Source organism: Pseudoalteromonas sp. A25, from assembly GCF_009176705.1.
Lineage (GTDB): Bacteria > Pseudomonadota > Gammaproteobacteria > Enterobacterales > Alteromonadaceae > Pseudoalteromonas.
Window position 1 is genome coordinate 1029727 of the sequence record NZ_AP021846.1, and the last position, 115343, is coordinate 1145069.

General features: G+C 41.8%; 103 protein-coding genes and 1 tRNA gene (2 of these 104 only partly in view). 64 read left to right on the forward strand and 40 right to left on the reverse strand.

Features of this window, described 5'->3' with window-relative positions; all coding sequences use genetic code 11:
- The 4 genes in view from GDK41_RS04580 to dinG are tightly spaced (each overlapping or abutting the next) and all read right to left on the reverse strand, a layout consistent with a single transcriptional unit that may run on beyond the window.
- On the reverse strand, positions 1 to 389 hold the start of the coding sequence (locus tag GDK41_RS04580) for a histone deacetylase family protein (RefSeq protein WP_152085298.1). The gene continues 514 nt to the left of window position 1, outside the view; 389 of the gene's 903 nt are visible here — the first part of the coding sequence; the start codon lies at positions 387 to 389; the stop codon falls past the left edge of the window.
- On the reverse strand, positions 389 to 988 hold the full coding sequence (locus tag GDK41_RS04585) for a primosomal replication protein (RefSeq protein WP_152085299.1): 600 nt from the start codon (positions 986 to 988) through the stop codon (positions 389 to 391). Before GDK41_RS04585 ends, GDK41_RS04580 begins: the two co-directional genes overlap by 1 nt.
- Positions 985 to 1764: a TSUP family transporter gene (locus tag GDK41_RS04590; RefSeq protein WP_152085300.1), complete on the reverse strand. Its 780-nt coding sequence runs from the start codon at positions 1762 to 1764 to the stop codon at positions 985 to 987. Before GDK41_RS04590 ends, GDK41_RS04585 begins: the two co-directional genes overlap by 4 nt.
- The gene (gene dinG, locus GDK41_RS04595; protein WP_152085301.1) at positions 1765 to 3837 is read right to left on the reverse strand and encodes an ATP-dependent DNA helicase DinG; all 2073 of its coding nucleotides are present in this window, start codon (positions 3835 to 3837) and stop codon (positions 1765 to 1767) included.
- A 70-nt stretch (positions 3838 to 3907) separates the two neighbouring features.
- Between dinG and GDK41_RS04600 the strand changes: the two genes are divergently transcribed.
- Together GDK41_RS04600 and GDK41_RS04605 are read left to right on the forward strand one after the other, a co-directional pair.
- Positions 3908 to 6253: a DNA polymerase II gene (locus tag GDK41_RS04600; RefSeq protein ID WP_152085302.1), complete on the forward strand. Its 2346-nt coding sequence runs from the start codon at positions 3908 to 3910 to the stop codon at positions 6251 to 6253.
- Positions 6254 to 6453: 200 nt separating this feature from the next.
- On the forward strand, positions 6454 to 9285 hold the full coding sequence (locus GDK41_RS04605) for a TonB-dependent receptor domain-containing protein (RefSeq protein ID WP_152085303.1): 2832 nt from the start codon (positions 6454 to 6456) through the stop codon (positions 9283 to 9285).
- Between the two features lie 62 nt (positions 9286 to 9347).
- Here GDK41_RS04605 and GDK41_RS04610 read toward each other — a convergent pair whose 3' ends face one another.
- A complete protein-coding gene (locus tag GDK41_RS04610; RefSeq protein ID WP_152085304.1) occupies positions 9348 to 9944 on the reverse strand; it encodes a porin family protein in 597 nt (198 codons plus the stop codon).
- Positions 9945 to 10461: 517 nt separating this feature from the next.
- On the opposite strand from GDK41_RS04610, the gene GDK41_RS04615 reads away from it, so the two are divergent.
- Entirely contained in the window at positions 10462 to 11361 is a 900-nt protein-coding gene (locus GDK41_RS04615; RefSeq protein ID WP_152085305.1) for a DMT family transporter, read from the forward strand.
- A 3-nt stretch (positions 11362 to 11364) separates the two neighbouring features.
- Positions 11365 to 12078 carry an SIR2 family NAD-dependent protein deacylase gene (locus GDK41_RS04620; RefSeq protein ID WP_152085306.1) on the forward strand — a complete coding sequence of 238 codons (714 nt, stop codon included), beginning with the start codon at positions 11365 to 11367 and terminating at the stop codon, positions 12076 to 12078.
- On the opposite strand, the gene GDK41_RS04625 is transcribed toward GDK41_RS04620, so the two are convergent.
- Positions 12075 to 12767 carry a hypothetical protein gene (locus tag GDK41_RS04625; protein ID WP_152085307.1) on the reverse strand — a complete coding sequence of 231 codons (693 nt, stop codon included), beginning with the start codon at positions 12765 to 12767 and terminating at the stop codon, positions 12075 to 12077. The two genes, GDK41_RS04620 and GDK41_RS04625, sit on opposite strands and share 4 nt — an antisense overlap.
- A 266-nt stretch (positions 12768 to 13033) precedes the next feature.
- Between GDK41_RS04625 and GDK41_RS04630 the strand changes: the two genes are divergently transcribed.
- The 5 genes from GDK41_RS04630 to GDK41_RS04650 all read left to right on the forward strand — a co-directional run bounded on the left by GDK41_RS04630 (position 13034) and on the right by GDK41_RS04650 (position 19855).
- Entirely contained in the window at positions 13034 to 15433 is a 2400-nt protein-coding gene (locus GDK41_RS04630) for a response regulator (protein ID WP_172971548.1), read from the forward strand.
- On the forward strand, positions 15426 to 16682 hold the full coding sequence (locus GDK41_RS04635; protein ID WP_152085309.1) for a hybrid sensor histidine kinase/response regulator: 1257 nt from the start codon (positions 15426 to 15428) through the stop codon (positions 16680 to 16682). Before GDK41_RS04630 ends, GDK41_RS04635 begins: the two co-directional genes overlap by 8 nt.
- Before the next feature lie 73 nt (positions 16683 to 16755).
- A complete protein-coding gene (locus GDK41_RS04640; RefSeq protein ID WP_152085310.1) occupies positions 16756 to 17166 on the forward strand; it encodes a GNAT family N-acetyltransferase in 411 nt (136 codons plus the stop codon).
- 156 nt (positions 17167 to 17322) lie between these two features.
- Positions 17323 to 18753: a RimK family protein gene (locus GDK41_RS04645; protein ID WP_152085311.1), complete on the forward strand. Its 1431-nt coding sequence runs from the start codon at positions 17323 to 17325 to the stop codon at positions 18751 to 18753.
- Positions 18746 to 19855: a GNAT family N-acetyltransferase/peptidase C39 family protein gene (locus GDK41_RS04650; RefSeq protein ID WP_152085312.1), complete on the forward strand. Its 1110-nt coding sequence runs from the start codon at positions 18746 to 18748 to the stop codon at positions 19853 to 19855. The genes GDK41_RS04645 and GDK41_RS04650 overlap by 8 nt, the downstream gene beginning before the upstream one ends.
- Here the strand turns inward: GDK41_RS04650 and GDK41_RS04655 are convergent.
- The gene (locus tag GDK41_RS04655) at positions 19852 to 20286 is read right to left on the reverse strand and encodes a hypothetical protein (RefSeq protein WP_152085313.1); all 435 of its coding nucleotides are present in this window, start codon (positions 20284 to 20286) and stop codon (positions 19852 to 19854) included. The two genes, GDK41_RS04650 and GDK41_RS04655, sit on opposite strands and share 4 nt — an antisense overlap.
- An 88-nt stretch (positions 20287 to 20374) precedes the next feature.
- Here GDK41_RS04655 and GDK41_RS04660 point away from each other — a divergent pair, with 88 nt between their 5' ends.
- The 4 genes from GDK41_RS04660 (at position 20375) to GDK41_RS04675 (ending at position 25136) form a co-directional block, all read left to right on the forward strand.
- Positions 20375 to 21217: an SDR family NAD(P)-dependent oxidoreductase gene (locus GDK41_RS04660; RefSeq protein ID WP_152085314.1), complete on the forward strand. Its 843-nt coding sequence runs from the start codon at positions 20375 to 20377 to the stop codon at positions 21215 to 21217.
- A 162-nt stretch (positions 21218 to 21379) separates the two neighbouring features.
- Positions 21380 to 22897: a cytochrome-c peroxidase gene (locus tag GDK41_RS04665; RefSeq protein WP_152085315.1), complete on the forward strand. Its 1518-nt coding sequence runs from the start codon at positions 21380 to 21382 to the stop codon at positions 22895 to 22897.
- A gap of 9 nt (positions 22898 to 22906) precedes the next feature.
- Positions 22907 to 24430, forward strand: coding sequence for an ATP-binding protein (locus GDK41_RS04670; protein WP_152085316.1), 1524 nt, complete (start codon positions 22907 to 22909; stop codon positions 24428 to 24430).
- Between the two features lie 13 nt (positions 24431 to 24443).
- Entirely contained in the window at positions 24444 to 25136 is a 693-nt protein-coding gene (locus GDK41_RS04675; RefSeq protein WP_152085317.1) for a response regulator, read from the forward strand.
- Positions 25137 to 25174: 38 nt separating this feature from the next.
- Here GDK41_RS04675 and GDK41_RS04680 read toward each other — a convergent pair whose 3' ends face one another.
- On the reverse strand, positions 25175 to 26038 hold the full coding sequence (locus tag GDK41_RS04680; RefSeq protein WP_152085318.1) for a LysR substrate-binding domain-containing protein: 864 nt from the start codon (positions 26036 to 26038) through the stop codon (positions 25175 to 25177).
- Between the two features lie 112 nt (positions 26039 to 26150).
- Here GDK41_RS04680 and GDK41_RS04685 point away from each other — a divergent pair, with 112 nt between their 5' ends.
- The 3 genes from GDK41_RS04685 (at position 26151) to GDK41_RS04695 (ending at position 29899) form a co-directional block, all read left to right on the forward strand.
- Entirely contained in the window at positions 26151 to 26807 is a 657-nt protein-coding gene (locus tag GDK41_RS04685) for a glutathione S-transferase family protein (RefSeq protein WP_152085319.1), read from the forward strand.
- An 8-nt stretch (positions 26808 to 26815) separates the two neighbouring features.
- Complete coding sequence (locus tag GDK41_RS04690; protein ID WP_152085320.1) at positions 26816 to 27523, forward strand: aspartate/glutamate racemase family protein; 708 nt, start codon at positions 26816 to 26818, stop codon at positions 27521 to 27523.
- Positions 27524 to 27592: 69 nt separating this feature from the next.
- The gene (locus GDK41_RS04695; RefSeq protein ID WP_172971549.1) at positions 27593 to 29899 is read left to right on the forward strand and encodes a TonB-dependent receptor plug domain-containing protein; all 2307 of its coding nucleotides are present in this window, start codon (positions 27593 to 27595) and stop codon (positions 29897 to 29899) included.
- A 27-nt stretch (positions 29900 to 29926) separates the two neighbouring features.
- On the opposite strand, the gene GDK41_RS04700 is transcribed toward GDK41_RS04695, so the two are convergent.
- Positions 29927 to 31546 (reverse strand): diacylglycerol kinase family protein, encoded by a 1620-nt coding sequence (locus GDK41_RS04700; RefSeq protein ID WP_152085322.1) that lies wholly within the window; start codon positions 31544 to 31546, stop codon positions 29927 to 29929.
- Between the two features lie 460 nt (positions 31547 to 32006).
- Between GDK41_RS04700 and GDK41_RS04705 the strand changes: the two genes are divergently transcribed.
- Positions 32007 to 34031 carry a methyl-accepting chemotaxis protein gene (locus GDK41_RS04705; RefSeq protein WP_152085323.1) on the forward strand — a complete coding sequence of 675 codons (2025 nt, stop codon included), beginning with the start codon at positions 32007 to 32009 and terminating at the stop codon, positions 34029 to 34031.
- On the opposite strand, the gene GDK41_RS04710 is transcribed toward GDK41_RS04705, so the two are convergent.
- The 7 genes from GDK41_RS04710 to GDK41_RS04740 all read right to left on the reverse strand — a co-directional run bounded on the left by GDK41_RS04710 (position 34021) and on the right by GDK41_RS04740 (position 42889).
- Positions 34021 to 35223, reverse strand: coding sequence for an iron-containing alcohol dehydrogenase (locus GDK41_RS04710; RefSeq protein ID WP_152085324.1), 1203 nt, complete (start codon positions 35221 to 35223; stop codon positions 34021 to 34023). The genes GDK41_RS04705 and GDK41_RS04710 overlap by 11 nt on opposite strands.
- A 444-nt stretch (positions 35224 to 35667) precedes the next feature.
- On the reverse strand, positions 35668 to 37497 hold the full coding sequence (locus GDK41_RS04715; protein WP_152085325.1) for a DEAD/DEAH box helicase: 1830 nt from the start codon (positions 37495 to 37497) through the stop codon (positions 35668 to 35670).
- 188 nt (positions 37498 to 37685) lie between these two features.
- Positions 37686 to 37949 carry a GrxA family glutaredoxin gene (locus GDK41_RS04720; protein ID WP_152085326.1) on the reverse strand — a complete coding sequence of 88 codons (264 nt, stop codon included), beginning with the start codon at positions 37947 to 37949 and terminating at the stop codon, positions 37686 to 37688.
- 102 nt (positions 37950 to 38051) lie between these two features.
- Entirely contained in the window at positions 38052 to 38330 is a 279-nt protein-coding gene (locus tag GDK41_RS04725) for a peptidylprolyl isomerase (protein WP_070986613.1), read from the reverse strand.
- A gap of 83 nt (positions 38331 to 38413) precedes the next feature.
- Positions 38414 to 40489 carry a TonB-dependent receptor plug domain-containing protein gene (locus tag GDK41_RS04730; RefSeq protein WP_152085327.1) on the reverse strand — a complete coding sequence of 692 codons (2076 nt, stop codon included), beginning with the start codon at positions 40487 to 40489 and terminating at the stop codon, positions 38414 to 38416.
- A 107-nt stretch (positions 40490 to 40596) separates the two neighbouring features.
- Entirely contained in the window at positions 40597 to 41079 is a 483-nt protein-coding gene (locus GDK41_RS04735) for a TlpA family protein disulfide reductase (RefSeq protein ID WP_152085328.1), read from the reverse strand.
- Positions 41080 to 41182: 103 nt separating this feature from the next.
- Positions 41183 to 42889: a lysophospholipid acyltransferase family protein gene (locus tag GDK41_RS04740; RefSeq protein ID WP_152085329.1), complete on the reverse strand. Its 1707-nt coding sequence runs from the start codon at positions 42887 to 42889 to the stop codon at positions 41183 to 41185.
- Positions 42890 to 43060: 171 nt separating this feature from the next.
- Here GDK41_RS04740 and GDK41_RS04745 point away from each other — a divergent pair, with 171 nt between their 5' ends.
- Positions 43061 to 43981, forward strand: coding sequence for a 2-hydroxyacid dehydrogenase (locus tag GDK41_RS04745; protein ID WP_152085330.1), 921 nt, complete (start codon positions 43061 to 43063; stop codon positions 43979 to 43981).
- Between the two features lie 332 nt (positions 43982 to 44313).
- Here the strand turns inward: GDK41_RS04745 and smrA are convergent, their stop codons facing one another.
- The 3 genes from smrA to GDK41_RS04760 all read right to left on the reverse strand — a co-directional run bounded on the left by smrA (position 44314) and on the right by GDK41_RS04760 (position 45769).
- Positions 44314 to 44895: a DNA endonuclease SmrA gene (gene smrA / locus GDK41_RS04750; protein WP_152085331.1), complete on the reverse strand. Its 582-nt coding sequence runs from the start codon at positions 44893 to 44895 to the stop codon at positions 44314 to 44316.
- A gap of 66 nt (positions 44896 to 44961) precedes the next feature.
- Positions 44962 to 45201, reverse strand: coding sequence for a hypothetical protein (locus GDK41_RS20325; protein WP_152085332.1), 240 nt, complete (start codon positions 45199 to 45201; stop codon positions 44962 to 44964).
- 100 nt (positions 45202 to 45301) lie between these two features.
- A complete protein-coding gene (locus GDK41_RS04760; protein ID WP_152085333.1) occupies positions 45302 to 45769 on the reverse strand; it encodes a hypothetical protein in 468 nt (155 codons plus the stop codon).
- A gap of 93 nt (positions 45770 to 45862) precedes the next feature.
- Here GDK41_RS04760 and GDK41_RS04765 point away from each other — a divergent pair, with 93 nt between their 5' ends.
- Complete coding sequence (locus GDK41_RS04765; RefSeq protein WP_152085334.1) at positions 45863 to 46246, forward strand: response regulator; 384 nt, start codon at positions 45863 to 45865, stop codon at positions 46244 to 46246.
- A gap of 63 nt (positions 46247 to 46309) precedes the next feature.
- On the opposite strand, the gene rpsT is transcribed toward GDK41_RS04765, so the two are convergent.
- Complete coding sequence (gene rpsT / locus GDK41_RS04770) at positions 46310 to 46570, reverse strand: 30S ribosomal protein S20 (RefSeq protein WP_152085335.1); 261 nt, start codon at positions 46568 to 46570, stop codon at positions 46310 to 46312.
- Positions 46571 to 46955: 385 nt separating this feature from the next.
- Here rpsT and murJ point away from each other — a divergent pair, with 385 nt between their 5' ends.
- From murJ to GDK41_RS04835, 13 genes are all read left to right on the forward strand, one after another.
- Positions 46956 to 48524, forward strand: coding sequence for a murein biosynthesis integral membrane protein MurJ (gene murJ / locus GDK41_RS04775; protein WP_332096051.1), 1569 nt, complete (start codon positions 46956 to 46958; stop codon positions 48522 to 48524).
- Positions 48525 to 48604: 80 nt separating this feature from the next.
- The gene (gene ribF / locus GDK41_RS04780) at positions 48605 to 49531 is read left to right on the forward strand and encodes a bifunctional riboflavin kinase/FAD synthetase (protein WP_152085336.1); all 927 of its coding nucleotides are present in this window, start codon (positions 48605 to 48607) and stop codon (positions 49529 to 49531) included.
- A gap of 21 nt (positions 49532 to 49552) precedes the next feature.
- The gene (ileS, locus tag GDK41_RS04785) at positions 49553 to 52378 is read left to right on the forward strand and encodes an isoleucine--tRNA ligase (RefSeq protein WP_152085337.1); all 2826 of its coding nucleotides are present in this window, start codon (positions 49553 to 49555) and stop codon (positions 52376 to 52378) included.
- 9 nt (positions 52379 to 52387) lie between these two features.
- Positions 52388 to 52888: a signal peptidase II gene (gene lspA / locus GDK41_RS04790; protein WP_152085338.1), complete on the forward strand. Its 501-nt coding sequence runs from the start codon at positions 52388 to 52390 to the stop codon at positions 52886 to 52888.
- On the forward strand, positions 52885 to 53325 hold the full coding sequence (gene fkpB, locus GDK41_RS04795; RefSeq protein ID WP_152085339.1) for an FKBP-type peptidyl-prolyl cis-trans isomerase: 441 nt from the start codon (positions 52885 to 52887) through the stop codon (positions 53323 to 53325). The genes lspA and fkpB overlap by 4 nt, the downstream gene beginning before the upstream one ends.
- Complete coding sequence (gene ispH, locus GDK41_RS04800; RefSeq protein ID WP_152085340.1) at positions 53325 to 54254, forward strand: 4-hydroxy-3-methylbut-2-enyl diphosphate reductase; 930 nt, start codon at positions 53325 to 53327, stop codon at positions 54252 to 54254. Before fkpB ends, ispH begins: the two co-directional genes overlap by 1 nt.
- Positions 54255 to 54272: 18 nt before the next feature.
- Positions 54273 to 55298 carry a sensor histidine kinase gene (locus GDK41_RS04805; RefSeq protein ID WP_152085341.1) on the forward strand — a complete coding sequence of 342 codons (1026 nt, stop codon included), beginning with the start codon at positions 54273 to 54275 and terminating at the stop codon, positions 55296 to 55298.
- Positions 55295 to 55960 carry a LytR/AlgR family response regulator transcription factor gene (locus GDK41_RS04810; RefSeq protein ID WP_152085342.1) on the forward strand — a complete coding sequence of 222 codons (666 nt, stop codon included), beginning with the start codon at positions 55295 to 55297 and terminating at the stop codon, positions 55958 to 55960. Before GDK41_RS04805 ends, GDK41_RS04810 begins: the two co-directional genes overlap by 4 nt.
- Before the next feature lie 107 nt (positions 55961 to 56067).
- Positions 56068 to 56625, forward strand: a complete 558-nt coding sequence (pilV, locus tag GDK41_RS04815; RefSeq protein WP_152085343.1) for a type IV pilus modification protein PilV — start codon at positions 56068 to 56070, stop codon at positions 56623 to 56625.
- A 3-nt stretch (positions 56626 to 56628) separates the two neighbouring features.
- On the forward strand, positions 56629 to 57624 hold the full coding sequence (locus GDK41_RS04820; protein WP_152085344.1) for a PilW family protein: 996 nt from the start codon (positions 56629 to 56631) through the stop codon (positions 57622 to 57624).
- Positions 57621 to 58082 carry a pilus assembly protein PilX gene (locus tag GDK41_RS04825; RefSeq protein WP_442960206.1) on the forward strand — a complete coding sequence of 154 codons (462 nt, stop codon included), beginning with the start codon at positions 57621 to 57623 and terminating at the stop codon, positions 58080 to 58082. The genes GDK41_RS04820 and GDK41_RS04825 overlap by 4 nt, the downstream gene beginning before the upstream one ends.
- Positions 58083 to 58087: 5 nt before the next feature.
- Positions 58088 to 61141: a pilus assembly protein gene (locus tag GDK41_RS04830; protein ID WP_152085346.1), complete on the forward strand. Its 3054-nt coding sequence runs from the start codon at positions 58088 to 58090 to the stop codon at positions 61139 to 61141.
- Positions 61128 to 61547, forward strand: a complete 420-nt coding sequence (locus GDK41_RS04835; protein ID WP_332096053.1) for a type IV pilin protein — start codon at positions 61128 to 61130, stop codon at positions 61545 to 61547. Before GDK41_RS04830 ends, GDK41_RS04835 begins: the two co-directional genes overlap by 14 nt.
- Before the next feature lie 7 nt (positions 61548 to 61554).
- On the opposite strand, the gene GDK41_RS04840 is transcribed toward GDK41_RS04835, so the two are convergent.
- Both GDK41_RS04840 and GDK41_RS04845 read right to left on the reverse strand, forming a co-directional pair.
- Positions 61555 to 62085: a GspH/FimT family pseudopilin gene (locus tag GDK41_RS04840; protein WP_152085348.1), complete on the reverse strand. Its 531-nt coding sequence runs from the start codon at positions 62083 to 62085 to the stop codon at positions 61555 to 61557.
- Between the two features lie 205 nt (positions 62086 to 62290).
- Positions 62291 to 62839 carry a GspH/FimT family pseudopilin gene (locus GDK41_RS04845; protein ID WP_152087514.1) on the reverse strand — a complete coding sequence of 183 codons (549 nt, stop codon included), beginning with the start codon at positions 62837 to 62839 and terminating at the stop codon, positions 62291 to 62293.
- Between the two features lie 136 nt (positions 62840 to 62975).
- On the opposite strand from GDK41_RS04845, the gene glnB reads away from it, so the two are divergent.
- A complete protein-coding gene (gene glnB, locus GDK41_RS04850) occupies positions 62976 to 63314 on the forward strand; it encodes a nitrogen regulatory protein P-II (RefSeq protein WP_152085349.1) in 339 nt (112 codons plus the stop codon).
- A gap of 123 nt (positions 63315 to 63437) precedes the next feature.
- Here glnB and GDK41_RS04855 read toward each other — a convergent pair whose 3' ends face one another.
- The gene (locus GDK41_RS04855; protein WP_152085350.1) at positions 63438 to 64196 is read right to left on the reverse strand and encodes an outer membrane protein assembly factor BamD; all 759 of its coding nucleotides are present in this window, start codon (positions 64194 to 64196) and stop codon (positions 63438 to 63440) included.
- A 123-nt stretch (positions 64197 to 64319) separates the two neighbouring features.
- On the opposite strand from GDK41_RS04855, the gene rluD reads away from it, so the two are divergent.
- The 4 genes from rluD to GDK41_RS04875 all read left to right on the forward strand — a co-directional run bounded on the left by rluD (position 64320) and on the right by GDK41_RS04875 (position 69884).
- Entirely contained in the window at positions 64320 to 65297 is a 978-nt protein-coding gene (rluD, locus tag GDK41_RS04860; RefSeq protein WP_152085351.1) for a 23S rRNA pseudouridine(1911/1915/1917) synthase RluD, read from the forward strand.
- A gap of 10 nt (positions 65298 to 65307) precedes the next feature.
- Positions 65308 to 66033 (forward strand): peptidoglycan editing factor PgeF, encoded by a 726-nt coding sequence (pgeF, locus tag GDK41_RS04865; RefSeq protein ID WP_152085352.1) that lies wholly within the window; start codon positions 65308 to 65310, stop codon positions 66031 to 66033.
- Positions 66034 to 66122: 89 nt separating this feature from the next.
- Positions 66123 to 68696, forward strand: coding sequence for an ATP-dependent chaperone ClpB (clpB, locus tag GDK41_RS04870; RefSeq protein ID WP_152085353.1), 2574 nt, complete (start codon positions 66123 to 66125; stop codon positions 68694 to 68696).
- A gap of 417 nt (positions 68697 to 69113) precedes the next feature.
- Positions 69114 to 69884, forward strand: coding sequence for a response regulator (locus GDK41_RS04875; RefSeq protein WP_152085354.1), 771 nt, complete (start codon positions 69114 to 69116; stop codon positions 69882 to 69884).
- A gap of 119 nt (positions 69885 to 70003) precedes the next feature.
- Here GDK41_RS04875 and GDK41_RS04880 read toward each other — a convergent pair whose 3' ends face one another.
- The gene (locus GDK41_RS04880) at positions 70004 to 71551 is read right to left on the reverse strand and encodes a methyl-accepting chemotaxis protein (protein ID WP_152085355.1); all 1548 of its coding nucleotides are present in this window, start codon (positions 71549 to 71551) and stop codon (positions 70004 to 70006) included.
- A 127-nt stretch (positions 71552 to 71678) separates the two neighbouring features.
- Here GDK41_RS04880 and GDK41_RS04885 point away from each other — a divergent pair, with 127 nt between their 5' ends.
- The 5 genes from GDK41_RS04885 to GDK41_RS04905 all read left to right on the forward strand — a co-directional run bounded on the left by GDK41_RS04885 (position 71679) and on the right by GDK41_RS04905 (position 77046).
- Entirely contained in the window at positions 71679 to 72665 is a 987-nt protein-coding gene (locus GDK41_RS04885) for a zinc-binding dehydrogenase (protein WP_152085356.1), read from the forward strand.
- 62 nt (positions 72666 to 72727) lie between these two features.
- Complete coding sequence (gene gshA / locus GDK41_RS04890; protein ID WP_152085357.1) at positions 72728 to 74305, forward strand: glutamate--cysteine ligase; 1578 nt, start codon at positions 72728 to 72730, stop codon at positions 74303 to 74305.
- A gap of 123 nt (positions 74306 to 74428) precedes the next feature.
- The gene (locus GDK41_RS04895; RefSeq protein ID WP_152085358.1) at positions 74429 to 75037 is read left to right on the forward strand and encodes a transglycosylase SLT domain-containing protein; all 609 of its coding nucleotides are present in this window, start codon (positions 74429 to 74431) and stop codon (positions 75035 to 75037) included.
- A 101-nt stretch (positions 75038 to 75138) separates the two neighbouring features.
- Positions 75139 to 76440, forward strand: coding sequence for an MFS transporter (locus tag GDK41_RS04900; RefSeq protein WP_152085359.1), 1302 nt, complete (start codon positions 75139 to 75141; stop codon positions 76438 to 76440).
- A gap of 66 nt (positions 76441 to 76506) precedes the next feature.
- On the forward strand, positions 76507 to 77046 hold the full coding sequence (locus tag GDK41_RS04905; protein WP_152085360.1) for an SRPBCC family protein: 540 nt from the start codon (positions 76507 to 76509) through the stop codon (positions 77044 to 77046).
- Positions 77047 to 77544: 498 nt separating this feature from the next.
- On the opposite strand, the gene GDK41_RS04910 is transcribed toward GDK41_RS04905, so the two are convergent.
- On the reverse strand, positions 77545 to 77916 hold the full coding sequence (locus GDK41_RS04910; RefSeq protein ID WP_152085361.1) for a hypothetical protein: 372 nt from the start codon (positions 77914 to 77916) through the stop codon (positions 77545 to 77547).
- 164 nt (positions 77917 to 78080) lie between these two features.
- On the opposite strand from GDK41_RS04910, the gene GDK41_RS04915 reads away from it, so the two are divergent.
- Positions 78081 to 78833, forward strand: coding sequence for a Nif3-like dinuclear metal center hexameric protein (locus GDK41_RS04915; protein WP_152085362.1), 753 nt, complete (start codon positions 78081 to 78083; stop codon positions 78831 to 78833).
- Between the two features lie 22 nt (positions 78834 to 78855).
- Here the strand turns inward: GDK41_RS04915 and GDK41_RS04920 are convergent, their stop codons facing one another.
- The 3 genes from GDK41_RS04920 to GDK41_RS04930 all read right to left on the reverse strand — a co-directional run bounded on the left by GDK41_RS04920 (position 78856) and on the right by GDK41_RS04930 (position 83354).
- Positions 78856 to 79605: a YdcF family protein gene (locus GDK41_RS04920; protein WP_152085363.1), complete on the reverse strand. Its 750-nt coding sequence runs from the start codon at positions 79603 to 79605 to the stop codon at positions 78856 to 78858.
- A 60-nt stretch (positions 79606 to 79665) separates the two neighbouring features.
- Positions 79666 to 80553 (reverse strand): LysR substrate-binding domain-containing protein, encoded by an 888-nt coding sequence (locus GDK41_RS04925; RefSeq protein ID WP_152085364.1) that lies wholly within the window; start codon positions 80551 to 80553, stop codon positions 79666 to 79668.
- 425 nt (positions 80554 to 80978) lie between these two features.
- Positions 80979 to 83354, reverse strand: a complete 2376-nt coding sequence (locus GDK41_RS04930; protein ID WP_152085365.1) for a bifunctional diguanylate cyclase/phosphodiesterase — start codon at positions 83352 to 83354, stop codon at positions 80979 to 80981.
- 194 nt (positions 83355 to 83548) lie between these two features.
- Between GDK41_RS04930 and pyrC the strand changes: the two genes are divergently transcribed.
- From pyrC to GDK41_RS04950, 4 genes are all read left to right on the forward strand, one after another.
- The gene (pyrC, locus tag GDK41_RS04935; RefSeq protein ID WP_152085366.1) at positions 83549 to 84592 is read left to right on the forward strand and encodes a dihydroorotase; all 1044 of its coding nucleotides are present in this window, start codon (positions 83549 to 83551) and stop codon (positions 84590 to 84592) included.
- A gap of 331 nt (positions 84593 to 84923) precedes the next feature.
- On the forward strand, positions 84924 to 85133 hold the full coding sequence (locus tag GDK41_RS04940; protein ID WP_152085367.1) for a cold-shock protein: 210 nt from the start codon (positions 84924 to 84926) through the stop codon (positions 85131 to 85133).
- A 204-nt stretch (positions 85134 to 85337) separates the two neighbouring features.
- A complete protein-coding gene (locus GDK41_RS04945; protein ID WP_152085368.1) occupies positions 85338 to 85643 on the forward strand; it encodes an H-NS histone family protein in 306 nt (101 codons plus the stop codon).
- Between the two features lie 110 nt (positions 85644 to 85753).
- The gene (locus GDK41_RS04950; RefSeq protein WP_152085369.1) at positions 85754 to 87499 is read left to right on the forward strand and encodes a DEAD/DEAH box helicase; all 1746 of its coding nucleotides are present in this window, start codon (positions 85754 to 85756) and stop codon (positions 87497 to 87499) included.
- A 32-nt stretch (positions 87500 to 87531) separates the two neighbouring features.
- Here the strand turns inward: GDK41_RS04950 and GDK41_RS04955 are convergent, their stop codons facing one another.
- Positions 87532 to 87861, reverse strand: a complete 330-nt coding sequence (locus tag GDK41_RS04955; RefSeq protein WP_152085370.1) for a ribonuclease E inhibitor RraB — start codon at positions 87859 to 87861, stop codon at positions 87532 to 87534.
- Between the two features lie 165 nt (positions 87862 to 88026).
- Here GDK41_RS04955 and GDK41_RS04960 point away from each other — a divergent pair, with 165 nt between their 5' ends.
- From GDK41_RS04960 to GDK41_RS04970, 3 genes are all read left to right on the forward strand, one after another.
- The gene (locus GDK41_RS04960) at positions 88027 to 89751 is read left to right on the forward strand and encodes an autotransporter assembly complex protein TamA (protein ID WP_232056524.1); all 1725 of its coding nucleotides are present in this window, start codon (positions 88027 to 88029) and stop codon (positions 89749 to 89751) included.
- Positions 89752 to 89882: 131 nt separating this feature from the next.
- Entirely contained in the window at positions 89883 to 93458 is a 3576-nt protein-coding gene (locus tag GDK41_RS04965; RefSeq protein ID WP_172971550.1) for a translocation/assembly module TamB domain-containing protein, read from the forward strand.
- A gap of 51 nt (positions 93459 to 93509) precedes the next feature.
- Positions 93510 to 94379, forward strand: coding sequence for a peptidylprolyl isomerase (locus GDK41_RS04970; protein WP_152085372.1), 870 nt, complete (start codon positions 93510 to 93512; stop codon positions 94377 to 94379).
- Here GDK41_RS04970 and queF read toward each other — a convergent pair.
- Positions 94366 to 95211, reverse strand: coding sequence for an NADPH-dependent 7-cyano-7-deazaguanine reductase QueF (queF, locus tag GDK41_RS04975; RefSeq protein ID WP_152085373.1), 846 nt, complete (start codon positions 95209 to 95211; stop codon positions 94366 to 94368). The two genes, GDK41_RS04970 and queF, sit on opposite strands and share 14 nt — an antisense overlap.
- A gap of 59 nt (positions 95212 to 95270) precedes the next feature.
- Between queF and syd the strand changes: the two genes are divergently transcribed.
- Entirely contained in the window at positions 95271 to 95810 is a 540-nt protein-coding gene (gene syd / locus GDK41_RS04980; protein WP_152085374.1) for a SecY-interacting protein, read from the forward strand.
- Positions 95811 to 95818: 8 nt separating this feature from the next.
- Here syd and GDK41_RS04985 read toward each other — a convergent pair whose 3' ends face one another.
- From GDK41_RS04985 to GDK41_RS04995, 3 genes are read right to left on the reverse strand one after another with little or no spacing between them, the layout of a single operon-like run.
- Positions 95819 to 96592, reverse strand: coding sequence for a Zn-ribbon-containing protein (locus GDK41_RS04985; RefSeq protein ID WP_152085375.1), 774 nt, complete (start codon positions 96590 to 96592; stop codon positions 95819 to 95821).
- A gap of 1 nt (position 96593) precedes the next feature.
- On the reverse strand, positions 96594 to 96857 hold the full coding sequence (locus tag GDK41_RS04990) for a hypothetical protein (RefSeq protein WP_152085376.1): 264 nt from the start codon (positions 96855 to 96857) through the stop codon (positions 96594 to 96596).
- A 48-nt stretch (positions 96858 to 96905) separates the two neighbouring features.
- Complete coding sequence (locus GDK41_RS04995) at positions 96906 to 97133, reverse strand: DUF2789 domain-containing protein (RefSeq protein ID WP_152085377.1); 228 nt, start codon at positions 97131 to 97133, stop codon at positions 96906 to 96908.
- 102 nt (positions 97134 to 97235) lie between these two features.
- Between GDK41_RS04995 and GDK41_RS05000 the strand changes: the two genes are divergently transcribed.
- Positions 97236 to 97868 carry a GNAT family N-acetyltransferase gene (locus GDK41_RS05000; protein WP_152085378.1) on the forward strand — a complete coding sequence of 211 codons (633 nt, stop codon included), beginning with the start codon at positions 97236 to 97238 and terminating at the stop codon, positions 97866 to 97868.
- A 630-nt stretch (positions 97869 to 98498) separates the two neighbouring features.
- On the opposite strand, the gene GDK41_RS05005 is transcribed toward GDK41_RS05000, so the two are convergent.
- The 3 genes from GDK41_RS05005 to GDK41_RS05015 form a co-directional block, all read right to left on the reverse strand.
- On the reverse strand, positions 98499 to 99530 hold the full coding sequence (locus GDK41_RS05005) for a S66 family peptidase (protein ID WP_172971551.1): 1032 nt from the start codon (positions 99528 to 99530) through the stop codon (positions 98499 to 98501).
- A gap of 71 nt (positions 99531 to 99601) precedes the next feature.
- A complete protein-coding gene (locus GDK41_RS05010; protein ID WP_152085380.1) occupies positions 99602 to 99904 on the reverse strand; it encodes a DUF3301 domain-containing protein in 303 nt (100 codons plus the stop codon).
- Entirely contained in the window at positions 99905 to 100933 is a 1029-nt protein-coding gene (locus GDK41_RS05015) for a DUF3549 family protein (RefSeq protein WP_152085381.1), read from the reverse strand.
- A 139-nt stretch (positions 100934 to 101072) separates the two neighbouring features.
- Between GDK41_RS05015 and GDK41_RS05020 the strand changes: the two genes are divergently transcribed.
- The 3 genes from GDK41_RS05020 to GDK41_RS05030 are packed head-to-tail and all read left to right on the forward strand — an operon-like array spanning position 101073 to position 102567.
- Positions 101073 to 101396: a YqcC family protein gene (locus tag GDK41_RS05020; RefSeq protein ID WP_232056525.1), complete on the forward strand. Its 324-nt coding sequence runs from the start codon at positions 101073 to 101075 to the stop codon at positions 101394 to 101396.
- Complete coding sequence (gene truC / locus GDK41_RS05025; RefSeq protein ID WP_152085382.1) at positions 101390 to 102124, forward strand: tRNA pseudouridine(65) synthase TruC; 735 nt, start codon at positions 101390 to 101392, stop codon at positions 102122 to 102124. Before GDK41_RS05020 ends, truC begins: the two co-directional genes overlap by 7 nt.
- Positions 102124 to 102567 (forward strand): flavodoxin, encoded by a 444-nt coding sequence (locus tag GDK41_RS05030; protein ID WP_152085383.1) that lies wholly within the window; start codon positions 102124 to 102126, stop codon positions 102565 to 102567. Before truC ends, GDK41_RS05030 begins: the two co-directional genes overlap by 1 nt.
- A 23-nt stretch (positions 102568 to 102590) precedes the next feature.
- On the opposite strand, the gene GDK41_RS05035 is transcribed toward GDK41_RS05030, so the two are convergent.
- Together GDK41_RS05035 and gloB are read right to left on the reverse strand one after the other, a co-directional pair.
- Entirely contained in the window at positions 102591 to 104159 is a 1569-nt protein-coding gene (locus GDK41_RS05035) for a LysM peptidoglycan-binding domain-containing protein (RefSeq protein ID WP_152085384.1), read from the reverse strand.
- Between the two features lie 85 nt (positions 104160 to 104244).
- Complete coding sequence (gene gloB, locus GDK41_RS05040; protein WP_152085385.1) at positions 104245 to 105012, reverse strand: hydroxyacylglutathione hydrolase; 768 nt, start codon at positions 105010 to 105012, stop codon at positions 104245 to 104247.
- Positions 105013 to 105064: 52 nt separating this feature from the next.
- Between gloB and GDK41_RS05045 the strand changes: the two genes are divergently transcribed.
- Complete coding sequence (locus GDK41_RS05045) at positions 105065 to 105823, forward strand: class I SAM-dependent methyltransferase (protein WP_152085386.1); 759 nt, start codon at positions 105065 to 105067, stop codon at positions 105821 to 105823.
- A 1-nt stretch (position 105824) separates the two neighbouring features.
- Here the strand turns inward: GDK41_RS05045 and rnhA are convergent, their stop codons facing one another.
- On the reverse strand, positions 105825 to 106289 hold the full coding sequence (gene rnhA, locus GDK41_RS05050; RefSeq protein WP_152085387.1) for a ribonuclease HI: 465 nt from the start codon (positions 106287 to 106289) through the stop codon (positions 105825 to 105827).
- Between the two features lie 70 nt (positions 106290 to 106359).
- Between rnhA and dnaQ the strand changes: the two genes are divergently transcribed.
- The 5 genes from dnaQ (at position 106360) to GDK41_RS05075 (ending at position 110437) form a co-directional block, all read left to right on the forward strand.
- Entirely contained in the window at positions 106360 to 107067 is a 708-nt protein-coding gene (gene dnaQ, locus GDK41_RS05055) for a DNA polymerase III subunit epsilon (RefSeq protein ID WP_152085388.1), read from the forward strand.
- A 12-nt stretch (positions 107068 to 107079) separates the two neighbouring features.
- A complete protein-coding gene (locus GDK41_RS05060; RefSeq protein WP_152085389.1) occupies positions 107080 to 108429 on the forward strand; it encodes a TIGR03503 family protein in 1350 nt (449 codons plus the stop codon).
- Between the two features lie 98 nt (positions 108430 to 108527).
- A tRNA-Asp gene (locus tag GDK41_RS05065) sits at positions 108528 to 108604 on the forward strand.
- Between the two features lie 168 nt (positions 108605 to 108772).
- On the forward strand, positions 108773 to 109360 hold the full coding sequence (locus GDK41_RS05070; RefSeq protein ID WP_152085390.1) for an ABC transporter ATP-binding protein: 588 nt from the start codon (positions 108773 to 108775) through the stop codon (positions 109358 to 109360).
- 6 nt (positions 109361 to 109366) lie between these two features.
- Positions 109367 to 110437: a DUF6136 family protein gene (locus tag GDK41_RS05075; protein WP_152085391.1), complete on the forward strand. Its 1071-nt coding sequence runs from the start codon at positions 109367 to 109369 to the stop codon at positions 110435 to 110437.
- Between the two features lie 57 nt (positions 110438 to 110494).
- Here the strand turns inward: GDK41_RS05075 and fadE are convergent, their stop codons facing one another.
- On the reverse strand, positions 110495 to 112951 hold the full coding sequence (fadE, locus tag GDK41_RS05080) for an acyl-CoA dehydrogenase FadE (RefSeq protein WP_152085392.1): 2457 nt from the start codon (positions 112949 to 112951) through the stop codon (positions 110495 to 110497).
- A gap of 280 nt (positions 112952 to 113231) precedes the next feature.
- Between fadE and GDK41_RS05085 the strand changes: the two genes are divergently transcribed.
- From GDK41_RS05085 to GDK41_RS05095, 3 genes are all read left to right on the forward strand, one after another.
- Positions 113232 to 113537, forward strand: coding sequence for a DUF6419 family natural product biosynthesis protein (locus GDK41_RS05085; RefSeq protein ID WP_152085393.1), 306 nt, complete (start codon positions 113232 to 113234; stop codon positions 113535 to 113537).
- A gap of 91 nt (positions 113538 to 113628) precedes the next feature.
- On the forward strand, positions 113629 to 114762 hold the full coding sequence (locus GDK41_RS05090; RefSeq protein ID WP_152085394.1) for a 4-phosphoerythronate dehydrogenase: 1134 nt from the start codon (positions 113629 to 113631) through the stop codon (positions 114760 to 114762).
- Position 114763: 1 nt separating this feature from the next.
- A protein-coding gene (locus tag GDK41_RS05095) for an aspartate-semialdehyde dehydrogenase (protein ID WP_152085395.1) crosses the window boundary here: on the forward strand, positions 114764 to 115343 show its 5' portion. The gene runs 437 nt beyond the window's last position; only the first 580 of its 1017 coding nucleotides appear in the window; its start codon is at positions 114764 to 114766; its stop codon lies off the right edge, out of view.

Consider the following 115343-nt stretch of genomic DNA (forward strand, 5'->3'; position numbering starts at 1 on the left):
TTAAAGATACAAAAACCAGCGCCAAAATCGTGATGAGCATGGTGGTAACCTCCGCTAAGGTTTACAGCAATGCCGTGCTCAAGTGCGTATGTTGCAGCGGCGATGCTAGCACCAACAGAAAAGAGGGTTCGCTCTACTAGTGCCGCTGACCAAGGAAAGCCCATTTTTCGGATTGCTTTGTTATCTAAAGTTCCATCGATAAAGCTGCGCACATACTTGCTATCATGACATAAGATGATTGATCCGATAGCCGCCTTTTGCGGAGCAACTATATATTGATCTAACTGTCGCTTTAGGAGCCTTTGTTTGAGTAGCGCATATTTTTTGATTGGAAAGCGGTGGTGTTCCGCTAAGCGCAATTGTGAGTACAAAGGGTGGTAAAAAAACATTAGCGGTTCTGCTGCTTTTCAACGTGTTGAATTTTTACTTCGGTTGATGAAATCGCTTTTCGACACCTTCCAAGGCGTGCGTGTAGTGCTAGAATTTCTTGGTTGAGCTGTTTTGCTTGCTCTGGTGAGGCTTTATCAAGCTGTATTTTTCGTAAATCGATCATTTCCATCAAGCGTCTTTCAAATTCGTGATTTTGTGATAGCTCTTGATAAAGCTCATGGGAGCTTTGCATGATCTTTTGTACTGCTTTTTTGTAAACTTTATTTTTTTTCGTATAGTTTGTTTTGTTCTCTTTTGCCCAAACAGGGGTCGATTTTAATACTTTTATGACCGCTTCTATTTGTGTTGCTACTCGTTGTAAAGCAAAGCCGTACGCATGGCGGTTCTCCATCGGAGGGAGGTGTCTGATTTGAGCCGTGATCTCATCAATGTAGTCGCTTAAAACTAAACTTTTAGTCGCAAACACGGTGCGGTCAAATAGGCTAGGTTGGGCTTGAATATATCTATTTTTATCAAACCATTTGGCATTGTCGAATTGTTTTGCTTGTTCGGCTAATCTGGCTACTTGCTGGTTTAAACGTTCAAGCGCATGTGTCATGAAAAATAGGCCTCGGCAATGAGTTTTATTGCTAACACGATGACTACCGTATTAAATAGTGGCTTAATTAATTTACTACCAAACTTAATGGCTGAGTGAGCGCCAATCCAAGCACCGAGCATCAAAAACATTCCCATTGAAATACCAAGTAAAAAGTTAACGTGTCCTAACGCGACAAAAGTAATGAGCGAGACAAAGTTAGACACAAAGTTCATTGAACGAGCAAGTCCACAATTGAGCAGCAAACTCATTTTGTAGAGTAAACTATTTGATGCCGTCCAAAACGTGCCGGCACCTGGACCTGCTATACCATCGAAGAACCCTAGAGATAGGCCTTGTATCCATTGTTTTACTTTAAAAATAGTTTTTTTTACTGGTAACGTATGAGATTCTGTAGGACTTAATTTGCCAAATAAACTATAGCATGCCACGCAAATAATGATGATCGGAAGTAACTTGTTTAAAAAATCAGTACTTAGATAATCTACCGTTAAAGTGCCAAGTATGGCACCGATAGCGGTTGCTAGAATGGACGCAGCCCAAAAAGAAGGATCGAAAAGGCGTTTGCGATAGTAAGTTATACTTGCTGTTAGTGAGCCAAAGCTTGCAGCCAGTTTGTTTGTTGCGAGTGTTACATGAGGAGGAAGTCCGGCTGTTAGTAGTGCTGGTACCGTAAGCATACCGCCACCTCCGGCAATGGCATCAATAAAGCCAGCTGCAAGAGCAACTACACAAAGTAACCCCCAAGTCATTGGGTCGAGCGCTAATTCAAACATTTAATAATCTATTTGTCTTTTAAAGGGTGGCAGAGTATCAAGCATGGCTTTGCCGTAACGTTTTGTTACCAGGCGCCTGTCTAATATTATTATACGGCCGCTATCTGTTTCTTTACGAAGCAGTCTACCACAGCTTTGCACTAATTTCTTGGCAGCATCTGGTACTGTGATAGATAAAAAAGGATTTCCTCCTTTGCTTTGCACAAACTCTGCCTGTGCTTCCTCAATGGGGGAGGTGGGAACGGCAAAAGGAATTTTGGTAATTATTAGGTTTTCAAGATATACACCTGGTAAGTCAAGCCCTTCAGATAAGCTTTGTGTACCAAATAAAATGCTACCTTTACCATTGTCGATGTTGCTTTTGTGTGTTTTTAGTAAGCTTTCACGAGATTGCTCACCTTGCACTAATATTTGCCAATGATTTTTCCTGAGCAGTCTTACTACGTGATCCATTTGCCAATATGATGCAAAAAGCACCAAATTTGCTTTGGATTTATCCAAGTAACTAGGAAGTATTTTAGCAAGATGATCACTGAATGCTTTATCTGTTGGGTCTATATCTGACGTGGGTAAGTGCAGTGTAGCCTGCCTAGAGTATTCGAACGGAGAATTTGCTTTGATAAATTTGACGCCGGGTTCGTTAGTTAAACCACTTTCTTTGGCAAAGTGGTCAAATGTTCCCAATGCGCTTAAAGTCGCTGAGCATAAGACTGCTCCTGCACATTCTTTCCAAAGTTTATCCTTGAGGTAATAGCCTACTTCAATGGGGCAATCGCATAATAGGTGGTCGTGGTGGTGTTTGTATTCTAGGCGCTTTATCCAACGAGCATGAGGTGTGTGTTCTCCTTTGTTGGCGTAGCTATGCCAAAGTTTATGCAGCTGCTCTAATCGATTAATGTATTGCCCGCTTTCTGCTAGCAATGGATCGGCTAAAAATGGTTTTACATCCCCATCACTGACATCTAAGGTTAAGGCGTCATGCATCTTGTTTAAAGCGCGCAATACATCCCAAGTGGCATCGCTTATGTCTTTTGCTTTTGCGTTGAGTGAGTCAGGTACAACGCCATGTTCAAAGCGAAACGTATCCTCTTGGTTGTAACTAAAATCGGCAGTATCTAGTATATCTCGTACGACTTTAAGGTCTTTACTTGCGTCATTAGCCGCATCATTGAGTTTAAAATTCTGGCCAATGGCTTTTTGTGACACGATAGTTGCAGCCATTTTTCCACTAAATTTCAGTAACTTTTCTAGCCAGTCTATGGTGCCTTTTATTGTTGCTGCAGCAGATGAAAAGTCTCTGGTTATGTGAGGCAAGTGGTGTGCTTCATCAATAACATAAAAGGTATCATCTGGCTCGGGTAAAATTTTCCCTCCCCCAAGCTCTAAATCGGCTAACAGTAAGGCATGATTAATAACCAATACATCCATTTGCCCCATTTTTTGTCGTGCTAAGTGAAATGGACACAAATGATGTGATTTCATTTGCCGCTGGCAAGCGTGCTTATCACACGCGATTAGATTCCACACTTTATCGGGAATGGTATCCGCCCAGCTGTCTCGGTCGCCTTGCCAACGTTTATCTTGATATGCGCTATGTAATTCTTTTAAACACTTTTGTTCCATATCGGACAGAGGAGATGGTAGTGTTGGCATCATCGATAGTTGCATACTGTCTTCATCTAACGCTGCATTGAGCTTTTGTACACAAATATAGCGTTGACGGCCTTTTACCAGATCAAACTTAAACTCAAAACCACAGTGGCTTAGAAAAAAGGGGAGCTCTTTATTGATCAGTTGCTCTTGCAAAGCCACTGTTGCTGTAGATATGACTAACTTCTTTTTTTTCGCAAGCGCCATAGGTAAAGCACCCAAACAATAGGCTAATGATTTACCAGTGCCTGTGCCTGCTTCAATAACGCAAATTCTTTGGGTTTTATGATATTCGCCAGCAAGAGTTTTAGCTATTTCTGCAACTAGGTAATTTTGACTACTGCGATGACGATAGCCTTCTAAGCTTTCAGCGATATTTTGGTGTGTGGTACGTATTGTTTTTTTGAGCGCGTCTGAAAGCATGGGATCGCCTAATAGAGTTCTATATGTATATAATTACAGTAACGATAGCTATTTTAGATGGGTAATTAGTTTGGCACAAGCAGTGTATGAAGGCTTTATATTATCACGCCAACAAATGAATCATCAGGGTAGGCTTGGGCTGTGTTATTGGCTCAAAACTCCTCAAGGCCCTGTAAAGGCAATAGTACAAGGTGAGCGAGCTGTATTTTTTATCAAAGCAAATGAATTGCCCAAGGCTAAAGCAATGATAAATAACGCAGACGCACATATTCATTTTGAGGCAGTTAGATTAAAGCACTTTGATCAGCAAAGTATGGTGGCGTGTTACAGTGAAAGTAGTCGTAGTTATCATTTAGCAAAGCAGTTATTAGGCTCAGAAGTTACGCTCTATGAAGAGGATATTCGTCATTGTGATCGCTTTTTGATGGAGCGCTTCATACGCGGTAGTGCTTGGGTACAAGGTGAAGCCGTTGAATGTGATGGATATACCTTACTTAAAGGAGCAAAGTTTAAAGAAAACTCTTCATTTAGGCCTAAGTTTAGCGTTCTTTCATTGGATATTGAGTGTGATGGTGATGGCGTACTCTTTTGTGTTGGATTAGCAACCTACCAGCAACGTTGTGTCATTATGATAGGGGAACCACCAGTAGAGGCAGATAAATTAAATGACGACTCGTACATTGAGTGGGTAAGCGATGAATATGATTTATTGCAGGTACTAATGCAAAAAATCGCGTTTTTTGACCCAGATGTAATTGTTGGTTGGAACGTCATCGAATTTGACTTTGTTGTGCTGGCAGAGCGGGCACATATGCTGGGTGTTAGGCTTATTTTAGGCAAAGATGATCAACCTATCAGTATTTATAAAGGCAATTATGTTCGCGTATTAATTTCAGGCAGAGTTGTTATTGATGGCATAGATACACTAAAAAATGCCACTTATCATTTTGATAGCTTTCGCTTGTCCAATGTTGCTCAAAAGGTCTTAGGGCAAACAAAATTAATAGATCAGGAAGACCGTTTAGAAGAAATTATCAGGCAGTTTAATGAAGACAAGCTAACTTTGGCGGCGTACAACTTAAAAGACTGTGAGCTGGTACTTGCTATTTTTTCTAAGCTTAATCTTATTGATTTTGCTATTGCTCGTAGTCAATTAACCGGTCTTGAGTTGGAGCGAATGGGAGGCTCGGTCGCGGCATTTACTAATCTTTATCTGCCGCTGTTGCATAGAAGTGGCTATATTGCGCCAAATTTGTCTGAGCATGGGTTGAGTTTTGAAAGTCCAGGTGGCTATGTGATGGAGTCTAAACCTGGTTTGTATAAAAATGTAGTTGTGCTTGACTTCAAGAGTTTGTACCCCTCAATAATTCGAACCTTTTGTATTGATCCTCTGGGTCTTATCGAGGGGCTAAAGAACCGTGATGAAGCTATTGAAGGCTTTAATCAAGGATACTTTTCACGTACCGCACACCACCTGCCAAGTATCGTCGCTCAGCTGACAGAAGCACGTCAGTTAGCTAAGCAGGCAAATGACAAAATGCTGTCTCAAGCAATTAAGATCATCATGAACAGTCTATACGGTGTATTGGGCTCAAAAGGCTGCCGATTTTATGATCCTCGTTTATCAAGCTCTATTACGCTGCGTGGTCATGAAATTATGCAAGCAACAAAAAAGGTCATTGAGAGTAGGGGGTTTGAAGTGATCTATGGGGATACGGACTCTACTTTTGTTAGGTTTCCAAAATCTTGGAGTCTACAAAAATGTCATAACGAAGCTGAGTGTTTAGTTAAGGTGGTAAACCAGCACTGGCTGCAATACTGTCATGACAACTATAAGTTACCTAGTTATTTAGAAATTGAATTTGAGACGCTATATCACAATTTTTTCATGCCAACGATCCGCGGTCAGACAGTGGGCTCGAAAAAGCGCTATGTGGGCGAAACATATGTTAATAAAAAATGCGAATTGATATTTAAAGGAATGGAAAGTGTGCGAAGTGACTGGACTGAAATCGCAAAAAGATATCAACGAGATGTTATAAAAGCACTTTTTAATGATGCTGATGTGTTTGCAATAACAAAAGCGTATAGCGATAAAATATATTCTGGAGAAGTGAACTCATTGTTGCTTTATTCGAAACGCTTAGGAAAAGGATTAGAGCAGTATGTCAAAAATATCCCCCCACATGTTAGAGCTGCAAAAGAAAAAATGCGTGAAGACAAATCCGCTTGTTTCAAAAAGGGAAGCTTGGTGCGTTATTATATAACTAAATCAGGACCTAAAATAAGTCCAAACTTTGTAGAGCTTGATTACGAACACTACATTGAAAAGCAAATATATCCAATACTTATGATGCTACCTGATTACGAAAATGTTCTTTTTCAGTTAACCAAACAAAAAAAGTTTTCCTTTTAAGATCATTGGATTGTTTACGAGATATGTATTTATTGTTGTACCTTTGATGGGTAATTGATGAAAATTAAATAATTTACGGTTGACGCTAACGTCAATGCTTGTTTAATATTCATGGTGAATGTTGCATCAGTGCAACTTCCCATAAGGGCAAAGCCCATAAAAAATTACAAGCTACTAACAAGTAGTCCAGGGAGATACAAATGTTAAATAATAGAGTTTCAAAAGCGGTACGCTTAGCGATCGCTTTTGGTGCAACTTCGACGGCAGCATTTACTGCAAGTTCTGCAATTGCAGCAGAAGAATCTGCAGAGAGCTTCGAAAAAATTCAAGTTACAGGCTCACGCATCAAACGTGCCGATATGGAAGGTGCAAACCCGGTACAGTTAATCACACGTGATGATTTAATTGCATCGGGTATCAGTAATGTCGGTGATATTCTTCAAGAAATTCCGTCAGTCGCGGGTGCTGCTACAAACACTGCGGTAAATAATGGTGGTACTGGTGCTGTACGTGTTTCTTTACGTGGTTTAGGCTCAGAGCGCACACTTGTACTTCTTAATGGCCGTCGTGTTGTAGCGTCAGGTTCAGGCGCCGATTCGTCTGTGGACTTAAGTACAATTCCAACCGCAATTATTAAGCGTGTTGAAGTATTAAAAGATGGTGCATCAGCAATTTACGGTTCAGATGCGGTAGGTGGTGTAGTTAACATCATCACACGTAATGACTTTGAAGGCTTTGAAGCAAATGCAATGTACGATGCATCTACTCACGGTGGTGATGGTGAAACTAAGAGCTATGACTTTACGGTTGGTTTTTCAGGCGACAAAGGTAATGTTGTAGTTAGTGCTTACTACTCTGAGTATGGCGCACAGATGTCGGGTGACCGTGATTGGTCAAAATTCAAATACAACCTGAGCCCTTCAACTGGTGACATGAATAAAGGTGGCTCTTCAGCTATTCCTTGGGGTTTTTATAACGGTATAAACTCTCAAGACGACGATTTGTGTCAAGCATTTACTCATGGTGCCGCAAATGGCCCGGGTCAATCAGATCCAACTCAATTCACAAACCCTACAGGTTACGATTGTTTTGATGCAGGTAAAGATTTATACAACTTCGCGCCAGCTAACTTCCACCTAACACCGTCTGAGCGTTATGGCCTATTTGCACAAGCAAATTATGAGTTCTCGGATAGCTTGCGTTTCTTTACTGAGATGAACTTTAACCGCCGTTCATCAGATACCAAACTTGCTCCACTACCTCTTGGACCACTTGCATTCTTTGGTTGGACAGACGCAACGTACTCTAAAGATAACTACTATAATCAACAGTTTGGCCCTAAAAGCGCCAATGGTGAGTCGGTGGATATCGCGGACTGGCGTCGTCGTGTAGTTGAAACTGGAGGTCGTGACACGACTTTCCGTGTTGAAACGGTACGCGCTGTATTTGGTTTTGAAGGTGATATTAGCGACACATGGGGCTATGAAGTTTCTTACATATTCGGTCGTAACGATGGCGCAATCAACCGTGCCGGTGGTGTAAACTTTGAAAAAGTATCTGAAGCAGTCGGTCCTTCATTCTTAGATGCGACATCTGGACAAGTGCTTTGCGGTACACCTGATAATGTAATCGAAGGTTGTGTATCATTAAACACATTTGGTATTCCAGGTACAGACTCTGAAATTTCAAAAGAAATGTTAGATTTCATTTCATTTGAAGCTCATGATCTTGGTTATAACGAACAACAAATACTTTCTGCAAGTGTATTCGGTGATGCATTTGAATTGCCAGCTGGGACGGTTGGTGTAGCGGTCGGTGTTGAGCACCGTGAAGAAAAAGGTGCAGACCTTCCTGATGCACTAATCGCATTAGGTATTACTTCAGGTAACCCGCGTGAGAAGACGCTTGGTGCGTACTCAGTAGATGAAATCTACATGGAAACGAATATTCCACTACTTTCTGGCGCGCCACTAGCAGAAGTATTAGAGCTTGACCTAGCGGTTCGTTACTCTGACTATGATACGTTTGGTGATACGACTAATCACAAAGTCGGTATTCGTTGGTCTCCAATTGATGGTTTAATGTTCCGTGGTACATCATCAACGGCATTCCGCGCACCATCAACTTCCGACTTATTCCTTGGTGCTTCTGCGAGCAGTCCAGAGGTAACAGATCCATGTGCATCTAATCCAACACAGTTCTGTCTTGCCGATGGTGTTCCTGCAAGTGGCTTCACGCCTATTGGCGATCAGCTATCTTCTACACTAGGTGGTAATACAGAGTTACAGCCTGAAGAAGCTGACATTGTGACTTTTGGCTTAGTTTATAGCCCAGAATTTGTTGAAGGCTTGTCATTCACGGTTGACTATTGGGATATTGAGCTAACTAATGCAATTACACAAATTGGTGAGCAACTTATCCTAAATAAATGTGCTAGTGAAGGTACATACTGTGACAAGATCTCGCGCTACACATCTGGACCGCTTTTAGGTAACTCTAGTGACATTGATAACCGTACTGTAAACGTGGGTGGAATTGACTCATCAGGTATTGACTTCAACCTACGTTATGCGACCGACACAGCATTTGGTGCGTTAACGTTTAATCTAGATTCAACACGCTACGACACGTATGACATCACTCAGGCGGATGGTTCAGTCGTAGAAAATGCGGGTTGGTATTATGAAAATGGTGGTGATGGTAACTTCCCTGAATGGAAAACCAATGTTGATATTCGTCTAGCTAAAGATGACTGGTCAGCTGGTTACGCGATTCGTTATATCGGCGAATCAGAAGAACCATTTGGAGATCCAGCTGAGGGTGAACCAGCCTCACGTATGGTTGACTCGCAGGTTATCCACGATGTTCGTTTTAGTTATTTCTTCGATAACTTCACAACTACTATCGGTGTAGATAACGTATTTGACGAAGATCCACCGTACGCTGCGACTGGTTTCAACGACAATACGGATCCTCGTACATACAACACGACGGGTCGTCATGTATACTTGTCTCTAGGCGTTGCATTCTAAGCGACTGCTTTATTTAAAAAACCGGCTAATGGCCGGTTTTTTTATACTCTTAATAAATTCGCTTAAAAACGATAACTCATTCCAACATTGAGTGAGCTTATATCTAGATCTCCCATGGTCAAATACTGTATCCCCGCATTGAACGCAAAGCCGTTGTCCCAATCGTACTGCCAGCCGCCTTCAGCGAACATACCAAGCCCATCTTGATTTAAAATTTTGCTATTGTTTTTTGCGATCTCGTAATCATAATATTGACCTCCTATCTTGCCATAAAGATAGCTGTTTTTGGTCAGTTGAAACTGTCCTTTAGTAGCAACAACCAAGTTATTGTAGTTAAGCTCATCTGCGCCGATACCAAATAGCAGTTCATCATTTCTATCACATATGAACTTTTTATTATTTAATTCTTTGCAATTCCAGTCATCTATTTCAGTACCACCGTTGAGGCCTATCTCTAGTGCCCATGTTTCGTTAAATTGATAGTTGTAATACAAATAAAGAGACATAACACCATCACCATCCTGCTTTGAACTCTTATAAGAGGCTCCGCCTGCATTTAGCTGAGCGCCAACTCGATGAGGTTCGCTATTTTGCTGCGCTTGGGTTGCAAAGCTAGTGGTACATACGACAGCGAAGGCAATGAGCGAGAGATGTTTCATATTCAATTGTTCCTGTTAGCTTATTTTGCTTGGCAGTGTATAGCTTTGCGCATGTATGAGTCTGTTTAGCCTTTGTGAGTGGGTGTAGGAGTATGTCAGATAATGTAAGTATTTGTTTCTTTGACAATAGAGGCGTTTCTTAGCAGTAAATAAAAGTGTCATGATTTTTTGTCGCTAGTAAGGCATCAACGCTATGTCGTGTTATATAGATACATGCTCAAAAAATGCTACCTAGAATGAGAGTCTTTAGTCACTTATAAAAAGAAATCATTGTTCGTGAATTTTAAATTGACATATTTTTTAGGTTTGGTAAAACTGATAGAGTTCACTTTCAACTTAGTGTATTTATGAATCAATTAACGCATGTACTCAATAAAACATCATGGCTGCATAACTTGGCAGTTATGGTCTTTTGTGTGCGCTGCGGTTAATTGCTTTTTCTCTAACCGCGATGATAAAAGCGGTTAGTGTTAGTTCTTCTCTCCTCTTTTATCATCCTAGAGCAAGGATTTAGGCCATGCCCGTTCAGGCATCGTATTTGTTTGTTATTTTTGTTTGGTCAACAACACCGCTCTCAATAGTATGGAGCAGCGAGAGCATGCCGCCGTTATTGAGTGTATTGCTGCGCATGATGATTGCTTTGCTTTTGGCTGGGTTAGTGATAGCGATTAGTAATACACGTGTGCCTTGGAATCGGCGCGCTTGTAAACTTTACCTGTATTCCGCATTGGGTATCTTAGGGGGTATGTCACTGAGTTATCTAGCCGCGCAGACAGTCCCCTCAGGCGTTATTTCTTTAATTTTTGGTTTGGCACCGATCCTATCTGGGCTACTTGCACAAAAACTTCTGGGGGAGGCTAAATTCACACCAGTAAAATTAATTGCATTGTTGCTCGCTTTGTTTGGCTTATACCTGATTTGCTCTTCGCAAATTCAACAACTTAACTTAGCTCCCATAGGGCTTGGTTACGTTTTACTGGCGGTGTGCTGCTTTAGCCTCAGCGGCGTGTTGATAAAGCGAATAAAAGTTGCCATTCACCCTATGGCCACTACATTTGGAGCCTTATTGTTTGTAACACCTATGTTTGCTGTGCTTTGGATGATATTTGATGGCACTGTAGCGATTGATACTTGGCAAGCGAAATCTATTTGGGCAACACTCTATTTGGGAGTAATCGGCTCTTTGCTTGGATTTTTAGCCTATTTTCATGTGTTGCAAAAGCTATCAGCGAGTACCGTCGCATTGACGACGTTGATCACGCCGGGTTTTGCGATCACTTTTGGCGCATGGTTGAACAATGAGCAACTAACAGCAAGCCTGTTAACTGGTGCTGCTATTATTATCGCGAGTTTGGCATTATTTCAATTTGGTGAGCGGGTAAGCTTATTGCTAAAAAAGAGCAAAGTGGAGTGTTAAACTTTGGAAACATTATACATCACAGGTGCGGGCGTGAGTGCGCAAAGCGGTATTCCTACTTTTAGGGGGGAAGATGGTTTTTGGACAATAGGCAGTCAAAACTACACGCCGCAAGAAATGGCGACAAGGGCTATGTACGAGCACAATCCTGGGGAGTTTTTGTGTTGGTACTATAAGCGATTTGTTACATATCAGCATCATGGTCCAAATGAAGTGCATGTTTGGCTAAACGATAAATCGCTTATTACACAAAATATTGATGGTTTGGATGGAAAAGCAGGGAATAAAAATTATGTGTCAATTCATGGGCGTATTGACAAAGTTACTTTGTATCACAGACAAGGGCAACCTGTTAGGGTGGAGCCTGCACCTTGGGAAGGTATAGACGAAAATAACCTAAAGCAGTCGCTGCTTGAGGTATTTAAAATTCCAAGCAAGGGGCCCGAATTCAATCACTCTCTAAAGCCTTATGTATTATTATTTGATGAATATTACACAGAGCTTTATCAAATAAATAAAGCATACACAATGATGGAAAACGCGACCAAGATGGTATTTATTGGTACATCATTTAGTGTCAACATAACACAAATAGCACTTGAAATTGCAAGGAGGAACAACATTGAAGTAGAGGTTGTTGACCCTAACCCTGCGCATATTTTGTATGATAAAGTGTGTTATCACAAAATGTTGGCTAAAGACTATATTACTCTTTAGTGCAACAAAGTCATCACATCTTCACTTGAACACTCAAAGGCTGCACCGAGCAATATAATGCGGTGATGACTGCTTGTTAAATTATTACCTTTCATGTTGATTTTTAAATGGTTGCAAATCAGTCTTAGTGTATTAATTGCACTGGGAACTTGCTTAACTTGAGCTTCTAGTAGCGCAAGTGCAGCACTAAGCTCGTGGGGCTGCAAAGGTTCAAAGCATCGGTTAAAGGCTAGGTAGCACTCCATTGGCAACAGTTGTTGTTCGTTTCGTGTTGCTAATGCAGGCGCTAACGATTCATTTCGTTCAAACAGCAGTAACGAGCGAATGTAGTTAAAAGGAGGGGGGTCGTTAGGCTCACTCAACAAAACATGTAAAATGGTATTTTGTTGTTCATTTTGCAACACAAACCCTTCACTCTCGCTCAGCGCAGGCGTAAAAAATGTTAACTTATCAATGTTATTAATCCCCGCAATGAGCGCTTTTGGAAGCGGTTTCTTCGCTAAAAGAGAGATGACTATGTCTTGACAGAATTGATAATAAGCTTGCTCCTGCATGGCTTGTTGATACAGGTATTTAAGATGTGCAATGTTTTCATTGGCGCTGCTTTGTACATAAAAGTCTACTAGTCCTTTTATATCTTGTTGTTTTATAAAATCAATTAGAGTGTTTGTTGACTCTTTTAGGTTCATATTTACGCCAAAGTGAGTTTAATCAAGTTATCAACAGTGTAGAACAGTTTGTCCTAAAAAGGTAATGTTATCATAGGGCTAAGAGCGTAGATTAGAGAGCCATTGATTTAATTGCCCTCCAACATTGACTATTTATATTGCGAAGTATTTGTGCCAAGACTGGTAAAATAATACGTTCAAAAATATCAAGATATTCGTAATTTTGATATCCAGTTTTGTGATTCTTTCACTACACTTAAAACTTGGATCACAAAATGAGATGTCCTATGTTTGACGATGATTCAATCTTATTTAGCTCGGATGAAGAACCTGAAGAACAAGAGGCGAAACCACCTTGGAAAATATTGATTGTGGATGATGAAGAAGACATCCACCAAATATCCAAGTTAGTGCTTGCCCAAATGCAGTTTGACCAAAGAGGTGTTACGTTTTTGCATGCGCACAGTGGCGAGCAAGCGCGGGAAGTAATTGCTGAACATAAAGATATTGCCTTGATTTTGCTCGATGTGGTGATGGAAACCGCAGAAGCAGGGTTAGATTTTGCAAAGTATGTGCGAGAAGTAGAGTTAAATAGTAAAGTTCGCATTATATTGCGGACCGGGCAACCAGGTATGGCACCAGAGTCAGAAATAACTCGCGACTATGATGTTAATGACTACAAAACTAAAACGGAGCTGACAAGTAGCAAGTTAAAGGCTGCGGTTTTAGTTGCATTACGCACCTATCAACATTTGGAAAAAACCGAGTGTGTCCAGCTTGGCTTAGATAAAATAATAAAGTGTACCAATGCTTTACTAAGTGAGTCTGAACTGGTTGAATTTGAGATAAAAGCATTTCAATCTTTGGCAGAAACGTTGCCGCTTAGCCAACAATTTGAACCAAGTCCTGTTGCTTCTTATATCGCTGAGCTTAACCTTGAATTGAATCGGTTTGAGGTTAGGTTGCCTGAAGGCGCACAGCTGGAGATCCCTAACTCGGTCCTAGAGCCATTTGTAAATAAATATGATGCTAGGTTTTATCACAGTGCTGTAATGGAAAATTTTGCATTATTGTATATCGGTGAACGGCAATCAAAAGGGCCGCTGTTTGCGATTGCTCAGTATGCTAATCATATTGAAGAGCAAGAGGAATTACTGCTTTTGAATTTGGGGCAGAGCATTGAAATTGCATGGCAAAACAATCAATTACAAGCCAAGCTCAGTGACAACAACGTTGACCTTGAGAATCAAGTTAGCGAGCGCACGCAAGAGCTAAATGCGGCAAGAGAACGTGCTGAGCAAGCTAATTTAGCGAAAAGTATGTTTTTGTCTAACATGAGTCATGAGATCCGCACGCCACTTAATGCTATTTTGGGGTTTGCTCAGTTAATGGAAAGAGCAAAAGATCTTTCTCAAAACCACAAACAGACCATGAACAAAATCATTCGAGCAGGCAATCACTTGCTCGACATTATTAACGACGTACTAGATATATCAAAAATTGAAGCCGGTTCGAGTAAGTTGAACTTAACCGACTTTGAGCTAAGTAGCTTGCTTGATGACCTTGGTAGTATGTTTAAGCTCAAATGCGAGCAAAAGCAGTTATCGTGGAGTTTGCAGAATAACGTTAGTGGCAAAATTGGCGTGCATGGTGATCAGGGCAAGATCCGACAGGTATTGATTAATTTACTTGGTAACGCCGTTAAATTCACCGATAGTGGTGAAGTAAAACTCATTCACTCTAAAGTTGATGAAAATACTTATCATTTTGAAGTGCATGATACCGGCCCTGGTATTTCAAAACAGGAATTGGAAAGTTTATTTAGTAGCTTCACACAAGGAAGCGCAGGCTTAGAAAAAGGCGGAACTGGATTGGGTTTGTGTATATCCAGCAAACAAGTAGAGATGATGGGCGGAGCACTTCATGTTGAGTCTACTTTAGGAGAAGGAAGCTGTTTTTCATTTAGTTTAACCCTGCCTCAAGCTGAACAAGATTTTGAGCAGCTAAAGTCATCTGAGCATACTCAACTTAGCCTTCGTCGCGGCAAAACACTACATGCTTTATGTGTGGACGATGTTGCTTACAACCGAGAAATACTAGGGCAGACGCTCGAATCATGTGGTATCAGTGTCGACTATGCCGAAGATGGGCAACAGGCGATTGATAAAATTAAACTCAAGAAGTTCGATATCGTATTTTTGGACTTGCTCATGCCCATAATGCGTGGCGATGAAGCGGTACAAATTATCCGTGGTGAACTGGGCCTTGATGAGTTGAAATGCGTGGCTATCTCGGCATTTAGCCTACATCATGAGGTGCAACATTATTTAAGCATTGGCTTTGATCAGTTTATAGGTAAACCTTACACAATAGGTCAAATATTTGACTCATTGGTGTCTTTTTTCCCTGACCATTTTGAAGCAGAAGAACTCCAGCAAGAAGACAGTGAAGCCGCCAGTGAGCAAGATAGCATAGATTTATCAAGCTTTTCATTGGCGCATGAACAGCTTGAACAGTTAAAGCTATCAGCAAAAATTAATGGCACGTCAAAAATTAAGCAAATCTTACAAAAAATTGAGCAAGAGCAGCCAGACAACAAGCAACTTGCACAATATTTGGCTAAGTTTATAAGTAGATTTGATATGGCAGGCTTTGTAGCTGCGCTAGATGAGGTGCAAGATGAATGATGATCTGGTGTCACTCAACAATTGTAGAATATTGATAGTTGATGATAAAGCTGAGAATTTAGAGCTGTTGACTAGCTTTTTAGAAGCTGAGGGCTACGAAGTGGCGTTCGCGACGTCGGGAAAAGAAGCGATAAATATCGCTACTATTTTCTTACCCCACTTAATTCTTCTAGATGTCATGATGCCGGGTATAGACGGCTTTGAAACATGTCGACGCTTGAAATCTTTAGATAAAGTAAAAGATGTACCTGTGATATTTGTAACAGGTAAGGCTGAGCTAAGTGACATCGTAGAGGCGTTTAGTGTTGGTGCGGTTGATTATGTAACCAAGCCAATCCGCCAAGAGGAGTTGTTGGCTAGAGTGTCAACTCACCTTCAGTTACAGGCATTAATCAATTTGCGAGATGAGCTGATAGGCACGTTACGAGACAAAACGCTTGAGCTTGAAAAGTTGTCTAAGTTGAAAGATCAGCAGTTAGAAACTTCTCAGCAATTTAGTCATATAGGTGAAATGGTAGGCGAATTAACCCATGAGCTTGGAACACCTTTGAGTGTGATCGGTACTGCTATCAGTCATCTTGATGATAAACAGAAGCAAATTAATCAAAAGGTACAGCATCAAAGCTTAGCCAAAAGCGAGCTTCAGAGCTTTATAGAAAATTCTGCCCAGAGCTACGATATTATTTTGTCTAACCTAAATAATGCGACCAATCTAATTAATAGCTTTAAGCATATTGTTGTCGGGGAATTTAGCGGCGCGGTTACTGAATGTAATTTGACCGATTATCTATATGACATTCAACGAGTATTACAACCAAAGCTGAAACGTTCACCACATACCGTAAATATTACCTGCCCAGACCTTTTGCAGGTGACGGCGGACGTAGGCGTGCTTTCACAGATCCTTATTAACTTGATTAATAATGCGCTAATACATGCTTTTGATGATAACACGAGTGGGCATATTAACATTGAAGTGTCTGAACTAGAGCAGTCAATTACTTTAAAAGTAATGGATGATGGTAAAGGCATCGATAGTGAAAAATTACCAAAGGTATTTGATAAATATTATTCAACACGGTTAGGCTCAGGCGGCAGTGGGCTTGGGTTATATATCGTAAAAAACCTTGTAGAAAACAGTTTACAAGGTAGTGTTGAAGTAACGAGTCAACTTGGGAAAGGCACTGAATTTTGCATTACTTTTCCACAGCATGCTAATACAACGTCAGAGCAGGCTGACTCAGTTTGATAATTGGTGAGCTTCGTTGCTTTATTGTGTAAAGTGATAAGCAACGTCACCAATCGGGATTGTATGGATTAATATGGCCTATCAAATTAGTAATAAAGCACCAACAGTTCGAGAGTTTGCACTGCTTAGGAAACAAGTCGGCTGGGGCGAAACCGATGAAATTTTGGCTCAAACTAGCCTCAATAACTCTTTATTTCACGTTACTATCCGTCATCAAGATGCGCTTATCGCGATGGGGCGAGTGATAGGCGATGGTGGCTTATTCTTTTACATTCAAGATGTGGTAGTTGCGCCCGATTATCAAGGTGAAGGGCTTGGGCATGCTGTAATGTATGAAATTGAAAGATATGTAGCTAAAAATGCCAAACTCGGTGCGACGGTTGCTTTGTTATCCGCAAAAGGCAAAGAAGCGTTTTATGAGCAATACGATTACATTGTTCGTACGGGAGAGCCGCTGGGTTTGGGAATGTGTAAGTTCGTTTAATTCTCTTAAATAAATCTCTTATCGTATAGATAAAAATAACTTGCTAGTCAGTAAGGTACTTTCGCTTTATAAATCGCTCAATGCTTAGTAGTACAAAGCAGCTATTCACTTGAGAATTTTTTTAGTGATGTATGTCTTTAATGATTAGGAATGACCATGTTAAAAACTTTGATTGTGGTTGAATCGGAAAAAACCGCAGCTGAGTTTGATTTAGCGAATGTGCTGAGTTTTGAACAATACTTACAAGATTACCCCAAACGCGATGAACCAAAAACACGCATTATAAACTTATGCGATACTGGCCAGTACCTAAGTAAAGGTTACTATTGCTCATTGCTTGCAGAAGCCCGAAAGCACGTTGTATTACCGACAGTTAAAACAATTAACGCGTTACGAACCGAGCATATTGAGCTGAGCCTAAGTAATGCGGAGCGTAGAGCTTTGGAAAATCAGTCTCAATGGGTGTTCTTTGGTCAAACAGACAACCAGGCTTTGCACCCCTTGGCAACTACTTTATACAAGCGTTTTGCGGCGCCTTTGCTGCGTGTACGTGCGGTTGATGATAGTCGTTTATTGGTAGAGCAGGGCTCAATTACACAGTTAGATGAGCAACAAAAATCACAGTTTCTTAGAGTTGTCGCAAAGCTCAGCGAGTCATCTTGGCGTGTTGGCGTAAAGCAGCAACATGCGCGCTGGGAAATGGCTATTTTAGTCGACCCTCAAGAACCATCACCTCCTAGTGATGAGGATGCAATTGCGAAGTTTGTTAAAGCTGCACGTAAAAATGGGATCCATGCGCAAGTCAAAACTATCAATACACTTGAAGACATTAACCAATATGATGCGCTGTTTATTCGCCAAACAACCGCAATAGATCATCAGACGTATCGCTTGGCTAGCAAAGCTGAAAGTGCTGGGGTAGTGGTCATTGACGATGCAACATCCATTCTTCGTTGTTGCAATAAGGTATATCTACATGATGCGTTTAGTTATTCCAAAGTACCAACCTTAAAAACGCACGTAGTCAGTGATGCCTCAGATAATACACTCAGCGTTTTAGAGTCTCTATTTAGCTACCCAATGGTGCTAAAAATGCCAGAAGGGTCATTTTCACGCGGTGTGTATAAGGTCGCCGATAGAAAAGAGCTTTTGGCACATTTAGAGGCGTTATTGGCTGAAAGTGCACTGGTGCTTGTGCAAGAATATTTATACACGGACTTTGACTGGCGAGTCGGAGTGCTGAACGGCAGAGCAATTTATGCTTGTCGTTATCATATGGCTAGAAATCATTGGCAAATATACAACCACAATTCCAAACGCTTCAACTCAGGTGGCTTTGAAACCTTACCTACATTTGAAGTGCCAAGAGCAGTGTTATCTGCAGCGCTAAAAGCTTGCAAAGTAATTGGAAATGGCTTGTATGGTGTAGATATCAAAGAGCTTAATGGTAAGGCCTATGTAATAGAGGTGAATGACAACCCCAGTATCGACCATAAAGTTGAAGATGCCTATTTGGGTAATGAGCTGTACATGCTGATCATGGCTGAGTTTGTCAGGCGGCTTGAGGCTAGAGGCAAGTATGAATAACAGTGCCATTACATTGCGTTTGGCTCAGCTAGGGGATTTAACACAGTTATCAAAAGTTGAGCAAACTTGCTTTAGTAGTGACCGTTTAAGTAAACGCAGTTTAAAGCACTGGTTAAGCGCAAAGCATGCTTTGTTTTTAGTTGCAAGCAGCCAAAAAGAAATCGTGGGCTATGGTCTTGTGTGGTGTCTCAAAGGCACGCGGCTAGCCCGGTTGTATTCTTTAGCGGTAATGCCAGCCTATCGTGGTCAGGGGATTGCGCAGTTGTTGCTAAGTGAGCTTGAGCAACTTACGCAGCGTAAAGGACGAGCATATCTTCGTCTAGAAGTTTCAGCCCTTAACCACGCCGCCATATCGCTTTACAGGAGCTTGGGTTATCAAGTGTTCGGTGCATATAGTGATTACTATGGCGATGGTAGTGAAGCTTTACGCATGCAAAAGCGTGTAGCACGCTTTGATGGCAAGGGAGTGCAGCTTCAAGTGCCTTGGTATAAACAAACCACTGAGTTTACTTGTGGGCCCGCAGCTCTATTAATGGCAATGCATAGCTTAGAGAAAAGCACAATGCTTAGACAAATCGATGAGTTAGCTATTTGGCGAGAAGCGACCACGATTTTCATGACTAGCGGACATGGCGGTTGCCACCCTGTCGGGCTTGCTCTATCAGCCATTAAGCGAGGTTTTAAAGCGCGTGTATTTTTAACACAACTCAGCGCACTATTTTTGAATGGGGTTAGAAGCGAAGAGAAAAAGCAAGTGATGTGTACAGTGCATGATGAGTTTATTGCTCAGGCTTATAACTTGGGATGTGAGCTCAATGAAACACCACTGGAATTAGAGCGACTATATGAGCTGCTCAAAGCCGGGTATGGTGTTTTAATGCTTATTAGTACCTATCGTCTCGATGGTAAAAAAGCACCTCACTGGGTCTGTGTAACCGCTATAGATGAGCACTGTGTTTACGTGCATGACCCAGATTTGGATGCATCGCAACAGGCGATAGACTGCCAACATGTGCCCATTGGTCTGGAAGAGTTTTCTAAAATGGCAACATTTGGTAAAAACCGCCTGCGTGCTGCTATTGCAATTGCAAAGTTATCTTAAGGGGCGGCACGTTTACTATAGTGCCAGCCTAAAGCGTACCCACAACCACATAAAAACCAGATAGTGCTGGCAATAATCGAAAACACGCTGGTTTGCTGCCAAAATATAATACTTAGGGGAATGGCTGCCAACCCCCTAAGTAAACACATCACAGCTAACACCGCTAGTGCGACTCGTTGCAGGGGAAGCGAGCGAATAAGACCTGTTGCAGCAAATGCATATGCGCCGCAAACTAAGAATAAAGTACTCAAAAAAAGTGTTGTTACAGGTGCAAGCAAAGTGCCTGCATTGGCTGAATCAATAATAAACCGTGGTGCAAGCTGCGCTCTGTAGCATTGCTCTCCCAAAACGATACAGCTGGTGTGTGCTATCGCGGTAATTATCGCCATTAGAGTACAGAACAATAATAAGCCTTTAACAACCTTTGGCATGGTTAAATAGTCCTTTTTAGTTGAGTATGTTGAACAACAGCATTTATAGTGATATTCACACATAATAAGACTAACACAGAGCAATACAATGGAGCATAAGAACAATCCCACAATCATCATAACTGGTGCCTCAAAAGGCGTTGGGGCGGCGTCGGCACTTGCTTACGCGAAAGCTTATCCAAATGGTATTAATATGGTGCTGGTGGCAAGAAATCTGGCTCCCCTTGAAAACATGCAAGCGCAGTTAGCCTGTTACCCGCAATGCCATGTTTTATTGGTTCAAGCTGATGTCGCATCGTTAAGTGATTGTGAGCGAATCGTCGCTCAAACTGTTGAACAGTTTGGCTTTATTAATGTGTTGGTCAATAACGCTGGGCTGCACTATCGAGGTGATTTTTGTAAGTTATCGGCACAGCATGTCGCAGCCATGGTGGATGTAAATATGAGAGCGCCAATGGTGCTCAGTGCTTTGGCAATAAAGCATATGCCTAGTAGCGAACACAATGCCATTGTAATGGTAGGCTCTTTAGCGGGGTTAACACCTTTGCAAGGTGCTGCGACTTATAGCGGTACAAAGGCTGGTTTAAGAGCATTCACTTATGCGCTTCATGATGAACTTATAACGAGCAAAATCAACGTTGCGGTTGTATCACCAGGACCCATTGATACGGGTTTCATTATGGATGAAATTGATCAAGTTGAAGACATTGTTTATTCGCAGCCGATGAGTAGTGCAGAGCAAGTCGCTGATGCTATCGTGTCGCTCAGTCAATCAACCAAGGCTGAAATAGCAATGCCAAGTGCCAGTGGTAAATTAGCCACCTTTAGTTATTTATTTCCGAGCTTTCGCCGCGCAGTCCGAGGGCTACTTTATCGAATTGGTGCCAAGAATAAAGAAAAGTATCGTCGAAACACTGGGCGAGACGTGTGAGTTTACATTTCCCACTGTAAACATTTGTGGCCACCTAACAATGTTTACCTGTCATGGCGCATAAAATGTCACTTGATGTCGTTATTACACTGGTGCTTTCACATTTGCTGCACTTTTGCTTGCCATGGTTAAACTTCAAAACACAATTGGTTTGGAGTGACTATGAACAAAGCACCTCTCAAGCACGCTGCAATGTTAGTTGCTGTGCTAAGTACAATTCATGTAGCAACATTACATGCAAAACCAAGAACGCCGCCACCACGTCAGCCTCCTGGTGCACAACCCGCTACACCACTAGATCAAGCGCTTAGCGTTTTGATCTCGCAAAATGGCTTGACTGGTCGCGTAGCGGGTGCCAGGCAGTTACCAAAAATTTCTGATCCCATCGCCCGTTTGGGGATGCAACTATTCTTTACCAAAGCACTCGGGGGTGAAAAATCCGTTGCCTGTGCAAGCTGTCATGACCCACGTTTGGGCGGCGCGGATGGTCTATCCTTCCCTATAGGCACCAATGCTGTGGCAGAAAATGTTGTTGGCCCAAACCGCAGAGCGATCAACGATGAGATCAACATACCTCGTAATTCGCCAACGATTTTTAATACCGGTTTAGCAACTAATTCATTATTTTGGGATGGGCGTATAGAGCGTGTCACTATGACTGATGAGCAAGGCAACGAAACAAGTTTTATTAGTACGCCAGACTCGGGCTTTGGTGTGCCTGACGATAATGCTGGTGACACTTTAGTGAGTACTTTGGCGCGTTTTCCTGTGACTTCAAAAGAAGAAATGCGCGGCGAGGCATTTCCAGATGTAACAACGAATGAAGCGCTCAGAACACACCTTGCACAGCGTATCGGTGATTACGGGGCAGAGCAAGGGTCGCTTGAAACCAATGATTGGCTACAAATGTTTCGTGAAGCGTTTGACTCTCAAGCTGATGCCGCATCGCTTGTGACTTTTGATAATATTGCGTTTGCACTGGGCCAATATCAAGCTTCTTTTGTGATGATAAACACAGACTGGCATCGCTATGTACGAGGTGATTTGAGTGCGCTGAGTGAGCAACAAAAACAAGGAGCAAAGCTGTTCTTTACACAAATTGCTGATGGCGGAGCGGGGTGTGTTAACTGTCACAGTGGTGAGCGCTTTACCAATGATGGCTTTTTTAACTTAGCTTTTCCACAATATGGTATTGGTACAGATGAAGCCCATGCCGATATAGGTCGAGCAGCGATTGACCCACAAGCACGAAATCAATTTGCGTTTCGTGTTCCAAGCTTGCTGAATGTTGCATTAACTGCGCCATATAGTCATGCCGGTGCTTACGAAAGCTTAGAGCAAGTAGTGAGTCATTACGCCAACCCAGAGCAAACTGTTGAGGCGTTTTTTCAACGTGGTGGTGCATGTGGTTTAAAGCAGTTTGCCACCAGCGCCCAGTGTGAGACACTTAACCAAAATGCACGTCAAAACACTGAAGCAGCGCTACAATTATTGCGTCAGTCGCCTTTTGTTGCAGCAAACTTAGATGCAGGACAACAGCAAGATCTCGTTGCGTTTTTGCATGCGCTTACAGACCGTTGTGCTAAAGATAAAGAATGTATTAGAAGGTGGGTACCTAGTCGCAGACTGCCAGATCCTGACAATTTGCGCCTACGTTCGCCACGACCGGTAGGTGGATAACCAAATTTTATGAAAATGACCATTCGCGTCAAATTACTGCTCATTATTTTATTGGCCAATACCGCCTTGGTGCTGGCCATTTACGTTGCAAATAAACTGGCTTTTGAAAAAAGTTTTTCCCAGTACATAGAAAATACCTCACGTGTGCAGTTGCAAGAAGTAATAGCAAAAGTAGCCCAAACCTATGAGCAACACCAATCACTTGATTGGGTAGATAAAGGTTCTGACGCGTGGGAGGAAGTGGTTCGCATATATTATGATTTGAGCGATGAAGGCACGCCACGCAGGCGTATAGCGCCGCGTCAACCACTGCGCCGGTATGAGCAAAGGCAAAATGATGAACCCAGACACCGCCCTCAAAGGCGGCGCGCAGAGGACCAAGTTCGGTCACAGAGAGAACGCCGGCCGCCTCCGCCAAGAAGAGCAGTAGAACGACGACTTTTACTCAAAGATGCACACGGCAAGTTGTTGATGGGTAATACAAAAAACACTAAAAATACATTTTGGTTCCCAGTATACAAAACTGACCATTTAGCTGAGCCTAAACAACAGCGAATGATTGCATTTCTAGGTGTTGAAGGCAGTGGCCTGATCAGAAACGAGTTTGATACGCTATTTGCTAAACAGCAACAGCAGCAGTTTATTTTAATCGCGTTGATAGCGTTATTGGTGACCATCATATTGGCCGTACCATTTAGTAAATACTTAGTAAAACCGATTGTTCTGCTTAGAAAAAATGCCAAAGTGTTGGCACAAGGTAACTATGACGCGCAAGTTGATATTCATAGTAAGGATGAATTGGGGCTACTTGCGCGGGATATGAATCGCCTAGCAGATACCTTGGCGCAAAACCAAAGTGCTCGGCAACAATGGATTGCCGATATCTCGCATGAACTGCGCACACCAATTGCGGTGATCCGTGCTGAGATAGAAGGAATGATTGATGGAGTTATACCCACACAAACCGAGCAGTTAATGTCATTGAATGAAGAAATTCAGCGCTTAACTCGTCTAGTGGATGATTTACACCAATTATCGTTATCAGATAAGGGGGCACTAACTTACAATATGGCCCAGCATAATTTATACGACTTACTGTCTCGTACCTTTGCTAAAAGTCGACACCTTATCGACGCCAAACATCTCGCTTTTTCGTTGCAGTGTAATGAACATCTTGAGATTGAATGTGATGAGCAACGTTTAGGGCAGTTATTTGATAATTTATTACAAAATACTTTGCGTTACACAGACTCATCAGAACAACAACCAGGTACGTTAGACGTTAAGGTATTGCAACAAGATGGTGTTACGAGTATTTGCTGGCAAGATAGTGCTCCTAGCGTGCCGCAGAGTCAGTTAGATAAGTTATTTGACAGGCTCTATCGAGTGGAAGGAGCGCGAAGTAGAGCCGCTGGAGGGTCTGGCTTAGGTTTAGCGATATGCCAAAGTATTGTGCAGGCACATAACGGTGAAATAAAAGCGTGCTTGAGTGAACTCGGTGGTGTCGCTATTATGATTGAACTGAGACATTAAACGGACAGCCTGTGTGTCGAACAAACATATTCTTATCGTAGAAGATGAGCCTAAACTTGCCGATATTTTAAATAAGTATTTGGCGCAAGCAGAGTTTACCTCACATATTGTAATTGATGGCGCCGATGCAGAACCTGCTTATAAAAGCCAGCAGCCAGCACTCATTTTACTCGATTTAATGCTACCAAATGTCGATGGCATTGAAATTTGTAGGCGGATCCGAGCATACTCAAATGTACCAATCGTGATGATCACCGCCAAGGTAGAAGAGGTTGATAGATTACTTGGTCTAGAAATTGGTGCCGACGATTATATTTGTAAACCCTACAGCCCAAAAGAAGTGGTTGCCCGAGTTAAAGCTATTTTACGACGTGTGGCGTTGAATGAGCATGGCCAGGTAACAGATGTTGAAAGCAAGCTAAAACTCGATGAAGAAACCTTGTTTGCATCATTTTTGAGTGCTCGAGTGTCTTTAACGCATGTTGAGTTTATGCTGCTCAAAGCTATGTATGGTCATCCCGGGCGGATCTATAGCAGAGATGCACTGATGGACCATATTTATGACGACAGTCACATTGTCAGCGATAGAACTATCGACAGCCACATTAAAAAAATCCGCAAAAAGTTACACGGTATTGCACCTGAACATGAGTTTATTCATTCAATTTATGGTGCGGGTTATAAGTTTGAGGCGCAAACGAGCTAAACAAAACATGCCGTTGTTTCACAGCGGCATGTGTACTGTCAACTAGCGATGTCGATACTTTGTGCTTGTACAGCGTATTGCTGCGCCAAGGTTGAACAAAAATTGTCCGATACTGGGTTTTGCTGACTATTAGAGCGAACTAACACAACGTCTGCAACAGGCAGGCTTGGCAAAGATTTATCATCTAATATCGTTAAATCACCAACACTGAGTTTACCCATAGCACTAACTGCTAAGCCACTTTTCACAATCCCCCTCAGAGCGCTTGCACTGCCGCTGCAGGCAACAATTTTATAAGCTTGATTTTGTTTATGTAACCCTTCAATGGCTGCTTGATGGAAGCGACAATCCCGCTGAAAAATAGCGATGGGAATAGGAGAGTTTAGCGCTATTTGTTTTTTTGGATAATGAACCCAAACACCAGGCGTTGATTCGAGTAAATAGCCTTCTTCTGAGTCAGAAGATCGCGTGATGACAGCTAAATCAAGGTGACCACTATCAATCATGATTTTTACTCGGTTACTAGGTGTACAGGTTATTTGTAAATCAAGATTTGGCCAATGCTGGTGGAGGAGCTGCACTAATATGGGCAACACAGATTCTGCGTAATCATCAGGGCAACCTAATCGCAATAGCGTACTTGGCTGGGCGGCATTCATTTGTTGCAGTGTGTCATCATGAAGTTGCACTAACTGTTTGGCATAGCGCGCAAAAATTTGCCCATCCAAAGATAAGTTAAGCGTTCTGCCTTGTTTTATAAATAAAGACTTGCCTAAATCTTGCTCTAGCTTTTTCATCTGCATGCTGATGGCAGATTGAGTACGACTGACTTGTTTTGCCGCGCGGGTAAAACTACCCGTTTCAACAAATGCCAAAAAGCTTCTCAATGCATCGATATCCATTTTGCGTCCAAACCTATCAGTAATGCTGATAGGTTATATCAAAATTATCCGTTAGTCATGGCCGATATTATTCGCTTTAATAAGCGAACATTACTTATCAAGGAACAATAAAATGCAGTTATATATAGGCAACAAGAACTATTCCACATGGTCATTGAGGGCTTGGCTAATACTTGAAAAATATAATATTCCGTTCGAAGAAGTAAAACTTCCACTCGATACTTCTGTCTTTTATGAGCGCTTAAAAGGGATTACACCAAGCATGAAAGTGCCTACTTTAGTTGACCAGAATACACACGTTTGGGATTCACTCGCAATTTGTGAATACATCAATGATACTTATTTGTCTGGTGACGCATGGCCTAGGAGTGGCGCAACTAAAGCAAAAGCGCGTGCCATAGCATGTGAAATGCACTCTGGGTTTAACGCGCTGCGTAATGAAATGCCAATGAATATTCGCGCTAAACGTCGTTTAACGACGTCCGATGCGTGTAAAAAAGATATTGCTCGCATAGAGCAAATTTGGACTGAGCAAATGGCGCACTTTGCAGATAATGGTGGATGGCTATTTGGCCAGTGGTCGATAGCGGATGCCATGTTTGCTCCAGTAGTATTGAGATTTAAAACTTACGGCATCGAGTTAAACCCACAGGCCAGAATTTACATGGAAACGGCGCTCAGTTGCCCTGCAATGAAAAGTTGGGTAGAGGCGGCGCTACTTGAGCATGATATTGTTGCCATTGATGAAGCTGGCGAAGAAATTGTATAGGAGTCGGTATGAAAACAATAGGATTACTCGGGGGCATGAGTTGGGAGTCTACGCTCAGTTATTATCGTTTGATTAATGAAGGTATTAAGTCTCATTTAGGGGGGCTTAATAGTGCAAAAATAATAATGAATAGTGTTAATTTTGCAGATATTGAAGTTTTGCAGCGCGCTGGTGATTGGGAGCAGTGTGGCCAAATATTGGGTGAAGCGGCCAAAGGATTGGAGCTTGCTGGCGCACAGTGCCTAGTGATCTGTACCAACACAATGCATAAGGTTGTTGAGCAGATCAGGCAATATACGTCATTGCCTGTGTTACATGTTGCAGATGTGGTTGCCAATGCGCTAAAGGCACAAAGTATTGAATGTGCTGCACTTCTGGGGACCCGTTTTACCATGCAAGAATCGTTTTACATCGAGCGATTGAAGAGTCATGGATTAAAAATCGTAGTACCTAGCGAGTCGCAGCAAGACACTGTACATAACATTATTTATCAAGAGCTGTGTGTGGGTACAATATGCACAAGTTCAAAAGCTCAATATATTAACGTGATTGATTTGTTAAGTCAGCGAGGAGCAAAAGGGGTCATACTCGGATGTACTGAAATTGGCTTATTGATTTCCCAGAAAGATAGTGCATTACCGCTATTTGATACCACTTATTTGCATGCTCAAGCGGTTGTAAATTATGCCATAAACATACACTCACAGGCTGTTTGAAATATTGCGATTTAGGCAGATTAAACTATACCTATAACTAGCTGATTTTATTTCAGGTCGATGTTCATAATGAAAGCTTTGTTTAGTTTTAGCTGCATGTTGTATTGTTTTTCTGTCAGCTTTTCTGCCTATTCTCAATCCTCTGATGAGTTGTTTGAGCTGACTTTAGACGACCTATTGGATTTATCGGTTACTTCAGGTTCAGACAGAGAAGAAAAACTGCGAAATACACCGGCTTCTATCCAAGTAGTTACAGCAGCTCAGATCCGACAACGTGGTTATACTAATATTAGTGAAGTGCTTTCAGATTTGTCGGGGTTCGATATCAATATAACAAATAGCCCCGATAGGGTTACTTTTTATCAGCGTGGCTATCGTACGCCCAGTGTGCAGCGCTCTTTGATCATGGTTAACGGCATCATTAATAACCACCTTTGGAGTCACGACTTTCCTGCCAATAGGCAAATTCCGCTAACAGGTGTTGAACGTATTGAGGTGTTATCGGGGCCAGCAGGCGCGGTGTATGGCCCAAATGCCTTTCTAGGGATCGTTAATATTATCACTAAAAAAGGCAAAGATTTAGAGCAAGACGGCAGCGACTTTACTATGCAAGCTCAGTTGGCTGACTTCAACTCCAAAGGGCTCGATATGAGCGCCCAAGGCAAATATGAACGATGGAGTTATTGGCTAAGTGCAAAGGCGTTTGAAAGCGATGGCCCACAGCTTGACGATATGGCAAGTTGGGGGTTTGTCGATGAAAAATATTTATCTGACAAGGGAATTTGGGGCCCTGTGCTCACTCACGGACATGATGGTGTGCCATATGGTCGGTATGTCTCAAAAGACAGAGAAAGTGGTGTTTTTGGAGAAGTGAGTTTAGATAACTTTACTTTAGGATTAAATCATTGGATCACGCATAATGGGTACGGCGTGCAATTTAGTTTTGACAGAGGTCAACCTAATGCAGCTTGGAGCCGAAAAACAACAATGTACTATCTTGAGCATCAAAACACATTGCAAAATGGTATAGGCATTAAGAGCTTTGTGAGTTTTCGCAAAGAGCAAAGATACGGTGATTGGGCAGAGGCCAGCCCCGACGAGCAAAGTGAGCGTGCCAAACTATCTTATGTAACCATATCTGACTGGAACTCACGCAGTTCATCTTTTAAAGCGCGGCAAGATTATGAATATCAGTACTCTGATGTATTGCATTACGCATTAGGCCTAAAATACGAGCGCAAAGAGTTAACAAAAGCGTATGAAATTTGTGGCTATTGGGCATCTGCATTTTGCTCATTAGAACGTGATGATGAGTTAGGACCGTATGGGCTCGGTAAAGGCGTATATTACTCTACTGACCAATCGATGCCGGTATCGCTAGGTGGCTTAGGTGACATGCCAGACTCTAACTTAATTAATACAACAGATAGAGGAGCGTACTTTAGAGCAACATTACAAGAAGATGATTGGTCGCTCAGTGGTGCAGTTAGATGGGATAACAATTCAATTTATGGCACGTTTGTAAAACCTCGGTTTGCAGCTACTTATGATTATGATGAAAGCAATACCGTTAAGCTGATCTATGCAACAGCGTTTCAAGAGCCGGCTCCAATACAGCTGTACGGAGGGTGGAATGGCAGAAACGCCAACCCAAATTTATTGCCAGAAGAAGTGAGAGATCTCTCCTTGATATGGATGTATCAACGTGGCGCACTATTTAGCGATTTGTCTGCTTTTTATAGTAAATATAAAAACGTGATTAAAGAAGAAGCAGATAATGCCGGTAAAAGAGACGTTAAAGGGGTTGAGTGGAGAGTGAAATATGAAATGGATAATCACTGGTTTGATGCAGCTCAGATAAGCAGTTATTTTAATTACAGCTATACCGATGTCACCAGTTATATTTATTACGATCATCAACGTGCACGCTGGGTGGGTAATGGTAGTGCCGCTTGTGAGCAAGATGACAGTTTATGCGGTGATTATCGTGTAGCACTTGGGGACATTGCACCACATAAGCTTAATGTTGGTGCAAATATACCGGTGAGCCAAAAGTGGAGTATCAATGCTCGGGTTAATTACATCTCTTCTAGGCAGTTATATTTAAGAAATCCGCTTAGGGATGAGGGGATCAAACTTGGTGATTATCTAACAACGAACCTAAGTGTGGTTTGGCGCAGTGGTAAATTAAGCGCTCACATTAAAGTGAATAACGTGTTTGATAGTCAGATTTATCACCCAGGGGTTGGTACAGCAGATTCTGGTAGTACTTTTACTGATGATGGCGGTAACTTGCTGCGTACTCAAGGTTTCTATAACTCTGTACTGCCGCAAGTTGGCCGTAATTGGGAGTTTGTAATTACGGCTAATTTTTAGTTTATGTGCAATGGTATCTACGAGGTTTTAAAGTGGCGGTGCAACAACAGATAAGCTTTTGGGTAATACTTTTATATGTAGCTTTTGAGCTTTTTCTATCTCGCCATCAATACAATAATGGAAAGGTTTTGATGCGCTGATCTGTAGTGACTTTCCTTGTTGATGTTTTACGTTAGCATTTTTTGGTTGCTCAGACACAGAGCGATTTAGTAGCTCAGTAAGGCTAAGCAGCTTATCGCTCGTATCGCTTTGGTATTCTAATTGTGTGATATCAAACATTCCGTCTTGCCAATCAGGCGCCCCACCGCCTTGTGCTAATAAGGTTGTCATTGGTGCTGCATTGGCTATAGCTAAACTTGAGCTAGTTATTTTTTGTATATCTTTACTGTCAACCTGCATCTCAACATTGAGTGGCTTACTATCTAAAAGCGCATCCATAAAGCCTTGAATATAAGCTAGTTGGCCATGCTGGTTTTTTAACTCCCGATCAGCATAGGTGATCATTTTTTCTTCTATGCCTAATGCAACAACGAGTAATGCAGTTTTGTCGTTACACAAAAGGGTGTCCATCTGAACGATATGATGTTCAAGCAATGCATTGCATGCATAACTAAACGGGTTTACTTTGCTCCCTATACCAAAAATAACATGTGCCAGTGCATTGGCGGTACCCATTGGCAGTATTGCTAATCTGTGGTGCGTATTTTTTATTGCTGCGGCGACTTCAGCCACTGTGCCATCACCACCACAAGCAACGAAAGTATGCGCATCGCATGGCGCAATCGATTGTACCAGCTTGGTTACATCCGTTTCTTTGTCCGTGAAGTGACAATTAATCATATAGCGCTGCGAAAGTAAGCCAAGGATTTGGTTTGCGTATTGTTGCCATTTGCCCCCTCCTGAAACGGGATTAACAATCAATGAGATATTGGGGGCTTGGTGTTCTTTAATATAATTGCTTAGGATCAGTAAACGTTTCAACTGCTTTTTATTCAGTCTTGCTGTATTGCGAATAGACTGCACTTTTTCAATAACTTGTCTTTCAGAAAGTGTTGGCTCGGTGGCTAAAAGGTAGGCGCAGAGCATAAAGAAAGAGCGCCCTCTGCCTAATGCACAATGAACTACTACTTTATTGCCAAGTTGATGTTGAGCTTTGATCCAATTAATTGCATGTAATAACTGCGTTTCGCTTGGTGAGTAATGATCTAGCACGGGTAAATTCAGATAATACAAGTGCTCTTGTTCTGCTGACCAATTTAAACCATCAAATTCGGCGGTAACGTCTAAGATAGCATTAATACCTTGCGATTCGAGCGTCTCAATATCAGTGGGGAACAGCCGACATGCGAGAAACAAGTTGGGTGTGATCTCTTGAATAGCCGGCACTTTATCGTTGTGGCGCATTAGTGCGTTGTAAAGTTGTGTTGCGAGTAAATAGGGCAGAAATAGTGCTTTAACCCAAAAGGGGATCGCACCGGTTGCTGATTTACGAAACAAACTGGGGTAGTTGGTTGCGTAAGCAAAGGTGACGCAGGCAACGGAAATGGTTAACCAGACGATAGGAAATAAAAACCAACCTCCATAACTTAGCCATGTTAAGTATAGGCAAGCCGTCAGTATCATGAGGTAATATTTAGTCATTTTCATAGCCGAGTATTCCTTACGAGTACGTTGATTTTTATAGTAAAGCTACTATCACTGCGAATCCCACATTAACAGATTAGCTCAGCTTTGCCCATTTGTGCTCATTTGATGTGTTTAAAGTGCTGCCATCAAAATAGTCGGTTTCTTCAATTTAAGTTCGTATGCGTGCTGCACAGCGGTAGTTGTCTTACTCAAGCTTTGCTGTGGATGTCGTTGACAATACGCTACCGCTGATTTTAGAGGGTTCAAGAGGGGGACCTTAGCTTTTAGAAACAAAACTGGCTTTTAAAGTTGTTGAGTGAGCTTGGTTGTGCCATGTTTAAAAAGATTTTTACTGTTTTTGCAATTTTAGAAGTTTGATATAACAAACAATTTTAAAGTTTTTATTCTAATTTCTGGGCATGTATGAAATATTAACCTTTTGATTTGTATTTAGGAGTATGCGCGCTGCGCTATTAGTTAAATGCTCAAACAATTTTCTATCAAACAAAAGATAATATTGGGGTTTTCTAGTTTGGGAGCCTTATTACTTATCTCTAGTGGCATGGCTTACACTGCACTAAAACAAATACACCATGCGAATACCGAGGTGAAAAGTGTCGCTTTGCCCATTTTAAAAACAGCCAATGCTTTACAGATGCAGCAAAGTGCGTTGAGCAAATTAGTTTCTAAAGCGTTTAGTGAAAGGGAAAAAGAAAACCTCCAAAACCTCAGTCTGCGCTTTTCTGAAGGACAACAAAGTTACCAAAAAAAGCTATCTCAGCTAGATGATATCACGGCGAATAAGCCACAGTTTGCGGCCCTATTAACCCAGATTGTCACTGTTAGCAAAGAGATAGAGCAGCAAACAAAGAGGCTTTTATCTGCCAAGCAGACGACTTTTGAAGCGCGTATGGCAATCAAAAAGAACATGCAAGCGTTTGAGCAGCACCGCAGTTTGGCCAGTGATGCTATGTTAAACTTGGAACTTGTCAAAACTGATAATGCCCGTCAGCTTGCCGAGGTAGCCGGAACGGGTATACGCATCGACGATATGATGTATACCTTAAGCGATAATGTGAAGGTAATTAATCAACTTGAAGCTGAGAACTGGCAAGCACAGCAAGAAGATGTGCGTTTTCTTTTAGGTAATATTCAAGATAACTTTGAGTTTTTAAAGCGCCAATCTGAAGGGTTAGATGTCGCGGTATTGTTGAATGAATTTAATGAACAGCTGAGGGCAATGAGCCAGCTTTTGGATGGACCTGGCTACTTGTATCAAAGTGTTGAGCAAAAACTAGCAGCAATAGAGCAAGCACAGGTGGCATATAAAGAGGCTGAACAGGCTACTGAGAAAGTACAGAATGTGCTTTTGAAGTTACAACAAGCCTCTGATGAGCAGTTTAATTTTTATGAAAATATTGCCGAGCAAAAAATTCAACAAGCTCAGCAAGCGGCATTAATTATGGCAGTTGTATTTATTGTGTTGGCTATCTCTATCGCAATATCAACTAGTCGCGCGATGTTAGGGCCCTTGGCTGCTGTTAATAAAATGCTGGGTTATCTCGCGCAGGGTGACTTTTCTCGAGAGATGCAAAAGCGCACCGATGATGAATTTGGCATGCTAATCGATAATATTAATCGTGTTAAAGACAGCCTGAGAGTGTTGTTAGAGGACATTAATACGAAAGTACATGAACTGGAGCAAATGTCAGAGTCAACGCAACAGCGTAGTCATCTATTAGCACAGAACTCACAACAACAACTGAAACGGATAGACAGCGCAGCGCATTTGGCTTCTGAAATAGCCAGTAGCGCACAGCAAGTCAGTGAGGAGTCGGCGACCACACTTAGCAGTATTAAACAAGCACAACAGCAAAGCTTGAGTGTTAATCAAATCGCCAATGATAATAAACAACATATGTTATCGCTTAACACGAAAATGGCCAACGCAGTGGAGGTGATGGATAAGCTAACTCAACACAGCGAAAATATTGAGTCAATTTTAGATACTATTTTATCAATTGCTGAGCAGACGAACTTACTGGCGCTAAATGCTGCGATAGAAGCCGCGCGTGCTGGAGAGCAGGGGCGAGGGTTTGCGGTAGTTGCTGATGAAGTTAGAACGCTTGCCGCACGCACTCAGTCCTCGACGAATGAAATCAATACGATGATTGAGTCATTACAACAAGACACTAAATTAGCGAACAGCGCTATCGTTGATGGCCAAAGCGGGACGCAAACCTGTGCTCAGCGCAGTGAGTCGTTATCCGAAGCAATTGAGCAAATTGAAGAGGTATTGTTACAGGTAAATGAATTGAGCGAGCGCGCTAGTGGCGTTGCCAATGATCAGGTCTCTCACTGTGAGAAAATAGAAAGCGTGATGGCGAACGCGCAGCAAACCGCAAAAGAAAATGCGAGTGAAATGCAGCACATGGCCCAGGCAAGCGAATCACTTAGCCGTTTTGCTAACTCTTTAACTGAGTTGGTTCGCCGCTTTAAGCTGTAACACTTACGGCATGCAAAATACTGCGACACTCATTGAGGTTCATAAAAAAAGGGACTGGGTAATCAGGGTGAGCCTCGTTTAATGCTTCTCTAGCTAGAGTATCAATATCTTCATTGCGCAGCTCCGTAAAGTGAGTTTGGATATTCATACTGCTGAGGAGTTGCTCAATATGTAAGAGCAGGTCTTCAGCCTGCTTGGCTATTGGATAGTCTAAAGAAGTTAGTCGACATTCACGAGCAATCATAGCCAACGACTCATCAATTCTTCGCCCGTACCAGCGTAAAACAGGCAGTAGTAGTACCGCATTAGATAAACCGTGGGCAGTACCATAGTTTGCACTTAATTGATGTGAGATGGCGTGTACATAACCAACAGACGTGCGGGTAAATGCTTGACCAGCATAAAATGACGCCAATAGTAATTGCTCTCTGGCATGCAAATCAGCTCCATTTGAATATGCATTTGGTAAATGAGTAAAAATAATATCACAGGCCTGCAATGCACGTTGTCTACTAAACGCGAGGCTATTGATACTCAATAGCGCTTCGATTGCATGCGTTAACGCGTCAATGGCTGTGGTTGCAGTTAAGTGAGCGGGCAGGCTTGCCGTTAATTCCGGGAGTAGCACTGCATGATGTGGCACCAAAGTAAAATCAGTTGCCGCATACTTTAATTGTGCTTTGGGATCATTAACAACCGCCGCGACCGTCGTCTCTGCACCCGTTCCTGCAGTGGTTGGAATGGCAATATTAGGGGGTAGGTGCTTGAGCACTTTGAAAAGCCCTTTAAACTCACTCACCGCTTTGTGTGGCTTGACTGCTTTGGCACCGATCAATTTAGCACAGTCGATCACAGAGCCTCCGCCAATTGCGATAATCCCTTTACAGTTGTGTTGCCGATAACACGCAAAGCCTTGCTCTACATTATCAATACTCGGATTGGCATGAACGTCGGTAAAAATAATTGGCTGTAGGCCAAGCGTTGTAACTAACTCAATTTGTTGATTGATGACAGGAAGTGTAATTAGCGTTTTGTCTGTGACAAGCAGTACATGACTGCCCTCACTAAGATCAAGTGCATGGACAGCGTTTGCCAGTGCATGAGGGCCTCGATGTAACTTTGGATTCGGCACACCGATAATAAGAACAATGCATTTTAAAATGAAGTGATAACAACGATACAGTAGCGCCATGTTTATACTCAATTTTTATTCAAGAAGAAAATGTAGCATAAAGTAATTTATTCATCTAATACTGGGAGGCAGTTCTGAGCACTGCGTTAATCAATAAAGCGGCTATAGTGTAAGGGCTCGAATCATACCAATTGCATTAAATTGGTGATCAGATATTGCGACAGATAAATGGCTTAGTAACAAGGCAAATATTTCGCTATGTAGTTATTCTACATGAGAAATATTTAACGCAGTTAATGAGTTATTTAGCTCGCTAGAATGATCTATGTATTAATAAAATTGGTATCATAAGGCTAAACGTATCAGATGTTATTGTGCTAATGGGTGGAAGGTTTAATGAAAAAAGAGTGTTGTAGTGTGTTAAGAGGGGGTCGATTCAGTATTTTGGGATCAATACTCAGATAGAACAAAGCCGCTAAAAAGCGGCTTTGTAGAGACTAGCTATTAGGCTGTAAAGCTAACAGGGCGTCGTTCCTTACGCTCACCGTCACGGCGAGGTGGACGCTTACCATCGTTACGTGGTTCTTTAAAGCTACGCTTTTTGTCACCACGAGGCTCTGAGTTACCCGCATCTGCTGGGTGTGAACTCTTGGTTAGCTTCATTGGACGTTTACAGATAAATACGTTTTGGAAGTGTGACACAACATCCGCCGGCATATTTTGTGGTAACTGTACCGTACTGTGCTCATTGAACAGACGTATGTCACCAATAAATTTGCTTGAAATATCGGCTTCGTTTGCAATCGCACCTACAATGTTCTTAACTTGAACACCATGGTCACGACCCACTTCGATACGGTATGTATCCATAGGGCCTTGCGAGCTGTTGCGTGGACCGCGATCTGCGCGCTCACCTGAACGTTCACGACCCTTGCGTTCACCGCGTTCAGCACCACGAGCACCATCACGGCCGCGACCTTCACGACGATCATCACGCTCACGACGCTCACGCTGGAATTTGATTTCTTCCACTTTTAACGGTGATTGTTGTTGTGCTAAACACAGCAACGCACCAGCTAAATCTTCAGCACTTAACTCAAGTTTTTGGGCTAAATCTTTTGCTACCTCATTGAAGAACGTGATGTCTTTGTTTTCCAATGCGGTAGAAAGTTTAGTTTGCAAACTTGCGATACGTTTTGCTTCAACTACTTTCGCAGATGGAAGCTCAACTTCAGCAATTTCAGATTTAGTGTGACGTACAATGTTACGTAATAAATAACGTTCATTGTGCTTCACGAACAAGATAGCTTTACCAGTACGACCAGCACGGCCAGTACGGCCAATACGGTGTACATATGCTTCACTGTCTTGTGGAATATCGTAGTTGATAACCAAGCTTAAGCGGTCAACATCAAGACCACGAGCAGCAACATCGGTTGCGATAACAATATCCAGAAGGCCATTTTTCAAACGTTCTACTGTACGCTCACGAGCTTGCTGGTTCATATCACCATTAAGCGGCGCTGCTGAAAAGCCTTCATGCTCAAGTAACTCTGCTAACTGTACAGTGTCGTTACGTGTACGAACAAATACAATCGCGCCATCGTACTCTTCTGCTTCTAAGAAGCGCACAATTGCTTTGTTTTTGTGAACACTTGCACGCCAAAACACTTGTTCTACTGTCGAAACGGTAGAGTTACGTGCAGAGATGTGAACTTGTTGAGCATTGTCTAAGTACTTTGCACAAATAGACTGGATCTGCTTCGGCATTGTTGCAGAGAACAAGCAAGTTTGCTTATTTTCTGGGGTTTTTTCCATGATGCTTTCAACATCATCAATGAAACCCATGCGTAACATTTCGTCTGCTTCATCTAGTACAAGTGCACTTAGGTTAGACAAATCAATCGTTTTACGGTTGATGTGGTCAATTAAGCGGCCCGGCGTAGCAACAATAATTTGTGCACCACGGCGCAATGCGCTTAACTGGATGCCATAGCTTTGTCCACCATAAAGAGCAAGTACTTCTACGCCCTTAGTGTATTTAGCATATTGTTCAAATGCTTCTGCCACCTGAATGGCAAGTTCACGAGTTGGTGTTAACACCAAAATTTGTGGCTGTTTAGTAGCCGAGTCAATATTGTTCAATAGTGGTAAAGCAAATGCTGCTGTTTTACCTGTACCCGTCTGCGCTAGTCCCAGTACGTCCTTTCTTTCTAGCAATAACGGTATACATTGAGCTTGGATCTCAGATGGTGTCTTGTATCCTTGCTCTTCGACTGCTTTTAAAATTGCAGGAGAAAGATCTAAAGATTTAAACGTGACTGGTTCTGACATTAATGCGCCTCAACGAATTTAAAGAGGCGCGCATTGTATAGGAAAAGCGAATCAAATGCTTGTACTAATTAGAACTAATTTATATGTGGTTGAAGTTGTGCGTTTTTTAATCGTTTTTAAAATGGGTAATTAACATGGCGTTTACTAAGTTGCTAATTTCCGCTTTAAAATAAATTTGCCTGCGATGTTTAGTTATAGAGCGCTAAATTCTCTTTGGCATATGCCTCAAACTCGGTAAAGCCACCAATATGGTTTTGATCGATAAATACTTGTGGCACAGTTGGACAAGGTTTGCCTGCTGATTTTTCTAAGTCAGCCTTGCTCACACCCTCTTTGATTATGTCCACATAGCGGAAACTAAAGTCATCACGTTGACTGGCTAAGCGCTCCGCGACTTCTTTAGCACGTACGCAGTAAGGGCATCCTTCTCGACCAAAAATTACTGTAAACATAATCTATCCTCTTTATTTGAATTTATTTAACTTTGTTCAGTGTAGAGGATTTTTAATGAAGTAAAAGCAACAAAAAACAATCAAAACAATCGGAAATATCGATTATGTTCTATAAACCGTTTTGATTAGGTGATAACCAAACTTTGTTTTTACAGGACCATGTACTTCAAATAGCGGTTTTTTAAATACCACGTCATCAAATGCTTTGACCATATCGCCTTTATTAAATTCGCCTAAATCACCCCCACGTTTTTTTGAAGGACAAATTGAGTGCTGTTTTGCTAGTTTGTTAAAGTCGCCACCTTTGGCTAGTTTTGCTTTAATGGCAAGGCATTCTTTTTCAGTTTTCACTAGGATGTGATACGCGCATGCTTTTGGCATAAGGGCTCCTTAGGATTAATACTAAGAAGAGATCATGAAGGGCTTGGTTTTAAAACACAAGCCCTAGGATGGGGAAATCGTTGTTAAAAAGTAACGCTGAATCCGATAGAAGGGCGCATTTCAAAGTCATCCTCTTCTTCTTTGATGTATAAATCATCAACCGATTTCACTTTCTTATAGTCTAAATCGATATAGCTGATATTGTCTTGAGCGTAGGCATTCATTAGCTCCAGGATGAGCTTGCCGTCAAGCCCAAAAAGTTGGGTTTTTCGCTCAAAGCGTATGTCGAGTCGGTGATATATATCGTGACGTTTTGAGAATGGCTCTCCATATACAGGTAAAAAATGGTTTGCATAATCAGGGTTTTCCTTTACTGCAATAATCGGTGTGTAGGCTTGTCCGCTGCGCGCCGTAAAGTTAAAACCACCTTCCCATAGCTCGTTTATTTCATAGTGGAATACGGCGTTAAATACGAAAGGCGTATCCGCATAATAGTCACGAGTAATATTCGCTCTTGTGTCTGTACGTTCACTTTTAGCGTAGCTAAGTGACACCCAGCCATACCAGTTGTCAGTTTTGTTTTTACTTAGTAGTAGGTCAACACCATAGGCCTCACCGTCTACTTGGTTGCTATAGAGTCTCTGAGCATCTGCTGCATTTGAGTCAATGGCCAGTGGTAAATCATCCATAGTTTTATAGTAACCTTCAATTGACCACGACCACTCGTTGTCAAGTTGTTGCTCAAACCCGAGAGTAAAATGATCAGAGGTTTGTGATTTTAACTTTGGATTACCTACTTTGGGCATAATGTAATCCACATCTTGCATACGGTTATACTGCCCGTACTTGACGCTGACAGTCATGTCGTCGCTCAAATAATAATTTAATGCTAAACGTGGGGAAATAAAGTCCTCATTTGTATAGTCATTATGCTGAAGTTGCACGCCAAGCTCTGACTGTAATTGTTCAGTGACTTGCCATACATGTGTGACACCGATAAATCCTGAGTCGATATCAATTTGCTGCTTGCCATTAATACGCTCACCTTTTTTCAAGTCGCAATCGGGGTCTAATTCAGTACATAAGTACTGGAAAGTGTCGTAGCGATATGTGGTTTCATTATCAAAATAAGCCAGATCGGTAATGATCCTATGCGCTTGGTTAAGTCGGTAATTTAGCTGTGCTTTATAGCTGTATTGCTTTTGTTGCTCTTGTTCAAAGTAACCAGAGCTTAACGTTGCTTGTTTACCATATTCAAGCCTTCCAGAGTGATCCAATGCGCCTACACCCAGTCTAAAATGATAGTTTTTGCTAAAATGATCCCACAGTACACTTTGGCTGTTAAATTCGCGAAGGTATCTAGCATCACCTTGAAATTCTGGGGTTTTCTTGGCAAGCTCAGCGCGCTCGTTAAATCCGGCGGCGGCCGAGTCTTCCGCGCCAGTGAAATTAAAAGTAAGGGTATTGTTGTTGTTAATATCCCACAGCCATTTTCCTTGATAATCATGGTCATCAGGTGCGTCATTAACAACAATGCCATTTTTATCGCCATCGTCGTCTTCTAGCTCCTCACCTTCTGAGAAAAATAGCGGTAAAGTACTTTTGCGTGCTGAAAAGTAAAAGGCAGTGTTTTCAGTTGTTTGTCCTTCAACAAACACACCAGCGTTAAACATGGTGAAATCGAGCGTTGTGGTAATTGGCTGATATTTGGGGTTGCGCAAGGTGACGTCAAATACAGCGCCAGTTGCATTGCTATATGCCGCACCATAACCTGCGGAATAAAGTTGAAAATCTTGGATAATATGACGGTTGAAAATAGAGCTGCCAAAATCGTGGAAAATGTAGCCTGCTGGCATAAAATCAACTTCAAAAATATTATCACTCGGCGAAGAACCTCGCACCGCCGGCTCACTCATAGAGCCACCTGCGGCAACTACTCCAGGTAGCGCATAGACAGCCCGCAGTGGGTCGCCCATTGCACCGGGCATCTCTACTAACTTTTCTGTATCTTCGGTAATAGAGCTGGTGATGCTACTGCGTTTGTAGTGCACTTCGATATGTTCAATATTATTGGCCTTATCTGATGCATGTGTCGTGAGCGCAACACATAACATGATAGGGGACAGTAAAAAGGGAAGCTTGTGAGTATGAGCGCGCATGGTTCATTCCTGCTTTGAGTGTATTGTGATAGCAGAAGTGTACTTTGCTTACTTGTAGAAGTGTTTTAGATTTGGGTAATAAAGTGTCTGATAAACCTTACATATACTTACATTCTCAGACGTAATCCCAGCTCGCTAGAGTAACCCATATCTCGCTGGATTATATTACTGTTTTCGTCAACAACATAGTAGCTTGGGTAGGCGCTTACTTTATAGTTGGCGGCAATGTTACTATTTCCAAGTAGGATGGGGAACGACAGGTCGAGGTCGCGAGCAAAGTTTTTTATCTGTTCTTCGTTTTCAAAATCCAGCGCAATAGCAACCGCATTTAGTTGCTGCGTTTCGTAGAGCTTATTCAAGTTTGGCATGCTATATCGGCATACACTGCACCAAGGAGCAAAAAAATAAACGACTAATTTGCGCCCTTGGAATGAGGTTAAACTAACCCGTTCGCCATTACCGAGTTGTGGTAGTGAAAAATAAGGGGCGGGTTGAGTGCCACTGGTTGAGAGCATGTCTTTTTGTTGGTAGGCGCTGAATAAAAAAAATACTGCAACAGCGACAGCTATTTGGATCAAAATTTTAATCATACAGCTTTAATTTAGTTGTGATAACTGGTAACGGCAGCTTACTACGATTTACTGTGAAGTGGAATGTGTGATGCACATAGCAGATGTGCATCACACTGCATTGTTAGCCCAAGTAACGTTTTGCTTTTTGTGGCTTGATTTTGGTTAAATCCACAAGGACTAACCCATCGATACAATTATTGAAATCGGGGTCAATACTAAAACATAGGAAGTTTGCGCCATCTTCATCGCATACCTCAGTATATTGTTTAAACAATGTTGGTACTTGAGCGCCTAAATTGGCTAAAACATGTTTTAGCTCTGCAAAGTCTTCTTTGATATCATCGCCGTGGAAAAGTTCGCGATATTGCTCGATTTGCTGATTGGATATCTTAAACTCATTTTTAGGCTGAGCATGATTAGCAAGACGAGAAAAGTAGTGTTGGTAATGATACACCAACATGGCTTTAGCTTCATCCGGTAGGCTGTTAGATAAACTTACAGCGCCAAATAAATATCTATGTTCTGGGTATCGTTTTACAAAGGCTCCAATACCATACCAAAGGTAGTCTAAGCTTTTTCTTCCCCAATATTTAGGTTGCACAAAGCTTCTGCCAAGCTCTAGACCATGTTCAAAGTAGGGGGCCATTTTATCACTGTACTCGAACAAACTATCAGTATATAAGCCTTGTTGCCCATATTCTTCAATGACTTGTTTGGCACTGGCCATACGATAAGCACCCACGAGCTCTAATTGGCGAGGATCCCAAAGTACCAAATGATGATAATGCATATCGTATTTATCAATATCACGACGTTTACCGCTGCCTTCACCTACAGCACGAAATGCAATCTCTCGCAATCGGCCTAACTCCCTAAAAATAACGGAACTACCTTGATAGTGATATAGGTAAATTTGCATACCATCTTGAGTTTGGCCCAGAAGTTCGCACTCTTCGAGTGCTTTTTTTAGTTCCTTTTTACACTCAGGTACGGCGATTGGGGTTTGTGTTTTAAGGGGCAGTGTTTTTTTGCTACTGAGTCGATAAAGCTGTTTTCGGATCAGCCCGACAATTTCTTTATCTTTTAAGTTCTCAATAATATAGGATTCAGGAGGAATACAAGCACCAATTTCAAATTCGAGAGATTTCTGCCGCTGTTTAAACATCTCTTTGACCAGTAATAAGCTGGCTAGTGGTTTGTAGATCATAGAGGTGCCGTAAAATAGAGGGCTATTTTTGGCTTTAATATGAATAGGTAAAATTGGGCAGTTGGCTTTTTTGGCCATTCGCAAAAAGCCAGAGTTCCACTTGCAATCCTTTATACCAGTAGGTCCTAAGCGGGATACTTCACCGGCAGGAAAGATTAATAAAGCACCTTCGTTTCTTAAGTGTGCTTGAATGTTGGCAAGCTCCTGTTTACGGCTAGTACCAGAGAGGTTATCAACTGGTAGCAACAACGAGTGCATTGGTGTGAGTGACATCAACATACGATTTGCAACCACCTTCAGATCCGGACGCACTTTAGCGATAACACGAATTAAGGCTAAAGCATCTAACGAGCCTATCGGGTGGTTGGCCACAATAACAACATTGCCTTCACTGGGAATATGCTCAATTTGTTTTGGTTTGTAGCGTGCATCAAAGTCTAGTTCATCTAATACTTGTTCAACAAACTCTATACCTTGCAAGTGGGGGTAAGTGTCAGCAAACGCAACAAACTCTTGCTCATGTAGCAAATAGCCAAGTCCTTTTTTAACCAACCCCTTAACCTTTGGGGAGTGCTCTAACTGTGGCAAGTTAGCTTCGATCACTTTATCGACACTGATCATAAAACGGTCCTATTGAATATCATTAACATTAGATTAAAAATATCTAGTGACATCCATGTTGCACAATTTTGTCATTTGTATGACAGGTCACTCATGTGTTTTTCTTAGTACTGGGCTTTTAGCTGTGATTTAGTTAGCATTGCTTAATGATTACCAAGTTGGATGAAGATAATGTCGTTATTGGTTTGCGTATCTCGAAGAGACAATACAAAGCTATTAGAAGAATTAAGGGCACAATTACCAGGGGTAGACATATTTGAATGGCCTCATTGTCCTGATCTGACTCAAGTTGAGTTTGTGTTGGCTTGGAATGCACCTGATGAACTGTGGGCACAATTACCGAATTTGCAAGTTGTGCAATCTTTTGGCGCTGGAGTGGATGGCATTGCACAGCACTTATTACCAGAGCACGTTCAAATAACCCGTATTGTAGATGAACACTTGACGAATGATATGGCTGAGTATGTTTTGACCCATATTTTGGCTTACAAACTCAGACTTAAGCAGTATTTTTTGCAACAACAGCAAGGAATCTGGAAACCAAAGCGGGCACATGCAGGAAGTCATGTTGGGATAATGGGGCTCGGAGAGCTGGGGCGAGCAGTGGCAGGTAGATTAACTGATAATAACTTTACCGTAAGTGGGTGGTCAGCATCGCCAAAGAGCTTTGCAGAGATTGATACTTACTTTGGCAAAGAACAGTTGGCGAGTTTTTTGGGTAATTTAGACTATTTAGTTTGCTTGTTGCCTTTAACCCCCAGCACAAAAGGTATTTTAAACAAAAGCTTATTTTCACAGCTACCGAGTCATTGTGTCCTAATTAATGTTGCGAGAGGTCAGCATGTTATAGCAAGTGATTTAATATGGGCGCTGGACAATAACGAATTAGCCGCAGCATGCTTAGATGTATTCACAAATGAGCCACTTGATGATGAGCACCCTTTTTGGTTACACCCGAATATTACTGTTACACCACATTGCGCAGCTTTGACGAGTGTAGCAACGGCATGTGAGCAAATTGCACATAATTATTTATCATTGATGAACAATCAAAGCCTTGCAAATACCATTGATAGAGCCAAAGGGTATTGAGTGGCGGCTTTTGTTAATACTGCTAGAGAACGCTAACGCTAGTAAGGTGCGAATGAGTTATTCTTGCAAATTGTAATTCAGTTTGTACCTGCTAAATCACAAAAAGTTCACTTTATATTCATTTTCCTGTATATAAAAACACCTTGTTTGTTCATTGAATATTCAGTAGATTAATAAAAAAATAATAAAAACAGGAGGCTATAAAATGAAGAGTAAACAAAGCGGTGTGAAGTTTTCAATTGTCCTTTTTTCGGTCATTTTATTGGGGGTTTCAGCTTGGTTTACAAAGGCTCAAGCAAGCGAATCACTAGAGCCTACTGTTACAGTAAATGTTAACGTTTAGCGTGTAACTCTCTGTTCTCTAACTTCTTTTCCTGACTCTTTTTTAGAAGAACGTATGTTGATGCGCTGCCACCATGGCAACTCAATGCACTATGGTAGGCTAAAACTTGAGGCATTTCTTTCAGCCACTTGTTGATGTAACTTTTGAGTATTGCAGGAAATGGTTTACTTTTAAGGCCATTTCCGTGTCGAATCAGTAGCACTCTGATGTTTCGTTGTTGGCAATCTAGCACAAACTCAAAAATTGCCCCTCTAGCTTGGTGAAATGATTTGCCATGTAAGTCGAGTGTCGCATCGATTTGATACTTACCTAAGCGCAAATTTTTGTATACGCCTTCTTGCACACCTGACTTTTTATACGCAAGTAGATCGTGTGGATCGACTAGGTCAACATACTCTGTCGACAAGAAGTTAGCGTCAAAATCAATTTCTTGTTGAGCTGCACGCCGCTTTTCCAACTGTGCAATAGTGGGGGAGTGTTTAAGGTTTGTCAGTTCAACTTGATTGGTTTGCGCTAATGGGGTGACGTCCCCCATTGATGCTAGGAATAATTCTTCATCTGTCATAGCCATACTACACCTGAAAAATGCAACTGAGAGTATGGCTGAGATTTTAGCCTAGTCGAACTGAGATGACTACTAACTCAGTTCTATTTGCCCAAAAGTATAAACCTTAAATAAATAAAATGTATTAATAAGAATAAGGCTTAAATTAGACACCACACTCGTATTGACTAGATCCAAACTGAACGATAAAAACAATAAGCTACATGCGGCGATTGCAGCGGCACGTAAAAGAGTAATTTGGTTAATAAAAAAGGCTCCTAAGCCTAAAGTAAGCAATACTATATTGATGAGCCAGTTGAACTCGTTGAGCATGGTCTGTTTGGTCTTCCGCTGTTGATTAAAGGAGCGCCATTATGGTGATCATTTAACCATGCTTCAAGCGAGTATTTTTGTATTTTTCAGATTAGTTTTTTTAATCCAAAATTAGCTTTTTAAGTGCAGAAATAAAACCAGCTTGTTCTAGTATTTGGTACCTCTGACAGCTATCGGGGTTTGTTTGATCAGCACATAAATACAAGGTGTTTCGCTCTAATGCTGGCCTAGGGTGCAAATGTGAATCGAATAAAATAGGGTCGATGCCTGGTAGCCCATCCCAGTACACACTTTGTGAGACCAGACCAAGTTTTTCATAGGTGATTAATTTAGGTTTAGGGAATATCAAAATAAGCATTGTAATAATTGCTAGTGTTATCCATTTACCAAGTGGCTTTTTACTGCCCGGTTGCTGCTCTATAGCTGTGGCTGTTTGCGCTGCAACTTGTTCAAGTGGCACCTGACTGGGTTGTGGTGCTCTTTTTATACGTGCTTGGTGTTTGCCTTGGACTTGACCAAGTAACGCTTGTTTTTTTTGCTTTTTCTGTTTATTTGGATTGTTTGACATGCTTAGATGTAGCCTTTTAGTTGCAGCACTCTATAATAGTTCTATTATCTAAATGATAGCGTATTTTTATGTCGCAGCCTATGGGAAAGGATTATGGATCAGCAAATCTCAATACTAATCGTCGATGATGTCGGTACGGTTCGCAGTTTTTTACACCAAACCTTAATGCACCTAGGCATTGATCGCGTTAAGGAAGCATCAACAGTTCGTCAGTGTATTAGTGCATGTGAAGAGCAGCATTTTGATATTGTATTTTTAGACATTGAGTTACCGGACGGAGATGGTAAAGAAATTATCTGCCAGTTAAATGAAATCAACCCAGACCTTAATGTAGTGATGGTCTCGGCTCACTCGACGGTTGAAAATGTGAAAGACGCAATTGAACTCGGTGCTAAGGGGTTTGTGGTTAAGCCATTCTCGCCAAAGAAAATTGCAGCTATGTTGAAGAAGTTTTATCCAGAATTGGAAATAAGTTAGGCCATACCTAACTGACATGCATAAAAAAACCGACTTTCGTCGGTTTTTTCAATCAAAAACAAATTATAGTGCTTTAATTTTAGCAGCTAAACGGCTCTTATGGCGAGCAGCTTTGTTTTTGTGGATAAGACCTTTAGTTGCGTAACGGTCTAAAATAGGTGTTGCAACAGCAAATGCTTGAGTTGCAGCTTCTTTGTCACCAGCTTCAATTGCAGCGATTACTTTTTTGAAGTAAGTACGCATCATTGAACGACGGCTTGCGTTGTGCTGGCGGCGTTTTTCGCTAGTAATAGCGCGTTTTTTTGCAGACTTGATGTTAGCCAAGGTTTGCTCCTAACAATCTTAAAATAAGCTTAATTTAAAGGCCGAGGAATATGCCTGTTTTAATCGCAAAAGTCAATTATAATTTGACAACTGCGGCCTTTGTTTCTTTATCATCGGTGGCCTGTTCACACCAAAACAACAGCAATTGCTTGCTCAATTCAGTAATCTCAGGCATTAGAATCACATCAATGCCAAAGAAATTCCTCGGCTGTTGCGATTAATGGCGCGTATTGTAACAAACCTTACTTCGTTCACATAGTATTAGGCAAAGAAATTTTAATTTGTGTGTTGCTGAACCCAATTGCATGGTTATTGCTTACCTATCTTGTGGCATAATTTGCCTGGTTTTACAAAAAGCATTGCTATCAATCAATAGGGGAAAAGGGTGGCTAAAGGGTTGTTTAAATCAGGTATGATTGTCAGCGCAATGACGATGGTGTCAAGGGTTATGGGCTTGGTGCGTGATGCCGTTGTAGCAAACTTACTCGGTGCGGGGCTTGCCGCCGACGTATTTTTGTTTGCAAACCGGATCCCTAACTTTCTGCGTCGTTTGTTCGCAGAGGGAGCATTTGCACAGGCTTTTGTGCCAGTCTTATCTGAAATAAAAGAAAAGCATGGTGACGACGAAGTCAGAATATTTGTCGCACAGGCTGCAGGAACGCTTGGTACTATACTAATGATAGTGACAATTATGGGGGTGATTGGCTCCCCGGTGATTGCTGCATTGTTTGGAACAGGGTGGTTCATAGATTGGTGGCAAGGTGGTGCTGATGCAGAAAAATTTGTGCTAGCAAGTGGTTTGCTAAAACTGACCTTCCCTTATTTATTCTTTGTTAGTCTGGTCGCGTTAAGCGCAGCGGTGTTGAATGTTTACAACCGTTTTGCTGTTGCAGCGTTTACACCTGTGCTTTTAAATGTATCGATAATCAGTTGTGCAATTTTATTACATGACTCATTTTCTGTAAGTGCATATGCATTGGCGGTGGGTGTGTTCGTTGGCGGCGTGGTGCAGTTTGCCTTTCAATTACCATTTTTGTATCGCTTAAAAGTGCTAAGCAGACCTCAATTTGCTTGGCGAGCGCCACAAGTAACCAAAGTGCGCAAGCTTATGTTGCCCGCAATGTTTGGCGTGTCGGTTAGTCAGATTAACTTGCTGCTTGATACCGTGATTGCTTCAGTGCTAGTAACGGGGTCCATTTCTTGGTTGTATTATTCAGACCGCCTAATCGAATTCCCGCTGGGCTTATTCGGTATCGGTATCGCAACGGTTATTTTACCGGCTCTTTCAAAGCTACACGCAGGCGATAATCTAAAGGACTTTCAAAGCACATTAGATTGGGGTGTGCGGTTTGTATTGTTTTTAGGTTTTCCTGCCATGATGGGGCTCATTGCGATTAGTCCATTAATTATTTCAGTATTGTTTGATCATGGTGCCTTTGCGACATCCGAGGTAAACCATGTTGAAGCTGTTAGCTATGGCGTTGCAGCGTACAGTGTTGGCCTAGTAAGCTTTATGCTCATTAAAGTGCTGGCTCCAGGCTTCTATGCCCGACAAGATACCAAGACTCCGGTACGTATTGGAATTTTGACGATGGGACTAAACATGATTTTTAACATCGCGTTAGCGCCATTTATAGGCTACATCGGACTGGCTTTAGCCACTTCGTTATCAGCCTCTTGTAATGTTTATTTATTATATCGTCAGCTAAATAAAGATAATGTGTATCACTTTTCTACATTTTCTGTGCGCTTTGCGGCTAAATGTATGTTGGCCGCTTTGTTGATGTCAGTAAGTGTTTACTATGTTATATCGCTATATAATTGGCAATCGTGGGCTTTGATAGAGCAGATTGTGTTACTCAGTGGTTTGCTCATTCAAGCCATGGTGGTGTATTTTGGCGTTATGTTTGCACTTGGTGTTCGATTTGCCACGATAAAAGAGCTAAGGGGTTAACGTATCTGAGGTTCGCATTTTTGGGGAACTTGGGTATAATCGCTCACTTTCAACCATTGCGTAAATAAGGCATTGATACTATGCAGCTGATCAGAGGTATTCACAATATTCGAGCGCATCATTTTGGTTGTGTGCTGACTATTGGTAACTTTGATGGTGTGCATCTTGGCCATGTTGAAGTGCTAAAAGGCTTAAAACAAGACGCTAAACAGTATGGTTTACCCAGTACTGTTATGCTGTTTGAACCGCAGCCTCAAGAATTTTTTGCCAAAGCCAATGCGCCCGCGAGGCTAACGCGTCTAAGAGATAAGTTAGTGCTGCTTTCTAAGTTGGGTATAGAACGTGTTATTTGCGTGAGCTTTAACGCTAGGTTTGCAGGTCAAGATGCTGAAACGTTTATCAAAGATGTTTTGATAGATAAGCTGGGTGTTAAAGCCTTAACGGTCGGAGATGACTTTCGTTTTGGTAAAGCGCGACAGGGCGATTTTGAAATGCTCAAGCGGGTGGGGGATGTGCATAATATGCAAGTCAAAAGCACTGCCAGCTTGCGTCGCGACGACCACCGCGTGAGTAGCACTTTGATCAGACGTGCTTTGGCGGATGGTGAGCTTGATAAAGCACACGAAATGTTAGGCCATACTTATGCAATTTCTGGTCGTGTCATTCACGGTTGGAAAAAAGGCAGAGAGCTTGGCTTTCGCACTGCAAATATTGCACTTAAGCGGCAGGTAAACCCCGTTAAAGGGGTGTTTGCCGTTATGGTAACGCTTGATGATAAACACTATGCAGGTGTTGCTAACGTAGGAAATAAGCCTACATTGAATGGTACAAAAGCATTGCTTGAAGTACATTTATTTAATTTTAACCAAGATGTCTACGGGCATTTTATGCAAGTGGAGCTGATAAAGAAGCTTCGCGATGAGCAAAAATTCGATACATTGGAACAACTAACAGCGCAAATCGCTCACGATGTTGCTGCTGCAAAACAATGTTTTAATTTTAAGTAGCCGATACGGAAACTAGGATAAATGAGCGACTACAAACATACTTTAAATCTACCGGAAACTGAGTTTCCAATGCGCGGAAATTTGGCGCAACGCGAACCAAAAATGCTTAATGCTTGGTATGAAAAAGATTTATACGGTCGAATTCGTGACGCGAAAAAAGGTAAGAAGCCATTTATTTTGCACGATGGTCCTCCATACGCGAACGGCGATATTCACCTTGGTCACTCAGTAAACAAGATCCTAAAAGACATTATTATTAAATCTAAGACACTGTCTGATTTTGATGCGCCCTATGTGCCTGGTTGGGACTGTCATGGTTTGCCTATCGAGCTACAGGTTGAGAAAAAGGTCGGCAAGCCGGGTCATAAAGTGTCTGCTGCAGAGTTTCGAGAAAAGTGTCGTGCGTATGCCGCTAAGCAAGTAGAAGGTCAAAAAACTGATTTTAAACGCTTAGGTGTGCTTGGTGATTGGGATAAACCATACCTGACCATGAACTTTGACTTTGAAGCCAATGCGATCCGCGTGCTTGGCCGCATTATCGAAAATGGTCATTTGCATAAGGGGGCTAAGCCTGTTCACTGGTGTACTGACTGTGGTTCGGCACTTGCTGAAGCAGAAGTGGAATATCAAGATAAGCAATCACCAGCGATTGATGTGCGTTTTGACTTTGTTGACCAGCAAGCTGTAGTAAAAGCTTTTGAACTAGCTGAAGGTCACGAAGGTACAGGTTTAGTAAGCACGGTTATCTGGACGACAACGCCTTGGACACTGCCTGCAAACCGCGCTGTAGCAGTTCATGAGCGTTTAGAGTATGCGCTTGTACAAGTAGAAGATGAAGGTAAAGAACAACGTATTATTTTAGGTTCAGAGCTTGTAAAAGATGCTATGGACCGCTTTGGCTTTAATCACTTTCATGTACTTGGTTATGTAAAAGGTCAGGCTCTTGAAAATTTAAGAGTGGCGCATCCATTTCTAGAAATGGACGTGCCAGTCATTCTGGGCGACCATGTCACCACTGATTCTGGTACTGGTATTGTTCATACCGCACCGGGTCATGGTCCTGAAGATTTCTCGGCAGGCCTTGCTTATGGGCTTGAAGTTGCAAACCCAGTTGGAGCAAATGGGGTATTTTTGCCCGATACGCCAATTTTTGCAGGACAACACGTATTCAAAGCAAACGCGAGTATTGTTGATTTACTAGCTGAAAAAGGTGTGTTGATGCACCATCATGCGCTTCAGCATAGTTACCCTCACTGCTGGCGACATAAAACGCCGATTATTTTCCGTGCAACACCACAGTGGTTTGTCAGCATGGATCAAGCTAATTTACGCAAAGACTCGTTAGCTGAAATTGGCAAAACGCAATGGATCCCTGAGTGGGGTGAAAACCGTATTGCCAACATGGTTGAAGGCCGTCCAGATTGGTGTATTTCGCGTCAGCGTACGTGGGGGGTGCCAATTGCATTATTTGTTGATAAAGATACCGGTGCACTTCACCCAAATACCAAAGAATTGATAGAGCAAGCTGCGAAGCTGGTTGAACAAAAAGGTATTCAAGCATGGTATGACTTAGAGCCTGCAACTTTGCTTGGCGATGACGCCGAGCAGTATGTAAAAGTACAAGATACTTTAGATGTATGGTTTGATTCTGGTGTTACTCATGCCTGTGTAGTTGATGCACGTGAAGAGCTAACGGGACCTGCAGATCTTTACCTAGAAGGCTCTGATCAGCACCGTGGTTGGTTTATGTCTTCAATGATGACCTCTGTGGCAATTAACGGTCACGCTCCTTATCGTCAAGTATTAACCCATGGTTTTACGGTAGATGAAAACGGCCGCAAGATGTCAAAGTCTTTAGGTAACGTGATCTCGCCGCAAAATGTAATGAATAAACTGGGTGCAGATATTTTACGTTTGTGGGTAGCGTCGACTGATTATACGGCAGAGATGACTGTATCGGATGAAATCTTTAAGCGTTCGGCAGACCGTTACCGCCGTATTCGTAACACTAGTCGTTACTTGCTAGCAAACCTAAGTGGCTTTAATCCTGCGAGTGACTTAGTTGCGATAGAAGACATGGTAGAGCTTGACCGCTGGATTGTGGCACGTGCCGCGGCATTACAAAGTGAAATTATTAATGCCTATGACAACTATCAAATGTTAGTGGTTACGCAAAAGCTGATGAACTTCTGTACAGGTGAGCTAGGTTCATTCTACCTCGATGTTATTAAAGACCGTCAGTATACGGCTAAGAGCGATAGCCACGCGCGTCGTTCGTGTCAGTCTGCGCTTTATCATATTGCTGAAGCGATGACACGTTGGATGGCACCTATCATGAGCTTTACAGCGCAAGAGATCTGGGAGGTATTGCCGGGTGAGCGTGGTGAGTTCGTATTTACAGATGTGTGGTATGCAGGCCTAGAAAGCGTCAGCGAAGGCGCATTGAGCAATGCATACTGGCAAAATCTGCTAGAAGTACGTGATGAAGTGAACCGTGTACTAGAGAGTGCACGTAAAGAAGAATTGATAGGCGCAACACTGCAAGCTGAAGTAACACTATACACTGGCGGCGAGTTGGCTGAGTCACTACAGAAAATCGGTGACGAACTGCGCTTTGTACTACTTACATCAAAAGCGGTTGTTGAAGTTGTAAACGCGAGGCCTGAAGGTGCGATTGCAACAGAAATTGACGGTTTATTCATTGCCATTAAAGCAACTCAAGCTGCGAAGTGTGAGCGCTGTTGGCACTATTGTGATGATGTAGGTCAGCATGAAGAGCATGACGACCTGTGCGGACGTTGTGTGAGCAACGTTGAAGGTGATGGTGAAAAGCGTCAGTTTGCATAGGAGCAATACGTGACTAATACAACTCAAAAAAGTGGTTTAGTCTGGTTATGGTTAAGTCTACTGCTGTTTGCAGTAGACTACGTAACTAAAGCCGTTGTAGTTGCTAATATGGAGCTTTATGAGTCAATAGAGTTATTACCATTTTTCAACTTTACGTACATGCATAACTATGGTGCAGCTTTCAGCTTTTTAAGTGAAGCAGGAGGCTGGCAACGTTGGTTTTTAAGTGTGGTAGCAATTGCCATTAGTGCACTATTGTTATTTTGGTTAAAAAAATTACCAGCACGTAGCTGGGTATTATGCTGTGCTTATTCTATGGTCTTAGCTGGCGCGTTGGGTAACTTGATAGACAGGCTTATCCACGGGTACGTTATCGATTTTTTGCACTTTTATTATCAAAATTGGCATTACCCCGCATTTAACGTTGCAGATATGGCCATAGTTGGTGGCGCTGGTTTATTAATTTTTGATGCATTCAAAGGCGATAAAGCGCAGGAGAAACAAGCATGAGTGAGCAAGTGATTGGTCCACAATCTGAAGTCGTGTTTCACTTTTCTATTAAATTGGAAGATGGCTCTGCTGCAGATTCAACCAAGGTTCATAACAAGCCGGCAAAATTGTTTATGGGTGATGGCAGTCTAACGGAAAACTTTGAAAAGTGTCTGTTGGGTCTAAAAGCCGGGCAACAAAAGTCGTTTGATTTGCAGCCAGAAGATGCGTTTGGTCAGCCAAATCCTGACAACATTTATTATGTTGACCGAAGTAAATTCGGTTCCGATGCACCTGCAAAAGTAGGCAGTATCATCGCGTTTACACAACCAGATGGCACTGAACTGCCGGGACTGATCAGAGAGGTGGCTGGCGACTCGGTGACTGTCGATTTTAACCACCCTTTAGCTGGTCAGCCAGTGACCTTTGAAGTTGAAATTCTAGAGGTTAAGAACTAATGGATATTTTGCTAGCAAACCCAAGAGGTTTTTGCGCTGGTGTTGACCGTGCGATTAGCATTGTTGAACGAGCCTTAGATATTTTTGAAAAGCCTATTTATGTTCGCCATGAGGTTGTTCATAACAAATATGTGGTGGATGGTTTGCGCAAACGTGGTGCTGTGTTTGTTGAAGAGTTGCATCAAGTGCCTGACGATAGCATCGTTATTTTTAGCGCACATGGTGTATCTCAACAAGTGCGTCAAGAAGCTAAGCGTCGCGAGCTCAAAGTATTCGATGCGACCTGCCCACTGGTCACCAAAGTACACATGGAAGTAACACGTGCGAGTCGCAAGGGAACAGAATGTGTGCTGATTGGACATCATGGCCACCCAGAAGTAGAAGGCACCATGGGGCAATACGATAATCCTAATGGTGGTATCTACTTAGTTGAAACCCCTGATGATGTCGCTAATTTGCAGGTTAAGGATGCAGAGAATCTGTTCTACTGTAGCCAAACCACATTATCGGTTGATGATACTGCAGATGTCATCGACGCGTTGCGTGCTAAATTTCCCCATATTCATGGCCCTCGTAAAGATGATATTTGCTACGCCACACAGAATCGACAAGATGCGGTGAGAGATTTAGCTGATAAAGTTGATGTGTTGCTTGTTGTTGGTGCCAAGAATAGCTCAAACTCAAATCGCTTGAGGGAGCTTGCGGATAAAATGGGAACCCAAGCTTATCTAATCGATGATGCTCAAAGTGTTGATGCGCAGTGGTTTAGCGACGTTAAGTCGGTTGGTGTTACGGCTGGCGCATCTGCACCTGAGGTTTTGGTGCAGCAAGTGATCGCGAAGCTCAAAGAATTAGGTGGCCAAACAGTCACAGAAAACCCCGGAGAAGAAGAGAATGTCGTCTTCGCGGTACCTGTTGAGCTAAGATAATGTTACTGGCAGCATAATATGTTTAAGTCAGGTGACTTAACCTCTCAGTTGCTGCCAACCATTGTTACTTCAAGAGGTGTACTTGCTATGCTAGTCACCTCACAAATCCTTTCTTTTGTACTAGCATTTGCGCCAATGAGTTATGAAGATGTTTGGGTTCGCCTAGGCATGTTTAGTTTGTTTATTCACATTGTGAGCACTGCAGGGTTCAGCATTCTCTACTTTCTGCAATCATTCTTAAGCCGCTTTAGTTTGCATAAGCAAGCCGCTTTAATTGTCTTTATCTTTGAAACGATTACTTGCCTACTAAGCCTAACGGTCATTGTGCTATTCCCTGAGCAGACATCACCAGCGCAGTGGTCTTTTTTATTGAAAAATATGGCAATTTGCTTATTCGTATCATTATTGTTTATCCACACAATGACGATTTTTTTGGACAAGCTACAAGCCGCAGAAGTGCTTGCAAAAGTCGAGTTAGATGCTCTGAGTGCCAGAATTAGGCCCCATTTTTTGTACAATAGCCTAAATACGGTGGCTGAGCTTACTCAAATAGATGCGGATGCGGCAGAGCACGCAATCATCACGCTTGCTCGGCTGTGTAAAGCGACTATGCATGTACAGCAGCTTAACGCTTTAGTTGCTGAGCTTCAATTAGCTAAACAGTATTTAGAACTTGAACGATGGAGGTTCGCTGAGCGTTTGGTGGTTGATTGGCAAGTACCCGAAGACATTGCTGATATCAAAATACCCGTTTTAACCATTCAGCCTCTATTAGAAAATGCGATAATACATGGTGTTGAAGGCGTGTCAGGTATAAGCTATATAACCGTTAAGCTCACGCAAAATGAGCGGTTTGCTGTACTTGAAATTAGTAATAGCTATCTAGCCTCTCACGTAAGTAGTCGCCAAGGTCAAGGTGTTGCACAAGCGAATATTCGGGCTCGATTATCGCGATATTTTGGCGATAGAGCAACGTTACGCACTCAGATCATTAATGGGCAATACATTGCTCGTTTAGAATTACCAAGAGGAGAGCTGCTATGAAGTACATAGTTGTTGATGATGAACCTCTTGCTCGTCAGCGAATTAAGCGCTTGCTATGTTCACGACCAAGCTTTGAGTGTGTAGCAGATACAGGCAAACCCGACGATGTCATTGCGTTAATACAGCAACACTGTCCGCAATTGATATTTTTAGATATCAGCATGCCGGGCATAAATGGTTTAGAGTTAGCAAAGCAGATCAATGCCTTGCCAGCGAAGCCCAAAGTTGTATTTATCAGCGCATATCCTCAATATGCGTTGGATGCGTTTGGCGTATTTGCGAGCGGTTACTTGGTTAAGCCAATTAGTCAAAACGAATTATACCAGATAGTACAACACTTATTTCCCGCAAAAATCCAATATACTCTGGGCAATCAAACTCGCTGGGTTGAGGTGAGTGATATACTCGTTGCTAGGGCTGAGGATAAATACACACAGCTTTACTTCCATACGGGGCAAGCCATTGTCGAAACCAGTCTCAAGCAATTATCTGAGTGCTACCCAGAGCATTTTGTGCAAGTACACCGAAATACTTTGGTAAAACGGAGTGCGATGACAGCCTTAGTGCAAAATGAAGGGGGTTACTTTGTTTCAGTTGAAGGTTATCCAGAGCTAATTACCGTCAGTCGCCGTGCTGCTCAGGCATTAAAATCTACCCAATAACCGCTTATCGGTAATATTTACCACTCATGGGTAAATAGGCTTGTTTATTTTATGTCATTTTGTACGCTAACTTTATACTCCTTTATCTGATGAAGGCTAACTAAGATATGCCTATAACAGCGGCTAAAACCAAAGGCTTTACTTTAATTGAAGTATTAATCGCATTTATGGTACTTAGTTTTGGGTTGCTTGGTGCTGTGGCACTGCAAGCAAAGGCAAAGCAGGCAAGTTTTGATGCCATGCAGCGTGCTGCAGCAATTGCGTTGGCCAACGATATAATGCAGCGCCTAAGAGTAAATGATACTCAAGCAATTACAGCTCATTACAAAGTGGTTTTTAATAGCCAAACAGCATTAAATCCTGTTACGCGTTGCTTTAGCGGGCAATGTAATGCAGCAGCAATTGCTGCAACGGATATTGAGCATTGGCGCCAGGCGATACGAGCCAGAGAAAATACAGGGTCGTTAGATAATACAACGGTCTGTATTACCCCAACGGCCGTAGGTGGTACGCGTAACCGAGGTTTTAATGTAGAAGTCGTGGTAGCTTGGCAAGGTAGGCAGGCTATGAAAGCCAGCGCTGACAATCAATCAATAAACTGTGGTGTGAAAAACGATAAGCGTCGTTTGGTGGTGCTAAACAGTTATATCCTGTTGAGGGCTTAACAGATGTTTAGTAAGGGTTTTTCTATAGTTGAGTTGCTCATTGCTTTGTTTATTGGAGTATTGATATTAGGCGGAGTTGGGGCAACTTATGTCAGTATGAAAGTGACGACTCGCGATACAATGGTGATAGGCGAGATGCAAGAAACGGGACGGCTAGCGTTAGATATATTGAAGCGAGATATAGAGCAGGTGGGCTTTTGGGGGACTTTTTACGAGCAAGGTTTTAGTGAAACGAATGTCACGATGGCGGATGGTATTGCAAATCCTCAAGGAGACTGTTTTGGTGGTATTAACAATGGCAGTTTCCCAAGTATTGACCCGACCAACTTTCGTTCTGTTTTTGCAACAACCGCAACTAGCAATAATGCGCTCAACTGTATCTCAAATGTAAAGAAGAACACTGATATTTTGCAGCTTAAGTTTCTGGAAGGTAGGCGACTAGCTAGGAGCGACGATATGGCTAGAAATCGATACTATTTTATTGCAGATCAAGAACAGGCAATTTTCACATCTGGCGTGCAACAAACTGCTCTGCCGACAGTTAACTCTACACTTTGGCCATACAGCCACCATGTTTACTATGTGACAGAGCAAGATATCACTCTGAGAGATCAAAAACTTAAAGTACCAGTGTTATCCCGAAAGCGCTTAAACGTAGGTGGTGGAATGCGTGCCGAAGTGGTGATGGAAGGTGTAGAGGATATTCGTTTTGTGTTCGGTTTAGATACGGATGCGGATTATCGAGTCGATAGTTATCGTAGTACACAGGATATGACTGCATCAGATTGGGAACGATTGAATGGCATTTTGACCGTGCAAATTTTTGTTTTAGTGCGCGCCTTGGAACCCGATGCTGATTTAGAGCTGAAAAACCGCAACTACACATTAGGCTCTGATCCTGACAAGAGAGTACATACTGTAAGTGATAATTTTCGTCGTACGGTATTCTCTACCACCGTAAGATTAAACAATATGGGAACGATTGCATGGCGTTTATGAAGAACCAGCAAGGCATTGTGTTGATCAGTGCCATGATCATGATTGTGGCTGTGAGCGCGATTGCGGTCACTTTAATGAGCACTAGCAGTTTAGACTTAAAAATCACCAATGCGTCTCAAGAGCGCGAAGAAGCAGATAGTTTATTGATGGGAGAAGTGCAAAGAGCTATTGCTTCGCAAACTGCCTTAGGGGCTGAAAGTTTATTTACTCGAAATAAAGCCCAACTAGCCGTGGGAAACAGCTTTGACGGCTCAAATGGCGCGGTGAATACAGTGACAAGTCTAAATAATGGGCCACTAGAATTAAATTGTCCTAGATCGTTTTCTTATACATCGGGAGTGATTTGTAACATGACCCAGTTGGAAACAACAATTACTTATGGCAGCAAAGCGAAACATACCCTCACGGTTGTAACCGGAATAGGTCAGGAAATGATTAGCTTAGAAGAGGGGCGATAAACACAATGAGAAAATTACTTGCTTGTTTTTTGCTTCTCATTGCTAAAACAGCCTTGGCTGACGATATAGAGCTCTATTTAAAACGTAACGTTAATGTTCAGCAAACCCCCAAAGTGATGGTCATTTTTGATACATCGGGCAGTATGGCATTTTCAAGTATTGATGGTAACTCATGTGGTTACGATTATGCGCTTGAGCGCTATATCCTCTGCCCTAATAATCGTTTGGGGGTTGCAAAAAATGCCGTCACCAAGTTGCTCAATGACAACGCGGATATTGACTTCGGTTTAATGCGCTTTAATGGTAGCAACGGTGGTTATATTTTAGCGGGACTGGGTGCAAACCGCTCAACGATATTAACTCAAGTTAACTCGTTAGAAGCCAATGGTGCCACACCACTAAGTGAGACACTTTGGGAAGCTTATTTATATTTAAGCGGACGCACACGCTACTACTCGTGGTTTTGGCCATCGTCTGATCAGGATGCCAGTGTGCAGCGATACGGTCATTACATTTCACCGTTTGAAGCCATTGCGAATGACCCCAATGTTTGTGGTAGCTCTGCCAATGTGATTGTCGTAACTGACGGAGAGCCATCCAATGATAGTGATAGTGACCTGAGTATTACAAGTGAATATCTGGCAACATTTTCGACGCTTCCAACCGCGCTTCATGGCAGTTACTTACCTGCGCTTGCAGAAGTTATACATCAGCGTGAAGACCTATATACATTGCTTGGGGGCAGTGTAAAGGATAGAGGTAGAGTGTATACCATTGGCTTTGGTACAGGGATGGATGATGAAGGTATCGCTATACTAGAAAAAACCGCTGAACTAGGTGGTGGGGTTTACACGCAGGCCAACACGGCAAATGAGCTATCCGAAGCGCTAAAAAATCAGCTAGATAACATACGAGAGCTAAATGACAGCTTTACTTCTCCGTCTATTTCAACCAGTAACTCAAATCAAACGGAAAGTGGGAAATCTCTTTATTACACGATGTTTTTGGCATCGCCAAATGCACGCTGGCAGGGCAACTTGAAAAAGCTGGAGTTTGCAAATAATAACGTGGTTGATATGCATGGTGCAGCAGCGTTAGACGAAAATGGTTTGATAAAAGCGAGCGCAACGACATTCTGGTCAGAACCCGGCTCTCAAGATGGCAATAGTGTAAAGCGTGGTGGTGTGAATGAAAGTCTACAAAAGCAAAGTCAACGGACCATCTATTCAGACTATGGCGCAGGGCAGCTAAGAGAGTTTACAGCGACAGAGGGTAAGCGACAGTACCGAAAATGGAAGACCTTTGCTGATAAGTTAAAAATAGCAAATATACCCGGGCGGAAGAAAAAAAATGTAGAGCAACTAATTAATTGGGTTTATGGGCAAGATGTGGATGATGAAGATAAAGATGGTAACTCCAGTGAACGCAGAGATACAATTTTCGGCGACCCATTACATTCTAAGCCTGTAACTATGGATTACGGTAATGGTGATATTAGAGTCATAGTTGGAACAAATGCTGGCCTTTTACATATGTTCAAAGATGAAGGGAATACAGTATCAGAAAGTTGGGCATTTATTCCAGAGGCTTTATTTGACATATTGCACAGTACTCGAATGGCTCAGGCAGATACCAAGCTATATGGCATGGATGGCCCTTTAACGGTCTATTTTCATGATGTTGACCAAGATAAAAAAGTTAATGGTGAAGATAAAGTTTGGCTCTTTGCTGGCATGCGACGAGGTGGCAAGCACTACTATGCCTTTGATATAACTAACCCAGATGAACCCACAATGCTGTGGGGAGGACCAATCATCGGTGGCAAAGATGACTTCAAAGAGCTAGCGCAGACTTGGTCGAAGCCTCAAGTTACCTTTATTGAAAAGCAAGGTGATTCACCCGTTTTGATTTTTGCTGCGGGTTACGACACAAATAAAGATAGCAATGGAAAGTCGTCGGACAGTGCGGGCAGAGGTATATTTATTGTGGATGCAAAAACAGGGGCTTTGGTGTGGTCATTAACACCTGCATCAGGATTTCAAGGAAAACACAGTATACCCGCAGACGTTGAAATACTCGACTCAAACTATGATGGTTATACCGATAGGCTGTATTTTGCTGATACTGGAGGCGATGTTTGGCGGGTAGACATGCCAGGAGATAACCCTAATGATTCAGACACCAAGTGGACTCATTTTAAACTTGCTGAATTAGCAGGTGCAGGTACCAGCGGTGATCGACGTTTTTTTTACAAACCAGCTGTGGCAAATACTTACTTTAGTAAGGTAACTCGCACAACAGTATCAGGCACTGCACTGAAAACACGCAAAGACACGCCTTATGAGGCGATATTATTGGGCTCGGGCAATCGCTCTAGGCCAACGCTTAATGGGGTAAAAGATTACTTGTTTATGATCCGAGATGAAAATACGGTGACACAGTCTTTTCAAACGAACGTTCCTGAGCCAATAAAAGTTGCCGATTTAATGGATATTAGTAGCGACCCTTTTGCAGCAAAGCTCAATGACATTGATGGCTTTACTGATGTTGAAGTTACATTAGGGGGCTTTAATGGCTGGAAATATGCCCTCTCAGCCAATGAGAAGTCACTTGCCTCTCCAACGGTAGCTGGGGGGGTTGCTTATTTTACATCATTTACTCCACCTGCGAGTGTTAGCCGTTGTGAAGCGTCAGCAGGTAAGGGCAACCTCTATGCATTTCACTTACATTACGGGACACAGGTATATGAAAAGCTAAAATACGAGACGACTCCTGTTGTGCCTGATACGCCTAAAAAGTATGTTAGCTGTGAGGGCACAAGCGGTACAGATTGTGAGACTGTGGTAAGAATGGTAGGGCCTGCAATCAAGAAAAGCGAAGCGTCGGGTGGAGGAAAAGGACCTGTGGCTGGGACACCTTGGAAAGCGGCAGGAATTGTCACAGAAGCACAACCTGTGGTTATTAATGGCAAGGTAAAGTTGACAAGAGAGCAGGTAGACTTTGGCTTAAAAACAAGACAAATGTTTATTTATAAAAAAGAAGAAAATGATGAGAAATAATAATATTAAGGGTAAAGGATTTACGCTTTTGGAAGCGTTAATTGTTTTGGTTATTCTGGGGATCGTGGCTTCGGTAGCTTATCCCAGTTACAGAAACTTTTTAGTCAAGGCTGCTCGCTCAGAAGCCATGGTGGTTTTGCTAGATGCTGCGAATAAGCAAGAGCAGTATTATGTCGACAATCGTAGCTATACCGATAAATTATCAGATATTGGGGTTCCAGAAAAAACAGAAAATGGCTATTACTCCCTGTCGGTTACTGTCGATGAAGCAACATTTGAAGTGGTCGCTAAGCCAATAGCAGGCCCTGTCTCTGGAGATAAAGAGTGTTCAGCTTTGATGATCAATGAGCTGGGTCAAAAGCTTAGCGAAGGAAGTGAAACAAAAGAGTATTGTTGGCAACGCTAAGACCAAATTATAAGGGGCATTTATCAGTGTCCCTTATACGAGCTCTTCCTGTGTTACTTACACTCATTTCTAGGCCTAGCGATTCGCCATTTTTCTCAGGTAAGCAATATACAAAAGTGCCATTTGTAAAGCCTCGAATTGACGCATCGTAGTTAAAAATAATAGCGGGTCTTGGGTAGTCTATGGAGTCTGTACTGGGTATTGCCGAGATTTCATATAATCGAACATCCTCTTTATCAAATACTCTTAAGTCTCCCTTATCTATAAACACCGTTATTTCTTTATGCCAAGTATTTGGGATACAGCGGTTGTTATCTAAGTGGCAGATTGTGGTTTCATTCCCCGTGGAGGCTGCTTGTGTTCTTGCCAGCGCCAATGCACGTTTTAGTTGTTTAAGTGCAAGCTCAGGCCTGTAGTCGGAAATGATTTCACCGTAACTTGATAATGCCAAACTCATTAGAGAGCTTAGTATGGTGAGTGTAACGAGCACCTCGATTAAGGTGAGCCCCACATATACTGCACGTCGTTGTTTATCCATCCTTGGATAGCCCTAATTACAGAAGCGTGTTTGAAATTTAGCTCATGAGAGGGGAGTTGCAATCTTATAATGTGATCCTATGGCTGTTGACTGTAAAGATATAAAAATAAAGCGCTTTTAAAACAAATGCTTTTATCTATGAGAGGTCCGAAGTATGGTCATCGATTACAGCCGAAGGTGAATTTGCTTACAGTATTATGAGCAGTTAGTTACAGTCTAACGAGGTTTTTCCGTTGAACAATGCATTGCCTGATTGTGTGATAGTTAGCATTTGGTTTGGCGAGTCACTGCTGCTTGGACAATAAACAAATTGGCCTAATGTGCTGGTGATTTGGCCACTGCCGTCAAAGCGGATAAATGCGCTTGCAAAGCTTAGCTTGTCTGCATTAGGTATTGGGTCTATCACTCTTAAAACAGGCTCATTAGCGCTATCAAAACTACCATTGTTGTTTTTGTCAACAAATACAATTTTTGCACTTGACGACCAGTTAGATAAGCAAGTTGCATCTCCACCACGGTTAAATTGAGCTTCATCTACAGGGCAAAGAATAGCAATTTCGTCGCTTGATGTTGCTTTGGCTCTGGCGAAGTTAATAGTGCGCTTTAACTCCAACAAGTAGGTTTCAGCCCTGTTGCTACTGAGTAAATTATTATTGCTATATAAAGCTATAGATGCCAGTACAGCCAGAATAGCCAGAGCGATTAATAATTCTACAAGCGTGAAACCTGTGTGCCTAAAACGGGTGGAGAGCATACATAAGTCAACATAAGTTTTTATTATTAGCTGCACTCATTATCGCGTGCTTTTTACAACTAAGGCAATGACTTTGTTTGCTAACATTTTTAGTATTGATTAAAATCGACGCACCATCATAGGAAAGTGCAGAGCCATGAAGAAAATAGAAGCGATAATTAAACCATTTAAATTAGATGATGTAAGAGAAGCTTTATCGGATGTTGGTATAACCGGTATGACTGTCTGTGAAGTAAAAGGCTTTGGTCGTCAAAAAGGCCATACCGAGCTATATCGCGGTGCGGAATATATGGTGGATTTTTTGCCAAAAGTGAAACTAGATATCGTATTAGCAGACGAAGATGTAGATAGAGCCATCGATGTGATCTTGAAAACCGCTCAAACGGGTAAAATTGGCGATGGTAAAATCTTTGTTACTGAGGTTGAGCGTGTTGTACGTATCCGTACGGGTGAAGAAGATGAAGAAGCAATCTAAATAACTTATTCAAACTTGAGTTAAACAAATTGCGAATTTTTAAGCCCCACGCCGAATGTGGGGCTTAATGTTTATTACTTTTTGAGTTGTTATTCGCTACAACCCAAATGTGCTAATACGGGATCAGCGCTTATTTAACTGCCTTGTGAGTTTAGCATTCTCCGCCAGCTCGGCTAATCCTAGTTTTTTATAACTCTTTTCCATGATTTCTAAGGCCGCATTAAGGTAACTGCTTTGTGAGTAATGCTCTACCACATATTTACCACGGTTTGCAGCAGCAAGATAAGCTTCACGTTCAAAATAGTATTGCGCTACTTTTAACTCATAGCGGGCCATTTTGTTTAATAGCCATGCAAGTCGCTTTTTTGCTTCAGGCACATAAGTGCTATCTGGATAACTGTTTACCAGGGTTGATAAATCTTGAAATGCCACTCGTGTACGATTGGCATCGCGGTCAGCTCGGTCAACACCAAAATAATCTTGGAATGCATTTTCATCCGCTTTAATATTTACCAAACCACGCATGTAGTACATATAATCTAAGTTTTTATGGTTTGGATTTAAACGAATAAAACGGTCAATATGAGCGAGTGCTTGCTCAGTGTTGCCAGTTTGATAATGGGCAAATACTAAGTCCATTTGTACCTGACGTGAATATGGCCCGAATGGGTAGCGAGAGTTAATGGCACTTAATAACTCAATTGCCCTTGCATAAAGCCCTGAATCGAGCGTTTCTTTGGCATCTTCATAAAGTGCTTGCGCTGATTTGTTTGGTACGCGTTCTATTTCATCTTGTTCTGGTGCAGAAGAGCAGGCTGCTAAGCCTAAAAATGAGGCGCTAAGTACGATGGCAAAGGCGCGCTTCCCTAAGTATTTTATCATTTTATTTTACTACCTTTGTTGTCTTCGGCTAGGCCAAGTGGGTAAAACCGAGTAAACTATGCATTTATGCGATTCTAACCCAGTCGAGCACAGCTTGCACTGGTAAATTAGGTAAAGTTACAGATGTCAGAGCAAATTTCTCTTCAAGCTGAAGTCCCTACTGAGTTAGGCGGCAAACGTCTAGACCAGATTTTGGCGCAATTGTTCCCAGATTTTTCTCGTTCGAGAATAAAAACTTGGATTTTAGACGACAAGGTCACGGTTGACGGGAGTGTATTAAACACGCCTCGTGAAAAGCTATTGGGGGGTGAAACGGTTGCGATTGAAACACACATTGAAGCGCCTCGAGAATACGAGGCTCAAGATATTGCCTTAGACATCGTATATGAAGATGACGATATTTTGGTGATCAATAAACCAATGGGATTAGTTGTGCACCCAGGTGCAGGTAACCCAGATGGCACGGTACTCAATGCCTTGTTATATCACCACCCAGATATTATTAATGTGCCACGCGCGGGTATTGTGCATCGTTTAGATAAAGACACGACCGGGCTTATGGTTGTGGCTAAAACGATACAAGCGCAAACACACTTAGTAAAAAACTTACAAGCACGAGAAAATTTTACTCGAGAGTATGAAGCGATTTGTAATGGCACCATGACTGCGGGAGGTATGGTCGAAAAGCCAATTGGCCGCCATGCAACAAAACGTACGCACATGGCTATTCATGAAATGGGCAAACCCGCTATTACGCATTATCGTGTTGCTGAAAAATTTAGAGCCCACACTCGTTTGCGCTTGCGTCTAGAAACGGGTCGTACCCACCAGATCCGCGTACACATGGCTTATTTAAATCACCCATTAATTGGCGACCAATTATATGGTGGTCGACCTCGGCCTCCGCGTAATGCAACGCCTGAGCTATTTGCGCAATTACGTGACTTTAAACGCCAAGCACTGCATGCAGCTAAGCTAAGTATTGCTCATCCAATTACGGGTGAAATGATGACATGGGAAGCTCCAATCCCCGAAGATATGCAAATACTCACGCAAGCGCTGCGCGAAGACACCAAAGCAAATCCCGATCTGGCGCTATAGCTTTTAGCCTATGATATTACCCAATTGGCCCATACAACATTGTGTTGGTGCGTTATCTACAACTCGAGTAGGTGGCGTCTCCTGTGGGCCTTTTGAAAGTTTTAATTTGGGCTACCATGTAAGTGATACGTCCAAAGATGTAGATACAAATCATAAACGGCTGCTTGATTATTTGCCTCGTCCTGCACAATGGCTCACTCAAGTACATGGTGCAGATGTATTGGTTGTTGATGAGATGACACAGACTTCTTTACTACCAGAGGCAGATGCGCACTATACCAAGTTACGCCAGCAACCTTTAGCAATCATGACGGCAGATTGTTTGCCTATTTTGATAAGTGATCTTAACGGGACTGAGGTCGCTGCCATTCATGGCGGGTGGAAGCCGCTTTCAAAAGATATTATTGCAAATACGCTCGCTAAATTTGACTCAAAACCTGAGCACCTTTTTGTTTGGTTAGGACCTGCAATAGGCCCGCAAAAATTTGAAGTAGGTAAAGAGGTTAAAGAGCAGTTTTGTGCTCTCAATCTAGCACACCAACGTGATTTTAATGCGTATGGTGATGGAAAATTTCTCGCTAATATTTACGCGATAGCAAAACGTCAATTAGCTCAATGTGGTGTCACACAGGTATTTGGTGGACAGTATTGTACTGTATCTCAACCAGCATTATTTTTCTCGTACCGTCGTGATGGGACTACAGGGCGTATGGCGAGCTTGATCTGGCGCAATTAATTCCATTCTCCTGACATTTATTACTTGAACAATCTGCTCATAATACCCATTAATTAACTAGATATAGTTTTTTATTAAGGTAGATACAGATGCGTTTAGATAGATTTACCAGTAAGTTTCAAGCCGCGCTTTCAGATGCCCAGTCATTAGCACTTGGGCGAGATCACCAGTTTATAGAGCCAGTGCACTTAATGTACTCCTTGTTACAGCAAGATGGGTCGAGTGTTCGAGCTTTACTTGCGCAGGTGGGGGTCAGTGCCGATGAGCTAAACAGCAAACTGTCACAAGCAATTGAAAAGATTTTTAAAGTAGAAGGTATTGGTGGTGATGTCCAGCTTTCTAATAATTTGGTTTCGTTGATAAATTTATGTGATAAATACGCTCAAAAGCGCAAGGATCAGTATATTTCCAGCGAGTTGTTTGTATTTGCTGCATGTGAAGACAAAGGGCCATTGGGAGATATATTTAGATCACTCAATATTACTCAGACAAAAATAGAGGCCGCTATAAAGGCTATACGTGGCGGGCAAAAGGTAGATAGCCCTAATGCTGAAGATACCCGACAATCGTTGGAAAAATTTACAATAGACTTAACCGAGCGCGCGGAGCAAGGTAAGTTAGACCCAGTAATAGGTCGAGACGATGAGATCCGTCGCACTATTCAAGTGTTGCAACGTCGTACTAAAAATAACCCGGTACTGATTGGTGAACCCGGCGTCGGTAAAACAGCAATTGTTGAAGGGTTGGCGCAGCGCATTATTAACGGGGAAGTACCAGAAGGTTTAAAAAATAAGCGCGTATTATCGTTAGATTTAGGTGCATTGGTAGCGGGTGCCAAATACCGTGGTGAGTTTGAAGAACGGCTCAAATCGGTGCTTAATGAGCTGGCAAAAGAAGAAGGCCAAGTCATTCTCTTTATTGACGAGATTCATACAATGGTGGGGGCCGGTAAAACCGATGGGGCAATGGATGCGGGTAATATGCTTAAACCGGCATTGGCACGAGGAGAGCTACACTGTGTTGGTGCCACAACGTTGGATGAGTACCGACAATATATTGAAAAAGACGCTGCGCTTGAGCGACGTTTTCAAAAAGTGTTTGTTAGCGAACCCAGTGTCGAAGACACCATTGCAATCTTACGTGGTTTAAAAGAGCGATATGAACTACATCACTCGGTTGACATTACCGACCCAGCGATAGTTGCTGCAGCCAATTTATCTCATCGATATATTAGCGACCGTCAATTACCAGACAAAGCCATTGACTTAATTGACGAAGCGGGTAGCTCAATTCGTTTACAAATTGACTCTAAACCTGAGCAGTTAGATAAACTTGAGCGTCGCATTATTCAGTTAAAGCTTGAAGATAATGCATTGGCAAAAGAAAAGGATGAAGCGAGCCAAAAGCGTCGCAGCGAGATGCAATCACTGATAGGTGAACTAGAAACGGAATATAAAGAGTTAGACGAAGTTTGGAATGCAGAAAAAGCATCTCTTCAAGGTACGCAAGTGATCAAGGCAGAGCTTGAGCAGGCTAGACTAGATTTAGAAGTTGCGCGTCGAGCAAGTGATTTACAGCGTATGTCAGAACTCCAGTATGGCCGGATCCCAGAACTTGAAAGAAAGTTAGATCTTGCATCTCAAGCGGAGATGCAAGAAATGAGCTTACTGAAAAACCAAGTTGGCGAAGATGAAATTGCGGAAATTTTATCTCGTTGGACGGGGATCCCGGTGGCAAAAATGCTACAAGGCGAAAGAGAAAAGCTACTGCAAATGGAAGATGAGCTACACAAAAAAGTGATTGGTCAAGATGAAGCCGTTAATGCGGTTGCAAATGCCATTAGGCGTTCTCGTGCTGGATTGGCCGATCCAAACCGTCCGATAGGCTCCTTCCTATTTTTAGGCCCAACGGGTGTTGGTAAAACAGAGCTGACAAAAGCACTGGCGCATTTCATGTTTGACACTGAAGATGCCATGGTGCGCATTGATATGTCAGAATTCATGGAAAAACACTCGGTAGCTCGACTTGTTGGCGCACCTCCAGGCTATGTTGGTTACGAAGAAGGCGGTTACTTAACAGAAGCTGTTAGGCGCAGACCCTACTCAGTGGTGCTGTTAGATGAAGTAGAAAAGGCACATCCAGATGTGTTTAACATCTTGCTGCAAGTATTGGACGATGGGCGTCTAACAGATGGCCAAGGCCGTACGGTCGATTTTAAAAATACAGTGATCATTATGACCTCTAACCTTGGCTCGGATATTATCCAAGAGCAGGCGGGTAGCAATGATTATGTAACGTTAAAAGAGCGAGTGATGGGCGTGTTAGCGAGCCAGTTTAGGCCTGAGTTTATTAACCGTATCGACGAAACTGTCGTATTCCATCCACTTATTAATGAGCACATTAAGCAAATAGCGAGTATTCAATTAGAGAAACTTGAGTCTCGGCTACGTGATAAAGGCTATGAGTTTACATTGACCGCTGGTGCTTTAGATAAGATCGCAGCAAGTGGTTTTGATCCGGTATTTGGAGCAAGGCCACTGAAAAGAGCCGTGCAGCAGTACATTGAAAACCCGCTTGCGCAGCGCTTGCTTTCGGGTGAGTTTGTCAGCGGTGACCATATCACAGTTGATGTTAGTGATGATGAAATAACCTTTGTGAAGTAATTCCTGCTTTTTTATTGAGTAAACCTAATCAGCGTTAGGTTTACTCAAATTTAAGAAGCTGTGAGTTGGCAAAAGACAGCTTTTACGTTAGACAATGCAATGAGCAGCGCAGTTTTTATGCTCGTTTTTTCACTGATCATTTCAATCTTATTACAACCGAGTATAATGCGTCTTGGCTGCGGTTGAAAAACAGCCACTTGGTTGGACTTTTTTGTATCCTGCAAAGGAACATGTCTATCAATAGGCCACAGCTTTCCTCGAATACACTTATGCCCATAGTCTTATCAAGCAGTAATTTGTTGTGATTAGCTCGGTATGCTAAAACTAGACGTGACAGGAGTCGCTTACGTTGTTGTTTTATGTTGGCGTTTGCTCGTTTAGTGTATTTCATAGATTCAAATTTTAACGAGGCATTAAATGCAAGATGTGAGCTTTTTGGTTGTGGACGATTGCCAGCTGGTACGTAACTTGGTGCGAAATACCATAGAGAATCGTTTGGGTTCAGATAATGTTTATGTTGCGGTTGATGGCAAAGAAGCGCTTGAACTACTAAACACAAGAAAAATTGACATTATTATTGCTGATTGGCAAATGCCGAAAATGGATGGCGATGAGCTGCTGCGCAAAGTTAGGCAGTCAGCCAAGCTTAAAGCTATGCCATTCATTATGATGAGCTCTTTGGGTGACAAAGAACATGTGTTGTCAGCCATTCAAAATGGCGTGTCTCAATATGTAATGAAACCATTTACGGCAGAAAAGTTAGAAGATGCAATCCACAAGTCCTGGAATTCTGCAAATCGTCGTGGTGCGGTTCGCTTATCTAGTTTGCCAGAGCATAGGGTGAGAATTCAAACAAGCAATCGAAAGATAGCGGGAACAGTAAAAAATATTAGTCACACAGGCATGCTGATAGAGCTTACATACAGCCGTGAATTACACCTATTTAATAATTACAGTATTGAGTTAGATATCTTTGATTTGAATCAAGAGGGCAACATGCTGATAGAGCCAATTTATGGTGTGCCTGTGCGCTTGATTGCACTGGATAGCAAAGTAGGGGGCTCTAAGGTTTGCCAGGTTGGCATACATTTTAGCGTTGAGATGCTCCATGAGGCGGTGAAAAGTAAGCTAAGCTACCTGTTAAAAGCGATAGGTGAAAGTGATAATAAGCTCATTCAAGATAATTAGTAAGCAAATGAGTTGTTTGTCCTCATTTCAAAAAGCGCCGGGGGAGAGTAGCTTGAGTTAACTGCTCTGGTACTTTTACTCAAAATAATCCCCTTTCAGCGCGCTTAGGTGTACGTGGCTTAAGCCTTAAATGTTAGTAGTAGTCCTGAGATTTTATTTGCGCTTTCGACTAATTTTGCCGCATCTTCAGCGACTTGATAACTTAGCTGCAAATTATCATTACCGTGCTCTTTAATGTTGCCAATATTATTGTTTATTTCAACGCTCACTACTTGCTGCTGCTCTGCCGCCGCAGAGATTTCCTGAGCTGATTGGGCGATTTCACTTATTTGCACGAAAATGGTTTCAAGTGCTTGTTGACTGTTTTGACTAGCTTGGGCACAAGAGTCGGCTCTATCTTTGGTACTTTGCATCACATTTGACCAGCTAAATAACGTATCTTGGATTTCTTTTATAGAGGCATAAATGTGGCTAGTGGCATTTTGAGTTCTAGAAGAAAGCGCTCGAACTTCATCTGCAACAACAGCAAAGCCTCGACCATGTTCGCCTGCTCTTGCAGCTTCAATCGCGGCATTTAATGCTAGTAAGTTGGTTTGCTCAGCAATGCCTTCAATTTCGGTCATTACCTTGCCAATCTTTTCAGCTTCACTGGCCAGTGAGTTTGCCGTTTGTGCCGCTTCATCAACCTGACTGGCTAAGCTGGTGACCATGTCGACATTGTCTGACATGGACGACTTGATGTCTTGACAGTGCTGTTGAGTAACATCGACTTTTTGTGCTGTTTCAGCTGTATTATGAGATATCTCTCCGATAGTACTGCTCATCTGAGACATAGCTGTTGCAATAGAGCTAAGACGTTGGCTTTGAGCTTGTATCCCTTGTTCTGTTTGGCTGGACTTATCATCTAAGCTGGTCGCTATATCCTTAAATGTGACGGTTGAATCTCTCATTCTGCCAAGCACTGTTCGCAATTTTGCCTGTAACATTCCTTGATTGTACTTGGCGACGCTAAAGGCGCTATGCCCATCGTAAATATAGCGAGATACTGAATCAAACTGCGCCTGTTGTGCTTGCAACGCTCTAGGGGTGGCGATCAGTTCTTCAAAATTGACCATAATCAAACTAATAAAAGCACCGAGCAATAAAATTGCTGCTGTAAGGCCCGCAAACCAACCTATCAAAGCAACACTGGCTATCACTATGCTGGCACTGACTAATTGGCGCAGGGTGACTTGTTCACTCCAATGCCAAATACGCTTTCCTTGATTGATAGCGTCGTACAGTGTTTGGGCTCGCTGCTTTAGTGTATTACTGGGGCGAACTCGAACGGATTGGTAACCGGTAAGTTGACCGTGCTCAAAAATGGGGGTTACAAATGCATCTACCCAATAATACCGACCATCTTTACAACGATTCTTAACAACGCCGCGCCACGAGTGGCCATCTTTTAGCTTATCCCATAACTCTTTGAAAGCGGCTTTTGGCATGTCAGGATGGCGGACAATATTATGGTTTTTCCCTACAAGTTCTTCTCGTGAAAACCCCGAAACGTGACAAAATGCATCGTTCGCATAGGTCGTTACACCCCGAAGGTCGGTTGTTGAAACCAGTTGTTGACTGTCGTCAAATGTGACTTCTTCATCTATCGTTTTTTGCCCACGACGCATAGCTTTCTCCATTGGGTCACGAATACATAGCTGTAGGTTTGTATTCCTGCTTGTTATTACTGTCACCGTACGTTCTAGTACATTACTGGTGATTTTCCTGCTTCTATACGGCAGATTAATTCTAATTGTGTTAGATTATAGCGAGTTATCTAGCATCACGACAGAGCGTATTGCAATGGCAGAATCAAAGTTAATGTATGGGATTGAGCATTTTGGTGATGTCGCTAATATTCTCTCCAAACAAATTGAAGATACCCCCCTTAAAAAAGAGTCTGTACGAGTAAACGTACTGGCAAGCAGTGTAAACCCTATTGATATTAAAACAAGAATGGGACTCGGCTTTGTGGCTGCACATAAAAAGCCTGAGTGTTTTATGGGTCTAGGATATGATCTTTATGGTCAAATAACAGATGTGGGCGAGCAAGTTACACGCTTTCGTAAAGGCCAATACGTGATAGGCATGGTTGGTTTTGCCTTTAATCCTGGATGTTACTCGCATCAGGTTGATGCGCACATGAGCCAATTAATCATATTAGATAAGAAAGAAAACTTGGCCATAGCGGGTCTATGTTTGAGTGGCTTAACTGCGCTGCAAGCGCTCAAGCGTTTGCCTATTGTTAAAGACATACCGCTTTTTATTAATGCGCCAACAGGGGGCGTTGGGCATATTGCGGTGCAATTAGCCAAGTTGCAAGGTAGACGAGTTATAGCTTTAAGCAGCCGACCTGAACACCCGTTACTAAAAGAGTTGAACGTAAAAATAATGGGGTATGAAGCGTTTTATCAACAACGTTACCATGCTCAATTATTAGACTTAGTTGGCGGGGAGGTTGCGCTAAAACTGCTTGGTAATTTAGATAAGCCCAGCGCAGTGGTTAGCGTTCCTACTATCAGCAAAGAGCAAGTTGTTGAATTTGCGAAGAACAATGATATTAATGCGCAAGGCATGGTGGTAGAAGTAAATAACGATGATCTCAATGAATTGTATCAAGCGTATAGAAGTGGCAAACTGATGATACACATGGATAAACAGTTTGTTATGCATGATGTTGCTCAAGCGCATCATTATATGCAAAAAGCAGAGCATTGTGGAAAAGTTATTATTGTAACTTGATATTGATTATTGCGACCCCATAACGTTTTGCATTGCCCTATTTGTTGGCCGAGGATATTTTTTTGATAACGACAGATTTACAGACTCGATTGGCAGCGCTATCGACGCCCAATCATAAGTACGCCATAAAGGGCATAAAACGTGGAATTGAGCGAGAAGCGTTACGTATCAATAGAAATGGAACGATTGCACAAACTCCTCACCCCAAAGAGACAGGCCATCCATTAACGCATAGTAGCATCACTACTGATTTTTCTGAGTCTCTGCTTGAGTTTATTACGCCGGTTAGTGATGACCCTCAGCAAACTCTGTCACAGCTTAGAGATCTACAAAAGTTTACGCTCTCCAAAATGGGTGAAGAGCTACTTTGGCCTATGAGTATGCCTTGTTTTATTGAGCATCAAGATGAAATTGCGTTAGCGCAATTTGGTGACTCAAACATCGGTCAGATGAAAACGCTTTATCGCCAAGGACTTAAAAATCGCTATGGCAGTATGATGCAGGCCATTGCCGGGGTGCATTTTAATATTTCTTTTCCAGATACGCTTTGGCAAAGTTTGCATGAATTGGAAAATAATACTCAACCATTACAGAGCTTTATTTCTGATAAATATCTTGGACTAATTCGCAACTTTAAACGCGAATTATGGCTAGTAAGTTATTTGTTTGGCGCATCTCCTGCTTTGTGCTCTTCGTTTTTGCAAGGTAAAGACAGCCGTTTACCGTTTAACAAGATAGGTAAAGGCACCTTGTATCTTGAACATGGTACTGCTTTGAGGTTAGGGGATTTGGGTTATACCAACAGTGCTCAGTCTTCATTACGGGTTATGTATAACTCGTTAGATGAATACATTGCTGGACTTCGACAAGCCATTCGTTGCCACTCAGACTTATATGGTGCGTTGGACGACTATAAGAGCACGTCACCAAAACAGCTTAATAAAAACATTTTGCAGATTGAAAATGAGTTTTACTCTCCGATCAGGCCTAAACGCAATGCTCTCAGTGGTGAAGCACCGACTCATGCATTAGAGCGTGGGGGAATTGAGTATATTGAAATTCGTGCACTAGATGTTAACCCATTTGTTGATACGGGCATCAGCATAGAGCAGATTAACTTTTTGGATGTGTTTTTAACTTACTGTTTATTAAAACCTTCCCCAGAAATGAGTTGGGAAGAGCAAAAGGTAACGCAAGACAATTTAACTTCAGTGGTTAATCAAGGGCGTGATCCTGCCGTTACTTTGCTTAAATATAACGAGCACGTATTGTTACAAAGATGGGCTGAGAGCATTTTTTCTGATCTAGTTGCTGTTGCAAAGTGGATGGATGAGGCAAATGATAGTACCAAATATACTAATACTATTAATAGCCTAAGCCAGTGGGTGAAACACCCAGAGCAAACATACTCAGGTCGCTTAGTTGCACAGCTAATAGAGAGGCAGCAAGATAGCGGCTGTATGGCACTAGAGTTAGCTGAGCAGTACAAAGCATTTTACCAAGATGTTGATTACCAACAATACAGCGATAAAATCTTAAGTGAAGCAGCTGTTGAGTCACAGGTAGCAGCTTCATCAATAAAAGAGAATGATGATAAAGATTTTGTAGTTTTCCTAGATGAGTACTTTGCTAAGGCGTAGGCAAAAAAAAGCGCAGTTTAATAAACTGCGCAAATAAATTTCAGGGATGAAACAATGCTAAACTGCTGCATTCATAAGTTAAGACCGGCACTATTTAGAAAAGTTCAATGGGTTTGAAAAAAAATGCAAAAATTTATAACTTTATTACCCTTATTGTTATTTTTAGCCGGTTGCGCCACTGCTCCTCCAAAGCAACCTCATGATATCTGTAAGATTTTTAAAGAAAAAGAAGACTGGTATTACGATGCCCGAGATGCGCAAGAAAAGTGGGGGTCCCCCAAACACGTGCTTATGGCAATGATGTATCAAGAAAGTTCTTTTCGACATGACGCAGCACCACCTATGGAATATTTTTTATGGGTGATCCCAATAGGTAGAGCAAGCTCTGCATATGGTTACTCTCAAGCTAAGACCCCTACATGGAGTGATTATATTCGAGAAACGGGTAATTCAGGGGCTGACCGTGATGACTTCGAAGATGCCATCGACTTTATGGCGTGGTTTGTTTATAAAACTCATAAAGTGAACGGTGTCTCAAAGTGGGATGCTTATGCTCAGTATTTGAACTACCACGAAGGATGGGGCGGTTATAAGCGTGGTACCTACCGAAAGAAAAAGTGGCTGATGTCTGTGGCGAACAAAGTTAAACATAGAGCCAGTCGCTATGGTGCACAGTTAAAGCGTTGTGAAGACGAGTTAGATAAAAGCTGGTTTGAACGGTTGTTTGGCTAATAGTCGGTTATTTAGCCTGTATATAGAATGCTATGACGACTGCAGATAAGCGACAGTTCTATTAAAACGCTGTTGGCTAAAATATTTAATCGAAGGTTGGTATGGCAAAACTTACCAAAGAAGAGATATATGAACGCTTAGCGAATATTGAAGATGCCAGAGCATGTGAAGCGATAGACGATGACGCTTGCAAGCATGTTCCTGGCAACTTCGTTTTGATGCTGGTTAGCCAAATATTCAGTAAGTTTGCGGATGCGTTATTAAACCCAAAAGTAACACTTCCTTGGCTCATGCAAGGGCTTGGTGTTTCCAGTGCATTTGTTGCTTGGTTAGTGCCTATTCGAGAATCTGGTTCTTTACTCCCTCAACTGGCGATCGCTAGTTATGTTCGCACTCTTACAGTCAGAAAATGGGTCTGGGTAGCGGGTGCTTTGGTACAGGCTATTTGTATTGCCTTGATGGCGGTTATTGCTTTAACACTCACCGGTAGCCAAGCTGGCTGGGCTTTACTTGGGGTGTTGAGTGTATTCAGCTTAGCAAGAGGCTTTAATTCAATTGCTGCGAAAGATGTATTAGGGAAGGTGATCCCAAAGCCACAGCGTGGGAATATTAGTGGCTTGGCTGCAAGTATGTCTGGGTTGGCCACAATATTGTTTGCGTTAAGTTTGTTGGTGATACCTGAAAGTACCCAGTACCAAGCTGTATTAGTGGCTCTCATTCTGGGTTTCGCTATGTGGCTGTTTGCCGCTGGGTTTTACAGCCAAATAAATGAGTATAGAGGTGCAACGCAAGGAAGTAAAAATGGGCTTATATTGGCCCTAAAGAAGCTTAAATTATTATATAAAGACAAAGCTTTCGGTCATTTTGTGATGACTCGTGCATTTTTGCTGTGTTCTGCGTTGAGTGCACCATTTTATATTGTGCTGGCATCTCAGCATCAACTTAACTTACCACTCTTAGCAGTATTTATGGCTGTATCAGGGGGCGCGAGTTTGCTATCTGCACCTATCTGGGGGCGCTTAAGTGATCTATCGAGTCAACATGTGCTGATGCTTAGCGCTTTTTTGGTAACTTTAAACGGCTTATTAGTTTATCTCGTGGTGCAATATTATGAGCATTTACTGACAAGTATTTGGTTTTTGCCCTCTATGTACTTTTTGTTAAGTGTTGCACATCAGGGGGTTAGGCTTGGACGGAAAACGTATTTAGTTAACTTAGCTCAAGGTAATCAGCGAACTGATTACGTCGCTGTAAGTAACACCGTGATAGGGTTGCTGTTGTTACTATTAGGGAGTATAGGTTTTTTAGATAACTGGTTAACTACTGCAGATCTTATTGTAATATATAGTTTGCTAGGTTTAGTTGGTGCTATTAGCGCAGCTTTATTAGCGAAAGTGGAATAAGAGTTTATTTGATTAGTTTTCAATAAGATTGGTTTAGTTACCTAGTTATTTATAAGAGGCAGAAGGATGTTGAAAAAAGTTATTATTGCATTGTTATTGGTGATAGCACTCCCTTTTATCATTGCGTTATTTATATCAGACAGTTACCACGTTGAGCGGCATGTTGTTATTGAGCAGCCTGTTGAGCCTGTTTTTTCCTATATAAAACACCTTAAAAATCAAGGGAATTATAGTACATGGGAACAAATGGATCCAAACATGAAAAAGACCTATACCGGTGAAGATGGCACTGTTGGGTTTATATCTACTTGGCATAGTGATAACCCCGAAGTTGGTGCAGGGGAACAAGAGATCATTAAAATTGATGAAAACAAACGCATCGATTTTGAATTACGTTTTATGGAACCATTTCAGTCTACGGATCCCGCGTACATGACAACGGAGAGAGTCTCACAGGGGACCAAGGTCACTTGGGGTTTTCATGGCAAGATGGACTATCCTATAAACTTCATGCTGTTTATTATGGATTTTGAACAAGCGCTTGGCGATGACTTACAAGTCGGCTTGAATAATTTAAAAGAGGTTTTAGAAGGCCAAAAAAATTAAACTAACTTTTTAAATTTAGTGTGCATGTAAATAACCTCAGCTGCACATAAGAGGATTTGCCCAATAAAGCTATTTCGCTCACTCCCTTCGTTATTTTCATTTGTAATAGCTCGCTATTACTTCACGAAACTGCCTTGATAGTGAGCGAAATATCGTCATTGGATATTGAAGGGGTTGCAATGTCTCTCTTGTGAACTATCAAAACTCTTATGTGCAGCTGAGGTTAAATAACCTCAGCTGCACATAAGAGAATTTGCCCAATAAAGCTATTTCGCTCACTCTCTTCGTTATTTTCATTTGTAATAGCTCGCTATTACTTCACGAAAATGCCTTGATAGTGAGCGAAATATCGTCATTGGATATTGAAGGGGTTGCAATGTCTCTCTTGTGAACTATCAAAACTCTTATCCACAGCTGAGGTTAAATAGGGTGTCAGAAGCGAAGAAATAAAAAAACCGCAATTATGCGGTTTTTTTATTTCTTTAAAAGCGCGGTTGTTTAAACTACACCACGAGGTAAGCGACAATCATGGTCTTTACTCGCTAGCTCTACAATCCATAGCTCTTCAGCAGTGTAGCCATCAGTGTTTTCTTTAATGACTTTGAAAGGTGCTGTTTTATTTGCTTTAGCAGGCACAGCTTTGCTTGTTTTTGCTTTTTTAGCTGGTGCTGCTTTCGGTGCTTCGCTAGGTGCCGCTGAACCAGAAGTTAGCTCTTCTGTTAATGCAGCTACGTCTGCAAGGCGTAGATTTTTTCCGCCATCAATACTATACCAGCCTGGCTTGGTAGTAATTTCTGGCTTCTTGCCATGGGCAGCTTCGTAAGCAGCTTCAAAAGCGCTTAATACTTCAGTTTTATCTAGTTTACTCATCGTAGATCCTAGTCGTTTTATACGCGGATACGCGGGATTTAAGATTAAAGAGTATTTATACCCATATTTGTGCTATTTTTCAATTTTTTAAGGGTTTTGCTTCCAATTTGTATCTATAAACGCCAAAATTTGACGATTATTTCATAATTAATAATGGCTAAGTCATGAAGCGTTCAGATTTTACACATTTACTAAATTCGTTATTAAAACCAGATGCCGTGAGAGATTTTGCACCAAATGGATTACAAGTGGAAGGTGCTGATGTTGTGAACAGAATTGTCACAGGAGTGACTGCCAGCCAAGCATTAATTAATGCAGCAATTGAACTGCAAGCAGATACTATTTTGGTTCATCATGGTTACTTCTGGAAGGGAGAGGCGCAGGTGATAACCGGTATGAAAAAAAGAAGAATTGCTTCTTTGTTAGCAAATGATATTAATTTATATGGCTATCATCTGCCGTTGGATATTCACCCTGAACTTGGCAATAATGCGCAATTGGCGAAAATGCTTGATATGGAGTTATTGGGCGGTTTAGAGGCCTCGCCAACCAGTGTGCCGGTATATGGAAGGCTTAAGACCCCACTATCAGCAGAAGTCTTTGCTGAAAAAATTGCAACCACTTTGAATAGAAAGCCCTTGGTTAATAGTGTCCGTAATAAACCGATTGAAACAATTGCATGGTGTACAGGTGGGGGCCAAGGTTATATAGACTTGGCTGCGAGTCAAGGTTTAGATGCTTATCTAACTGGTGAAGCATCAGAGCAAACTATCCATAGTGCCAATGAGCAGGAAATTGACTTTTTTGCTGCAGGCCATCACGCAACCGAGCGGTATGGGGTAAAAGCGCTAGGCGAGTATTTAGCTGAACAATATGATTTTGATGTCACTTTTATTGACATCGATAACCCCGTATAAAGTTTGCGTTATAGGAGGCACGTTAGAGCGCCTCAGGATCTAGCCAACGTCTAATTTGGATCCAAGATTTACCCAGTAGTTCATAAAAATGTGCTGTTACTGCTTTTAGAGCCGTCACTTGAGCGATAAATTGTCGGTAAGGGGGCTGGCTCGCAAAGTTGTAAAATTGGGTTGGTGCCTCGAATACATCAATACCTTGGGCGATGAACAAATCTTTAGCTCGTGCCATATGACTTGCTGATGTTACGAGCGCTACCTTTGTATCTACTAAATAAGGAGCTAGCTGCTTTGCTTCGTCTTTGGTATCCAGAGCATTAGGATTAGTTTTAATGCGTGACGCACTTATTCCAAGCTCTATCGCTGTTTGCTTCATCAAGTTGGCACTTGTTTGTCCTGATACGACGAGTTGAGCTGATTTATAGTAATGGGCCAAGCGCACCCCCTCGGTCAATCGTGACAAAGCGCAACCGCCGAGTTGTGCATTTGCGTTTAGTCGACTGTTGGCATAAACATCACACCCTAATACAACGATTTTATCGACCCTAGTTTTTTTTTGTGTGTTGAAGGTTGCAAGGTGCATCTCCACGGGTGAAATAACCTTATCTGCAATAAAGGGCGTACTAATAAGCCAGGTGCTGACTATTATTAGCCAGGTTAATCCATATGACTTTTTATTGTTCTTACTAATAAACAATAAACAAATAGCGATAGCAATAAGCGATAGAGGGAGTGGCATCAGTAAGCTGCCAAGCACTTTTTTTATTACAAACATATAAAACCCAATCAGTTAGATTGGGTCCTAGTGTAGTTAAATCATCATTAAAATAATAGCTTAACGATTGTTGTTCTGTTTACAAGTGTTTAAGAAATGGCGATATACGGGGTTATCTTTCATGGACTTTTTCATGGCAAGGTACATTGGCCTATTGAGCCCAAGCGCCCCTAAAGGGATTGATTTAATGAGACCTTGGCTTTCGTATGGTGTTACCAACCAATCGGGCAGCGCTGCTACACCCATGCCTGCACTGACCAGTTGGAAAATCAACAGACCCTGATCGACTGTTTTTAAGGTACCATCAAAGCGAGCATTTTGAATGAAGTGTTTGAAAATATCTTGCCGCTCTTTGGGGATTGGGTAGGAAATAATGGTTTCATTTTTAAGGTCAAGGGCGGTGACGTAAGCTTTTTTGGCCAACTCATGATCGGGTGCAACAATGAGCTTTAACTTAAAGTCGAATAAATGAGCGTATTCAAGTCGGTCTTGTTCACGTATATCAGAAGTCAATACTAAGTCTAAGTCATCATCAAGAAGGTCAGGTATCGCGTCATAGCTGAAACCTTGCTCATAATCTACTTTGATGTCTGGCCAGAAATTATTAAACTCTTTAATTGTTGGCAACAACCAGTGGAAGCACGCATGGCATTCAACGCTCAGTTTTAGTTGTGAAATAGGTTGGTTGAGGCTTTCTTTTAATCTACATTTTGTTGCTTCGACGCGTGGTAAAATATCATTAGCAAGCTCTAGCAAAAGCATACCTTGCGGCGTAAAACGCACCGGCTGAGTTTTTCGTTCGAATAATTGGCAATCTAATTTATTTTCTAAGTCTTTAATTTGATGTGATAAAGCTGATTGCGTCAAGAACAACTCACGGGCCGTGTTAACAAGAGAACCGGTGTCTTTGAGGGTGGCGATAGTTTTCAGGTGCTTTATGTCGATCATCTTTAATAAATCTCATTACTAGTGCGAGTTAAATTCAGATTGCTTTCCCTGAACCTCTGTCATTACCTAATAGTAACGTCTAGACGTCTATAAAACCAGCAATCGATGATTAGTTTTTAACAAAATCACTATAACACTATTTTTGACAGCGTTGTCATTGTTTATTTAACTTTTTTACAAAAAAAACAAATTAATTTTATTCATCTTGTTTTGAAAGGGGTTAAGGATTGACGTACATCGAGCTTAAGCAGCTTATGTTAGATGATTTTTGAACAATATTTACCAAAAAGTTGAGCTACTTGATGTGTGACTAATGCAAACAACGGGTCAATTACCTAACTGTCCTCACTCGTTTTTCTTATAAGTGAGCATGCTCTGTGCGATGAGAAGACTTTCAAGTGTTTAAAAAGCCCTTTGGGGGGCTTTTAAATAGATAAGGCCATGTCTGTATTGCTTATCAAAAATTGCATTGCTTGATCAGCAGGCAATGGCTTTGATACTACAAACCCCTGTCCAAATTGGCAGCCTTTGCGCTTTAATAATGCCCACTGTTTGGGGTTTTCGATACCCTCAGCAACCACCTTTAAATCCAGTGAACGTGCTAAAGATAGAATTGCATCAATTAAAGGATTTTCTTTGCTGGTGAGTTTATCGACAAAAGTTTTATCTAGCTTTAAAACATGGATAGGAAGTTGATGCAAATAGCCAAGCGCAGAGTAGCCAGTGCCAAAATCATCCAGATATAATTTAACCCCTAATGGCTCTAACCCACGAATGATTTTGGTCGCGAGTTTTAGATTTTCAATCAGACCAGACTCTGTGATCTCTAAGCACAAAGCACCATTTGGTAGCTGATAATCTATATATAGCTGTTGCATGTAAGTCACAAAATCTAAACTTGCAAAATGCCTAGATGAGACATTGACAGTGATCCGTGTCATTGGTTGATCTGATTGTCGCCAAGACTGTAGTTGCTGGGCAGCTAAACTTAGCAAATGTAAGTCTAAATCAATAATTTGACCTGTTTGCTCTGCTATTGGGATAAAGTCGTTAGGCGGCACTAATCCATTTTTTGGATGATGCCAGCGAACTAGGGCTTCAAAGCTCACGATATGTGGGTCATGTAACGAGAATATAGGTTGAAAATACAGCTCAAATTCATTGTTTAATATGCCATGCTGCAAATCATTTTCAATATCGGCTTGGCGTTTTAACTTTTTACGCATTGCGTTGTTGAAATAACACACTTGCCCTCTACCACGAGACTTTGCCTCATACATGGCGGCATCAGCTTGCTGTAATAGCGTTATTGCGTTGTCAGTCGCACTACCGGTAAACGCAACACCTATGCTGCTAGATGCTTGCAGTTTATGCCCTTCTATCAATAATGGTTTGGCAATAGCTTCATTAATTCTTTCTAATGCTAAAGCAACCTGCTCTTTATCTTTGACATTTTCAATGAAAATCGCAAACTCATCACCGCCCAAGCGCGCAAACGTATCCGTTCGGCGAATACACTCTTTTATTAAATCAACAATCGCAACTAAAAAGCGATCGCCAACATCATGACCCAATGCGTCATTAATACTTTTAAACCTATCAAAATCGAGATAAAGCAAGCAATGCAAGTTATCGTCTTCAACTCTATCCAACGAAAGGATTGCGTGTTTTACGCGCTCCAATAGCAAGTAACGATTAGCAAGCCCTGTTAGTTCATCGTGTAATGCTCGATGTTCAAGTGCTTGACGAGATAGTTGCCGGTCAATAGCCATACTCACTTGCCGGCTAATATAAGTCAAAATAGACAAATGATGATGATTAAAGGCTTTATCTTGTGTGTAGCTTTGAATAACGATGACCCCTTGGTACTGTTCATTAACAGCAAAGGGAACACCTAGCCAGGATTTTGGAGATTGGCCAACCATTTGAAAATGGCCTATTTCAATATGGTGTTCAAATTCCCTACTGTTACACAGCAGAGGTCTTCCTGACGCGAGTGTGTAATACGAAGCGGTGTGTTTTATTTGAGATTTAGAGACACGCTGGTGCGCATTGCACTTTATTTTACCTTCAATTAGGTAGTCGATTTCTAGGATATCGCTGTAACGATCATACAGTCCGATAAAAAAGTTATCTGCGGGCAATTGGCTATTGATTATTTGGTATAGCTCGTCATAAAACGCTTCTAAATCGAGGGAGCGATAGGTGATATTGGCAATTTTTAATAAGCATTGCTCCAGTTGTTGAGCCTGATTTAGTTGCTCAACGGTTTTTGTTAGATTGTTAAGCGTATTGACCTGATTGATTTTTGAACTTAACAAGTGTGCAACCGTTGAGAGTATCTGTAAGTGACCTTCAGTAAAGTAATCTCTTTGCGGGTGTTCGCAATCGATAACCCCAAGAAGCTTATCCTCATAAACGAGAGGAACACAGATCTCAGATAACGCAGGGCGACTATCGGCAATATACATAGGCTCGACAGATACATCGCCAGAAACAAATGCTTGCCTTGTGCGTGCTACATGCCCTGTGATCCCTTGTTGTATGGGGATTTTAGTTTGCGCAACCTTGTAATCAGCACTTTGGTGAGCCACTCCCATGCTGGCGACTTCTTCTAAAAATTCGCTGTTTTCATCAGCAAGATAGATAACACAATCTACAAATCCTAAGCGACTAACCACTTGAGACGTTACATAATCAAAAAGTTCATCTAATTGCGTTATCTGTAACAAAGACGAAGAAAATTGATTAATGATGCTAAGCTGCTCTGTTTTTGATTCTAATTTGTTATTTGAAAGCATTTACATCGCTCACCGATACAATTAGGGACAATTTAACTTACTTGCAAGATAAACGACACATTATTGCGAAAAAAAAAGCATTTTATACACAAATACCACTCAAGAGCCAATTTTGCTCTTTTGATAAGCTCAAAAACTTTACTCTCTATGCTTAACTGCCTATGATCGAGCAAATTCAGCCGTGGAAAAAAGCAATGACAAGTAAAGTAGAAACCCTCACTATCACTCGACCTGATGACTGGCATGTGCATTTACGTGATGGCGTGCAGCTTAAAGATACCGTTAGAGATATTAGCCGCTATATGGGGCGCGCTATTATAATGCCAAATCTTGTACCACCAGCGACCTGTACAGAGACGGCACTATCCTATCGCGATCGTATATTGGCAGCTAAACCTCAGGGAAACTTTGAACCTTTGATGGTACTTTACCTTACTGATAACACGACACCTGAAGAGATAAAAAAAGCCAAAGCAAGTGGACACATTGTTGCTGCAAAACTGTATCCTGCTGGTGCAACCACCAACTCAGATTCTGGTGTGACAAGTATCGAAAATATATTTCCTGCCTTACAAGCAATGCAAGAGGTAGGCATGTTGCTATTAGTGCATGGGGAAGTAACAGATTCTTCGATTGATATTTTTGATAGAGAAAAAGTATTTATTGAGACAAAATTATCCAAAATCGTAGCGTCATTCCCTGAACTTAAAATTGTGCTTGAGCATATAACGACACAGGATGCCGTTGAATTCGTTAAAAATGCCCCAGATAATGTAGCTGCGACGATTACAGCTCACCATTTATTGTATAACCGTAATCATATGTTAGCAGGGGGCATACGTCCTCACTATTATTGCTTACCAATCCTTAAGCGTAACACGCATCAACAAGCACTCATTGAAGCTGCAACAAGCGGCAGTAAGAAGTTCTTTTTAGGTACTGACTCTGCACCGCATGCGAAGGATAAAAAAGAAGCTGCATGTGGGTGCGCTGGTGCTTACACTGCACATGCGGCGATAGAGCTGTACGCAGAGGCATTTGAAGAAGCAAATGCGTTAGACAAGTTGGAAGGGTTTGCGAGTCACTTTGGAGCTGACTTTTATGGCCTGCCAAGAAACACAGATACCATCACTTTAAAGAGAGATAGCTGGACTGTCCCGCAGAGTTACCCGCTTGGTGATAGCCACGTGGTGCCAATTAAAGCTGGCGCACAAATTGATTGGAAAGTTGTTGAGTAACATCAAACATCTTGAAAAATGATATAAAACGCGCAGTTGCGCGTTTTTTTATGCGCGAAGAAGCATTATTTTATTATGAAATTTGGGTGAGATTTGTACCGTTTGTGATTTTATATGTTACGCTTAAAGGGCTTTGAGTTTTTGCTGTTCTATGGATTTAAGAGTTGCGGTAAGGAAGCTTCATTGGCAGTCGGTTACTATAATTGAGCGTGTTAATGAGCACTAAGTTTTTTTTGCTGTATTTATTATTCCGAAAAGTTGCGGCGCAAGCTCAGGGAGACCGCCATTTTAGGCAAGTGTTAAATTGATCTGACTTACAGGAATAATAGGTATGTCTAATGCTAAAACAGGTAAAGTAAAGTTTTTTAATGAATCAAAAGGCTTTGGCTTTATTGAACAAGAGAATGGCCCTGATGTATTTGTGCATTTTAGCGCTATTTCGGGTGAAGGCTTTCGTACTTTGACTGACGGGCAAGCGGTATCGTTTGATGTCAAGCAAGGTAAAAAAGGACCTGAAGCTGAGAACGTTGTGGCTATATAAAGCTCATTTTACCTGAGGAGTGACGCAAAGTTGCTCCTATTCCTTCCTTTAATCTTTTTGCCTACCAAATTTCAATTATATTATTTGCTTTATTATATTTATATGCAAAAATATAGTAATCAGAATATAAAGTAATTTTATTTACAGTTAATTCTAACTTACCTTTTTTAGGTATTTAATCCAAATAATATAAGAGTACTATCAATGCGTGAAATTAAGTCTTTTATCAAATCTGCGAGTTTTAATGAGCTGGAAAAAGCTGCTGAATTAATCAACGAAGCAATTGAGTCTCAGCGTGAACAGCAGCAAGTAAAAGAAGAAGTATTAGCACTGATCAAAGAGAAAGGGTTAACGCTTGACGATTTAGTATCTGGAGCCCCAGTTGATAAACGAGCAAAAGTTAAACCAAAGTATAGAATCGAAAAAGATGGCCAAGTATTTGAATGGACGGGCCGAGGAAAAACACCCAAAGCGTTTGTTGGTGTAAATTTGGACGATTACAGAATATAACTGAGCCAGTTACTAACTTTATTTATTTTTAAAGGCTCTAACAGAGCCTTTTATTTCGCCACGTCATCTATTATGTGTATAATAATTTAACCGTATCTCATTAGTCAGAGGTGCATATTTATACACTCAGACCATACCAACAAGAAGCTGTTTATAATACGATAGCTCACTTTAAGCGCAGTAATGAACCGGCTGTAATCGTATTACCAACAGGAGCTGGTAAAAGTTTGGTTATTGCTGAACTAGCTCGTTTAGCTCGACACAAGATCCTTGTTTTGGCACATGTTAAAGAGTTGGTAGAGCAAAATGCTCAAAAATACGCTAGCTTTGGCCTCACAGCGAGTATATTTTCAGCAGGTTTGAAACAAAAGTCGCTTGCTGAGCAGGTCACGTTTGCGAGTGTTCAATCTGTTGCGCGCAATTTAGATGAGTTAAATGAGTTTTACTCCTTAATAATCATCGATGAGTGCCATCGGGTGAGTGGTGAGCCGCAAAGCCAATATGAAAAAGTGATCAGTAAATTAAAGACCTATAATACAAACTTAAAGGTATTAGGTTTAACGGCAACGCCCTATCGATTGGGTATGGGCTGGATATATCACCGTCACTACCATGGATTTGTAAGAGGAACGCACTCCAGCCCATTTAAATCATGTATTTATGAGTTGCCGCTGCGTTATATGATCAAAAATAAGTATTTAACGCCACCCAAAGAAATTGACCCTGCAGTTTCTCACTATGACTTTTCTCAATTAGAAACAGATCAATTCGGCGCTTATTCTCAAAAAGATATGAATACCTTGTTAGCATCTCAAACCAGAGCGACTTTTAGTATTGTTTCTCATATTATTGAACTCAGTGAAAAGCGCCAAGGTGTTATGATTTTTGCGTCTACAGTGGAGCATGCAAAGGAAATATTGGATTATTTACCCAGTGGCAATGCTCAGCTGATAATTGGTGATACAGAAAATATACTTAGAGATAATATTATTAATGATTTTAAAAATAAAAAGTTAAAATACTTAGTAAATGTTTCTGTATTAACCACTGGTTTTGATGCACCTCACGTGGATCTAATCGCAATTTTAAGACCTACAGAATCAGTAAGCTTATATCAGCAAATAGTTGGACGAGGCTTACGTTTATCTAAACATAAAACAGACTGTTTGATAATTGATTATGCTGGGAATAATTTTAACTTATTTAACCCTGAGGTGGGTAGCAAAAAGCCTACGTCTGATTCTGAGCCGGTTCAAGTGCTATGTCCCGGTTGCGGTTTTGCCAATATTTTTTGGGGTAAAATAAATGATCAAGGTCAAGTTATCGAACATTATGGCCGACGCTGCAAGGGCTTGCTAGGTGAAGGTGCTGAGCAGCAACAGTGTGACTACCGTTTTCGTTTTAAAGAGTGTGAAGCGTGTGGCAGTGAAAATGATATTGCCGCTAGGCAATGTTGGCAGTGTCATGTCACTTTGGTCGACCCTGATGATAAACTACGGGCGGCATTAAATCTCAAAAACGCAATGGTTTTAAGGTGTAGTGGCCTGAGTGTGACTTTGTTAAATGAGCAAAAAATCAAAGTAACTTACTTTGATGAAGATGGCGCAAGTTGTGATGAAATATATGATTTTTCTAACCCCAAGAGTCAATATGTGTTCAATGCTGATTTCGGTAAAAGAACTCGGCAAAAAACTTCACAGATAAGGTGGCAAAGTGCTCAGCAGGTTGTGCAAATGCAAGGCGTGCTATGTGCTCCTGATTTTGTCATCGCCAAACAGCACAAAAAGTATGGTTGGCAGGTTAGCGACAAGATATTTGACTATGAAGGACATTATCGCGTTGCAGATAAATCTTAGAGCCCTTACTTGGGGCTCCAAGAAATAGGTATTTACTCGGGGGCCATAATTCCCCAGCCATCGCCATAGCCTTCGTGGCCATTTGCGATACTTTCCAGATATTGCTCTGTCTGGCTCAGTAATTGATGGTCGGGTACCATTTTTATTGAGGTTATCACTTCCCAAATTCCAGTGTCTTTGCATTGCTGCAACTGCGTTAGTGGTGCAAGCTCATCTTCAGAGATAGCTTTGAGAAAAGACTCTGCCTGTGGCTTTTGTTCAAATAAGATGAAAAAGTCGACTGAATGTAATTGCGTCAGGTCAATACCTGCTTCTGCTATTTCTTGAAGAAGCTGACCATTATCGTCGTCTGGGAATTGCATAGTTAAATCCAAGTAAATCAATTAATGCTATTGTCGATGATTAACGCTCAAATAAAAAGAGGGTAAGAGAAAATTAGTCACTATTTGCATATCTAATGTTCATAGGGCGTTATGTTTGTATATGATAATATCTACTTTATGGTCAATGGCAGGAATTATTAGCACGTGTTGAGGGTTGTTTTATTTATGTTGGTGCTAGGTTCAATAGCACTGACTTTTAATGTGCGCGCGCAAACACCATGGGTATTAAAGCATGTTAATATTTCTGGTGCGCATAGTGAGGCACAAAATAATGTTGAGGGCGTTATTCAAGGGTATCTTACTCAACCTTTTGATAAGCAACAGCTGGCAAATATCCGAGTATCAGTGGCGCAAGCACTTCAGGCGATGGGTTATTACCACAGCCACATTACGGTAGCCCAAAAGCCGAACCATGAAACATTAGACATTCACATTCAACTTAACGAGCCATTGCTCTGGAACGAAATTAATATCGATATTACGTCAGATGCTAAGCGCGATGAAGTGTTACACAAGTTACTGGCTCAGCTGTCGATTAAAGCTAACAAAGTAGTACGCCACGACCAGTATGAACAATCAAAATCTGCCCTTGAAAGTATGTTGTTAGAAAGAGGGTATTTCGATTTCAAGTGGGTCAAAAATGAGCTGTTGATCCACAAGCGTAAGCGACTCGCTAAAGTAAATTGGCATTTAGACTCAGGGCCTCGTTACCGGTTTGGCAAGTTAACTATTAGCAAACATACACAAGCTAGTCAGTACATACAGTCATTAGCCACGTTTAATTATAACGCTGCATTTGATAGTGCTTTATTGTCTGACTATACCTTGGCCTTGAATGCAACGCCTTACTTTCGCTCTGCGAAAGTTTACCCTTTGCTAAAAGACAGACAAAACGGTTTGTTGCCAATTAAGGTTGATGTGCTTGATAAGCCCGCCAATAGTTTTGAAGTAGGTGGTGGATATAGTACGGACTTGGGGGCTAAAGGCCGGCTTAAATGGAGTAGACCTTGGATAACTGAAAATGGACATTTTTTTGAAGGGAACTTATCTGTTTCTGAGCGTCGTCAAGACATCACCGGGAGTTATACAATCCCCGTAGCTGATCCTAATAATGATGTTTGGCGAGTATTAGGGGGCTATCAAATAAACGATGATGTTCAGCAAGGTATTGATAGTAAAATATGGAATGTGCAATTGCAGCGCCAATGGCTAACGGACGATAACTGGGTGCGTACCGCTTTTGTTAAAAGGGAACACGAAACAACCGAACAAGATGGTGAGCGATTTAAATCTGAGATGCTTGTTCCTGGTATCAGTTATGCAAAAAAACAAAATAAAGGCGGAGCAACGCCTTATTGGGCAAATGAGCGTCTTATTTCTTTAGAGGTTGCAAGCGATTCGTTGGTTTCCTCTACTTCGCTGGTTAAGGCGCGTTGGAACAATGCTTGGCTGCGCAGTTATGAGCAAACACACTTTGCAATTAGTCGTATTAATTTAGGCGCTATTGTGGTTGATGACATCCAATCTGTACCATTTAATATGCGCTTTTTTGCAGGTGGAGACCAAAGTATTCGTGGATTTTCGTATCGCTCTATTGCACCAAAAGAAGGCGCAAAGGTGATTGGAGGTAAGTATTTGGTCACCGGGTCCCTTGAGTACAATTATCAATTTTTACCGAGTTGGCGAGCTGCCTTGTTTATTGACGCAGGAACGGCAACCAACGACTTTTCGCAAAAATGGTCTGTGGGTGCCGGATTTGGTATTCGCTACTTAACACCTGTTGGACCGATTCGTTTGGACCATGCATGGGGAGTCAGTAAAGCCAGTAAAAGCACTCGTTTGAGTATTGTAATAGGACCAGAGATTTAATGTTACTGAGCATGCGTTTTAAAAAAGTACTCGTTGGGGTATTCGCTCTTTTAGTTGTGGTTTTTTGTATATTCGCGACGGCTCCAGGCCATCAACTGATTGTTTTTACTATAAATAAGAGTATACCGAGTTTGAGCATCAAACTGGGAGAAGGCAGGCTATTATCGGGCACGCCTATTGATGTAAGTTATCAAAATGAGCATACCTCATTTTCAGCGCAACAGCTGGAAGTGTCATTGGAATGGCTTAGCTGTGCCACTGTGTGCTTGGATATATCTGCTCGAAAAATAGATATGCACCTAAAGACTAGGCCAACAGAGCCTGTGCCAGAGCAAGAAAAAGGGGAAGTAAATGCCCCAATTCACTTGGGGATTAAAAATTTTTCAGTAACACAAATTAACGCGTCAATAGATGGGCAGCATATACAGCTATCACAACTTAAAAGCTCACTGAATTGGCGCAAAGAGCGCCTACATATCAATAATGTTGAGTTACATGCGGGTAAACTCTCACTGTTAGAGCAACCTTCAAAGCCTATGGTTTTGCCTAAAGTTATACCGGCAATCGAAGTTGAAGTTCCTAATATTCCCCTTAGTGTGATTGTTACTAGCGTGTTTGTTAAACAGTTTGATGTAATACAAGGGGAACAAGCAACACAGCTTGGTAACTTATCAGCTTATGCAGAAGTAAACAGTTCAAGCGCAAAGTGGCAAATTTTTGATGCGGTGATCTCCAGCTCGGCAATTTTAGATGGCGACTTAGCAAAGATGCAGTTGCACTCTAATGGTTCTATTGATTGGTCAAACAACTGGCAAATTCAAAGTAATAGCGCTTTGGAAGTGGCTCATAGCCAGCTGAGTTTAAATACTTCAGGCCCTCTGTCTCAGTTACAAGTTAGTTTTCACAGTAAAGGTGCATATCAAAGTGCGGTTAACGGTGAATTCAACTTAACTCAAAATAACTGGCCTTTTGACGTAAAGCTAAATGCTCAGCAGCTAAAATTTGAAAATGTGCTGACAGCGCCTTTAGAGCGACTAACGGTGGATCAATTATCACTGCAGGCAAAAGGCACTTTAGATGATTATGCGCTCACCTTGAATACAACAGGCAGTAGTGAAACAAATTCTGTGTTTGTCATAAAGAGTCGCTTACAAGGCTCTCTTTCTGGGGTGGCCATCAAAAACACGCAGTTTCGATGGCGTGACTCCGAAGCAAATTTATCTGCTCATGTGGATTGGAGGAGTGGAGTTACAGCGAAGATAAACGGGCAGATAGACAAAATTCCACTGATATTATTATCACCTAAATATGAAAATACCCAACTAGGTGCAAACATAGTAGCAACGGTTGCAATAGATGAAGAGCAATGGCAAACCGATGTTCAGCGCTTTGAGCTCAATGGGTACTTATCAGATAAGCCTGTCAACACAACAGCAAAATTTTCAATTAATCAAGATCTTGAAGGGGAGCTGTCTCGTTTAGAGTTGGATTATGGCAGCAATAAACTGACCATGTCCGGTAAGTTAGGTAAGCAACTCAAACTTAATGGGCGCCTAATATTAGCGCATAGCGCAGATACCTTTTTACCAGTTGATGCCAAGATGGATGCTGAGTTCGTATTAAATGGCTCTTCGCAAACCCCCGAGATTGCTATAAACGCCAATGTGAAAAGTTTACGTTATAAAGATTTTTTGCTTAACAATGCGATAGTCGATTTGACCTCAAATAGTGCGCTTAATTGGCAAACGTACGCAAGCATACAGGCTGGCAAAGTCTCGTATGATACGACGATTGTCGAAGATATTGACGCATCTTTGCAAGGTGATTTGGCAAAGCATACGTTTGCGATAACTTCTCACGGAGATATAGCTGCGGCTGTGCATCTCAATGGAGCTTGGCGAAATCAGCAATGGCAAGGGCAAGTGTCTTCAGCAACAGTCAGTTATTTACAACAGAGCATGTCACTGGTAACCCCTGCTAGTATGATTGTTTCACAATCTGAAGCGCAGTTTGATAAACAATGCTGGAAGGTTTTTGATAGCAGAGCGTGTATATCAGCAAAACAGAATTTTAGTTCAGGTGATGGTCTTGCCAATATTGAACTAAGCCAGCTGATGCTGAAAGACTTTAACCCTTGGCTAAAAAATGTGGCGACCTTGGAAGGGATTGCAAGTGGCGAGTTGTTTGTTGATTGGCGATCTGGGCAGCTTAATCAGGCAGATGGGCAACTCAAACTTCAACAAGCTAAGGTAACGACCAAAGAGGGAGAGCGCGCGCATACGCTGCCAATTGAAAACCTCACTGCAACCCTCGGCAGCACTCGTGAGCTTGCTAGTATTAATTGGCAAGTAAACTCTTCAATGTTAGGGAGGTTGAGCGGACAAGTTGCTATGCCATTGACGGGTATAGGCCAGCCTAGTGGCTCAGTAGAAATTATCCATATGTCGCTGTCGCCATTGTCGGCGATTTTAAGCAAAAGTTTAAAACAGCCGATAGAGCTTTCTGGAGACATTAGTGGTCAATTGGATTTACACGGTAATTTACGCAGTCCGACTATCTCTGGGCAAATTAGCGCAAGAGATATCGCCATGCAAAGTGCGATGTCGCCTGTTGCTCTCGTCTCCTCTAGTGTGGATATAGCGCTTAATGATAAAAATGCGGATATAAAAGGAGAACTGCAAGCGTTACAAGGAGGCACTTTATCTTTAGATGGGCAGGTTTCTTGGGAAGGTCAACCTGTGGCAAGTATCTCTGCCGTTGGTAAGGATTTTTTAATAGCTCCTCAGCCCAACGTGGAAGTATCTATTTCACCCAATTTAATACTTAAATATCAACAGAATAAGGCTTTTTTAACTGGTCAATTACAAGTTCCTTTTGGACGCATTGAAATACAAACATTACCAGCTGGTGTGGTTCAAGTATCGCAGGATCAAGTAATTGTAGATGCACAGCAAGAAAAGGTAAGTCGCTCACCTATTGCTTACACAATTGACTTGGATGTGTCGGTTGGCGATGATTTTAGAGTCAAAGCGTTTGGCTTAGATAGCTATATTGCTGGTCAATTAGATGTGACCAAATTACCTGCAAGTCCCTTGTTGGCAAGTGGTGAGCTGTCGTTAAATGAAGGTCGTTATAGCGCTTTTGGCCAAGATCTATTAATTAAAACGGGGTTAATTGGGTTCAATGGGGCTCTAAACAGGCCTTATTTGAATGTTCGTGCTATTCGTAACCCAGAAGTAACTGCGAATGATGTTGAGGCTGGAATTGAGTTATCGGGTAGTATCTCTTCCCCGAAATTTTCTATTTACTCTCAACCTGCAATGGATCAATCTCAGGCGCTTGCATATTTACTCAATGGAGAACCTATTGGTGAGGGAGATAATGCTAATAGCACTGTTTTGACACAACTTTTATTAGCTCAAGGGTTAAACCGAAGCGAAGGACTGGTTTCCAAAACGGGTGAAAAGTTGGGTTTTAAAGACGTTTCACTTAGTGCAAGAGGAAGCGGTGAGTCAACAAAAGTGGAAGTGTCTGGATATTTGACACCAAATGTTCAAGTAAGCTATCGGGTTGGCGTTTTTGACTCTTTGAGTGAAGTGGCTATTCGCTATCGAGTATTTTCTAAACTTTATGTTGAGGCAACGAGTGGCTTATATGACAGTATTGATTTATTGTACAAATTTGATTGGGAGCCCAAGAGTCAGTAGCTCAATCAATAACAACAATAATAACAATAATAACAAGATTAAGGAAAACGGATGAAACCACGTCAGATTCTATGCACCGCGATGCTTGCCGTTTGTGCAAGTACTGTAATTGCTAAGCCACTCAAAGCGCCACATGAAGTAATAGCACAAGCGCCAGAGGAGGCTTGGCGGGTTGTTGATACGAACAATGTAATTAAAATACAACTACCTACTGGGGCTACCTATGTAGAGCTCAACCCGTTGCTAGCTCCTAGACACACGAATAACCTAAAGTTACTTGCCCGGGATAAATTTTATGACGGGCTGAGTTTTTATCGTTTTGTTGAAAATTTTGTGGCGCAAGGAGGGGATGACAGTGGCGAGAAACCGATTAAGTACGGTAAAAGAACGCTTAAAGCTGAGTTAACTTTGCAAAGCGATTCGCCCATTGACATCATTGAAGTTGATACTAATGATGGTTATGCCCCGCGCACTGGGTTTTTGAATAGCTTTGCTGTGGCGCAAAGTAGTGACGGTAAACAAACTTGGATGGTGCACTGTACGGGCACGTTAGGTATGTCTCGCGGCGATGAGTTAAACTCTGGGGGGACTGATTTTTATATCACATTAACGCCGCAACGATATTTAGATAAAAATACCACGGTATTTGGGCGTGTGCTATCGGGTATGGAGCATGTTCAGAGACTGCATCGCCAAGCTAGTGAAACAAAGCCTTTCAACCCAATTAAGTCGGTTCGCGTGCTTTCAGATATTTCAAAAGATGATAAACAGCGCTTCAAAGTACTAGATACGGCACATCCATCTTTTAAAGCACTTGTTGCTGGGAGAAAAAACAGACCAGAGGCTTGGTTTGTTGCCAAGCCTAATTATGCTGATGTGTGCGCAATACCGCTGCCAGTAAAAGCCTTTACTGTCGATTAGTGCGAATTGCGTATGGGGTTTTATTTTGCTCGCTGGAACGGTAAGGGTTGATATCAAGCCCTCCACGTCTAGTGTAGCGAGCATATACTTCTAGCTTTTCAAAGCCAAAGGTATTCATTAAATCGCAGTAAATACGCTCTACGCATTGCTCATGAAATTCATTGTGACTGCGAAATGAGATCAGGTAGCGCAGTAATGAGTCGTGACATACTTGCCGACCGGTGTAAGAAATAACGATACTCGCCCAGTCTGGCTGTGATGTGATCAGACAATTTGACTTAAGTAAGTGGCTGTGTAGCGTTTCGCTTACTTGGTCTTGCCCTTTGCCTTTCAGTAGGTTGTCTTGTGGGCTATATACATCGACCTCAATATCTAGCTCATCAATGCACAAACCAGGCATGTCGGTAAAGGGTAAGCATGCAAAGTCATTAGGTTTGTAGAGCGTAACGTTTACTTGCGTATTGGCAGCTTGAGATAGATCTTTTTGCAGTATCTCCCTTACAGCCTCTTCACTTTCGAAATGACTTTGGTTAAAGCTATTGAGATACAACTTAAATGACTTAGATTCGATAATATGGGTGCTCTGGCATGGGAATACAAAGCTTGCTACAGCCACTTGCGGTTTGCCCTTTTTATTGAGCCATGAAAGCTCATAACCTGTCCATGTGTCCTCACCTTTAAAAGGCAATGCAGACTCATCAACGGAAATCTGGTCTCGATTAAGCTTGCGCGCAATAGGGTGCAGCAATGATGCATCGTATTGAGACGCGTATTGTGTGGTTTTCCCCAGTGCCGAGGCTTTTAGTTCGGGGGCGTTTGAGTAATCTGTCATGTTTCACCATTTGTGGTTACAATGGCGACATTATAACGGATCATATGACGGTTAGCAGTATGGCTTTAAAGCAGATTTTATCTCAATTACACGATAATTACGCAGCGGCGTATCAGCGGTTGCATCAAACATTACCTTGTATGTATTACGATCCACAGTGGCCAAGTCCTTGTGAGGTAGGAGAACCTTTAGATGAAGAGCAGATCCAATGGCGAGCGGTTGCTCAGCCAGCAGAGAATGATTTGCAAGCATTGGCTAAGGCACTTGAATGTGAGATACCAACAGCGCTAGATACCTATTACAGTGCTTTTTATGCGGGTAATATTGTTGCCAATGTTGAGGGTCATCAGATTGAGTTATTACAGGCATGGAACCAAGAGGATTATATTAGGTTACAGCAAAATATAACTGGGCACGTGTTGATGAAGCGTAAACTAAAGCAAAAAGATACAGTATTTATTGGGCTGACAGAGCAAGATGATTTATTGTTGAGTGTGATGTTAAGCACGGGAGAAGTATGCCTCGAATATGTAGGAAAGCCACCACACCATGTATTAGCGCCTGATCTAGAGACGTTTTTACAGCAAGTGGCTTGTTAACGGTCCGATTACTGGAAATCCCAAGAGATATTGGATACCAGCTCGCAGTTATCACAGCGAAAGTCAAAGATGCCAAACCATGGCTCTTGCAAAGCCCAATCTCCATTGCAGCTTGGGCATTTTCTTTGTTTTTCAGATTCTAAGCTTTCTCCACCCACGCGGTAAATGTAGTAAAAGACCGGTTTTTGGGTTAAAAATCGAATACGTTTAGATAAGTCCATCCCACGGCGGAACAGGTCACTTTGGGTGCTAGAGATCTCCTCAAGCGCGGCAAATTCGCAACGTGTAGCGCCATTGATTTGAATTTGATCACATGCTTGCCAGTCTTCTTGCCACTTGATCAGCGCTTTATAATCACCATTGGCAATCGCGGGTATCTTATATAGTGGCACAGGTAAAAAATCATCCCCACAATAAAGTGGACTACATGTATGTACATACGTTGTGTAGATAATATAACTAGAAGGTGTTTGGCACTTATCTGCGCCATTGGCATGAATATCTTGACCTATAACCTTCACTTTTGGGGCAAGCAGTCCTGCTTTTTGCAGTCCATCAATGGCATGTTTTACGAACGGACTATGATTTAGAGGATGAAGGGCATCTTCTAAAGGGCACATTACGCGAGTAATGAAGTATCCGTCTTTGAGTACAGTTGGAAATTCATCACCAATAATTTGGCCATTAAAACGTAGCGCGTTTACCACGCGATTAATTGCAACTTCGGCCATATCTAACGTAGTGTCTTGGTAGCAATCAAAAGTTAAGTCGACAACAAACATATTAACCTTTCTCTAGTAGGGTAAGTAGGCGGTCTAGTTTTTGCTCAATCCGGTCAAGTTGACTTTGTTGCTGTAAGTTATCTTGGTCTGAGGTTGAGGCTAAGGGTTGCTCGATGATTGCTGGATTATTTTTATAGGCGCTGAGCCCCGCAATAATAACTGGCATAGGAACAGATTCAGATAAACAAGCTTTAGTAAGAGCGACACTTGGGGTTTTGCCACTATTGACTAGTTCGGCAATGGCTTTTTGCACGGCAGGATGCATGCGCTTTACTCCAAAAAAATAAAGCGCATCATAACATAGCTTAAAACCTTAGCGTAGCATGGCATCAAGTTCATCAATTAACTCACACCAGTCGGCGTCTTCACGCAGCGACTCTTGAATAAAGTGCTTTTGACCTTCATTCCAAAAAGGCGCGTCACAAAGCAGCACATCGTCAGCGATACGGTGCTTATCAATAAATTTAGCAATTTGATCGGGGGAGTTGTCTAACCCCAGTTGCGCAAACAAGTTTGCAAGATTGTGCTTGCTGGTATCCATAATACACTCCGTAAGTTGCCTAAAAAACACTCTGTAACTATAGTAGACAGTGCTCCTATCAACAATCAGTTCGCCATAATAACAACAACATAAGGGGACATTATGCATGTTCTAGAAAAGCAAAACCTGTCGGTTAAGTATTTATCAGCTGAGGATATGTCGGTTACAGCAAGTTTATTGTATCAAGCGTATCATGATGATGATGTGCTGCGCAGCGTGTTGTCGGCTAAAGACAACAGTAGTTACGAAGCTAAGCTAAGAGCGTTTATCCGTGAAGAGCTCTCAAGTTTTGGGCAGGGTCAACAGCCCATGGTCGGGCTGTTTAATGAGCAACACCTTTACGCGGTCGCTTGTGTGTTAGAGTCGGATACTAAATTACAAGCATCTAGGTATTGGCACTGGAGGTTAAGGTTAATGCTCAGTGCTGGATATTTACAAACCCAGCAGCTAATAGAAAAGGAGAACACGATCCGCTCGGCGTTAGAAGAGTATGGGCATTATTACTTTCTGGCATTTATAGCAGTAGACCCGCATGTTCAAGGACAAGGGTTAGGCCATTATTTACTGACTGGGTTAGATGATCTCATATCCAGCAATGATGATGTGACTGGTATGGCTGTTTTTGTGACTCAGGAATCGCAAAAAGCGTTTTTCTTGTCCCATGATTACGAAGTGATAAAAGCGCTCTCCTTTGAAAAAGTAACAGGGGAGTTACTGTTTAAAAAACGGCAATGAGACAGAATGGAAAATACAGTGTGAGAATTCTCTTACATAGATGTACGCAAAGGTGTTTTGTGCTGCGGACATAGGTCATTGTTTTGTTGTTAATGTTTTGTTTTTAAAGTGGTTTGTGTTTTTTTCAATAATATTTCACTCGGGAAATTTAGTTTATTCGCTTTTTGATTAATAAATTGCGAGTAAACTTAATCATGTCAGGAAGACAAAGCGAATAGGAATCGCAAATAGGATATGGTGCAAAGGGATAAATTGCATATTATGGAAATCGAAAGGAGCAAGGAGCGATTAAGGAACCCATAGGATGTGGGAGCATATCAAGATGATGTGCACAAGGATGGTAGGATAGGCGCTGGAAGTGCTGGTTAGGGAGCGCTCAGGATGAGTGAAGTGGAGGCCATGATGGCAAGAGGATAGTCACAGGAAGTGGCAAAGGAAAAAGCAAGGAGTGGTGCTCGGGTGTAGCTAGGATGTATACCCGTTCAGGGGATGAAGAAAAAGGTGGCTTCACGCATAAGGTATGGATAACCTATCATGGATGTAGTCAGAACTAGGCGCGGCCGATGTTGCGCCTTAGTTTTTTCTGAGCTTCACTAGTTGTGTATTTTCAAAATACGACCCATCACATAGTTAGATAAATGCGCTTTCACATAACGTGAGGCGGCCAGAGCTTATATCAACTTTGCACTTAATACCCAAAGGTAGAATGACTTGAGGATCCGTATGGCCAAAGTCTAAATTGGCAATGATTGCGAGTTGCTCGTTACTAAACTCTTCTTTAACCACACTGACTATTGTTTTTTCTAACTGGATCTGCTCTTTTTCATTGTAGTCCCGTGGTCTGCCAATGAGCAGCGCGCTGAGCTTATCAAACACTCCCATCACACCATAATTGCGCAGCCAATAACGAATAGAGTCAATTGAGGGCTTTTCTTCTGAGGTCTCTAAGAAGAGCACTTTATTTTGCCAAAAGTCTGGAGATGGCCAATAATCGGTGCCTTTGAGCATTTCTAACACTTCCATACACCCACCGAATAACCTTCCCGTTACAGTGTGATTTCCTTGTAATACTTGAGGTCCTCTGCTTTGAAGTATGATCGCCCGCTTACCTGTATTTTCGATATTTGCCCAATCAGGGTAACCATGGCTATAGTGGCTAAATGTGGGCAGTTCTAGCGTATTTGAACAACCTGTCAAAAAGTTGCGAATGTAACTTTGATAGTTATTATCAAAGTTATGGAACTGGGCAAAGCCTGCCATCACCGAAGGGCCATTGAAAGTAACTAACCCAGCTTGATTAAGCGTGGTTGTTATGCTGGTGGTATCAGAAAACCCCATAAAAAACTTGGGATTCTTTTTTATTGCTTCAATATCTAAGTCTTTGAGGATTCGAGCAGAATCGGAGCCGCCAATGGTGGCAATGATGCCATCTATATCAGGGTTTTTAAACGCTGAGTTTATGTCATCAGACCTTAATTTGGGGTTTTGGAATAGCGTTGTAGCTGCCATTGTTGCACTTGGATATTCAATGATATTAAAGCCTAGTGCCTTTAGGTTTTGTAATCCTTTTTGGTAAATGTGCGGAAATAAGTAAGGGCCACCCCATGACGGAGAGACGATAGCGAGTGTGCTTCCCTTATGCAGAGGTTTTGGTTTTATCATGGCTATAATCCTTCATAGGTCATTGCTAAAAGGTTACCAACGGGTTTTTGCTAAAGCAAAGTACAAAGTAGCTAAGCTATCCTATGAGGCGGAATATCCGTTTTAACAAGTCGGCTATTTTCTAAATGTAACGTGCCCTGATAAACACTCTCGCCATCAGAGCTAAACTCAAAAGTAAATTGGCTTTTTATTCCCGGCTTTCCATTTCGTAGAATGCCGAGGCGGCGTTTTTCACAAGCGACGCTTATTAGCTGAACTTGCAGTTTTTCAGTTTGGTGTTGGGCATGCTCTTTCGCTGCTTCAGCCGCTTGCCTGCTCGTCCAAAACAATGCGATGATCGCACCGAAAATAATAAAAAGCCAAAGTGTTGCCATCTATGAAAATAACCTACCGATTGCGCGTGACAGCTCATCACTACGATTTTCTGCCCTTAGAATAGCTAAAACATGTGGGCGAAGTGTTGGAATTGCAACTAGATCTGCAAAAATGCTGGCAAATAACCCTTCTACTTGTTTGTTGTTTGCTGCACACTCCAAGAATTTAAATAAGCGTTCTGGCTCAGAAAATACTTCCCAGCAACGCCCTGCCAAGGTTAGTAGCACATCCGCTTCAAAGCGATAATGGCTCTGTAGCAAAATATCAACACTTTGGGCCACTAATCCAGTAGCCTTACTTCCAGAGATAGCTCTTAAGTTACAAATAAGTTCGCTGAGGTTATGCTGCTCAATAGAGGTATTTATTGCGTTTTGTAGTTGCTCTGAAAATGCAGTACTTACTGAAATATGTTCAAGCATCGCACTTAATGGCTGTTTAACTTCAATTGGCAAAGAGGACCAGACCTGCTGAAGATTTGCATTGTTTTGGCCATGGTCTAGGCGAAAGGCAAAATCAGCGATACCTTGAACAGCCAAGTTTTGCCAAGCATCTTGTGGTAATTTTCCAGCAAAGTATAGCTCGCTATACTCGTAATATTGCGAAGCAGGGCGGTTTAACTCTTTTTTCAGTAGTGCATTAAATGCCGCAAGTTTGTTGGCGTTAGGCGTAAAAACATAAGGGTTATTGTCAAGCTTGCCATCAGCTTGCTCACCAGTTAACTCTGTGCCGAGTGCTTCTAGCACCATGCTGGCAAAGTGATCTCTACTGGCAACAACTAATTTGCTCTGCTCATCCAAAGGTAGCTTCAAAAACCAAACGTAAGGGTCAGCAGTGGCTTGATTATCCCAAAATTGAATTGCCACTAGGGCATGGCCTGCTAGGGGGGAGGGATAAGGAACTTGTGCCGTTTCTATCTGCGCAAATTGTTGCTTGTCTATTTTGGTTATTCTTCGGCCAATGTCATAAACTCGCCATTGTGTGCCCGCTGCACTCAAAAGTTCGCCTAAAGTAGAAATTTGCGCTGTCATGATTCACCCACTTGATTAATTTGGATGGCGATTATAACCATAATTAGGGCTACTGATAAGCAAGCGCTGTGTTACAGACCATTATTTGGGTATAATTGCCAGATAAGTGTTAGATAGAGTTTTAATAGTGCAAGTCCATTTGAGTCAACATATCCAAATGCTTTTACAGGCATTAGAGCAAACGCTGATGAGAGCAAAACTATGGCAGATGGCTCCCTTAGAGCCGACATTATTGCAATCAACTCAGCCTTTTTGTTGTGATACGATGCGTTTTGAGCAGTGGTTACAGTTTGTGTTTATACCCAAAATACACGCCATTATTGAGCAGGGGTTACCTTTACCAGCAAATATTGCAATAGCACCAATGGCGCAAATGACTTTGAGCACTCATGACCACTATAACGCGATTCACAGTATTTTAGAGCGTATAGATAACAGCTTATCTGCAGGTGATGTATGCTAGAAATCGTCTATCAAGATGAAAATTATGTGGCGATTAATAAGCCGTCAGGTTTGCTCGTACATCGCTCTTTTCTTGATAAAAGAGAAACGCAATTTGCCATGCAAATGCTCAGAGATCAGCTAGGTCAGCATGTGTTTCCTGTTCATCGTTTGGACAGACCCACTTCTGGGGTTTTACTATTTGCACTGAGTTCTGAAGCGGCGCGAGATATGAACCAATTATTTATTGAAGGACAAATCGAAAAACGTTATTTAGCCCTAGTCAGAGGGTTTGCGCCAGAGTCAGTTTTTTTAGATAAACCGCTCAAAGAAGAGCTGGATAAAATCGCAGATAAGTTTGCAGATCAAGATAAAGCGCCGCAAGAGGCGCAAACACAGTTCAACTGCTTACACCAAGCTAGTTTGCCCATTCCTTTTGGTAAATACCCAAGTATTCGTTACAGCCTAGTGGAGTGTTTTCCCAAAACAGGTAGAAAGCATCAGATCCGTCGTCATCTCAAGCATTTGGCGTATCCTATTCTTGGTGACGTGAATCATGGGGATAATAAACACAATCACTTTTTTTACGAACATTTTGGATTGCAAAGATTGATGTTGTTTGCAACTACATTAAAGTTTGTACATCCTTACACCAAACAAACAATAACAATCAAAGCCCGCCTTGGGGAGCAAATGTTGTCTATTTGTGAGCAATTAGGCTGGCCTGCGACAGAGAAGGACTATCAATAATGGCATCAGTATCGATATTTGTAGGCAGTATGTACGGTAATGCAGACAACTTAGCAGCAGAAGTAAAAAACAAGCTGATAAGCCTTGGTCATGAAGCGACAGTATTCGAAGATGGAACAATTGAGCAGCTGGTGGCAGCAGACAATTTGCTATTTATCACCTCGACAACAGGCGCAGGAGATTTGCCTGATAATATTCAACCATTGTTTTCGCAAATGCAAAGCCAGTTTCCGATGTTAACCAATAAAAAAGTTGGAGTGATTGCACTTGGAGACAGCAGCTATGGTGACACATTCTGTGGTGGTGGTCGTCAAATCGATGCATTAGTGCAAGAGCTTAATGCCACATTACCTATTGAACGACTAGACATCGATGCCTGTGAGCACTTTGAGCCTTGGGAGCCAGCCGCACCTTGGCTTATGCGCTGGGCTGCAATACTATAAAAAAAGCGCCTTCGGCGCTTTTTTTATGAACTTTTCACATCCACTTGGAGTTTTAATTTTTGCCCTGGGTAAAGGTACTTCTGTCCTTGTAAATCGTTCCATTTCACTATTTCTTTTATTGTGAGGTTGAACTTTGATGCAATTCTAGCCAATGAGTCACCACGCCTTACCTTATAAGTAATGGTACGGTTGGTGGTATTCGTGTTTATCTGTTCGTTTTTTGCTTGCTGATAAACTGTCAGCTTTTGTCCCAATCGCAAAATAGAGCTAGGCTTGAGTTTATTCCAGCTGGCGAGTTGTTTTATTGTGACATCGTATTCACGGCTAATATCCCATAAAGTATCCCCGTTGGTGACAACGTGAACCTTTTTAGCGCGTTGTGTTTTGGCAATAGAATTTCTAACATTTGATGGGAGATGCTCGCTTTTTAACTCTCCTTCACTAAGCGGAACAAGTAAATTCTGGCCTATGCGGATAATATGAGAGTCTAGCTTATTTAATGATTGAATAGCACTTGCACTAGTTGAAAACTTAGCTGCGATGACTGAAAGCGTATCACCCCTTTTAACTGCATAGTGCTGCCAGCGTAAGCGATCTTTAACAGGCGTTGCTGCTAGTTTTTCCTTAAATACATCTACTTTGTCTGCAGGAAGTAAGAGTGAATGAGGACCATTTGGATCGCTCGCCCAACGGTTGAAAGCTGGGTTAAGTCTATAAAGTTCTGTTAGAGAAATATCAGCCATATCAGCGGCAAGTGCCAAGTCGATTTGCGAGCCAACATCAACGGACTCAACAACTTGTGCGTTAATAATTTTCTTCCAGTGAACATTAAATTCATCTTGTCGTTTTAACAGATCAGACAAGGCTAGTAGCTTAGGTACATAAGCGGTGGTTTCGCGAGGTAAATCCAAAGACCAAAAGTCGGTTGGCAAATGTTTTTTGCGGTTCTTCCTAATTGCTTTTAGTAACCTTCCTTCACCGGAGTTATAGGCTGCAATGGCATTAAGCCAATCGCCTTCTAGTGTTTTGTGAAGATAGCTCAAATAATCAAGGGCAGCTCGGGTTGACTGAACAATATCTCTACGCCCGTCATACCACCAGTTTTGCTTTAGATTGAATCTTTCACCGGTTTTTGGCATAAACTGCCAAATGCCAGAAGCACTGCGGTGTGAGTAGCCAAAAGGGTCAAAAGCACTTTCAACGATTGGAAGTAGTGCTATTTCTATTGGCATTTGGCGCTTTTCTACTTCCTCAACAATAAAGTACAAGTAGGGTTCTGCACGCTTTGAAATACGATCTAAATACGCTTGATGGCGTTGGTAATAGTTACGTTCAGCAACTACAGGTCGATTTTGTGGCACATCAATTGATAGTTGATAACGGATGCGCTCCCATACGTCATCGAAAACAGGGGCTGGCTCGTCGACTTCTATAGGTTCTTGAATTGCATTGAGTAATGTATCGCTGATCTCTGCTGGGCTGGCACTATTTAGTTGTGATGCCGACAACTCCATTGATTGGTTTGAATCTGATACAGTTTGACAGCCACTCAAAAGCACTGTTAAGACTAAGGAAATTGACAATTTATTCATAGATATTTTTCTGTTACTCGCGCAAAAACCCGCCAATACTACCTTTTAAGTAAATATATTAAAAGTGATTAGTGTAGCCTAGCGTTTAAAAGGTGTCTTTCCAAGCTCTTAATGCTGCAAATACTTTCCAAGGCGCCGATAAATCCTTGCACAAATGTTGAGGAATATTTGCCGTGATGGACGTTATACTTGAGCGCAAAAACGGGTTGATTGCACGCTCTTTCGCAAATGTACTGGGAAGAGTAGGCTTGTTACTACTTACCTTCGTGGTAGCCCATTCTTGGTAGTTTTGAATATCGACATTGTTGGGTTCCACGGCGTTTGCAAATGCTAAATTGGTTAAAGTGTATTCATGAGTGCAATACATAAGCGTGCTATCATGTAAATGCTTAAATTTACTTAATGAACGCCACATTTGCTCGGCATCTCCTTCCATCAGGCGGCCACAGCCACCACTAAAAATAGTATCCCCTGTAAAGCATAATGCCTCGTTGAAGTAGCAGATGTGGTCAAGCGTATGGCCTGGTGTTTCAATAACATTCAGTTGCATGCCCAGTACATCGACTTGATCACCTTCTTGGAGTGGATGAGTAATCCCTTTAAATGGTGAGTTTGTCGGGCCATATACTGCGATTGAGGGAGCATGTTTTAACAATGTTTCTATGCCATTGGTATGATCCCAATGGTGGTGTGTGACCAAAATACCTTTTAACGTGGCATTTTTTTGTTTTAGATATTCTAAGACGGGCTCCGCTTGGCCCGGATCGACAACCCACACATTTTGTTGAGCCTCATTATATATTGCCCAAATGTAGTTATCGTTAAAAGCTTTGATAGGGTCTACTTGCACCATAGTAAATTGCTCTATAAAGTGAGTGTTAGCATTAGTATAACGAGCAAACTTGATGAAACCAGCCTTAAGTTTTCAACAAGGCCCAAAGCCCCTTGAATGGCAAGATTTTCCTCATGGGGATTATTTGCGGATCGGCATAGAAAGAAGAATCGGAAAGTGGCTTCCGAGAATGTTTGGCTATCATATGCTAAAACTGGGGAGTTTAAGCGGTCAAATTGATACATCTAAAAGCAGTATTAAGCATCAAGTCTGTGTGTCACCTCATGCGCTTGGCCATGTCGGTGTAATTGCTGAAATTGATGAGTTACCATTTTCAGAGCATAGTGTTGATGTCTGTGTGTTAAGTCAAAGCCTCGAATACCACTCTGATCCTCATCATATTTTACGTGAGGCACACCGTACCTTGATCCCCGGAGGGTACATAGTGATCAGTGGCTTTAATCCCTTTAGTTTGTGTGGCATGGCCAGCATGTTGCCATTTAGTCGTGAAAAACTGCCATGGTCTGGTCGCTTTTTTACACCGTCACGGGTAAAAGATTGGTTAGATTTATTGGGTTTTGAGATTTTGGCAGATGAACGATTCATTCACTCATCCCTTGCACGAGGCAGTCGTTTATCTCGTTTCGCGCCATGGCGGCGATTTTGTAGGCACTACTTGAAGCCAATGGGAAGTTGTTACTTACTGGTAGCTAGAAAGCGTGTTGCGCCTCTGACTCCCATAAAGCCGAAATGGCATGCAAGGCCAAAATGGGCGCCTGCGGTTAAAAGTGCGCGTTTATCGCAAACGCGCTCAACGAATGAAAAACCGTAAACTAAGCTTGGTAGCCCTCATCGACTTCTAAAGAATTAGACGATGCAGCTTCGCGTGCCAAATCATCGACAAGTTCGTTATATTTATTGCCGCTATGTCCTTTTACCCAACGCCACTCGATATCATGGCGTTGACATGCTGTATCTAGCCTTTTCCATAGGTCTACGTTTTTCACAGGGGCTTTAGCAGCTGTTTTCCAGTTGCGCTTTTTCCAGTTTTCTAGCCACGACTCAATGCCTTGTTTTACATACTGGCTGTCAGTGTACAAGATAATCTGGCAAGGTCGCGTCAGTGTTTCGAGTGCGACTATAGCGGCTAACATTTCCATTCGGTTGTTAGTCGTAAGCTCATAACCCTGTGCTAACTGCTTTTCATGGCCTTGATAACTCATGTATACACCGTAGCCGCCTGGGCCCGGATTCCCAAGACATGAGCCATCGGTATAAATCTCTACTGTTTTTTGCACGAATAGACCTGTTTTTATGTAGAATGTAATTATTAATGGTTAACCATAACAAAGTTGGGCTTCAGACGATATGTTAAAAAGGCAAATAGTCCTAGATACAGAAACAACAGGGATTGACCCTAAAGCAGGCCATAGGATCATTGAGATCGGGTGTGTAGAATTGATCAATCGCCGTTTAACAGGCAATAACTTTCACGTATACATCAACCCTCACAGAGAAATTGAAGAAGAAGCCATCGATGTACACGGTATTACCAATGAATTTTTGCGTGATAAGCCAATGTTTAACCAAGTTGCGCAGGAGTTTTTTGACTATATAAAAGGTGCAGAGCTTATTATTCATAATGCACCGTTTGACGTTGGGTTTATGGACCATGAGTTTGCTATGCTTAATCAAGGCTTTCCTGCTACGCATGAGTACTGTCAAGTATTAGACACGCTCGTTATGGCGCGTAATTTGCACCCAGGTCAAAAGAATAACCTAGATGCACTATGTCGACGCTATGATATTGATAACTCAAAGCGTACATTACACGGCGCTTTACTGGATTCTGAGATATTAGCTGATGTTTATCTTGGTATGACAGGGGGCCAGGTTAAACTGAACTTGGCATCAGGTAATGAATCGAACGAGCAAGATGACGGCGGTAGTATTCGTCGATTAGCACCAGACAGAGCAAGGCTAAAAGTTGTAAAAGCGTCTTCTGATGAACTGTTAGCCCACGAAGCTAGATTACAATTGGTTAATAAAGATGGCAATACGCTGTGGCAAAAGTAACGAGGTAACAATATGAGGCGGTTTTGGTTTGGGGTCATCTTAATGGTGATAACAACTTGTTTGATGGCTGCTCCCTCGGTCACGGTTCTTGAGCGTGACGGTGTCTCTAATGAAGTGCCATTGTTAGACAACCGCTTTAGAATTGACCACAAAGTTGAAAAAATATCGTTGCTATTTTTTCGAAAACCCGGCTCACCCGCTGTTGTATTAGTGCAGCCAGATGGTAGCAAAATCTATGCGACACATGCGTTACGCGATGACTCTTTGCAGTGGCATGATGAAGTGAGCTTTGACTTAATTGTGATAGATAATCCAACGCCAGGCCCTTGGCAAGTCATAGGTAATATTCAACCAGATAGTCGAGTTATGGTTATTGGTGACATTGAACTAAAGGTTGAACCATTGCCCCCGCTTATCTTTAGAGGTGAAACACTGAAGGTGACCGGAAGGGTTACAAATGATGGTGAGCCTATTGATATAGGGTACTTTCGTGAAGTTGTATCTTTGGTTGTTGATTTTGTAAGCACCAATAACGAAAACTATGACAATTTTGGTGCGGGCACACAAAGTGTGACTGAGTTCAAAGATGATGGAAGAGAGTTTGACGAGCGCCCAATGGACGGTGTTTTTACTGGCGAGTTTAAACTGACTTTTCCAGCTGGGGAGTGGCGTCCTGAGTTTCATATCGAAACGCCTTTAGTGAAACGTAAAGTTGCTGCAAAACCAATTTTATTATCGGAACCTCCGTTTGATTATCAGCTTAGTGTATCAAAGAGCGAAGAGTTTGATCATGAGTTGATGATTAAAATAGATAATCAAACAGTTAACCCTGAGTCATTGATATTTCAAGGTAAAATATTCTATCCAAATGGTGAAGAGCAGCCGTTTACCTTAGAACCAAAAAATCGTTTGTATCGAATTTTACCAGTTAAGAACTATGATTGGGGCAGATATAGCATTGAGCTGTCAGCATTTGGAGAAAATATTAATGGCCGCGAGTTTATGGCGACGCTACCAATGTATAAATTTGAAATTGAGCGACCAATAGAAAAAGTACCTGAACTCGCTAAGCCAATTCCTACTGTACTAATTCCTGAGCCTGAGCCGGAACCAGAAGTGAACACAACTTTGGTGGTGACTGTTGTTGTCATAGGCAATTTATTTGTTCTGTTAATTGGTTGGCTTGCTTTTAGGGTGTTAATTCAAAATAAGCCCATAAAATTTAATTTTAAGCTGCCTTCATTTTTAAAAAAGGGAAAAGCGACTGAGGACGAAAAGGACGAACAAAAAAAGCCAGATGAAAATGGCTCAAAAAATGACAAATCAGGTGATATTTTGAACCTTTCGATGACAGATGACTAAAAAAGCGGGTTATTTTCAAAAAAACTGTTGACTCTCATGGGGTCGATTCGTATTATTCACGCCGCTGTCAGGGAGCACTCTGGTAGCAAGAATAATGTGGAGTGGTAGTTCAGTTGGTTAGAATACCGGCCTGTCACGCCGGGGGTCGCGGGTTCGAGTCCCGTCCACTCCGCCATTTTGATACTCTCCCTTATAAATCTTACAAAATTCAATTTATTTTAAATTGCTTCAATACGCGATTTTCAAGATTCATCATCTGCATATTACACATACTTTGTAACGAAAAAAGCACCAAAATGCGTTCCTAAATTGATAAACTTCCTAAAAAAAACAGGAAGTTGAAATGATAGAAATAAATTCGCTGAATAAGCAATACGCAGATAAGTTAGTGTTTCGCGATTACTGTAGTCAATTCACTCATCAAAAAACATGCGTGACTGGAGAAAATGGCCTGGGTAAGACCTCCTTATTCGCAATCATCGCGGGGTTAGATCCTCATTTCTCGGGTCAAATATTTTTATCAGGTAAGCGAGTGACAAACTTACAAACGCATGTTGCGCTTGCTTCTGATCGGGTGTCTTTTCCAAGCTTTTTAACCTCACGGCAAGTGCTGTTGATGACTAATCAAGCTTGGCAGTGTGAAATGCCTTTGTCTTTTGCCGAAGAGCTAGGGTTTACTTCGTTTTTGGATACACGAGTAGCTGCTCTCTCCTCTGGCAATAACAAAAAGCTACAACTATTAAACGCGATTATGCGTGGCACGGAGTATCTTATTTTAGATGAGCCAAGTGCCGCGCTCGATAAGCATGGAATTGACGTGATCTGTCAATGGTTAAGTCATTATCAAGGACATGTTTTGATAAGCAGTCACGAGCCTAAGCCATTTTTAAGTATTGGCTTCGTTTCTCAACCTCTGTTTAGTCAGAAGTAGACGCTTATGAGTTACTTTCAATATCGTGTTTATGCGTATCGATATGCGCTTAGAGAGCTTGCTAGGCAAGTGCAGCAGTTTGTTTTGATGCTTTCTACTTTGTTTTATGTATTTCTTCCAGGTCTTGTAGGTGCGTTGTTTTTTGGTCTTGGTCGGATTGTAGAAAATAACTCAACGCTAGCGGCAAACAAAGTGGCTTGGGGATACATTTTACTGCAGACGCTCACCCTTACTGTATTAAGGCCTATAGTTTTGGACTCCTCGCATAGAAGTTTTCATCTTTCGTTACTTAGGGGGACTCAAAAACAGCGAATTGCAGATATCACGCTAGTACTATGGAGTCATGTTCTGTTATGGATGTCACTCATTCTAGTTATTAGTATGGGCGGTGATAAGGTTGCTAGGGCACCACATTTAATCGTGTTTATTGTTACACAGGTGAGCTTCGCAATAGCGTTACTTTATAGAGCCCAGGGCGTTGTATACGCTTTAATATTTGCTCTAATGCTGCTGTTGTTTGAGTTATCTACGACGGTCTTTTTAGTTGGCATGAATATGTCGTTATTATTAGCCTGCTTCATTAAGCCGGTAAATTTCTCTTATCACCCTCAAAAAGTAAATGTTTGGGCATTCTGGCTGCTATATGGAATAACGAATGCTTGGTCTTTAGCATGGCGGTTTTCTATTAGCTTTTTGTTTATTTGGGGAGCAGCCATTGTCGGGTATGAAAGGCCAGAATTACTTCATTGGTATAGCCCTGCGGTTGCATTAATAGCTTTATTATTGTGGGGAACTTTATGCTTGAAAACGGCTAAATATCTTAAAGAACATCGCTTGTTTTGGTTAAGCATTCAGCAATATGGAAAGGCAAATATTATTCAGCACTTTTTGATTTTATGCCTATACCTGCTTACCTGGTTAATATGTGTCATGTTACTCAACTTGGATTTGTATGTGTTGATGGCATTATTAATTGCACCTGTTATAAGCTGGTGTGCAGCGAGTAAACCAAAGCTCCTAGCAGCGTGTTGGGGTTTACTGGCTGTGGCTTTGTATTTAGTTAAAGTTTTGCTTTAAATAGAAAAAAGCCAGCTGGTAAGCTGGCTTTGATTCATTTTAACGAATGTAAGGGAATTAAGCGGCGCTTGCGCCTTTTGCACCTTGCGATTTAGCAGCTTGACCTGCCATAAGCTCGCTTGGGTCAAAATCATCAACATTAATCACAGCCAAACGCTTTGCTTCAACTGCGCTGAGTTTTGCAGCTTCATCCTCGTTTAGGATCCCAGCCTCTAAGCCCATTTGAGCAACTTTATCTAGTTGCATAAATGGTAGTTTCTGACCTTTGCTACGACACACTTTATCAAACAATGGCTCGGCCTCGAGAATATCTCGCAATGTTTGCTCTTGCTTACCTAAAATGTTTAAAGGCTCATCTTTTAGATAAATATGTGCAGCTAACCTCTCACGAGAGTCATTTGGTGTTTGCAGTAATTGTGCAATTTTGTGCTCAAGCTTATCTGTTGGTTTGCGAACAGGGCGGCCAAACGGGAATAGCAAGACTTTGAGCATGCCTCTAAGTACTGCAGATGGCATGTTGTTTATTAAGTCTGCCAATGCGCGCTGACAAAGGTATAAGTGTTCCTGACAGCTCCATTGTACAAATGGTAAATCTTCTTTTTTACGACCTTCATCGTTATATCGCTTGAGTGTCGCAGAAACCAAATATAGATAACTTAACAAATCACCTAAGCGAGCAGAGATCCGTTCTTTGCGTTTTAAGGAGCCACCAAACACAGCCATACAAATGTCAGACATGAGCGCTAATGAGGCACTGTAGCGGCTCGCGTTTCGATAAAATACGGCTGTTTCATCGTTGTAAGGCACTTTTGTAAAACGAGCGCCCGTTAGCGCAAGCCATTTGGTTCTAACTAGGTTTGAAATCGTGAACCCTATGTGTCCCATTAATGATGTGTCAAAACTTTCCAGTGCAGCTTGCTTATCTTCCATGCCGACCGCATTAAGTTCAGCAAGAACAAATGGATGACAGCGAATTGCACCTTGACCATAAATGATCATGTTACGAGTAAGAATATTTGCACCTTCAACAGTGATAGCGATAGGGGCACCTTGATAGCCACGGCCTAGGTAGTTGTTTGGACCCAAGCATATGCCTTTCCCGCCATGAATATCCATGGCGTGCATAGTTGAAGTACGCATTTGTTCAGTAAGGTGATATTTTAAAATCGCTGATACAACTGATGGTTTCTCACCTGCATCCACGGCTCCAGTGGACATGCTTACTGCCGCATCGGTGCTATATGCATAACCGCCGAGTTTCGCTAGCGATTCTTCAATGCCTTCCATTTTACCAATAGGTAACTTGAACTGACGACGTATACGGCTATATGCGCCACTCGCTAAGGCCAGTGACTTAATACCACCGGTTGAATTTGAAGGTAGCGTGATAACACGACCTACAGACAAGCACTCAACTAGCATACGCCAACCTTGCCCCGCCATTTTTGGACCACCTATGATGTAGTCAATAGGTACAAAAATGTCGTCTCCTTGGGTAGGGCCATTTTGAAATGGCACATTTAATGGGAAGTGGCGACGACCAATTTTAACACCAGGTGTGTTGGTCGGGATCAGGGCACAGGTAATGCCTGGCTCTTTATTATCACCCAGTAATCCATCAGGATCTCGAAGTTTGAAAGCTAATCCAAGTACTGTGGCAACAGGTGCAAGCGTAATATAGCGCTTGTTCCAAGTTAGTCGTATACCGAGCGTTTCTTTGCCTTCCCATTCGCCTTTACAAACAATACCGAAGTCAGGTATTGCTGAAGCGTCTGAACCAGCCTCTGGTGAGGTGAGTGCAAAACATGGAATTTCTTGGCCTTTTGCAAGTCGAGGAAGATAGTGGTCTTTTTGTTCCTGCGTTCCATAATGCTGTAATAATTCACCTGGGCCTAATGAATTTGGTACGCCGACAATTGAAGAAAGCAAAGTTGATTTACTTGTCAACTTTTGAAGCACACAAGACTGAGCGTAAGCAGAAAATTCTAAACCGCCATATTGTTTTTTAATGATCATGGCAAAGAACTTATTGTCTTTTAAATACTGCCATACATCTTCGGGTAGGTCGGTCAGCTCATGGGTTGCTTTCCAATCATCTAACATGGCACACACTTCTTCAACAGGGCCATCTAAGAATGCTTGTTCTTCAATTGTCAGTTTTGACTGTGGGTACTGATGAAGCTTTTTCCAGTCAGGGTTACCACAAAATAGGTCAGCTTCCCACCAAGTTGTACCAGCGTCAATTGCTGACTTTTCGGTATCAGACATGGTTGGGGTAACTTTTTTAAAGGCTTTAAACAAAGGCGCAACAATATACTGTTGACGAATATTGGTTAAAGATAGCGGTACTACAATGGCTAGAAAAACCAGCCATGAAAGTGCTCCAAATGCACCAAAAAAGGTGCCAATTAGAAGTGTAATAGCAGCAACGCCCACTGAGGCGTTCCAGCTGGCTCTGTGATAGCTTGCTAAACTAAGTAGTGCTATCAAAGCGATTGTAAATAAGAGTGTCATGTTGTTCTTCCTTATAAGAGGTCTGACCACCTTGGTTAGACTAGCCTTTAAGGCAAATCATTTCAAGAGAAAAACGCTTCTATTACTGTAGTAAAAGCGAGTGAATTTGGTTGAACGAACGTAAGAATAGTTTTAGGTCAGAAAATTCGCATTGTAGCGACTAATTGCCATTATGTTTTTTTAATGTAAATAAGGTGAAAGTGAACTTTGTGATTTGGTTGCAATTCATCAAAGAGTGCCTATTGTTTTAGAGGGATTTTACTTAAGGAAGGAACCTTAAATGATTAGTTCAATTATTATGCTCAGTATTTCACTATTTGCGACTTGGATGTCTGTTCATCTTTATACTCCTGCAATCTTTTTTAATTTGTTTTGTTTCTTAATAAGCGCTTGGTATGGATACCATGGTCACTTACATATGGCACTTATACTTGCATTTTTTAATGTGATAGCAGTGCTAATGAGCCCTATTTTAGTTTTGCCGGATCAGAAAACGACAACTTTAACCGTTTTATTGTTACTTATGGCCATGTTTGCTGGCATTGGGGTGGGGGTTCATAAGTTAAAAACTAAAGTGCAACCATAATAACTCACTGAGCTAGAATATCTGGTCAAACTCGCATTTTACTGTTGCTTGGGTATACAATATCGGTCCCGAGCACAGTATGGAACAGTAAATGAAGATCCTTGCAGACCAAAATATGCCTTTAGTAGAAGAGTTTTTTTCTGATTTAGGTGAAGTAAGGCGTTTTGATGGTCGCAATTTAAAGGCATCATCATTAAAAGATGTAGATGTGTTACTTATTCGTTCAGTAACAAAAGTAAACGAGGAACTACTTGCGGATGCTAATCAGCTCAAGTTTGTGGGAACAGCAACGATTGGTGTCGATCATGTTGATACACAACTTTTAGCGCAGCGAGATGTCGCTTTTACAAATGCACCAGGGTGCAATGCCATTGCTGTGGCAGAATATGTGATTAGTGCGCTCTATGCCTATGCACAAGAAACTAACACGTGTTTGCAAGGCAAGTCATTGGGTATTGTTGGTGTTGGAAATATCGGTAAATGTTTGCAAGAAAAACTGGCAGGCACCGGTATCAAATTACTGCTATGCGATCCACTTAGATATGAACAGGGTGAGTTGGATGAGCATATAGATATTGATACGGTACTGAGCCAAGCTGATATATTGAGTTTTCATGTCCCTCTAATTAAAGAGGGAGAGCATAAAACATATCATTTGTTGGATGAAAGTCGCTTAAAACAACTCAAAGATGATACTTTGATTATTAATGCCAGCCGTGGTGATGTGATAGACAACTCTGCTTTACTTAAATGCTTACAAAGCGGTCAGCGTTTTGAGCTAGTGCTTGATGTATGGGAAAATGAGCCAAATATCCTAACAGAGTTATTGCCATACACTCGATTTGCCAGCGTCCACATCGCGGGACATAGTTTGGAAGGAAAAGCACGTGGAACGCAAATGCTGTATGATGGTTTGTGCGCGCTTTTAGGTAAGCCAGCAAATAAATCGTTAGAAGCATTTTTGCCCGTACCTGCACTGACTAAATGCAGAACTGAAAAAACGCTCACTGAGCAAGATTTAGGGCGTTTAGTGCATTTAGTTTATGATATTCGTAGAGACGATGGTCTGATGCGAACCAATTTGGCCAGTTATGGCTTTGATAACTTACGTAAAAATTACCCTCCTAGGCGCGAGTTTAGTACGCTAAAGATAGAAAACATGAGTGATTACGGGGATATGCTTGCTACGTTAGGTTTTAATGTAATTGAAAACAATGAGGATTGATATGTCGCAAAAGTTCAATGTGGCGGTATTGGGTGCTACTGGTTTAGTTGGTCGTCAAATTATAGAAACACTCGAAGAAAGAAAGTTTCCAGTAGATCAACTGTTCGCATTGGCCAGTAGTCGAAGTGCTGGTGAAGAAATCGATTTTCGTGGTGAAAAAATTGAAGTACTTGATGTAGAACAATTTGATTTTTCACAAGCACATATCGGCTTGTTCTCTGCCGGTGGCAGTGTGTCGCAAAAGTATGCGCCAATTGCTGCAGACGCTGGATGTGTTGTGATTGATAATACGTCACACTTTAGATACGATTTTGACGTACCACTGGTAGTTCCTGAAGTAAACGCAGCTAGCTTAGCTGATTTTCGCAACAGAAATATAATAGCCAACCCAAATTGTTCTACCATTCAAATGTTAGTGGCTTTGAAGCCAATATATGATGCGTATGGTATTGAGCGTATTAATGTGTCTACATACCAAGCTGTGTCTGGTGCTGGCAAAGAAGCTGTTGACGAATTGGCCAAGCAAACAGCAAACTTGATGAATGCTCGTCCAGTTGATAGTCAAATATTCACCAAGCAAA

Coding starts and splice junctions, on each gene's coding strand:
- GDK41_RS04995 (WP_152085377.1), bottom strand. CDS start 97,133: ATGGATACCAGCAAGCACAATCTTGCAAACTTGTTTGCGCAACTGGGG.
- GDK41_RS04820 (WP_152085344.1), top strand. CDS start 56,629: ATGTTTAGTAAGGGTTTTTCTATAGTTGAGTTGCTCATTGCTTTGTTT.
- GDK41_RS20325 (WP_152085332.1), bottom strand. CDS start 45,201: ATGCTCAACGAGTTCAACTGGCTCATCAATATAGTATTGCTTACTTTA.
- GDK41_RS04655 (WP_152085313.1), bottom strand. CDS start 20,286: ATGCCAAAGGTTGTTAAAGGCTTATTATTGTTCTGTACTCTAATGGCG.
- gloB (WP_152085385.1), bottom strand. CDS start 105,012: ATGGTGCAAGTAGACCCTATCAAAGCTTTTAACGATAACTACATTTGG.
- GDK41_RS04740 (WP_152085329.1), bottom strand. CDS start 42,889: ATGATCAGTGTCGATAAAGTGATCGAAGCTAACTTGCCACAGTTAGAG.
- GDK41_RS04745 (WP_152085330.1), top strand. CDS start 43,061: ATGTCGTTATTGGTTTGCGTATCTCGAAGAGACAATACAAAGCTATTA.
- queF (WP_152085373.1), bottom strand. CDS start 95,211: ATGACAGATTACTCAAACGCCCCCGAACTAAAAGCCTCGGCACTGGGG.
- GDK41_RS04925 (WP_152085364.1), bottom strand. CDS start 80,553: ATGATCGACATAAAGCACCTGAAAACTATCGCCACCCTCAAAGACACC.
- GDK41_RS04940 (WP_152085367.1), top strand. CDS start 84,924: ATGTCTAATGCTAAAACAGGTAAAGTAAAGTTTTTTAATGAATCAAAA.
- GDK41_RS04835 (WP_332096053.1), top strand. CDS start 61,128: ATGATGAGAAATAATAATATTAAGGGTAAAGGATTTACGCTTTTGGAA.
- GDK41_RS04635 (WP_152085309.1), top strand. CDS start 15,426: ATGAATGATGATCTGGTGTCACTCAACAATTGTAGAATATTGATAGTT.
- GDK41_RS04810 (WP_152085342.1), top strand. CDS start 55,295: ATGAAGTACATAGTTGTTGATGATGAACCTCTTGCTCGTCAGCGAATT.
- glnB (WP_152085349.1), top strand. CDS start 62,976: ATGAAGAAAATAGAAGCGATAATTAAACCATTTAAATTAGATGATGTA.
- GDK41_RS05070 (WP_152085390.1), top strand. CDS start 108,773: ATGATAGAAATAAATTCGCTGAATAAGCAATACGCAGATAAGTTAGTG.
- GDK41_RS05030 (WP_152085383.1), top strand. CDS start 102,124: ATGGCATCAGTATCGATATTTGTAGGCAGTATGTACGGTAATGCAGAC.
- GDK41_RS04880 (WP_152085355.1), bottom strand. CDS start 71,551: ATGCGTCGTGGGCAAAAAACGATAGATGAAGAAGTCACATTTGACGAC.
- GDK41_RS04680 (WP_152085318.1), bottom strand. CDS start 26,038: ATGGATATCGATGCATTGAGAAGCTTTTTGGCATTTGTTGAAACGGGT.
- GDK41_RS04695 (WP_172971549.1), top strand. CDS start 27,593: ATGAAAGCTTTGTTTAGTTTTAGCTGCATGTTGTATTGTTTTTCTGTC.
- GDK41_RS04825 (WP_442960206.1), top strand. CDS start 57,621: ATGAAGAACCAGCAAGGCATTGTGTTGATCAGTGCCATGATCATGATT.
- GDK41_RS04590 (WP_152085300.1), bottom strand. CDS start 1,764: ATGTTTGAATTAGCGCTCGACCCAATGACTTGGGGGTTACTTTGTGTA.
- dinG (WP_152085301.1), bottom strand. CDS start 3,837: ATGCTTTCAGACGCGCTCAAAAAAACAATACGTACCACACACCAAAAT.
- GDK41_RS04990 (WP_152085376.1), bottom strand. CDS start 96,857: ATGCATCCTGCCGTGCAAAAAGCCATTGCCGAACTAGTCAATAGTGGC.
- GDK41_RS04760 (WP_152085333.1), bottom strand. CDS start 45,769: ATGTCAAACAATCCAAATAAACAGAAAAAGCAAAAAAAACAAGCGTTA.
- truC (WP_152085382.1), top strand. CDS start 101,390: ATGCTAGAAATCGTCTATCAAGATGAAAATTATGTGGCGATTAATAAG.
- GDK41_RS04705 (WP_152085323.1), top strand. CDS start 32,007: ATGCTCAAACAATTTTCTATCAAACAAAAGATAATATTGGGGTTTTCT.
- GDK41_RS04625 (WP_152085307.1), bottom strand. CDS start 12,767: ATGAACCTAAAAGAGTCAACAAACACTCTAATTGATTTTATAAAACAA.
- pyrC (WP_152085366.1), top strand. CDS start 83,549: ATGACAAGTAAAGTAGAAACCCTCACTATCACTCGACCTGATGACTGG.
- GDK41_RS04900 (WP_152085359.1), top strand. CDS start 75,139: ATGGCAAAACTTACCAAAGAAGAGATATATGAACGCTTAGCGAATATT.
- GDK41_RS04985 (WP_152085375.1), bottom strand. CDS start 96,592: ATGTTTGTTGTCGACTTAACTTTTGATTGCTACCAAGACACTACGTTA.
- rluD (WP_152085351.1), top strand. CDS start 64,320: ATGTCAGAGCAAATTTCTCTTCAAGCTGAAGTCCCTACTGAGTTAGGC.
- GDK41_RS05010 (WP_152085380.1), bottom strand. CDS start 99,904: ATGGCAACACTTTGGCTTTTTATTATTTTCGGTGCGATCATCGCATTG.
- GDK41_RS05015 (WP_152085381.1), bottom strand. CDS start 100,933: ATGACAGCGCAAATTTCTACTTTAGGCGAACTTTTGAGTGCAGCGGGC.
- GDK41_RS05075 (WP_152085391.1), top strand. CDS start 109,367: ATGAGTTACTTTCAATATCGTGTTTATGCGTATCGATATGCGCTTAGA.
- ribF (WP_152085336.1), top strand. CDS start 48,605: ATGCAGCTGATCAGAGGTATTCACAATATTCGAGCGCATCATTTTGGT.
- GDK41_RS05000 (WP_152085378.1), top strand. CDS start 97,236: ATGCATGTTCTAGAAAAGCAAAACCTGTCGGTTAAGTATTTATCAGCT.
- GDK41_RS04630 (WP_172971548.1), top strand. CDS start 13,034: ATGTTTGACGATGATTCAATCTTATTTAGCTCGGATGAAGAACCTGAA.
- smrA (WP_152085331.1), bottom strand. CDS start 44,895: ATGGCTATGACAGATGAAGAATTATTCCTAGCATCAATGGGGGACGTC.
- pilV (WP_152085343.1), top strand. CDS start 56,068: ATGCCTATAACAGCGGCTAAAACCAAAGGCTTTACTTTAATTGAAGTA.
- GDK41_RS04685 (WP_152085319.1), top strand. CDS start 26,151: ATGCAGTTATATATAGGCAACAAGAACTATTCCACATGGTCATTGAGG.
- GDK41_RS04650 (WP_152085312.1), top strand. CDS start 18,746: ATGAATAACAGTGCCATTACATTGCGTTTGGCTCAGCTAGGGGATTTA.
- GDK41_RS04720 (WP_152085326.1), bottom strand. CDS start 37,949: ATGTTTACAGTAATTTTTGGTCGAGAAGGATGCCCTTACTGCGTACGT.
- GDK41_RS04615 (WP_152085305.1), top strand. CDS start 10,462: ATGCCCGTTCAGGCATCGTATTTGTTTGTTATTTTTGTTTGGTCAACA.
- GDK41_RS04710 (WP_152085324.1), bottom strand. CDS start 35,223: ATGGCGCTACTGTATCGTTGTTATCACTTCATTTTAAAATGCATTGTT.
- GDK41_RS04945 (WP_152085368.1), top strand. CDS start 85,338: ATGCGTGAAATTAAGTCTTTTATCAAATCTGCGAGTTTTAATGAGCTG.
- GDK41_RS04660 (WP_152085314.1), top strand. CDS start 20,375: ATGGAGCATAAGAACAATCCCACAATCATCATAACTGGTGCCTCAAAA.
- GDK41_RS04730 (WP_152085327.1), bottom strand. CDS start 40,489: ATGCGCGCTCATACTCACAAGCTTCCCTTTTTACTGTCCCCTATCATG.
- GDK41_RS04970 (WP_152085372.1), top strand. CDS start 93,510: ATGAAACCACGTCAGATTCTATGCACCGCGATGCTTGCCGTTTGTGCA.
- GDK41_RS04895 (WP_152085358.1), top strand. CDS start 74,429: ATGCAAAAATTTATAACTTTATTACCCTTATTGTTATTTTTAGCCGGT.
- ileS (WP_152085337.1), top strand. CDS start 49,553: ATGAGCGACTACAAACATACTTTAAATCTACCGGAAACTGAGTTTCCA.
- GDK41_RS04640 (WP_152085310.1), top strand. CDS start 16,756: ATGGCCTATCAAATTAGTAATAAAGCACCAACAGTTCGAGAGTTTGCA.
- GDK41_RS04875 (WP_152085354.1), top strand. CDS start 69,114: ATGCAAGATGTGAGCTTTTTGGTTGTGGACGATTGCCAGCTGGTACGT.
- syd (WP_152085374.1), top strand. CDS start 95,271: ATGGCTTTAAAGCAGATTTTATCTCAATTACACGATAATTACGCAGCG.
- GDK41_RS04855 (WP_152085350.1), bottom strand. CDS start 64,196: ATGATAAAATACTTAGGGAAGCGCGCCTTTGCCATCGTACTTAGCGCC.
- GDK41_RS04645 (WP_152085311.1), top strand. CDS start 17,323: ATGTTAAAAACTTTGATTGTGGTTGAATCGGAAAAAACCGCAGCTGAG.
- GDK41_RS04725 (WP_070986613.1), bottom strand. CDS start 38,330: ATGCCAAAAGCATGCGCGTATCACATCCTAGTGAAAACTGAAAAAGAA.
- fadE (WP_152085392.1), bottom strand. CDS start 112,951: ATGACACTCTTATTTACAATCGCTTTGATAGCACTACTTAGTTTAGCA.
- GDK41_RS05090 (WP_152085394.1), top strand. CDS start 113,629: ATGAAGATCCTTGCAGACCAAAATATGCCTTTAGTAGAAGAGTTTTTT.
- GDK41_RS04715 (WP_152085325.1), bottom strand. CDS start 37,497: ATGTCAGAACCAGTCACGTTTAAATCTTTAGATCTTTCTCCTGCAATT.
- GDK41_RS04690 (WP_152085320.1), top strand. CDS start 26,816: ATGAAAACAATAGGATTACTCGGGGGCATGAGTTGGGAGTCTACGCTC.
- GDK41_RS05085 (WP_152085393.1), top strand. CDS start 113,232: ATGATTAGTTCAATTATTATGCTCAGTATTTCACTATTTGCGACTTGG.
- GDK41_RS05060 (WP_152085389.1), top strand. CDS start 107,080: ATGAGGCGGTTTTGGTTTGGGGTCATCTTAATGGTGATAACAACTTGT.
- GDK41_RS05035 (WP_152085384.1), bottom strand. CDS start 104,159: ATGAATAAATTGTCAATTTCCTTAGTCTTAACAGTGCTTTTGAGTGGC.
- GDK41_RS04915 (WP_152085362.1), top strand. CDS start 78,081: ATGAAGCGTTCAGATTTTACACATTTACTAAATTCGTTATTAAAACCA.
- GDK41_RS04910 (WP_152085361.1), bottom strand. CDS start 77,916: ATGAGTAAACTAGATAAAACTGAAGTATTAAGCGCTTTTGAAGCTGCT.
- GDK41_RS04665 (WP_152085315.1), top strand. CDS start 21,380: ATGAACAAAGCACCTCTCAAGCACGCTGCAATGTTAGTTGCTGTGCTA.
- GDK41_RS04845 (WP_152087514.1), bottom strand. CDS start 62,839: ATGCTCTCCACCCGTTTTAGGCACACAGGTTTCACGCTTGTAGAATTA.
- GDK41_RS04955 (WP_152085370.1), bottom strand. CDS start 87,861: ATGCAATTCCCAGACGACGATAATGGTCAGCTTCTTCAAGAAATAGCA.
- GDK41_RS04920 (WP_152085363.1), bottom strand. CDS start 79,605: ATGTTTGTAATAAAAAAAGTGCTTGGCAGCTTACTGATGCCACTCCCT.
- GDK41_RS04670 (WP_152085316.1), top strand. CDS start 22,907: ATGAAAATGACCATTCGCGTCAAATTACTGCTCATTATTTTATTGGCC.
- GDK41_RS04830 (WP_152085346.1), top strand. CDS start 58,088: ATGAGAAAATTACTTGCTTGTTTTTTGCTTCTCATTGCTAAAACAGCC.
- GDK41_RS04765 (WP_152085334.1), top strand. CDS start 45,863: ATGGATCAGCAAATCTCAATACTAATCGTCGATGATGTCGGTACGGTT.
- GDK41_RS04805 (WP_152085341.1), top strand. CDS start 54,273: ATGTTTAAGTCAGGTGACTTAACCTCTCAGTTGCTGCCAACCATTGTT.
- GDK41_RS04930 (WP_152085365.1), bottom strand. CDS start 83,354: ATGCTTTCAAATAACAAATTAGAATCAAAAACAGAGCAGCTTAGCATC.
- GDK41_RS04840 (WP_152085348.1), bottom strand. CDS start 62,085: ATGGATAAACAACGACGTGCAGTATATGTGGGGCTCACCTTAATCGAG.
- GDK41_RS04605 (WP_152085303.1), top strand. CDS start 6,454: ATGTTAAATAATAGAGTTTCAAAAGCGGTACGCTTAGCGATCGCTTTT.
- ispH (WP_152085340.1), top strand. CDS start 53,325: ATGGATATTTTGCTAGCAAACCCAAGAGGTTTTTGCGCTGGTGTTGAC.
- GDK41_RS04700 (WP_152085322.1), bottom strand. CDS start 31,546: ATGAAAATGACTAAATATTACCTCATGATACTGACGGCTTGCCTATAC.
- GDK41_RS05005 (WP_172971551.1), bottom strand. CDS start 99,530: ATGATAAAACCAAAACCTCTGCATAAGGGAAGCACACTCGCTATCGTC.
- GDK41_RS04735 (WP_152085328.1), bottom strand. CDS start 41,079: ATGATTAAAATTTTGATCCAAATAGCTGTCGCTGTTGCAGTATTTTTT.
- GDK41_RS04905 (WP_152085360.1), top strand. CDS start 76,507: ATGTTGAAAAAAGTTATTATTGCATTGTTATTGGTGATAGCACTCCCT.
- pgeF (WP_152085352.1), top strand. CDS start 65,308: ATGATATTACCCAATTGGCCCATACAACATTGTGTTGGTGCGTTATCT.
- GDK41_RS04585 (WP_152085299.1), bottom strand. CDS start 988: ATGACACATGCGCTTGAACGTTTAAACCAGCAAGTAGCCAGATTAGCC.
- GDK41_RS04610 (WP_152085304.1), bottom strand. CDS start 9,944: ATGAAACATCTCTCGCTCATTGCCTTCGCTGTCGTATGTACCACTAGC.
- clpB (WP_152085353.1), top strand. CDS start 66,123: ATGCGTTTAGATAGATTTACCAGTAAGTTTCAAGCCGCGCTTTCAGAT.
- dnaQ (WP_152085388.1), top strand. CDS start 106,360: ATGTTAAAAAGGCAAATAGTCCTAGATACAGAAACAACAGGGATTGAC.
- fkpB (WP_152085339.1), top strand. CDS start 52,885: ATGAGTGAGCAAGTGATTGGTCCACAATCTGAAGTCGTGTTTCACTTT.
- GDK41_RS05045 (WP_152085386.1), top strand. CDS start 105,065: ATGAAACCAGCCTTAAGTTTTCAACAAGGCCCAAAGCCCCTTGAATGG.